Below are 115343 nucleotides of genomic sequence, written 5' to 3'. Positions count from 1 at the left end.
GTAAAGTCCGTCACCACTGTAACAAATACCACATATATTAATCCTGGCAATAAAGTTATCTCTCGGGATAATCTGTGTTTTATAAATGTGTGATTGATGATGATAGCATGTATAAAAATCAATAGAATTGCAATAATGCTTTGCAAAACTGGAAAATCAATGAAGCTATAAAGCCCCTTAAGAATTTCATTGGAAGTTTCCTGAACCTGATATTTCTGTGGATAAAATAAAGTAGCCAGCCTTACCAGAATAATATATGGTAAAAGCAGCAAACTGTTTATAAAAAGATTTTTTCTGAAAATCTCAAGCAAGGGACACTATTTTATTGTTATACTTCAAGAAATTTAGAGAATGTTTTGAATTTCTGCCCTTTCGGTCAGATGAAAAATCTAACATACACCTTTTGCAAAAAATCAAGCATCATGATTGACAAAATATTAATGCATCAGGACCAAAATTTTTACAGCAAAATATCTTTTGAATGTAAATTAGTGATGATCAATGATTTGAAATGTGCAAATTTAGACTTTATTTTTTATTAATGAAAGATAAATTTCCCTTTTTTTGATGGTTAAATAAAATGCACGAATTGTATAAAGCTATCCTTTACCATCTATCACTTGATGTCCAATTCTTCTATTTACACTCAAAATAAATTGGTTTGCGAAAAATTCATCTACTATTGTATTCATTTTGAGTATAAAATTATGACCTAATTGCTAAGACATCAAACACTTAATATTAAGAATTTAAAACATCAGAATTTTTGGGGTACAAAATCATCTGCGTTAATAATCATTGCGGAATTACCTGTTGCTTTGATTACAAATAGTTTTTCACTTTGAGCAAACATTTCACTTCCACTGTCAGCTTTCAGGAATGCAATTGCTCCATAGACCGTAAAGTTTTTGTACTCATCCAACCAAACTCTGACTTGTTTAAGTTTTTGTACAAAAGCTTTTACATCTTGTGTTTTTAATGTAGTTTTTACTTCTACGATGACTATTTCGGTACCATTGTGGGCTATTATGTCAAACTCATAATTATTCCCTTCATAGTTACCTTTTCTGCGCATAGAAGTATCATGAACATTGATACCTTTTGCTTGGAGTAATTTTATTAGATCACCTTCCACAAGACTTTCCATTAGTTTTCCCCATTGTCCTTCGAACAGATCAAAAGCGGCTTTTATTCTTTTGTCCGTTTCTTTAAACTTAATATCTGTTTCCTTGAATTTACTATCCGTTTCTTTAAATTTACTATCCGTTTCTTTAAACTTATTATCGGTTTCCTTTTGAGAAAGCACCAATTCTTTTAGCAATTGTTTTATTTCCTGTATTTCGACTTCCATACTTTCACATTTAAGAAATATAAACAATCATCAGAAAATAAAAGTTTCATGGGTGGATTTGAATATTCCTGACTTACCACTTTTTACAAAAAACCAACAAAACCCAATCTACTTATTCAATGTTTAAAAAGCCATTGACCTGATTTGTAAAAGTCGATCCGGCAGTTATATGCAATCTTATCCCTGTAATGTTTCTAATATTTATATTTTCATTGTTAATGAAGGTGCCTGCATTATATAATCCTGTACTGGAAAGATTAAATGCATTTTTATCAATAGTCAATACACCTGAATTTGTAAAAGTGCCCCCAACATTATTTGAAAATGATCGCGATCCTGAGTTGGTGATGGATATGTTACCAGAGGTCTGATTATTGATAACCCCATGATTATTGATACCAAAACTAGTGTTTTCGTGAATGTTGCTGATATTGACAAGACCATAATTATTGATCGTACCGGAATTGGTGAGATTAAGTCCATGATTGATATTTAAGTTACTTCCGCTCGAAATTGTCAGCGTTTTCCCGGAAGATACAGTAACGGATCTGGCATAGGCCGTGACACCGCTTGGTATAGTTATGATGATACTACCTGATCCGCCTATCACCACATTCTGACATCTTCCCGGAATACTTCCCAGACTCCAGTTTGTGACAATATCCCAATTGCCAGATGCTCCGATCCAGGTGTTTGTGACCGGTGCTATAATATCATCCGTGAGACCATTGCAATTGTCATCTTTTAGATTGCAAATTTCTATACCTAATGGATGTATCAATGGATCATTATCATCACAATCCAATCCATGCCGACAATATCCGTCAGCATCCAGGTCTACACCCGAACCCAGACTGCAAAAGTCGTCAAATCTAACACCGTTTGCAAGTAGTGGATTGCCTGCAAAATTATATGCTTTGCTACAGAAGGTGGCATATGATGACGGAATACAGCCGCTGAGATTGTTATCATTCAGATATATCAAACTAAGATTAAGAGGGGTGATAGATACGGGCAGGCTTCCTGAAAGCAGATTGTTGTCCAGATACAGATTTTTTAGTGTTGCTATATTCCCTATTGAGGATGGTATACTGCCGGTAAGGAGGTTTCGACCAAGATCCAGTGTTGTAAGTTTGACAAGTTGCATAATAACTGATGGTATACTGCCGGAAATCTTATTATTATATAGCCTTAACTCTGTCAGATAATGGAGATTTACTAAATCGGATGTCAAACCAGAACTTATAATATTATTGGAAGGAAGATTGATGGCACTTACTCTGCCTATGGCGTTACACCGCACACCAAACCAATTGCAAACATTGCAATCAGTGCCATTTGCTCCATTCTGCCAACCTGTTTTGTTTGACCATTGTGCTCCGCCGGTGTTATTATAAAAACTCATCATAGCAGCAAAATCAGGATGACAAGGTAGCAAAGAGTCATTGGCACAGATATTGAACATTCCATCCTGATCACTCAGATGATCAGCTACTCTTATCAGTATGATTTCTCCCGGAGTCCTGTTATTGAGCTTAATGAGTGCATGATTTGCTTCACCGTTATTGTCATCACAGTTGACAAACTGCAAGGAATTGCAATTACCGGCATAAACTTCCATAATCAAGTCTGTCAGCCCTCCTGAAGTTTGGGAAGTAGCTATTGTCACACTTCCTGAAGGTGGAATTTCGATCTTAAACCAGACATCTTTCACCGGATTACCACCATTTCCACAAGAAAATGCTCCCGGATTTTGAGATGATGTAGCATTATGATTTGAAAACCGGAAATTTTGACAGGAGTAGTTGACTGGTAATGAGATGGCGTTATTACAAAGGTCATTTACAGGAGGCAGATTGTTGCATGAAGTGCCTGTAACGCATGATGCATATACGTACTGATCATATAAAACTTTTCCGGCTATAGCACCGAAACCATTGGATAGGTTAATGCCGACCTGATTGAGCAAATGACAGTTACTCATGATAGTACCTCCTACAGCAGGTATGATTGGGTTGGCTGCATTGTAACATGTACTGCCTTCTATAGCCTGACCATTTTGTTCTGCCCATACATTTCCGCAGTCGTCTATTTGGACTGTGTTATTTCCCCATACACAGGCATTTGTGTGCCTTAACCCCATAACGTGGCCTATTTCATGTGCTATCAGATAGGTATTATAAGTGAAATTTCCGTTTCCATTATTATTCAGACTTAGATTAGAACCCACACACTGAGGGCCCGGATATTCAGGATAAGAATTACAATATCCACCTATACCATTGGCGATACCACCTCCGATTTCTCTGCTTGAAACCAGAATTGCGAGCTTTCCGTTGTAGTTATTTTGCCGGTGGGCTACAAAGAGGTCTCTCCATTGTCCGGGATTTGTTGCAGATGTATAAGGGTCTGAATTTGTCCAGATAAATACCTGCCTGAGTACCAATGGCACCTGATGCATTGCATAAACTGCTGCTACATTATTAAATAAGTTGCCGATCCATACATTTGTTGCGTCAATATTATTGCCCAAAGCCTGATGGGTGTGATAATCACATTCCATAAATATTTCAATACAGTTTCCGCTCCTGCTTCCGGTGGTAACACGGCTCCTTTGGGATGGTATCTTAACGTGTGAATCGATAATGTCATTGTGGTGTGATGTATTGATCTTACTGAAAAATCCTTCACCAATACCATCGGACGAAATATGAATTTCATAATTTCCCTGTTCTGAAGAGATCAGATAATGCCACTCATCATCAAAGATACTTACAGTTACCAATGATTGTTCTGAGCCCTGAATAATACCTGTGTAAAATAACATATCGGAAACATCCGGATAGATTTTTTGACCTTCGCTAGTCAAAATGTGAAAATCAGGTGCGTGGATTACTGTTTTTTGTAAAGAGAGTGTAACAGTTTTTCCGCCAAAACTTATATTTTGGGTAAAGAAACCGGGAATTTCATTTTTTATCTGAAGAAAGCGGCCTTGATCTACTTTGAAACTTTCTTTCTCTGCCTTATTATATACAAGTGGGAGTAACTTGTTTTCTGAAACATTTAATAAAAAATTGATGTGCGGCTTGTTGTGGTAAATTAACTCAAGGTTCGATATCTGGCTAACAAAATGGGACTTTTCTTTTCCAATTAATTCTGTATTTACCCTCTGAGTGTACGCTGAAAACCCCAGCAATAAGTTAAGAAACAATACAATATTCCAACAATCAAGACATTTTTTCATCAATATCACATTTCTATGCTAACAATTTTAACTTGCTGTAAATATTCTTGACAAGGAACTGGTGCAAAAAAGTAAAATGTTCTAATACTTCACTTGGAGAAAAGTGATAAAAAAGATTTAACAAACTACCAGTATGTAACGTAAGATAATGGAAACACCCTAATCAGGGCTTACCATATTTTTTCTAAATCAGGATTTAAAACCCATTGACTCCACTTTCTATTGAAAGTATGAATTCTGTTGGTAGTTTTACCTTTTTTGTCAGCGAGGGTGTAATTATTATTGGCCCATTCAAAGATACTGCCGTAAAGATTGTACACATTTTTATATCCGGCCTCTTTCATCTTGGTAGCAATGATTTCACTTCTATAACCTATAGAACAATACACAACTATTTTTTTATCTTTTGGGATGTCCTTAATGTTTTCTATTTTAAATTTATCATATCCTACATATCTTGATTCAGGGATATGGGATATATCATATTCATGAATTTCCCGGGCATCAAGGAAAATTACGTCTGATTTTTTGAGAAAAGCATCTTTAACACTGATTACCGGCACACTGTATGACAAATAGCTATGAACCTTCTTGTCAAATGTTGTATTCTGACATGAAGCAGTTTTAGGGAATTGACCATAAATCTGACGACCAGATAACAGATTTAAGATACACAAAAAAAATATTCTTACTCTAAAAACATATGATTTCACTTCTAACAGATTACCTGTTCATTCTGTTTTAAAATATGTAAATTTTGAACTACAATATGAAACTTTTTATCTAATTTTAAGTATTTAACTCACACTTAGTGTATATTTGCCACTAATATCTTTTTTACTCAATATTTAGATTGATAAATATTGTGAATTTGAATTAAAGCCTAAGAAAACTTTCATATGTTTTTACATTTTCATCTGCATTACAGAACGGTGTACGGGGAGCAGATTGGTGTTCAATATTCTTCTGATTCTACAGAAACCGACAAAATTCAATATTTTCAGACTAATGATGGAGAAAATTGGTCAGGAACGTTGGAATTAAAGGATTCAGCGGTTTTGAATTATAAATATATTCTGCTAAAAAACGAAGTTGTCATTCTGAAGGAATGGGGAAAAAATCGAAAATTGCAAGGCTTGGGCCCGGGTAACGTTTATATTGAGGATAAATGGAGACCACGTGCAAATGAAGCCAATGCGTTTTTGTCTACCGCTTTTTCAAAGTCAATTTTCAGAAGAGAAATAACTGAATCAGCAAGTAAGAAGCCTCAAAAGAAACCTAAAAACCAACTGACTTTCTGTCTTCACTCAGCAATGATCCAATCCGATCTCAAATTTGGTATCATAGGCAATATACCTGAGCTCGGTTCATGGCTGAAGCCTTTATGGATGGACGAAACAGATTTTCCTTTGTGGAAGGTGAGTTTGCCCTTTGACGGTACTGATATACGCATCGAGTATAAATACGTAGTACTGGATCCGAAAGAAAACTCAGTAAAACTTTGGGAAGACGGAAGCAATAGAAAGTGTCATTTTGTACTACACCAAAATTCAAATAATCATATCATCGTCACAGATGAAAAGTTTCAATATAAAGATTCTGTGTGGCGTGGGGCTGGCGTTTCTATTCCGGTGTTTTCACTGCGGAGCCAACAGGGATTTGGTATTGGTGAGTTTTCAGACTTAAAGTTACTCACAGACTGGGCGCACAATACCGGACTTAAAATCATTCAGATATTACCCGTCAATGATACTATTGCCAACAAAACATGGCAGGATTCTTATCCATATGCTGCGATCTCTGTTTTTGCCCTGCATCCTTTATACATTCATCTTCAGTCAATCGCGCATTTCAAAAATAAAAATGATCATAAAGCTTTTTTACAACTACAGGCTGATCTCAATAACGGTACTACCGTAGATTTTGAAAAAGTGCTTGAAGCTAAATTCAGATTTCTGAAAATACTTTTCAATCAGGAATACACATCTTTCATCCATAACAATGGTATTCAGGAGTACATAGAAAGAAATGAATCATGGATCAAGCCATATGCCGCTTTCTGTCATCTGAGGGATAAGTATAGTACCATCAATTTTAATGATTGGGATGAATATGCTGTGTATAGTCCTGAATTGATCAGGTCTTTATGCAACGATGGCTATCCGGCATATAAAGAAATACAGTTTTATTTTTTCGTACAGTATCACGCAGACAAACAACTTACTGAAGCGAGGGATTATGCCAGAAGTAAGTCAGTAATTATCAAAGGAGACTTGCCGATAGGTATCTACAGATATAGTTGTGATGCTTGGGTAGAGCCTCAGCTATTCAATATGAACGAACAGGCAGGGGCACCACCGGATGATTACTCCACACTGGGTCAAAACTGGGGATTTCCTACGTACAATTGGTCTGTCATGGCTAAAGATGACTTCATGTGGTGGAAAAAAAGGATGCAGATGTTGAACAGATACTTTGATGCATTGCGGATAGATCACATTCTTGGATTTTTTAGAATTTGGCAGATACCTTTCCAGCAAGTTGAAGGTACATTAGGTATGTTCAACCCCAGGCTTCCTTTGACTATAGATGAAATCAGATCATATGGTATCCATGGAGATCTCAGCAGATTGTATGAACCATATATTACCGATGATCTTCTGAACAGATATTTTGGCAAGGATGCAGAAAAGGTATTTGAAGCCTTTTTCACAAGAAATGAGTATGGTAAGATTCGCTTTAAGCCATCTTTTGCAACTCAAAAGGATATAAATGCCTTTGTAACTAAAAATACTGATTACCAGAGATACGAAAAACAACTGTTGAGCTTACTTACAGAAATTTTGCTGATACCTGAGCCGGGAAGTAATTTCAGTATGTTCAATCCCCGGATCACATTAAGCACGACGACATCATACACACATTTGGATGATAGTTTAAAAGGAGCTATTTCACGTATACACGATGACTATTTCTTCTATCGGCATGATGAATACTGGAAACAGCAGGCATTATGGAAACTTCCTGCCATACTGGATGCCAGCGATATGCTGATCTGTGGTGAGGATCTCGGCATGATACCCAACTCCGTACCGGGAGTCATGAAAGATATGAATATCATGTCGCTCGAAATACAACGTATGCCCAAGGGAAATACTAAATTTGGAAATGTGCGCTCATATCCCTATTTTTCAGTCTGTAGTCCTTCCTGTCATGATATGTCTACCATCAGAGGTTGGTGGGAAAATGACCATGAAAATGCCAAAGATTTCTATTACAATTATCTCCATTGGCACGGGCTTACCCCTATGGTATGTGGTGAAAATATTGTTCAGACTATCGTTGATGAACATTTATCTTCCCCGAGTATGCTGGCTATTTTCCCGATTCAGGATCTTGTAGGTATGGATTCCCGATTGAGAAGGCCTGTGGCTACCGAAGAACAAATCAATGAACCCAGCAATCCAAAACATTACTGGAAGTACAGATTTCACTTACCGATAGAAGACCTGATTCATGCCGATGAACTTAATGAAAAAATTAAGGTTATGGTAATGCAGTCAGGTCGATAATGGAAACAGTCAATTTTGCTACAACTTTGTCCCGATTTCAGTCTTCTCCGCTTTGGGGCTGGTATTTTGATGTACCCAACGTCATAGCTACCGAATTTACACAAGGAACAGACAGGAGGGTGATTTGTACCATCAATGGTCAGCTAACTATACATTGTGCGCTGATGCCCAACAAAGGTACCTGGTTTGTCCTCCTCAATAAAGAAAACGTCAAAAGATCAATCTTCCTGAGCACCACGAGATCAAAGTCAGCATGTCCAAAGATACTTCCGATTATGGTATGCCTATGCCCGATGAGTTGAATGAAGTATTGGCTCAGGATTATCAGGCTTACGAATATTTTCATGCATTGACCCCAGGTAAACAACGCAACCTGATATATGTGATCAATAAAATAAAAAGCAGCGAAATTAAGATCCGAAAATCACTGGTCATTGCCGATCACCTGATTGCCAATGCTGGTAAACTGGATCATAAAATGCTGTATGAAGCACTCAGAGATTATAATAAATTTTAACTTCTTATGTCAAAAAAACCCATCAGCAAAAACATCATTTACATTATCATAGCTACTATTATCATATCAATAATTGCTATATTGTATCCACGGGAAAAGAAAGAATGGAGATATTCTGATATCGTTGTGTCTCCGGATGTCAATTCCAAAGTAGCGATAGGAGCGCCACTTATGATCAAGCTCAATGAAGAAAAGCTTTCAGATGTGGATTCTGTCATAGTAAGATACCCGGGCAACAAGGCAGATGCAAAAAGTAATTTCGGCTATACTATCAATACTAGTGGTCTACCTTTAGGGTATCATACTGCAGAAATAACAGTACATGATGGCAAAAAATCTAAAACAGTTTCACTGCCATTTGTTATTACATCCGATATAAATCCTACATCAGCAAACTTTAACAAATTATCCCAAATAGCACATGACAAAAAATCCTATACTCAGGGATTAGAATTTGCCAATGGTGTCTTATATGAAAGTACAGGGCAATACAATGAATCCACGATAAAAAAAGTAAATCATAAAACTGGACAAAATATAAAATCGATACCTCTAGCCCCTGAGTATTTTGGCGAAGGCCTTACTATTCTGAATAATAAAGTCTATCAGATCACTTGGAAGGAATCTACCTGTTTTGTATACGATGAACAATTAAATCTCCTGAAAAAAGCAGGATTCAGGACTATCACGGGCGAAGGTTGGGGATTGACAAATGATGGCACATCGCTTATAGTAAGTGATGGTTCTAACAAACTCACCTACGTCCATCCGGAAACTTTTGCTGTTGAAAAGATTATATCTGTATTTGCAGGACCCAATGAAGTGCAGTATCTCAATGAACTTGAATATGTAGATGGATTCATATACGCCAATATCTACACTACCAATCAGATTGCCAAATTAGAAGCAAAATCTGGCAAAGTCATAGCAGTCTACGATCTTTCAGCACTCAAAAATGAAAATCAGGACGGCGAAGTGTTAAATGGAATAGCTTACAATCCTGCTTCAAAAACATTTTTTATCACAGGTAAATATTGGGGTAAGATGTATGAGGTCAAATTATGATTCATGGTATGATAAAGATAACTATAATAATTTAGATTTTGTAAAGTAGCAGCTTAATTTTGTTATCAGAGCATTGAAAACTATATCCCTTCTTTATTTATATTTCGGTATCTAATTTTAGACCCAGTTTTTTGGTAAGTGATCCTAGACTTTGGTTTTTTTCCAGCATCAATATATACCTTTCTTTCTGTGTCAACAACTGGACAGGTTTGGTATCTTCAAAATCCGGAAACAAGGTTTTGTCAACATCTATCTCAAATGTCAGGTCTGTCATTCCAAGATCTTCCCTGAGCTTGTCAATAAGGTTTGACTCCTGCAAAATCATTTCTTTAGAAACGATGGTGGGCACCTTAATAGAAATAGTTTTCCCATCCAGATTCAAAATGGCTAAGTTGAGCGCTGATTGAACACTTTTTGATGGGTTGTGCTCTGAGTAATTTGACCATATCTCCTTGATAAGCTCCAAAGAGATGGTTTTCCTTGCTGCAGACCGCACTTCTTCCGTCTGTTTTATGGATGCTTTTATGGATGCAATATCTGTCATTTTTAATCCACCTGTCAGGGTAGATGAGGACCTTTTTTGTATATTTAATGGAGTGTCATGCGAAGCTGGATTAGATTCAGTACTGATTGCTGAAGTGGGGCTTAAATCAGGTACCGGAGCAGTTTGTACTGATGACTCAGTAGGTTTTTCAGGTTGCGAGACACCGGACTCGTTCAGGACTTTAGTTTTTTTTTCCTGAGATTCGGCGGAACTTCCGAAAATTTCAATGTTTGTTGCCCTGTTGAGATAGGTAAGTTTACTCAAAGCAAGCTCGACCTGCAGTCTTTTATTTTTAGCACGCACCAGATCGACATCGCACTTGTTGAGAATATTAAGCCCGGACAGCAAAAAGGAGGTGGTCGCTAAGGCTGCCTGATTTTTATATCTAAGTTTCAAGTCATCGCTGGCCTCAAGGATATTTAATGTAGCTGGAACTTTAGCTATCAGCAAATCTCTGAAATGCTCTGCAAGACCCACTACAAAATACTCTGCATCAAATCCCAGTTTGACAATTTCGTTGAGTGTAAGGAGTACACTGGTGATATCTTCTCTCAAACAGGCATCAGTGATACGGAAGTAATATTCATAATCAAGCAAATTCAGGTTGGCTACTACATCTTTATAGGTAATAGTGCCATCCGTCGAACTCGAAATTTTGTCAAAAATAGTGAGTGCATCTCTCATCGCACCATCTGCTTTTACTGCTATAGTATGCAAAGCCTCCAGCTCAGCAGTAATACCTTCTTTCTGAGCTATTTTTTCCAATTGAGTTACCGTATCGGAAAGTTGAATTCTTTTGAAGTCAAATATCTGACACCTTGAAAGTATAGTGGGGATGATTTTGTGCTTTTCCGTCGTGGCAAGTATAAAAATCACATAGGATGGCGGTTCTTCAAGGGTTTTCAGAAATGCATTGAATGCCTGTGAAGACAACATATGAACCTCGTCAATGATAAATACCTTATATTTTCCATTCTGAGGCTGAAAACGAACCTGTTCGATTAGTGTCCGTATATTTTCTACGCTATTGTTGGAAGCTGCGTCCAACTCAAGTATATTAAATGAAGAGTTGTCATTAAAAGCCTTACATGACGAACACTGATTACATGCTTCGACTTTATTTATGGGGTTTTCGCAGTTGATAATTTTTGCAAGAATCCTTGCACATGTTGTTTTGCCTACTCCTCGCGGACCGGTAAATAGAAAAGCATGCGCCAGGTGCTCCGTTTGCAGGGCATTTTTGAGTGTTTTGGCAACGTGGTCCTGTCCAACCACTTCATCAAAAGTAGTAGGCCTGTATTTACGTGCAGAAACCACAAAATTGCTCATACTCTAAGATTGATTTTATGTTAGAACAGGATCTGAATAAAAGAAATTTGTCTTACACTCGCCAGTCTCAACAAGCCACAAAAATATAAAAAAATATGAGATTAAATGCTGTATCCTGATACAGAATGTTAAAATCTATAGAATTTTAAAACTTTTGATCCATTTTTAATCTTTCTTTTTGTACTTTGCATCACAATGAGAAATACGGTTTTCATATTTTGGTTGTCATTGTCAGCTTTTGTCACTCACGGTCAAAGCATCAATACTGAGTTTGGTAAAAACAGAGTGCAATATCATGATGATTTTAAAAACTGGTGGCAATATGAAACTGAAAATTTTATTACTTACTGGTATGGAAAAGCGCGTAACATAGCTCATCCGACCATTCAGATGGCTGAAATGGATCATGAAGAGATTCAAAGAGTGCTCGAACATCGCATGAATGATAAAATCGAAATTATTGTATATGTTGATGTTTCTGACCTTAAACAAAGTAATATAGGTACTGAAGAGACATTTGTCAATAAAACCGGCGAAACCAAAATTGTTGGCAACAAAATGTTTGTCTATTTTGATGGAAATCATCACAATCTGCGAAAGAAAATCCGGGAAGGTATTGCGACAGTTTACCTTAATAATATGCTTTTTGGAACCAATATTCAGGAAGTCATCCAAAATGCACTCCTTCTGAATATACCTGAATGGTACAAACAAGGTATCGTAGCATATGCCGCATCCAACTGGAATTATTATATAGAAGATGAACTCCGCGATATCTGGAAAAGGAATAAAAAATACCACCAGTTTGCTAAGATGGAAGAGGCATTTCCCAGAGTTGCCGGTCATTCATTTTGGTTCTATATTGACCAGAACTATGGAAAGTCTGCCATTTCAAACCTACTCTACCTTACTAAGATAAGCAGAGGTACCGAAAATAGTTTCGAATACATATTGAATGTAAGTCTTCCGGAATTAAAGAAAGAATGGTCAAAGTATTATACTCAATACTTCAATTCTGAAAAAGAAAAATTTATTCCAAAATCAAAATCTGCAGAAGTAAAACTTGGAAATAAAAAGTATAGCCCCATTTCCAGTATAGTGCTCAATCCAAAAGGTGATGAATTGCTCTACGCGCACAATGATCAGGGAAAATTCAAAATTGTAGTAAGAGATATAAAGTCAGGTGAAGAGAAGATCATTTTCAAATATGGATACAAAAATGTATTTCAGGAGACAGATTATAATTATCCTCTACTTGCCTGGCATCCTTCAAAACCCGAAATTACTTTTGCTTATGAACACCGAGATGTGATCAAATTGGTCAAATACAGGCTTGATTCAGGTGAAAAAATGGAACAAATCATCCCTACGGATTTTCAAAGAATATACAGCATCAGTTACTTAAATGATCTGGATTATATTATGTCGGCCAGCCTTGACGGATTCTCAGATCTGGTACTCTATAAGTCAAAAAATCGCAATTTTGAAAAAATTACAAACGATTATTATGACGATCTGGATGCACTGTACACTACAATCGATGGTAAAAAAGGTATCCTTTTTTCATCTAACCGTAAAAATCAGGATATCGAATCTGTACGACTCGATACTATACTACCATTAGATAAGTTTGACATTTTTTTTCTGCCTGATGGTTCAAAAGAATTACAGCGACTCACTGCCACATCATGGATCAATGAAAGATTCCCTTTCCCTGCCGGCGATGGCAAACTGGTCTTTACCGGTGATGCTTCAGGAATGATAAACTCATATATTCTGGATCTGAAAAATAATCAAACATATGCTTTCAGCGATCTGGACAGAAATCTTATCAGGCACCATGCCGTTGCAGGCTCAGGAGTATACATCACTACATATTATAAAGATGGTATGTATAAGTTTTATAAAGAAAAAACAGATTTTTTAGCATCAGTCGTACCACACACTACACAGTCGGCTGTTTCCGGAACAGAAAGTCAAAAAGCTTTTATTCCACTGATCGATGAACCTATTTCTAAAGATACTAGTATCCCTGACGAATACAAATTTCAGACAAAATATGCCGACCCTGTGGAATTGGAGCCGATAAAAATCAAACAAGCGGATGCTGAAACCAGTGGCAATAATTTTCGTCTTTCTATCAATAATCCTTCCGAAATTAAGCAGGTCGAGCCGTTTAATAACAACAGAGCCATTGCCGCAAATAATAAATTCGGACTGAGTAATATTACCACAAAACTGGACAATGATATTTTGTTTGAAGGTCTGGAAAGTTATACAGGAGACAGACAGCAATTGCTTACCACACCTATGGGACTTTTACTTAAGGCCAACATCAGGGATTTGTTTGAAGACTACAATATTGAAGGTGGGGTAAGGATTCCTACAAGCTTAAATGGATCAGAGTATTTTCTTGTTTTTGATAATAAAAAATCCCTTATTGACAAAAAAATTGCATTGTATAGAAAATCAAATACTTACAATTCAGAACCTGATGCTAATCAATCATTCCTGTCAAGGTCTAAAAAAACGGCTCTTTTAGGTATGTTCCAGATGAGATATCCATTTGACATCTACAGGAGTGTCAGAGCTACTTCAACTCTAAGGCTTGACAGATTTCTGGCACTAAGCACAGAAACCAATTCATTTGAAGCGCCTGCAGCCAGCGAAAAAAGAATAAGCCTGAGGGTCGAATACATATATGACAACACTCATGACGCTGCTCTGAACATTAAAAATGGTACAAGATACAAATTTTACAGCGAGATCATTAATCAGTTTGACTTGCAGGTAATCGATGGGTTTAAATTTGATGCATCCAGAGGGTTTACTGCTTTATTCGGTTTTGATGCCAGACATTATATTCCACTGCTTGGGAAGTCTGTCCTTGCGTTGAGAGCCGCAGGTGCTACATCTTTGGGTTCTCAAAAGATGTTGTACTTTTTAGGTGGAGTGGAAAACTGGATTCTACCAAAATTTGATAATAGCATCCCCATACGGGAAGAAGGGAGTTTTGCTTATAAGGTCAATTCTTTTCACTTGCGTGGCTTCAACAATAATATCAGAAACGGTGCTTCCTTTTTACTTTCCAACTCTGAGTTGCGCATACCATTTATGCAGTACATTCTTGGAAATAATAAAGGAGCTTCATTTTTCAAAAACTTACAGATTACCGGCTTTTTTGATGCGGGTTTGGCGTGGCATGGACCTTCACCATTTGGAGCAGAAAATCCTCTCAACAGGTTGCAACTTTCAAGTCCGCCTCTCATCACATTGGATCTTGAGTATTTCAGAGATCCATTGGTAATGGGCTATGGGGTGGGTTTGCGTACTCAATTACTAGGCTATTTTATAAAAGCCGACTATGCCTGGGGTATTGAAACCAGAACAGTTCAAAAACCCAAGTTGTTTTTGAGTTTTGGCGTGGATTTTTGATTCCTTTAGAAAGGCAAATCATCAAAGTCAGCAGTTAAGTCACCGTATGTAAGAGTATGAGATGTTTGGTAATTTTCATTCATCTAACTAACTCCACTACTTTGTAATATTTGTAGTTTGAAAGCCTAAAGGGTTTTTAATAAAATAATCAAAGGACGATCTTGTAATTCAAATTCAATGCCGTTTAGATAAGAGAATTTTGGTTGTTTTTACCCATCCAAGGGAAGGACTTCATAAAGTGGCTTAACTAGAGGACATTGAATTCAAATTCCTAAAGCACTTTTGACATCCTGAGTATAACTGTCAGAGGTTATCACTGCCGTGCGATCCTTGTCATCCAGGACCAGCATGAGTCTTCCTTTGAAATATCGGTGGATCTCGGCTATCCACGTCTTGTTGATGATATAGGATCGGTGAACACGTATAAAATTATCTGGCAAAACCTCTGAAAGCATGACCAGCGATTTTTCGCAGAGATAGGTTTTATTATCGGCAAGAGAGATCGTGACGTATTTGTCGTCTGCCTTGATGTGGGTGATGTCTTCAAAATCGATCAGTAGGATTTTTTGTCCTGATTTGACTGCAATGGTGGTTTGTTTAGGTTTATTTTGTGCCTTAAAAAACAATTCTGCCAGCTGTAAATAGTCCGGCTTATGGGTTTGCCTTGCAAAATGACCTATCTTTTCGATAGCTTTTGTGAAACGATCTTCATCAAATGGTTTGACCAAATAATCTACGGAAAATACGTCGAAAGCCTGAATAGCATATTCTGCATACGCCGTGGTAAAGATGACCATAGGATGATAATCCAATGCACTGAGGACCTTAAATCCATTCATGTCCGGCAAATGAATATCCAGAAATATAATATCAGGATGATGAGATTTAATCAACGCAATAGCATCTCTTCCTGTATCTGCCATACCACAAAGCATAATTGTATCCTGATGCAGACTCAACATGTGCTGCAGTCGGAGTCTGGCCGGATATTCGTCTTCTATGATGATGGCTTTGTACATGCAGGCAAAGAAACGATCTATGAGACAAGTATCCAAATTTTTTCTGACGAAACAGGATATAGGTGCGTGAATTGGATGATGGAAAGTGATTGAAGTCTTTTTGCAGGATTATGATTATACCGACGATAATTTTTTTGAGTAAAGACGATGATATTAATATCTCTATCTGAAAAAAAATTATGTCTTCATTATACTCAAAATCAATATTGTTGATTAAGACATTTTTCGCAAATAAGTTTATTTAGAGTATATTATCCAATTTTGGTCAATGCAGTCAACAGTAAGCATACTCTAAGAACCTACTTGTAAAATGCTAATCCCAAGGGATAAAATGAATATGTTTTTTATGATTAACAATTATTAATTATGTTTATCTTATTTAACATTATTACATTTTGTATTATACTAAAAACAATTGTTAATAATGTTTCAATAAAAACCATATCTTTGCAATAGTTTATTAAGAATGCAAAAAAAGATAACAATATGAACATTGAAGCATTAGAAAATCTTTTGGAAATAAGTAAGCGAAGAATAGCCAATACTGAGACTGAATTTTTGCGTGAAATATATGCGGATATAGAATGGAAGTCAAGATTGATCCTGCTGAAAGGATGCCGTGGAGTAGGTAAGACCTACATGATGTTGCAACATTTAAAATCATCGAGTGATATAAGTGCCTATTTATCATTGGATAATATATTTTTTCTATCAAATTCATTATCAGAAACGGTAGACGCATTGTACAACAAAGGATACCGGCTCTTTGGATTGGACGAAGTACATAAATATCCAAATTGGTCTATCGAAATTAAAAATATTTATGACAATTACTCAGATGCAACGCTTGTCATCACTTCATCGTCAGCACTGGACATCATGGCCGGACAAGGTGATCTTAGCAGGCGAATGGATGAATACAGAATGAGAGGCTTGTCTTTTAGTGAATTTATAACATTTGAGTACAAGGAAGAATTACCGAATTTTTCTATGGAAGAATTACTAAAAAACCATACTGAAATCTATGACGAATATTATGAAAGACTGGACTTAAACAGAAAATTTAATACCTATCTCAAAAAAGGATATTATCCATATTATAAAGAATCAGGAAATAAATATCATGATCGGTTACAATCCGTCATCCTGCAAGTGATCGATTCTGACATGGCGGCTATATTCAAAATCGACTATGAGTCAGCGCGTCAAATCAAAAAAATGCTGGCACTCATAGCCGGGATTGTACCTTTCAGCCCTAATGTATCCAAGCTCTCAAGAGATCTCAGCATGTCGCGCAATAGTGTACTGACGTACCTTGATTATCTGTCAGAAGCAGACATCATTTACGGATTAAAATCTACGGTAAAGTCCGATAGTGCACTGACTAAACCTGATAAAATATACCTTGAAAATACAAATCTTCTTTATGCTTTTGATGTAGCAACTGTAAATAGTGGCACCATAAGAGAGACTTTTGTGATGAATACTTTGAGTAAGTCAGGCCATGTTTCTACACCATTGAAGGGAGATTTTATGATCGATGAAAAATATGTCATCGAGGTTGGCGGTGCCCATAAGACTTTTCATCAGCTCAGTGGTATGCCAAATGGTATACTCGTAAAGGAAGGCATAAGTAAAGGAGCCAAGGGGGTTTTGCCGTTGTGGATGCTGGGATTATTGAAGACAAAAAGGTAAGGTTTTTGATACTTAGGGTCTGCTGAAAAAGTAGCATCCCTCAATTTTTATAAAGCTATTGGTGTGGTTAATTGTTCAAAAACAAGCGATAGTGAACATGAACGTAGTGTAGTGCAAAGCACCAAAGGCGGGTAAGCCTTTGACGAAGTGAACCGCTAGCGGATGGGCAGAAAAAGTGCGTCTATTGCCAATGATAAATATTTGATGTAAAGGACAGATAATCAAGGAAATAGAAAAAGCATTTTGACATGAGAGAGAACGTTGCTTCGCAATCGCCTTTTTTGAACTAGCGTTTTTTGGTTACTTTTTGTGTGCCATGAAGGTAGGTTGGTGAAAGCCTACCATGTTATATTGAAGATGATACAACAACATGAGTGACCATGTTGCGAAGTATCGGCAAGGGATTTTAGGGTAACTTGTCAAACCGCTCTTTTCTGCAAATCGAGTAATTGAAATGTAGTAAGCGTTAAGAGAAAAGGCGTATTAAAACGTCAGGTATGATATATAGAGATGAATGCGAATGAATCGTTGATGAAACATCGAAAAAACAGAGATATGGATAAAATCGGGTTGTAAAAAGGACTCAGAGATAAGCATTGCGGACGCCTAATTACTGGCAATGTATCCATCGGTGTAAAGACGACATGAATGTATATTGGGCTTCAATATAAAACTTGGGAGAACCACATTTGGTAGCGCGGAAGATGCGTTATGTGGTAGTCGGACTAAGTCATAGTAGTGCTTTAAAGGCCAATGAAAGTTGGTAATAGCGAAGGGCTTAGGATGTGGATATTATTTAACATTAAACAACTCCGTAGAGGAGGAAGATTGAAATGGAAGTAAGAGTAAACCAAAGCATACCAATCGAACGTCAGTGGGTTACGCAGGCATATTTAAAGCTGCGTAAGGGCGGGAAAGCCGTTGGAGTAGATGAAGAAACTTGGAAGGCATTCGAAAAGAAGTTAAGTAGTAATCTCCATAGTATATGGAGCCGACTGGCTTCAGGAAGCTACCATCCAAGTGCAGTTAGAGAAGTAGAAATCCCAAAGAAAGACGGAACGAAGCGCAAGTTGGGTATTCCTACAATACGAGACAGAATCAGTCAACAAGTAGTGAAGGAATATATGGAAAGTCGCATAGATGGAATTTTTCACCAAGATAGTTATGGTTATCGCCCATTAAAGAGCGCACATCAAGCATTACAAACAGTAATTAAGAATTGCTATCAATATGATTGGGTGATAGACATGGATATCAGTAAATTCTTCGATGAGATAGACCATGAAATCATGCTAAAGGCAGTAGCACATGTTATGCCTGAGAAATGGGTATTGATGTATGTTAAAAGATGGTTAGAAATGCCAATCCAAGACAAAGATGGAAGTATAAGGAATAAGGAAGGCAAAGGCACTCCACAAGGCGGAGTTATAAGCCCTTTATTAGCAAACTTATATCTGCACTTTACATTAGATAAATGGTTTGACAAAACCATCCTGATGTAAGATTTGTAAGATATGCGGATGATGTAGTAGTCCACTGTAAAAGTGAACGACAAGCACAACATATACTTACACAAATCAAGCAACGTCTCGGAGAAGTGAAACTAAGCATCAAAGAAAGCAAAACAAAGATAGCCTATTGCAAAGATTATCGACGGAAAGCAAACCATGAACATGTAACATTTGATTTTCTGGGCTTTAGCTTTAAACCTTCCAAGATGATAATGAAAGACAAACAAATCTTGTTAGGATTCTTAGGAGACATCAGCAAAAGCAGTAAGAAAAAAAATAATGGAAGAGTTTCGAATTAATAAAGCGATGAAACATACTGATTTAGAAATACAGGACATTGCAGCAAGAATAAATAGCAAATTGATTGGATGGACAAATTATTATGGTCTCTTCACAAAACGTGGACTAAACACCTGCTTTTATAATTTTAATAAACGGATATTGAAGTGGATTAGAAAGAAGTATAAAACAGGGTCAAAAGAAGCGTTGAACATGTATGAAATGATAAGAAAAGAAAAGCCAGAGCTTTTCTATCATTGGTCAAAAGGGTATTGTTGAAAAGGTTTTAACCGCATCAAGAGCCGTGTGAAGGGAGATCTTCAAGCACGGTTCCGTGAGAGGCTTGCGGGTGAAACTCCCGCTTGCCTACTCGACTTCTGGGTAAGCATTCCAAAGGAATATGTGAGAGCAAAAGATGCAAAAAAGTGACTGCCGTCCGCATAGGACAATGTTAAATCAAAGTGCAAAGGTTTTACTCATTATACATCAAAAAACCTTGCACTTGTATAAAAATATAATTGAATAAAATATTGAAATTCAGCAACATATAATATATTCAGCAAACACTACTTAGCATAAATAGTTAATTGCTATTGTGAGCATCATTTTATTTAGATATTCAAAAAGTATAATTGTTAATCATGATTAACAATTATACTTTTTGTATTTTTTAATAAACAAATAAATGTATATTATTTTTTCTGCTTAGCCTCTATCGCCGGTAGATCTTTTTTGTATTGCGCAGGATCCCATTGTATTTGCCAGTTGCTGACATAATCTGCTAAGGGTGGTAAGCCTACTGAAGCGCGACGCTGATCCACATTTTCAGGGTCTTCTAAAGGTAACACATAGTGCTGCCCGGATTCATTATCTCTTCCCACCTGACTGCCATAAATCTGCCGTTTTCCTTGTCTCAATGCTACACGGTCTTCCAACAAAGCCAGATTGCTGCCCTGTGCTTTATTGTTTTTCACTGCTTCCCGCATCATAGGCAAGTACTTTTCCTGAACGGGCAGATCTGCATGCTGTATCACTAAAAACAAAGCAGAGCTACCCTGTCTTCCGACTACATCCGGACCGAGCCAGCCATGTTTGTCCAGTATATTACAGACTTTGATCAGGTTGATCGAGTCCTTTTCATGGATTGTCTTCCAATGGTTTTGCATTTCAGGTGACTGCCAGCCATACTTTTTTTCTATCTGATCTATTTGTTGTCTGTATTTCTGATCCTCCGTGTACACGGTATCCAGTATAGCCACCAAGGTCTTGTCCAGACCGACTTCTTCTTTTTCCTTGTTGTCTTTGATGATGGCAAGTAATGTAGCCCATCTTTTGTCACTGTGGAGTGCTTGGAGATCTGCATCGTTGGTGATGTGTGCCAAATTGGTATAATTGGATTTGGTCGCAATCCTGTCCAATTGAAAAAATGCACTATCGGGCACACCTGCCAATGCCCAGGAACAAGCGGCATTGTATCTGTCATTTGACGTACCTTTCCAGCCAATGGCTTTGAATGCTTCTGAATATTTTTGTGCAGATCGTAGATAGTCTTTAGCATTATAGAGGGAGTCTGCGGCTTTAACCAGGCTTATATATTGAGGGTTTTGGCTTTGCAAATTTATTGAGATCAAAAATAAGATTAAGGAATTAAAAAGGTATTGCATGATAAATTTTTTTGTGAATATATTAATGATGTTTTTTATTATGGGTATTGTGATATTTGTTTAACACAAATTTATTATTTAATCAAGCTAAAATTTATCATTTTTTGTAAACAAAACCAGTTCAAAAAGGTGGCTTATAAAATAAGCAGCGCCGAAGTAAAACCACCAGGGAACGAATATAAATGGTGAAATTAAATATCCCTTAAGAGTAATTGTTTGGTAATGATTTAAAAAAGAGATCTGCCCAATCCGGTTTTTACTATTTGCATAGTTGCTATCAATTTTCCACCGAAGTACTCTCCAAAACACCCAACCCCAAGGATTACTGTTAGGGATATTAATACATATTCGACTGATTCTAAGCCCAGATATTTCTTTTTAACCTTGTCAAGGATAAAATATATTGCAAAAAATATAATTAAATTCTTTATGAAAAATAGATTGAACCTAAACGAAAAAGGTAGCTCTTCACTATGTTTCCCCGCAAAAAATCCTGCTGTTACAATAAGGACTATATAAATGATGATATCGCGATCTATCACCATTTCTGTTTTGATATACTCATTACACCATTTTGTCAATATAATGCCTATAGTAAACATGAAAATGTACCAAATATTTGCTGGAAATTTGGTTGTTTTTTGAGGTTCTTTTTTCACCACCGGGCCATAGGTTGATAAATAATATTTTTCCTTTAAATTTTCCATTTCAGCTTTTGAGACATAGGATGTATCCAAATTGAAATGGTTACTGTTATGTACAAATTTTTTTATGACATCAGAACCCAGACCCATTCTTTCATCTAATGAATTTTCAAAGAGTGAAAAAAGACCAAAGATTGTTTACCTTTTTTGTATACTGGACAACCAAACCTTTATTTGCTGATGAACCAACTACCCTAAATGCCGTAACCACAGTTTTTATCTTATTCTTTTCTTTCAGGATTACCAAGTCACCTTTTTTGGCATGTTTAAATAATTTCAGCGCGTATCCGTGTTCTTTATATAATTCTTTTTGAGGTAAGGAGTCATAATAAATGTATCCGCCTAAGAGTAAAATGATGGTGATAAAAATGTATGTTTTGTTCATTATTGTATTGTCTTTAAAGTGATTTCTAATTGTTTTTTGGGGTCATTTGAAAAATTCATAGTAAACATATTTCCATACAATTCTTGCAAGATTTTCCTGATTTGAGTTAGTTCACTATCAGAAAGTATGTTCTGGTCATATTGTTGACCGGTATCAAAAACCTTTATAGATAAAGTGTCGCCCACTTTTGTGATAGTCAATTTTATTTCTGTCAGATCTTTTGATGCATTGTAACCATGTTTAATAGCAAACTCTAAAATAGGTGGCAATATGAATCGAGGTAGTTTTTCATTGTCAACATAAGTAGAAATATTTGCATCAAAAACCAACTTACCACTGTATCTGATTTTTTCAACATCCATATATGCATTTACAGCCGCCATTTCATCTTCAACAGTAGCCCAATGTTTGTTCTCTTTATTGGTGATATATCTGTAGTAAGTTGCCAGCGAGAGTGCAAATTTCTCAGTTTTTTCAGGATGTACGCTGGTAATGCCTGCTAAAGCGTGGAGTGAATTGAATAAAAAATGATGATTGATCTCTAATCGGGCATCATGCAATGTATTTAGTGACTTTTCAGCTTCATCAAGAGTGGATTTTAGCAGCCTTGACTTTCGCCGCAATGAATATAAATATATAGTAAGGTTACTAATAAATTTGGCAATAATAAATATGAACCACAGCCTTTGAGACATCGAGGTTATCCAGAAAGATGACGAATGCATAGGAGTATATTGACTATTGTTTGTAAAAACATCATTTACAAAAGATTTTATTAAAAACTCTATACTAAAACTTAATGTCAAAAGTAGTGCCATGATAATCCATTGTCTCTCTGCAAAATCGTCTGTTTTGATCATATTTTTGAAATATTGAAAAATCAAAAACACCAAAACAAAAACGAAAAACAATGATGGAATGGTAGTAAATGAATGGCTTCCACTGACCATGTGCATTCCCATTTCAAAAGCGATAACAAATGGTGAAATAATAAATAAAAATGCGACAATGAAAATTATAAATACAAATGCTTTGGTTTGAAATGTTGTCTTTAGTATCTTTAGCGAAGTCAGGTATCTATAAAATGATATGATTAGATATGCCAGAAATGTGAGAACTGTAAAGGTGAGTGGTGCATCCGGATCCATCAATGATATCAGCTTGTGATATTGAGTTTTGGAGAAAGTGTGGATTTGATAGACATTCCTTAGCGAATCCTGATCTGCCAGGCTATATATTGTGATCTTATCATCAAATTGGCTATCGTCATTGACCAAATCTCGTAGCCAATAAGTGGTTTTGCCTTTTGATTTATTTATCGCATTATAATAAGACCTTGGGATCTTTCTGATATTTTTTCCAAATCTCACAGCCAACTCATCTGATGAAGTCCATCCTTCTATTTTAAAAAATTTCACCGGTTTATTATTGATGGTCAGTATGCAAAAGATGCTTTCACCTTTTACTTTCAAGTTATTTTTGTAAGAATATCTATACCCAAAGCTATCCCATTTATCACTTGAAGATGAAAAAATATAATATGTGTATAAAAATATACCAGCAAATATAAAGATGTAATATAAGGTTGCTTTTTTCATGTTTTTTTCGATTTTAATACAATCTCCACATATTTTTCTGCACCGTTTACAAAATTCAATTCATGTTGATCAGGCATGAGCCATTTCAATTTTTTCCTGACGGATGCGATACCAAAACCGGACTCCATCTGCTCACTGAAAGGTACACCATAGTCCATTACTATGATTTTCGTTTCGAATTCTGTTTTAGTTATTTTAATAATAATATCTATCATCTCTGTATTTTGATTAAATCCATACTTGATAGCGTTTTCTACCAACGGTTGTAGGGTAAATGCCGGAATCTCAACTTCCAATGCTTCATTTTGTACTGAAAACCTGACATCAAGCCTGTCTCCAAACCTGATTTTTTCTATATTGATGTATGACTTTAATATCTCCAGTTCTTCTCGCAAAGGGATTGTTGCGGTGCTGCTTTTGTCAGCATACTCTTTGTAAAACCTGGCTAATTCATTGACCATTTGTTCTGTTTTAAGTGGTTCTGTACGCGCAAGAGACGCTACACTGTTGAGTGAATTGTACAAAAAATGTGGATTGATGCGGGATTGGATGGAAGCTATGGTAGTACCTACTTCAAGTTTTTCTGATTGTCGGGTTATAAATTCCTTTTCTTCTTTTCTTAATTTAAAAATATAAAATGTCAGATTGGCTAAGAAGTTTGCTAAGGCGAAGTAAATCCACAATGGGTACCATCCTAAAATATCTGAAAATATCGAAAACCTAATATCCTTGCTACCCTCAGTAAAATTAAAAAAAACATAATTTGTTAAATGCCCACCAATATATTCTACAATTAAACCAAAGACTGCAATAATAAAAATTTTTACGAGTTCTCTTTTCCAGAAGTCAAGTTTTACCCATTTTTTATTGGTCCATTTTATTACGAACCATAAACCATAAAATGTAAATATATTTTTGACAAATAAAATTTTAAACAAAAAACTGCTCGAGCTTCCACCGAATAATGACGCTAAACTAACCGCAGCAAAAGCCAAGATACTTAATATAATGACATTACTTAATCTTGAATAATTTATATTTAATTTTTCATAAGATAAATTAACCAAAAAAATAATGATATACATTCCTAATAAAGTAATTAGTCTGGATGAAATAATAATCATATTTTTTGGAGTATAATCTCTAGTAATGAGCCTTTTGTAGAAAAAGCTTTTGTTTTTTTCGTTCAGTTCTAGTATCTTTGATTGAGAAATGATAGACAGACCTTGACTCCAAATATTTTTATTATCATATAGCTCGGACACCCAAAGTTCTGATGTATGAATTTCTACTCCTTCTTTTGTAAATCTTTTTTTAACCAAGTTTGATGGATCGATTACCTTTGGATCTGTACCATATCTAATACATAATTGATGATTTTGGGTATGGCCTATTACTATTAAGTAAGTAATTTGATAATTACTGTCAACTAAAATACCTATATCATTTGGCTCAGCATTTTCGTAACTCCAATCACTTAGATAATAATGATAATCTTTTCTAAAATTTAATTTGTATAATTCCCAAGAGACTAACGATATAATGCCACAAAGTAATACAAAACTATAGATATAGACCTTTTTCATACTTTCTCATTTTTATTGGTTAATACTATCTCCACACACTTCCTGGGCTCATTGATGAAACTTATGCTGTGCCTATCAGGATAAAAACGTTTCAACTGATCTTTTACATTCCTGATGCCTGTACCGATTTCCATACTATCTCCAAAAGGTTTGCCACTATCACAGACCATTAATTTAAGCGTTTTGTCATCAATTGTGATGGCATTTATAGTGATTTTTGTAAGATTTGTATTTGAATTATACCCATATTTTAGGGCATTTTCCACCAATGGTTGCATCAGAAATTTAGGTATTTGGATATTCCCTGCATCTTCCGATATATCAAAAGAGTAACTTAGTTTTTCGCCCATTCTGGTCTTTTCTACTTCAAGATATGCTGTTAGTGCTTCTATTTCTTCCTTGATGGTAATCCAAGTTTCATCATTTCTATTGGTGGTATATCTGTAGTATTTGGCCAGAGAGAGGGCGAGTGTTTCGGTTTTTTCAGGTGATACGGGTGCCAATGCTGCGATGGCATGAAGGGAATTGTATAAAAAATGAGTGTTGACATAGGCTTCTGATTGTTGCAGTGCCTCAGCGGATATCCCGGCTTCTGTAGTGACGGATTGTAATTGTCTGGATTTGCGACGAAGGGAAGAAATGTATTTGACCAGATTATTGAAAAAATTGGCAGAAGCTATTAAAACCCAAAACTTAAAAGAAACTACCAGAAATACTGGAAACATGGAAGTAACGTCATATCTTCCTTGGTTTTGAGCATTAAGTAGTAAGTAATCAAAACAAATCCTGAAAATAAACTCGAATCCTATTCCTAATACAATGATGCTAAAAAACTTTGTAATTTCTTTTTCTTCAAATGGCATTCTATCAACTCTTCCGGAGATATTTTGAAATGCTAAAAACACCAAAACGTGACTTAAAAAGACATAAACATATCCTATCCAAGACTCATCATAAAAAGAAGAATACAGCATGAAATTTCCATTTAAAAACGCATAAATCATAATCACAAAAATGATAAGAGAAAGCCGAAGAATTGTATACTTTTTTGCTGATATAAAGGTCTTTGTCAGTATGTCAAAAAGGTAAAATATGATGAATAAACTCAATAATAAAACTATCAGTAATAAAGGACCTCCAAAGTAATATTGCAGATTTAATTTGTAAATAAAGTCCATTTCAGGTTGACCATTATCGTAGCCATGTATCGTATTACTTGAAAATATGAAGTCTATTTCATTTTTAGATAAAAAATCAAGTTTATCATTGAAGTTATCTTGATTTTCCAGTACCTCTGCTACCCGGTTTTTATGCTCATCTATCAGTAAGCCTTTTTTTAGCAAAATAGTCGATTGGCTTAAATCAGATGGTAAAATACCTGTATCTTTTCCGTATGCAATACAATAAGACGAGTTGGTTGTTATGCCAATAATTTTAAAGAATGACTTTTTTAATAGAGAATCCTGGACTACATACAGATCTCCGGGATTTACTGAACCTAAACCCAATTTGTTCCGGTACTTTACATTTTCTTCCCACTGAGAAGTTGCATAGTTTCCGAGAAAAAACAAAAACACTATGACTGCTAAAATTCCAGCATACATAAAATACTTCTTCATGGCAATACTATTTACCAACAAAGTAAAGATAAAAGTCCAAGTACTCAAAGTTCATTCCGACAGATCGGGATATAATGTCGTGAAATGGATTATGGTAGATTTAACCATAATATGAATTTGGCTAAATTCCTACATTGCAGTTCACATATCCATCAAAAAATATTTACTACACTTAGTTTGGGTGGACTGACAGGAAAAACTTCTTGCTTGTTGGCTTAGATCAATTACTCCACTATCTGCAGCTTGGCAAATTGGAGCATGATACGTTTCTCCGGTGTATCGCTCAATCCATCAAAAATGATGGTCGCTACAAGCCGGTCATCCACAGAAAGTACCTTGCCTTGTCCGAATTTAAGGTGGATGACTTCCATACCTGGCTTGATGTCGTTAGGATTGGCAGCCACAAAGTCATCAGGATTGATGGAAAGCATGGGTTTTTTGGATCCCAATGGTTTGAAATTGCCAAGTATCTTTGGCTCAGGGAATTCCGGTTTTTTTGTAATGGATATGATAGAATCAAGGTTGCTGTCAGAAATCTCCTCGAGAAAGCGGCTTGGGTCGTTGTATCGCATCTGGCCATATTGGTACCGGCTGTTGGCATACGTGAGACAAAGATGTTCTTCAGCACGTGTTATGGCTACATAAAACAGCCGACGTTCTTCATCGACATCGTTACTATCCACCAGTGCCATGTAGCTGGGAAACAGGTTTTCTTCCAAGCCGACCACAAATATTGATTTGAATTCAAGGCCTTTGGCTGAGTGCACAGACATCAGGGTGACATTGTCGGGATTTTCTTCTTTCTGATCCTGATCTGTCATCAGAGAGATGGTCTGAAGATACGCCGAAAGGCTTCTGTCAGTAGAACCTTCTTCACCTGCTGCCAACTCGTCATCTTGCACAAACTCCTGAATACCATCCAGAAGTGAAACTATATTCTCTACCCGTCCGAGTCCTTCCGGCGATTTATCGTCTTTCAGAAGCTTTTCTATACCACTGTTTCGGTAGATGTAGTCTGCTATTTCATAAGCATTGGATTTTGCTACTTTGGTTTTGAATGCATGGATCAACTGTACAAATTCACCTAAACTTTTACGGGAACGATTGTTAAATTCAATTTTGGTAAGAACTTCCCACATACTCATATCGTTGTCTTCAGCGAGTTGTGATATCTGATCTACAGTGCTGTCTCCTATGCCACGTCTGGGGTAGTTGATCGCCCTTTTGAGAGCTTCATCATCTTTATCATTGATGGTGATGCGCATGTAGGCTATCAGATCCTTGATCTCTTTGCGGGAATAGAAGGACAATCCACCATATACTCTGTAAGCGATGTTGTATCTTCTGAGTTGCTCTTCAAAAATTCTTGACTGCCCGTTGGTACGGTACAGGATGGCAAAATCTTTATTGGCCAGATTAAACCGGTTTTTTTGTTCGATGATAGTATCCGCTACGCGTTTTCCTTCTTCTGTCTCCGTCATTGTTTTGATGACTTTGATTTTGTGGCCTTCGATGCGATCTGTCCAAATTTTTTTTTGAATCTGGCGTTTGTTGTTGTTGATCACTTCATTGGCAGCTTCTACTATAAATTGGGTCGATCTGTAATTTTGCTCCAACTTAAAAGTGCGTAGATCGGGAAAGTCATTTTCAAACTGCAGGATATTTTCTATAGTGGCACCTCTGAATGAGTAAATGCTTTGTGCGTCATCTCCTACGATACAGATATTATTTCGGCTTCCCGGATATACCGAAAGCAATTTGAGTATTTCGTACTGGAGGTAGTTGGTATCCTGAAACTCATCCACCATCAGGTATTGAAACTGACGTTGATATTTCTCGCGGATATTGTCAGGATTCTGATACAGCAATCTGAACATTTGCAGCAGTAAATCATCAAAATCCATCGCTCCGGCACGCAGGCATCTTGCAGCGTACTTTTCGTATATCACATGGATCAGTGGTCTTCTGTTCATCCTGTCATAAGACATGAGTTCGTCATTAGCTACATATGCCTTGGGCGTGATGAGATTACTTTTGGCAGCTGAGATACGTCCGCGGACTATTCCGGGAGCATAGACTTTTTTGTCGAGATTCATTTGATTGATGATCTCTGTGATCACACTTTTAGTATCATCTGTATCATAGATGGTGAAGTCATTGGGATATCCGATACGATGTGCTTCTACCCTCAAGATACGCGCAAAAAGCGAGTGAAAAGTTCCTGCCCAGACTCTCTGTGCCTTAGGGCCAACGACACGCTCTATACGGTCTTTCATCTCCCTGGCTGCCTTATTGGTAAAAGTGAGTGCCAATATCTGTCCCGGAGCGACACCTGAATGAATCATATGCGCTATCCTATAGGTGAGTACACGAGTTTTGCCGGACCCTGGACCAGCAATGACCATCACGGGTCCTTCCATACATGACGCTGCCTGGCGTTGTATATCATTGAGTTCGTCTAGATATGAATATCCTACTTCTTGCATAAGGGTGCAAAGGTCACTAATTTTTAAAGATTTTTTTAAATGTACGTTTATAATTTTTCAGAAATGAAAAGGAAGAAAAGTGCGTATCTCATTTTTTCATTCAATCGCACTAAAATTCTTTATGTCTCCTTCAGACCAGAACTGTTATGCCAAACAGAAAATTGAATGCGAACTTTTATAATCATAAGTATTTAATTTACAATATATTATGATTTATATTTTTTACAAAATATTTTCTGTCCATGATAAATTATGAAACTCCGTCGATTTCATCCCGTCTCTTGACTATTTCACAAACCTACTTTTGAATTCTCTTATGTTGCCACTATGGTCTCTGACCGTGATAAGAAGATCATGTTCTCCGGGATTTAAATGGTGAACAGGCACTTCGAGTACCGAAGATTTGGAGTCATAGGGGCTAATGATGATGTTACCATCAATTTTTACTGTATATTGAATATCTCCGGCATCTCTGCCTTTCACAGGAAGGTCATCTTTTACTTCAAATTTGAATTTGTTTGTATTTCCATTTCTGGGTCGAAAAAGAATAGTTTTAATGGTGGGTGGGATGGTATCGTACTGCATAGTGAAAGTACCGAATTCATTGATTCTGCACCGAAGAAAGTTGTCTTGCCAGGTACCTCCGCAATTGTGCTTTTTGCCTTTTTCTGATATCCAGACGATGATAGCCTTGTTGCGGAGTGCCGGATATAGTACATCTGGTTTTAGCAGCAGCTCGATATTTGATTTGAGTGCTTCTCTCTCATGATGTACCTGGTAGATTGTGTTCCCTTTTGGATTGGGTTTTTTTTCCAATAAAAAGGGAATACTCCTGTAAAGAGCATTTTTACCAAAGATAACAATAGCACCGGCATCTCTGATTTCGGCGGGCTGACCTATATTCACCCAGCGGGTATATGGATTGTGTTGAACTTTCTCGATAATATTTTCAGTTCTTTTTAGATTAAAGATTAAGGTCTTTCGGTTACGATGGAAATCTTCAGCTACCATTCTTATTTTTGTAATAGTATCAGGTGAAATTTTGATGATGCCACTTCCTGATTTACCAAGAAAATCAATTTCAACTCCCGGTAGTTTATAGCATAATGAATAAGACTGGCCAGACTGTTTTCTTTCTGCATAATCATAAAAGCCAGTGACTTGACGGGACTGATCAAATGAAATTTTATCCATGTGATAACTGTATATCAGTTTTTCATCAGCATATACATGGAGGCCATATATACCCATTTTGTTGTGTTCACCATCAGCTCTGTCATAGGTATGAAGTGCAAGTCCTATTTTTTCAGCAGGAATTTCTATTGGTTCCACGATCTGAATGATCCCATTTTCAGCTGCAGGTAATGGGATTTTTTTATCATAAAGCTTATGGAAATTTTCGTCAAGACCATGTATGCCCAGATTGACCAATGAGGGAGATATTTTGTCCGGAGCTGAAAAACCAAATAAAAATGGATTGACAGGTCTTTCTGTTTTGGTATCTCTTACTTCAAAATGCAGGTGATCGCCAAATGAATATCCTGAATTGCCCATGATACCAATGACTTCTCCCTTTGATACCGGCAAGATATCCGGAGTCAATGCGATATCGACCTCAAATGATGCAGTTTTATTTTGATGTTGCTTTACAATTTCGTCTATTCTTGATGAAAATGATTCCAGATGACCATATACAGAAGTAAAACCAGTCTCAGGATGCTCGATATATAAGCCATATCCATATCCTCCTGTCGACACCTTAATTCTGGACACATATCCTTGGCCGATGCTGTATATGCGGTCCTTTTTACCTTTTATGGATGGTTTGATGTCAATACCTGCATGAAAATGTGACTCTCTTAGCTCACTAAATCCCCCTGACAACTTGAATGAAAAATCAACCGGACTCACAAATGTACCCGCAGGAACAGCCAGAGATTGTCCGATGACAAAGCATCTTGATCCAATAATAAACAAGATTGTAAAAAGAAAAGCCCTATTTACCAATTGGATTATTTTTAGGCAAAAACAATTCTTAGAATAGATTTTCAAAGGCTACCTTTTCCTGTACTACTTTTCTGATGTCATCAATGTGTATCCTGTGCTGTTCCAAAGTGTCCCTATCTCTGATAGTCACTGTATTGTTTTCCAGCGTTTCGAAATCGATCGTAACACAGTAAGGTGTACCTATAGCATCCTGTCTTCTATACCTTCGCCCTATGGCATCTTTTTCATCATACTGACAATTGAATGACAGCTTGAGTTTATCATAGATGGCTGTGGCAGCATTTGTCAGATCTTCTTTATTTTTCAGAAGGGGCAGTACAGCAAGTTTTACAGGTGCCAATGCCGGATGCAACTTCATTACAGTCCTTACAGAGTCCTGTCCATCTGCATCAGGTACTGTTTCTTCATGTAGCGCATTTGCAACCATCGCTAAGAACATACGGTCACAACCGATAGAAGTCTCTAAGACATAAGGTATATAAGATTCATTGAGCTCAGGATCAAAATACTGTAATTTTTTGCCTGACAACTCCTGATGCTGACTCAAATCAAAGTCTGTGCGGGAGTGAATACCTTCCAGCTCTCTGAATCCAAATGGAAACTCAAACTCAATATCTACGGCTGCATTGGCATAGTGGGCGAGATTGGCATGATCATGAAATCTTAGTTTTGCGGGATCCGTACCTAGTGCTTTATGCCATTTCAGCCGTGTTTCTTTCCAGTATGCATACCACTCCATCTCCGAACCTGGACGAATGAAAAACTGCATTTCCATCTGCTCAAACTCTCTCATTCTGAAGATAAACTGTCTTGCGACGATTTCATTTCTAAAGGCTTTACCTATCTGAGCAATCCCGAAAGGAATCTTCTGGCGAGTAGATTTCTGAACGTTCAGAAAGTTGACAAATATACCTTGAGCTGTCTCAGGTCTGAGGTAAAGCTTGCCTTCTTCTCCGGCAATATTTCCAAGTTGAGTATTGAACATCAGATTGAACTGTCTGACCTCTGTCCAGTTGCGTGAACCGCTCTCGGGACAAACCAGTTCATACTCATCGATCATATTTTTTAGTTCGTCCATATCACCGGCCTTCATAGCAGCAGCCAATCTGTTGAGTACTGCATCTATTTGCTTTTGTCTTTCGATGATACGATCGTTGGTCGTGCGGAATTGATGTTCGTCAAAACTATCACCAAATCTTGCTTTAGCTTTTTCGATGTCTTTGATATTTTTGGCTTCTATTTTTTCTGCATGTCCCTCTATCAGCTGGTCAGCCCGATATCTCTTTTTGGAATCCTTATTGTCTACGAGCGGATCATTGAATGCATCCACATGACCTGAAGCCTTCCAGGTTTTCGGATGCATGAAGATTGCAGCATCCAATCCGACAATATTTTGGTGCATTTGTACCATGGCCTTCCACCAGTATTCTTTGATGTTATTTTTAAGTTCGACGCCATATGGACCGTAGTCATATACAGCACTCAAGCCATCGTAAATTTCAGATGAAGGGAAGATAAAACCATATTCTTTGCAGTGCGAAATTAAATTTTTAAAGTCCATATGTGTGTTTACTTGTACTTGATTCTTAAAAAACCGGGGCAAAAATACGCCACCTTATTGTTTATTTATGCTTTTATACTGAAAAATAGTCGGGTTGATCAATTGGCATAGTCGTAAGGAGTGAGAATTCTTCTTTGAAGCCTAATCAAAAAATATTTTACCATTCCACCATTCTTTTTCTATCATCGCATTATTTTTTTTATAAAAGTTTAACGCCGGTTCATTCCAATCCAACACTTGCCATTTGGTCTGTTGAGCTCCTCTTTTTTTAGCCTCATCCAGATATGCTTCAAATAGTTTTTGACCTATTCCATATTTTCTATAGGAAGGTTGGACATAAAAATCTTCGAGATAAAGACACTTACCTCTCCATGTTGAAAATGTCATATAGAATACAGTGATGCCAATGATGTTTCCCGACATTTCGGCTACAAAACTACCAATAAGCCCTTCTTTGAATGCTTCAAGATAGTCGCCGATACCTATTTTCAGGGCTTCTGGTGCTTTTTCGTACACTGCAAGTTCATGAACAAGACCATAAATAGCGGGTATGTCATTTGATTCTGCTTTTCTGATAGTGATATCCTGATTCATAATACTAAAACTCAGTGTTACATAGAGAGATTGTTTATTTGATTATCACTTTCTCAGAAATATCAAAAATTAAACATACCCCAACTAATGAAAGTAAATGTCAAAAAAAAGGTGGCAAAAATCAAGCCAATACTTCAAAGGGGTACAATAGATTTCAATGGACTTCAATTAGTTCAATGACTTCAATTAGTTCAATGGACTTCAATGGACTTCAATTAGTTCAATGACTTCAATGAGTTCAATGGATGCAATGATTAATGCTTAGCCATTGACTTTGAGTAGTTTTTTCAGATTAGACAAGGATTTTATAGGTGCCGATGTAACACTTTCATTGGTAACCCAAAGCGGAATATTACCTCCTGGATTCATATAGCCGCTATGAACAATCCTGATCATACCATTAGTTACAGATTCGATTTCCCAGGAACTCTTTATTTGAGAAATCAATGGGTAGTCCTGATATGTTTCCGGTATTTTGAAGTGGTAATAATCAGAATTAACCTTAATTAAGCCTTTTATTTTGTCAAATGAAATACTGCCTTTCAGCGTCGAAACGCGGTTTTCAAAAGGCAATGGCAATCCATATTCTAGCAGATAGATGCCTTCAGAGTCAGAATTTTTTTTCAGCAGTACAACTTTTTTAACTTTATCATACCATTTGTGCATACTTTCCACATTGCGCATGAGGTTGTATAGGGCTTCTAAATCAGCTTTTATGTAAGTTTCAGCCTTAAACTGGAGTAATTTAGTGCCATCAAGACTTTTTGTCCATAGTTTGATATTGTTTTGTTCTTTCTGCAATTGCCAGTCTTGCTGTCCAAAGGCATTGTAAGAACTCAATATAAAGAATAATATGACTAAAAATGGCATGATGTTACGCATCAGACTTCTACTAATTGGCCGATTTCTGCAGGTATGGCAGCAGCCTTATACCCATTGTCAGACAAATGTGTGAGGAATGCCGGAAGTATAAATTTAAGTTTTTCTTCCGCTTTCAGACTATCATGAAATACAATTACAGAACCCGATTCATAGTTTTTCTGCACATTGTCAAGACACTTTTCCGGTGAAAGGAACTTGTCAAAATCGCCACTTAACACATCCCACATGACGATGGTTTTCTGAGTTTTTAGTCCAGCTGCCTGACCTGGTTTTAGCTTACCATATGGTGGTCTGAATAGCTGAGTATGCACATATTCATCGCACATCTTTATATTTTCCAGGTAAGTATCTTTATCAGTAAACCATCCGTTGAGATGATTGAAGGTATGATTGCCGGTAGCATGCCCATCGCGGAGGATTCTTGCATATATTTTAGAATAGTTTTTTACATTTTCACCTACACAGAAGAATGTAGCTTCAAAATCATAGTCTTTCAGCACGTCAAGTACCCAGGGAGTTACCACAGGTACAGGACCATCATCAAATGTAAGATACACTTTCTTTTCATCTGAAGGCATACTCCAGATAAAATCAGAAAATAATGTTTTAACTACAGGGGGTGTTTTTACTAAGTACATAATTTTATTTTGTAGAATTCAGCATTTAAATCTATTTTTGCGGGCTGAATTACAGTAATATTTCTATTATTAACGAATATATTTTCATTTTGTGATTTTTTCAATAGGCTATTTTTCAGAAAATTGTAAATAAAGCTATGTTTAAATTTTCTCACTTTAGGTGAAACATAAAAATTTATACATACTCTAAAATCAATATACCCCTTGGCCTATAATGATAACAAAAATAATTATGACAAAAGTCAGAGTACGGTTTGCCCCTAGTCCTACAGGGCCATTACATATAGGAGGAGTCAGAACTGCTCTTTATAACTATCTTTTTGCTCGTAAAAATAATGGTACCTTTATTCTCAGGATCGAAGATACGGACCAATTGAGGTATGTACCCGGAGCTGAAGCATATATCATTGAATCACTAAGATGGTTCGGTCTTTTGCCTGATGAAGGTCCGGAGTTTGGCGGAGATTTTGGCCCTTACAGACAATCAGAACGTAAGTCTATCTACCGGCAATATGCGGAAAGGCTTGTGGAACAAGGACATGCCTACTATGCATTTGATACTCCGGATGAATTGGACGCCATGCGAGAGAATAATTCTACTTTTAAGTATGATAATGTCAGCAGGCAAAATTTAAAAAACAGTCTTACCATGCCACAGGATGTAGTGGAATCACTATTGTCAAAAAACCATCATGTCGCCATCAGACTCAAAATGCCTGAAAATGTCACCATTTCTTTTGATGACGAGATCAGAGGTCATGTAACTTTTGACAGCAACGAACTGGACGACAAAGTCATACTCAAAGGTGATGGAATGCCTACTTATCACCTTGCCAATATCGTAGATGATCATCTGATGGAGATCACCCATGTCATCAGAGGAGAAGAGTGGTTGTCCAGTACCGCTCATCATGTATATATGTACCAGTGTATGGGATGGACTGCACCGTCATTTTCACATCTTCCGCTTATACTGAAGCCAACAGGACAAGGCAAACTCAGTAAGAGAGATGGAGCCAAGTTTGGATTTCCTGTATTTCCCCTTTCATGGGACAGTGACCATGAGGAAGATAATTTTACAGGATTCAGAGAGGATGGATTTTTGCCGGATGCTATCCTGAACTTCCTTGTATTATTGGGCTGGAGCCCGGGCAATGATCAGGAATTATTTACCATAAATGAAATGTGTGAGGCATTTGATCTGGACAAAATTGTCAAATCAGGCGCCAGATTTGATATCGACAAAGCCAGATGGTTCAATCAACATTACATCATCCATAGTGATAATCTCAAACTGGCTTATCTTATCCAAAACAAAGCCATAGAAGAAGGGTACCATGTCTCGGTCGAATATCTGAGTGATGTATGTCGTCTGATGAAGGAAAGAGTACATAAAACAGATGAAATAATCTCCAATGCGCGATTTTTCTTTGTTCCGCCGCAGAAATACGATGATGCTACCATATTAAAAAAATATAAAGCAGATAATAAGGAACACCTTTTAACTATAAGCCAAAATCTCATCAGTAATCAGGATGATACGACAGAAATCATCATAAAGGGATATATTTCAGGCTTGGGTCTGAAGCTTGGCGATTATATGCCATTGCTGAGGATTGCTGTAAGCGGAAGTATGCAAGGTCCTGACCTCATGGAATCGATCACTGTCATAGGTAAAGAGGAGTGTGGAAAGAGAATTATGAAAGCAGTCGCCTATTTCGAAACTTTGTGCGCTTCATAGTCAGACGATGCAACTTTCCGACCATAAAATAGAATAATAGCCGCATTAAAAAAGAAAAAAGGACCTACCTTGTCTGTTTCTATCAGATCATTGATCAGACACATAGATAAGATGATGATCAATCCCAGCAAGGTGGCCATGATGAGGTACTTATCTCTAATATCCGCAACTGCATGGTAAAGACGCTCACCTTCTATCAGCAACCAAAAGCATAAAGCTATTAGTATCAGAAATCCTATAAAACCCTGTTCTACCCATGTCATCAGGAAATAATTGTGGATGCCGGATTGATCAGGATTGTTACTTACATAAGTCTGAAAGCTTGATATCGAGTATAGTTTATAGTTAGAATAAAAACTCCCCGGTCCGAAACCTAACCAAAATCTGTCTTTAAGCATTTCAATACCTGAAATCCATCTGTATACTCTTTCCATAGACGAGATGTCTTCGAGTTTATAGGTGGCTTCCAGGAGATTATCAAATTCACTGTGAGTGATTGTTTTTTCAAAATCAGGCGCCAGATCCATATACTTATTGTCTATAGAAAGGTACATTGACGAGATTATGGCGACCATGAAACAGATAAACAGAGTTGGTTTTACCCATTTTTTTTTGATAATATACCAGGCTCCCCAGGCTATAAACATGGATAAAATAGCCGCACGGGTAAAACTAAAATATATCCCAGCTATGAATACAATAAAAACAATAGTCATCAATACATTGGTCTTTCCTTCCAATTTATTGATCCTGTAAAATGCCCAAACAAACGGAAGACATACTACACATATAGCTGCATAACTGACATGATTTCGGTAGAAGGGTTGGACTACTTCATATGTCGAAGCAAAACTAAAACCATGAAAAGCATGTCTTATGAGCACATAACAAATGGATACAAAAAGAAATTTATAAAGAATTCTATATGATTTTTCCAATTCTGAGGATTGGTTCACAAATATTAAAGGTAGAATAAAAAAAGGAAGTATATACCATATTTTAGCAGCGAAAAATTTGGCTGATATTAATGGGTACGTTGAGTTCAATGCAGTGATAAATATCCAGAATACATGAATGCCAATCAATATAAATATGGGATGAGTGATGTAAAATTTGGGAAAGGAGAGATTATTTCTAATAAGCACAGCCACGGTAATAAAAGATAACATCAACATAACAGGTTCAGATGGCAAGTCTGTACCCATACCGGGGCCATCAAAATAAACCTCAATGGAAAATGGAAGAAGCAGAAAAATGAGATAGAACAATCGTCTGTAATCTTCAATAATAATCACCATGCCTAAAACAAATGCTGGCAAAAGGAAAGCAAAATAATGCTGAAAATAAATTGATAGCACCACAGCCACTGCTACCAGAATCAAAAAACTACGGTAAAAAATGATGTCATTCGACCACGTCCTGATGAGTGATCCCATTGTCTAAATTTCGAAAGTTGAATGACAAATATTTATTTCAGACAGGGGAATCATTCAGGAGTACCTAATTTAACATTTTCAATTATAAATACTGCCATAAAAGCCAAAGCGATACCGCATAGGCTGGAAAGTAAGACAATTATAGATCTTTTTGGACGCGATTTTTGTACAGGTACATCAGCTATTTCTACTACATGCAAGGCTGTAAAAGGAGCTGTATATGTTGCATTGAGCTGTTTAAGCCGTTCTTTATCGAGACTGATCTGATCATGAATTCTGCTTTGTTCTTGTTCCAATTGTTTTAATTCAGAAAGCACAGGAGCATATTTTTCAAGCTCAGTATTAGCTTTGTTTACTTTATTGATAGCACCCATTTCGATAGCCATATTTTTAATGACCGAGTCTTTATAAGCAGGATATTTTTTATAAAATGTAATTTTACTACGAGCTTCTTCCAGTTCAGAAGTAGCATCGGAGAGCATTTTAGTATACAGACCGGACTGGCCCCATGTTTCAAAAATATCAGCACTTTCTTTTATTCTTTGTAGCTTTTTTGCCAGAGAATCATTCTGGATTTGTTTTATTAAGATATTTTCATTGTAGTTACTTATAAGTTTGAGTTGAGATTCTTTGACGATTTTTTGAGCGATTTGTTCTACTTTTTCTCTCGCTGCATTAACTATCGCTGCTGCTTTTTCAGGATCTTTATCCTCTACCATCATATGTAGTGCGCCATACTTTGTTTTGATAGTTTTATAGTTTTCCACTAACTCCTCCCTGACCTTAAATTTAGACTTTTTACTGTTTTTATCTATGTCATAGTGTGTATATAAATCAAAAGAATCAATCAGATGAAATAAAAGATCATGTGATAATGAAATAGTAAATAATCTGTCAAGATCTTTGTCATCGCCATATATCCTCACATCCTTTTCATCTCCACCTATCGGTATGGGTCTGGCCAGATCAGGACTTGCGGCATAAAATGTGGTTTCGGCCTGATAATAGTTGGGGAGAAGAAGACTACCACCGATACTAAGCATCACTATCAGAACTATCGCCCTTACCAACTCTTTTTTCCACTTTAAAAGTTGATGTATAAAAAGATTAAGGTTGTATTCGTTATCCATATATCTGCTGTAAAAAAGGCTTACTGATTACCTTTGAAAATCATCAGGATTTCCTTTTTATCCAAAATTTTGAAAATAAACGACAAAAGTACACAAATTAATATACTTAATCCAAGATTTAGAAGCCATGAGCCACCAGATATTTTGGCAACTACCCAGAATACCACAATTACAGCAATACCATAAAAAAGGATAAGCTTTACATCCTTTTTCAGAAAAGATAGGCTGATCAGATTATTTACTAGATATATCTGGCCCACCATTACAAAAAACTGGGTTAAAAGCGTACTCCAGGCGGCACCTGAAGCACCATATTCGGGGATTAATATCAGACACAATAAGATATTTACTATCAGTCCTGCAGCAAATACAATATTCAAATTTTTCACTTTGGCGGTGGCTGCAATATATGTCCCAAAAATATAAGAAACTGCTACCAGACAATAGGCCAACATTATTACTTGGAGCGTAGTATACAGGTCCGGATGATATGCAGAGTATAGGAACTGTAAGATCCTTTCACCATAAAAAAATATAATACCCAAAAGCATAAATGATATGATGCAAGTAAGTTTTGTGCCCTTACCAATGAGTTCAGTGAGTATAGGTTTTTGATCTATATTTGATGCATACATCGGCAATAATAGGGAAGCAAACAAATATCCACTCATATTTGCAGCTTCATAAAACCTGTAAGCTGCTGCATATATTCCTGCCTGATATTTATTGTCATCCAGTAACCAGCCGAGCATGACACCATCCAACTTGTTGTAAGCGGTCATAAAAATCATGATGAGTACATAAGGTGCGCCTGACCGAAGTAAAAGCAACCACCTTTCATAACTTAAAAGTCTGAATCTCAATGGCGATTTGGAAAAGAGTATCATCATAGCAAAGATACTTACTATAGCAAAAACAATACACTGTATCTTGACAAACCATAGAATATCAAACCCCGATTGTAGCGGTGTAAAATATAAAAGATAGCCCAAAATGATGATCATCAAAAGTTTATCTAAAGCTGATATCAGACTATCCGTCCTGTAAAAACCCAATCCGGCAATCATTCCACGCAAAATCATAAAAAAGGAACTTAGCACAAAGCTTAGCGAAATATAAAAGATCATCTCGCCATCTATGTAACCCAAAAAGTAAGAAATTAGATTGACCATGAAAAGAAATGTCAGACTCAGGAGTACTTTGGCCTGAAAGATTTCGGGTAAGAGACTTTGAATTTCAGATCTGTTTTTTGGTATATACTGTGCATTCCAGCTTTGTAATCCAGGATCATTGACAAACTGAAACAAGAATATAAAATTAAAATAAAAAAAATAGAGTCCATAAGATTGGATACCAACCAAGTCCTGTACTTTGGCTTCTATACCAAAAATATAGATAGGTTTTATCATCAGATTGATGACAAAAAGTAAGACAATATTGATAAGAAACTCTCTTTTCACAGAGGACAAAGGTACACAATATTTTTTAGGGAATAAGTCGTGTACATTTAGTAACCTCAGGATAAAATTTCAAAAATAAGTTGATTACTATTTTGATTTATCAAAAAAGAGCGTACTTTTGCGACGCTTTTAGAAAAAGTTAAAATATATTCTAAGGTACCTTAGCTCAGTTGGTAGAGCAACGGACTGAAAATCCGTGTGTCCCCAGTTCAAATCTGGGAGGTACCACAAAAAAAAGGGAAGTATTGATCGATTCAAACTTCCCGTTTTTATTTTCTTTAAGTTGAACTGTTTCTCAAATCAGTTTTTTATCAGCTCACCAGTCAGCCTTTTTATTTCAAGGATAGCCATCTGAGCATCAAATTCTGCCATTATTTTTCTGAATTCAGCATCAACAAGATTTAACTGAGCTTGCCTTAACTCTAAGGATTGTATGGTACCTATACGCATTTTTTCAGAAGTAATGTTGAGATTTTCCTTTGCTATGCTGATATTCCGCTTTTCTATTTCTGACATCTCCATTGCAGCTAGGTAGTTGGTATAAAAAGTAAACAAATCTGTATGTATACTCAGACGGGATTGTTCTTTGTTGAGTTTGCCGGACTCCAGATTCAGTTTGGCCACTTGTATTTCCCTCTTGTTATTAAAGCCGTTAAAAATGTTCCACCTTCCGGTCAGACCGTAAGAAAATCCAAGATTTTGATTAAACTTAAGGACACCTATCTCTGCGCTGAACCTGGTAAAATTGTACCCCAGATTGACATCAACGGAAGGAAGCTTGTTGGCTTGCCATTGTTTGATATTGATTTCTGATATTTTGATATTTTTATCTGTCATCTGCAGCCATTTATTATTTGTTTCAGCTTTTGATAACATATCCTGGTAATCCGGCAATGAAGCAGGTTCTATATAGTCATTGATTTCAAATTCGGTATCAGGACTTCTGCCGAGGAGTTCATTAAGCAATATTTTGGTGTTTTTCAGGACTAAGTTTTGTCTTATCAACGCTGCGCTATCTGCATTGATGTCAACATCTGCCTGCAGTACAGGTAAAGATGACGATGAACCTAATTCTCTTTTCAGTGCTGCAAGTGATCTTCGTTCGAGAGATAATTCAATGGCTTTTCCGATGGTACTGATCCTTTTTTTATGTTGGATGATATTGTAATAAGCACTCATCACCTGATAGATGGTATTTTCCATTTGGATCATGGTGTTCAGCTGTCCTGCACTTTCTATTTCTCTGAGTCTTTCCCTACTTGCAAACATGCGCATACCATCAAATACGGTCCATGCAAGCTGAAGATTGGCATTTAAATTGGTCGTGTTGACATTGTTTCCGGTGCGTTCATCACCGCTGAAAAATTGTTGTCTTGTATTGTTGATATTATTGTTGTTTCCAAAATTTAAATTGACTTGCGGGAGCATGCCTGCATTGCCGCGAGTATTGTTGGTCTTGTCAATAAGTGCAGCATTTCTGGCTATCTGAACGTTGTAGTTATTCTGGATAGCAATACTTATAGCATCTTCAAGTGATAACATTTGCTGAGTGATACCATTGTTACTAAATAACAAAAGGACTATGATTATATTAATGTGCTGCTTCATCTGAATGATAATTTTTGGTCCTTGACAGATAAGTGTATAATGCCGGAATTACAAAAAGTGTTAATATAAGTGAAAACATCAGGCCTCCTATGATGGCTATACCCATAGATACCCTTGAAATAGATGCTGCGCCAAGAGCAAGAGCTATGGGCAATGCTCCCAGCATGGTAGCGAGACTGGTCATAAGTATGGGTCGCAATCTTGATACAGCGGCTTCTCTGACTGCTTCATGCAGACTCAGGCCATCTTCTCTTCGTTGATTGGCAAATTCTACTATGAGGATACCATTTTTAGTCACAATACCTACAAGGACGATGATACCTATCTGACTGAAGATATTCAATGTGGATTCGGTATACCACAAAGCCAACACTGCTCCGGCCAACGCCAGAGGAACGGTAAACATGATGATAAGCGGATCAATGTAACTTTCAAACTGAGCAGCCAAAATCAAATATACAAGAACAAGAGCCAAAAGAAATGCAAATAATAGGGTAGATGAACTCTCTGCAAACTCTTTGGACGGGCCTGAAAGGTCCGTCGAATAGTTGTCATCCAATACTTCTCCGGCTATTTTTCTCATTTCTTCGATACCCTGACCTAATGAGACTCCCGGGGCAGTGCCGGCTGAAATGGTAGCAGAAACATATCTATTGAAACGATATAGCTGTGGTGGGTTACTCTGCTCTGTCATCGTGATAAAATTGTCCAGCTGAACCATTTGGCCATTTTTAGTGCGCACATAGATTGATTTTAAATCCGATGGATCATTTCTGTTTTCTTTGTTGGCTATACCGATCACCTGATATTGTTTGCCATCTCTGATGAAAAACCCAAGTCTTTGTTCTGCAAAATACAATTGGAGTGTTTGAGCTATATCCATTACTGATACGCCAAGCGATTGAGCCCTGTTACGGTCTATGTCTATTTTGAGTTCAGGTTTGTTAAATTTTAAATTGATATCCACGGCCTGAAATGCTTCATTTTGCCTTGCTTGCTCCAAAAATGGTGGAATTGCCTTTTTGAGCATATCAAAATTCGGAGCCATGATGACAAACTGAACAGGCAGGCCACCTCGGCGGTCACCGATGGTTTGTTCCTGATTGACAAAAACCCTTGCTTCCGTATAGTTTCTCACCTTTTTGGATAGTTCATCAGCAATCTCCATTTGTGTTCTATTCCTGAATTCAGCATCCTTCAGTGATATTCTTACAAAACCTGAATTGGACGCTTGCGATGCACCAAACCCGGGAGCAGTGACAGATAGTATGGACTCTTTTTCCGGAAGTGTATCTACATCTTTTATGATTTTTGAAATAAACTCGTTCATAAACTCAAAAGATGTACCTTCCGGAGCTGTAGCATTGATACTTAGTCGGCCTTTGTCTTCCATAGGAGCTAATTCTGTAGGCAAACCAGCTCCAAGTTTATATATCATCCAGGATGAAAGAACCATAATAATAACCGATAGCCATCTGAATCTGAAAAATACTTTCAATAACTTATCATAGGCATTTGTCATACCAGTAAAAAAACCTTCTGTAAGTTTGTACAGCCCTCGCTCGTGATCACCTTTTCTTAGCAATCTTGAGCTCATCATAGGTGTAAGTGTCAATGATACAAATGCAGAAATCAATACCGAACCTGCTACTACAACACCAAACTCCCTGAATAACCTTCCTGTCAAACCCTCAAGGAACATGATGGGCAGAAATACTGCCACCAAAGTCACAGTAGTAGAAACTATAGCAAAAAATATCTCTTCAGAGCCTTTAAATGATGCTTCTCTGGGGGACATACCCTGCTCAATCTTCTGATATATGTTTTCAAGCACAACTATGGCATCATCGACCACAAGCCCTGTTGCCAAAACGATGCCCAGCAGTGTCAAAATATTGATAGAAAAGTCAGCCAGATACATAATGAAAAATGTACTGACCAATGATATAGGAATAGCAATAACGGGAATTAATGTAGATCTCCAGTTTCTTAAAAATAAAAATATGACTAATACTACCAGACCAAAAGCAATCAATATCGTCTCCTGTACTTCAAGAATCGCTTTTTTTATACCTTTTGTAGTATCTAAGGCTAAGCCTATCTCAAGATCAGCAGGTATTTCTTTTTTGATGTCTTCAAGTCTTTTGTAAAACTCATCAGCGATAGATATATAGTTGGCTCCGGGTAGCGGGGTGACAGCTACACCGATCATCGGAATACCACCATTTCCTCGCAGAATTGACCTTTCGTTTTCAGGTCTTAATTCTGCCACTCCCACATCCTTAAAACGTATGATTGTGCCATTGGTCTCTCGGATGATGAGGTCATTAAACTGTTCTTCGGATTCTATTCGTCCTACAGTTCTGATGGTCAGCTCAGTATTGTCACCTTCGAGTCTACCTGAAGGCAATTCCACATTGGCAGCAGTCAGGGCATTTCTGATATCTACCGGAGAGACGCTCAGAGCCGTCATTTTGTGAGGATCCATGATGAGCTTCATGGAGTAACGCTTTTCTCCCCAAATAGTGACACCGCTCACACCGGGTATAGTCTGAAACCGTTCCTTAAAAAGGTTATTTCCAATTTCGGAAATTTCCAGCATGGATCTTTGTTTACTCTGGACAGTCAGAGATATGATGGGATTGGAGTTGGCATCGGCTTTACTGACTATAGGTGGGTTGGCATCAGGAGGCAGGTTTCTTTGTGCCCGGGATACACGGTCTCTGACATCATTGGCTGCTGTCTCCAGATCCACATCAAGATCAAATTCTACCGAAATATTGCTTCTGCCGTCGCTACTGGTTGATGTGATGGTTTTTACTCCGTCTATACCATTGATTGACTCTTCGAGTGGCTCTGTGATTTGTGATATGATTACCTCGGAGTTGGCACCCGTATAGGATGTGCTTACGGAGATGACTGGAGGGTCGACACTCGGATAGTCTCTCACTCCAAGATATGTGAACCCTATGATGCCAAATAATACAAGGATTACTGACATCACAGTGGCTAAAACAGGCCTCTTTATACTAACTTCTGATAAACTCATGATATTATTGTGCCTGATTAATGATGTTTACTTCTACAGGTGTGTTAGGCTTAAGCTGTAGAATTCCGGAAGTGATGACCGTATCACCGTCTTCAATTCCTTCTAATATCTGAATTTCTTTTTCTGTTCTTAATCCGGCTTTAATATTTACGCTCGTGGCTACACCATTCTTCTTGACAAATACCTTTGCTCCATTGATATCAGGAATATAAGCGATTGACGGGATCATTCGTACCATACTCTTCTCGCCAACAGAGATGGTTATTTCTGCAAAAGCTCCCGGAAACAATTTTCCTCCCGGATTTGCAAATGTTGCACGCACTTTTGTGGTCCTGGTTACTTCATCGATTTTAGGTTCTTTTGCATACACCGATGCCTTGTGTATTATGGTACTTCCTCCTGTGGTAAAATCTACAATTTTCCCTGTATTCAGTAGATGGTTGTATTTTTCCGGGATAGAAAATTCCAACTTGAGAGGTTGTGTATTTTGGATTGTAGCAACAATATTGGAAGGAGAGATAATGGCACCGGGACTGATGTTTTTTAATCCAATGATACCTGAAAAAGGAGCTGTGATTCTGGTTTTAGCAAGATTTGTTTTAAGAATTTGTTCATTTGCCTTAAGTAGATTTACGTTTCCTTCGGCAGATTCATACTCTTCTTTACTGGCTGCAGAAGCTGCTAATAATTGTTTAGCTCTGTTTTCTTTGTCCTGAGCCAGCTTAATTTCGATTTTCAGTTTATTCAATTGAGCCTGAATATCATCATCATCCAATTTTACCAATAATTGACCTTTGCTCACAGGATTTCCTTCTTTGAAATATATACCGGTGACTTTACCGGAAATTTCACTTTTCACTTCTACTTCTTCATTGGCCAATATCGTACCGGTAGTAGAAAAAGAACCGGTTGTCATTTGATCCCGTGCGATAATACCGCTGACGACCATTGCCTTTTGTTCCTTCGAATCCCCTGGTTTTTTTTCCTTTGATTTTTTATCTTCATTTTTACAGGAGAGCATAAAAAGCATCAGGATTATACTTGCATAGATGGGTCGCATTGAGTATCAATTTAGTAAACTTTTATCAATAGCACTTTAAAGACGTTTGTTCAAATTTTTGCTAAAATATTTGAAAATGATGTTAATTTATATTCATAATAAATAATTGGATTAAATTGCGTTCAATTTTCAGAAAGATTTTATAAAAAAAAAGTAATTAAAATATACTCCGATGCAAAGCGAAGAAATCAAACCAGAGTTACCGGAACAAGAAACTATCATCGAAAATAAGGAATTAAGTATCTACGAAGCCTTATTTCCTGTCTTGATTTTAGTTGGAATGTTGGCGTACAATATTTTTATTTTTGGTGACAGTGCTTTAGGTGGATCAAATCAATTTATTTTAATTATTGGTGCCGCAGTTGCAGCTATAGTCGGATTCAGAAATCGGGTGACATATAAACAGATGCTGGAAGAAGTAGCACACAATGTAAAATCCACAACGGGTGCCATCCTGATCTTGCTGATGGTGGGTGCATTGTCAGGTACATGGCTGCTAAGTGGTATCATTCCGACTATGATATACTATGGCCTTCAGTTGTTGACACCAACTATATTTTTAGTAGCTTCATTGATGATATGCTCTGTGGTTTCGATAGCTACTGGCAGTTCCTGGTCTACTTCAGCTACTGTAGGTATAGCGCTCATTGGTATAGGAAGCTCCATGGGTATAGACCCCGGAATGACAGCGGGCGCTGTCATCAGTGGTGCATACTTCGGGGATAAGTTATCACCTCTTTCCGATACTACCAATCTGGCAGCCGCTATGGCTGGGGCAACACTTTTTGACCATATCAAACATATGACAGTTACTACTATCCCATCGTATGTGATTACATTAATGATTTTTTTAGTCATTGGATTCAACATTAATGTGTCAGGTACTGCAGATATTTCGGACAAATTGGGGGCGATAGATGCTTCATTTAAAGTTTCACCGTGGTTATTTTTGATTCCAGCTTTTGTCATATTTATGATTATGAAAAAGACGGAACCATTGATTGCGTTATTGGCCGGTGCACTCTTGGGTGGAGTTGCTGCTATCATATTTCAACCTGATTTGGTTGTAAAAGTGGCAGAAGGTACCCAATTGACATTTAATACTGCTTATAAAGGTGTACTCACCGCTCTGACTACCAAAACTTCTGTAGCTACTACACATCCGGAGCTCAATGATCTTTTTGCCGCAAAAGGTATGGAAGGAATGTTGGGAACCATCTGGCTGATTCTTTGTGCTATGGTATTTGGTGGCGTGATGGACGCCATTGGTGCTCTTGCAAGGATCAGTCAAGCTCTTCTCAATATGTTTCATACAGTTTTCGGTCTTTTTGCCAGCACGGTTTTGTCATGTTTAGCGATCAATGTAACCGCTTCAGATCAATATCTTGCCATAGTAATTCCGGGGAAAATGTATAAAAAGGCATTTGAAGATAAAGGATTACATCCTGCCAACCTGAGTAGAACACTTGAGGACTCAGGAACAGTAACTTCAGCTTTGATCCCCTGGAATACCTGCGGGGCGTACAATGCCGGTGTCTTAGGAGTACCTACGATGGATTATTTTGTGTATGCCATATTTAACTGGATAAGCCCATTTATGACCCTGACAGTTGCCGCACTAAATTATAAAATAAAAAAGATAGGAGAAAAAATAACCTTTTAATTGTACCCAAATATTTAAATTCAGTATGTTAATGAAGGTCAAAAGTAGCAATGACCGCTAATATCTGGCTTAAAAATTGAATTTCCGTTTAAGATTATCAATTTTTAATTTCAACCTAACGCCCGACAAGTCAGGTTGTGAAATATCACCTTTGTACTTTTCTCCAAGCCTGAGAAAATATTTAGAAAAAACCGAATTGGAAATTTTCCATTTTGATAAAAACTGTTTTCTCCCGTCATTTTTTACAATTCTTGAAGTAGACTTGGACATAAAATGGTATACCCTGCTTTTTTCAATACCTTTGAAATGCCTAACACCAGCCTGCCAGAGTTTCATCATAAAATCAGGGTCGCTATACATACCGGGAGAAAACTCTGTACTCAATCCGCCTATCAGTGTCCAAATCCTTTTGTCCAGCACAAGCGGATACCATAATGATCCTGACCAATCCTGATGCTGATAAGTCCGATATTCTTCCAAAAGGCCCTTTTCATCAAATTCTGCCGGGTTGGCTCCATAGTTTTTGCATAGGATAACAGCTTGGTTTTCCCGTCCTGTCCTTTCCATCATCGATCCACTGATGCACCAATAAGGATTTGTCTGTTTTTTTACTTCATCATAGAGCCATTTGTCCCATTCCGGGGTCACGTACATGTCATCATCTATCAGGACAATATAATCACACTCAGCAAAACCGGCAGCAGCGTTAAAACCAAAACAAACTCCTACATTTTCATGACTCAGAGAGTGCGATATGTTGAGTTGATCCAGATATTCCTTGCTCAATGTATTTCCTTCATTTAGGTGGACACATATCTGATGAGTATAAGTACTGTTTTTACAAATACTATCGATCACTAATTTCAGGTGTGCGTCATTTTTCCATGATGGTATCAGGATGCTGAATATGGCATTTTCAGGCTTTTTGTATGGATAAAATTCAATGGGCGATGATAACTGAAAGTCAATCATGAAATATTTATTTTTGCAAAGTTAGTTTTTTTCATATTTTTGTGCGCAATAATTAATTTACACATGGGTCTTAATAAAGGCATGGATGAGGCAAAACTCATGGAGCCTAATGAGGGGATTGTCCTTTTTCATCCTCATATTCCATCAGGAGCTATCGAAAGAGTAACCAAAGTACTTTCCGGCAGATGGATTGGACAGGGACCATTGGTAGATGAATTTGAAACAAAATTCAACAATAGATACGGAAAAAATACAAAAGCGCTGGCAGTCGGTTCCGGAACGGATGCCCTGCATCTTGCCTATTTGCTTGCGGATATCAAAGAAGGTGATGAGGTGATCGTTCCGATATTTACATGTACTGCGACCAATATTCCATTTTTATATATGGGAGCAAAAATTGTGTTTGCGGATGTCGATCCGCACACCATGAATATTGATGTCAATCATGTCAAAAGACTTGTCTCTGAGAAGACTAAAGCAATAGTAGTAGTGCATTATGGTGGTCTGCCTTGCGAAATGGATGAATTGAAAGCATTGTCTGCGCAACATAATATTACGATCATTGAGGATGCAGCGCATGCACTTGGAGCCACTTACAAAGGAGAAAATGTGGGTAGCATTTCACCCTATACGATGTATTCATTTCAAGCTATCAAACATATCACCACAGGCGATGGTGGCTTACTGCTCTTACCTGAAGAACAGTATGAAAAAGCAAAAAGACTCAGGTGGTTCGGTATCGACAGATCAGCCAAACAAATGGGTATCTGGGAAAACGACATCACAGAAGTGGGCTATAAATACCAAATGACAGATATCGGAGCGGCAATGGGTCTGGCAGCCCTGGAAGAATTTGATCAGACACTGGCTTATAGAAGAAAGCTCTTCAGCATCTACGAAAGACAATTGTCAGGTTGCAATAATTTGCATTTTGTGGGTGGTGGATATCACGACAGAGAACATGCTGCGTGGATGTGTACGATTCTTGTTGAAAACAGAAAACAGCTGTGGCAAAAACTCAGAGATCAAAAAATTGAATCTGCACAGGTACACTATCGCAATGACCGATACAGCATTTTTGGTGGTAAAGTCGAAGGACGCTATCCCAATATGGATGAGGTAGAAGATAAATACCTCGTCTTGCCATTACACACCAGGATGAGTGAAGATGATGTAATGCGCATTTGTGAAGTTATCAATTCCGGCTGGTAATCCGGTTATCTTTTTAGATTTTAAGTTCAGAATAGAGTAGTTTGGATCACAGCATATTTTGCAGGATTTTCTAAGCTCAGAAGATTCTTTTTTACATCCAGGCCCAGGGCAAAACCAGTAAGACTGCCATCACTACCTATGACCCTGTGGCAAGGTATGATAATCGGGATCGGATTGCGACCGTTGGCTGAAGCAGCTGCCCGGATACATAGCGGATCCCCTAGTCTTGAAGCCAGTTGCGCGTAAGAAATCGTCTGACCAAAGGGAATTTTCATTAACTCCTGCCATACCCTGATAGAAAATGCCGAATGACCTGATAAGTCATATTTGATATCAAATTGTCGTGATTTGCCAGTAAAATACATTTCCAGCTGGGAGGCTGCAGTATTAGTGTGATGATTAGGTTTGGTATTAGGTATGAATTTATCTACAGGTTTGATGAATCTGATTCCGACTTCAGATGCTATGATGGCAAATGTCCCGATAGGTGACGCGACCATTTCTGTAAAATCAGCTTCAGATACATCTTTTGGTACCAAAAACTGGTTTTTGGATTTCATTGGCCATCGTTTTTACCTATGTTGAAAATACTCTCTATCCCTTTGCCTATCGTTTCGATACCTTTGGATATAGGTCCGCTGGTTATATCTTCATAGTTTTCAGATACATGGCTGAAATCATGCTGCCTGGGATACACCAATATTTTGCTGTTGTTTTCAAAGTGTTTTTCAATTTTGGAGGGTATGGAATCCAAGGTGCTGATGTATGAAACTGAACCTTTACGTGCCATCACCATGACGATGAGATCTTCCTGAGTGATGTCGCGTCCTATGATAAGAATATCTTCCCAGTCATTAAATTCTTTATAAGCAATATTTACGTTCACACTATGCCTTTTAACCCATGTTTTGACAGCATCAAGTGTTTTTATTTCGCCATACAGTATCACTGGCAAGCTCATCTCTTTGGACAAAGTCATAAACTTGGAAAGCCAAATGGAAAAACCTTTTTCTACTTCACTTAACGCCGGTGCAATGATGATGATTTTTTTTAATGAAATGATAGGCTGAGCAATGTAGCTGATAAAATACGATTTATCCGAATTGGTTAAGATGGTTTCAAGTTTTTCACCCATAAATTTTTCAAAGAAAGCAGTCTTCTGAGGCCACCCTATGATGATGATATCAGACAATACTTCTCTTGCGGTGCGTGATATCCCACTCATCGCATTATGATCGATGGTAGTGATGACATTGACTTGTGTCTCAGATGCCGATCCCTGATCTACAAAATGCTGAAGATTGATTTTTGCTCTGATCAGATTTCTTTCAGCTTCATGGTCATTATTTACCACACTAAGTATTGAAATAGGATTGGGTGATTTTTTATCTTTTATCAATAAAGCCAGATCAAGATATTTTTCAGCATTTTCTATATTGGCTACAGGTAACAGGATGTGTTCATTTGAAAAACGAGATGATGACTGCACATTGCTGTCTATGCCGTCTCCCTGGACGATGATCTGTCTTGCAGCTTTTTCTGTAGCAAATGAAGCCACCACACAGGTGATCAGTATGAGTATTATCGTCCCATTGAGTATGTTTTCATCCAGAATTCCATTATTATATCCTACCAGAATGATGGCCAAAGTTGCAGCTGCATGCGAACTGCTAAGTCCAAATATCAGTTGTCTTTGGGCGGCAGTATATTTGAAAACCATTTGTGTAAACCAGGCTGCTACCCATTTGCCTATGAGCGCTACGATGGTCAATGTTCCTGCCACAATGAGTGCTGTTGTACCATTTAAAATCACACTCATATCCACCACCATACCTACAGATATCAGAAAGAACGGAATGAACAGGGCATTGCCGATGAACTCAATTCTATTCATCAGTGCAGAAGAATGAGGGATCAATTTGTTTAAAGCCAGACCCGCCACAAATGCCCCTATGATTTTTTCAACTCCGGCAACTTCTGCGAGAAAGGCAGCAAAAAATACAACCGAGAGCACAAAAATATAGTGAGCATGTTTTTCACTTTCTAGCTTGCTGAAAAACCACTTCGCCACTCTGGGAATGATCAAAAACATGATTGCTGCAAAAATCGTAAGAGATATACCTAGTTTATACCAAAATTCTGCATTAAGATTTCCTTGCGCATTGCGCAGTACTACGGCAAGGATAATTAAGACTGCAGTATCAGTAAGTATGGTACCGCCTACAGAGACAGCCACAGCCTGATTTTTTGAGATTCCAAATCTGCTTACTATGGGATATGCTACAAGGGTATGTGTCGCAAACATACTTGCTGTCAGAAAACTGGCATTAAAATCATATCCCAATAAATAGTAACATACAGGATATCCTATTACTATGGGAATGATAAATGTAAAAAAACCAAATAACAGACTCTTGTTTTTATTGGCTTTGAAATCATTCATCTCAAGTTCAAGACCTGCTATGAACATAATATAAAGAAGTCCGATGGTGGAAAACAACTCAACTGCCGATGTTTTTTCTAAAATGTTAAATCCATGCGGGCCTATGATCACTCCGGAAATGATCAAACCAATGATACCCGGAACATTCAATCGCTTCAGTACTATGGGTGAGAGCAATATTATAAACAATATCAGGGAAAATATAAGAACAGGGTTGCGTAAAGGCAAAGTGAACTCATGTATCAGATGTTCAAAAAAGTCATTCATAGGATTCCTCCAAATTTAGTTTACAAATTTTTATCTACAAAAAGTCAGGGCAGCATTGATTTCTTGGGAATAACTGAATGAAAAAAGTTTAGAAACGATAGATACCTGAGCAAAGGTAAGTTAAATCTATTCCTTTAAGTTCTTTTATAACAATAAAAAATTTGAGATGAAAGTTTAATAAGATGCACGTCAAATGATATTCTAAACGCTGAAATACATATTATTGTTTGTTTTAAAGTAATTTTGTTATTTTTGCCTTTTCTTAACTATAACTCAGTAAGTAAAATCATATGCAATCACAAAAAAGAGTCACCAATATCACAGGTTTATTGGTTTTTATCATCACTTTTTTTGTCTTTTATCATTCAGTGGAGCGCACCGGCAGCCTATGGGATTGTGGGGAGTTCATTTTGGGGGCATATAAGCTACAAGTGGTGCACCCTCCTGGAGCGGGTCTGTTTTTGATTGTTGGAAGATTATTTGCTTGGCTGGCTACTGTATTTTCAGATGATCCGTCTGATATTGCTTTTGCTGTCAATCTCATGTCCGGCATATGTACATCTGTGGCCGCTATGATGATAGCCTGGACTACCATCATGTTTGGCAAACTTGCATTGGTGGGCAGAGAAACGGAGACAAACGCTTCTCAAAATTTGATTTTGGGATTTGCTGGATTATCTGCTGGTCTTGCTACAGCATTCAGTACGTCTATATGGTTTTCGGCGGTAGAAGGTGAGGTATATGCGATGTCCACCATGTTTACGGCTATGGGTTTATGGGCTGCTACAAAATATTATTATATCGATGATCGCGATATGGCCAACAGATGGCTGGTGTTAAGCCTTTTTATAAATGGTATGTCTGTAGGTGTTCACCTTTTGAGTATTTTGGCACTTCCGGCAGTAGCGCTTTTAGTGTATTATAAAAACTACAAAGACCATAACCTGAAAGGAGCACTCATATCTATGGCTTTAGGTGTTGTAGGTATTGTGTTTATTATGAAGTTTGTGATTGTAGGAATTCCTACACTCTGGAAAAACATGGAGTTGTTCTGTGTAAATACTTTGGGTATGCCCGTACATTCAGGCTTGATACCTACTATGATTATAGTTTTTGGACTTGCTTATCTGGCTTTAAAATATTCCCATACCAAAGGCAATCAATTGATTCAGACAGCTGTTATATCTGCGATTTTTGTTACAGTGGCCTTTTCTACTGTTGGTATAGTAGTCATCAGAGCCAATACAGATACACCTATCAATATGAATGTACCAGGTGATGCAATGAGACTGTTGCCTTACCTGAATCGGGAACAATATGGTGAAAGACCATTGATCTCAGGACCACATTATGATGCTCTACCAAAAGATGTATCCCGCGAGCCACGCTATGGGCGCGTAGGAGAGAAATATGAAATTGTAGATGAAAAGTACGACTATATTTACGATAAAAAAGATAAGATCCTGTTTCCAAGAATTGGACATACCGAATTGGGTAGACCTGATCTGCACAGAATGTGGAGAGAAAGCCTTAATGGTACCAGTAAAGGAAAACCGTCTATGGGTTACAACCTGCAATTTTTATTTCACTATCAGCTGAGCTGGATGTATTTCAGATATTTTATGTGGAACTTTACAGGAAGACAGACGGCAGAGCAGGGATACTTCCCCTGGGATCTGTCGAAAGGACACTGGCAATCAGGGGTCACTCCGATAGATGAGGCCAAGCTTTACAAAATGGACAAACTGCCGGATGCTATGAAGTCTGACGAGTCAAACAATTCATATTACTTCTTACCATTGATTTTTGGTCTTTTAGGTCTGGTGTATCATTATATCCAAAAGAAAGAAGAGTTTATAGTATTATTGATACTCTTTGTAATCACCGGTATAGGCATCATCATCTATTCCAATCAGCCTCCAAACGAACCAAGGGAAAGAGATTATATTTTTGTTGGCTCATTTATGACTTTCTGTATATGGATAGGTATGGGCGCCCTTGCTATCTACCAATACTTATCTCAAAAACTGTCAGGCATCACTCCTGCATTGTTAGCTGGGGTTTTAGTGCTTTCTGCACCAGTCATTATGGGATTCCAAAATTTCGATGATCATAGCCGCAAACATCACAAGGCGTCAAGAGATTATGCCGCCAACTTTCTCAATAGTGTAGAACCCAATGCTATCATCTTTACATACGGGGATAATGATACGTATCCTTTGTGGTATGCTCAGGAAGTCGAAAATATCAGGAGAGATGTAAGGGTGGTCAACCTGAGTCTGATAGCTGTAGATTGGTATATCAATAAGCTGAGAAATAAGGTCAACGATTCACCACCGATCAAGTTGACTCTTACAGAAGAAGAGTACAGAGGTAAAAACAGAAATCAGATATTTTTTGCAAATCCCACGGGCGAGGATTTGTCTGTTCCACTCAATGTTTATGAAGGTTTGAGAAGAATCAAAGATCCACAATACACTATGCAGGGTCAGACGTTTATCAATAGCAGAAATTTTTACATCCCTGTAGATCGTGCAAAATTTGCAAGTTTACCTTTCCAGCATAAAATAGATACTACTGAGTGGGCAGATAACATCATGATGAGTTTTCCTGCAGAATCTACCTCATTTACAAAAGATGATTTGGCTATAATGGACGTCATCGCTTCCAATATCTATGAAAGGCCTATATATTTTGCGATTACCTGTCAGTCCAGCAAACTTCTGGGACTGAATGATTTCGTAGAGATGGAAGGTTTGGGTTTGAGAGTTTCCCCTACGGTGGTCAGAAGTAAGTCACAAATACCAGGTATCTACGGATTTGGAGATATCGATGAAAACAAGACTTACAATATTGTCATGAATAAATGGAAATGGGGCAATTTTGATAAACAAAAACTCTTTGTGGATAAAAGTTATATGGCGGCAGTTCAAGCCATGAAATTGGTATTGATGAGATCTGCGCTCGAATTTGACAGAAAAGGCGACCATAAAAAAGCCATTCAATTAGTCAATAAGTATTTTGAAGGATTTCCAAATATGAATTTCAGATATGATGCCGGCATTATGCCGTTCATTACCGTATTGATCAATGGAAAAGATTTTGAGAATGCCAAAAAGCATCTGAGAATCCTTGCAGATGAAACAAAACAGTACATTGAGTTTTATGAATCTCAGGATGACAAGAGTGTTTTTGATAATTTCAGCCAGGATTATCAGTACAGACTTGGTGCTGCTCAGGATATTCTTGGCAATGCAAAAAAAGTGGAAGATCCTGCTTTTGAGAAGGAAATGGAAGGGAAACTTTCAAAATGGGCAAAAGCCCCTGAAATCCCTTTGAACTAAAATATAGATAGAACCTGAATATTATTTCAGATATTTAGGTATTACCTTAAAAAGCCTCATGATTTAGTAAAGTCATGAGGCTTTTTAAAAATTTTAAACAATAACGCCATAAAAATACACGTATGAAGATTTCAATTGGTTCTGATCATGCAGGCTATGAGTATAAAGAATATATCACCAGGCTATTAGAAAAGGAAGGCTACGCATTTATAGACAGAGGACCATCCACAGCCGAATCGGTCGATTATCCTGATTTTGCGCATCCTGTAGCTCAAGATATTGAAAATAAAATGGCTGATTTCGGGATTTTGGTTTGTGGAAGCGGCAACGGAGTTTGTATCACTGCAAACAAACATGCTGGAATCAGGGCTGCTTTGTGCTGGACAGCTGAAATTGCCACATTGGCAAGACTTCACAATGATGCTAACATTCTGTGTATTCCTGCCAGATTTATAAGCAAACGCCTTACGTCAAAAATAGTTAAACAGTTTTTGAATACTGGTTTTGAAGGAGGCAGACATCAGGCTAGAGTCAATAAAATCGCATGTAGTTAGAAAGTATTCAGCTTTTGACTAAACAAAACCAATATATCCTGAGTTTTTTTTCTGGCATTTCTGGCATTTCATTAAAATTCAATATGAATAAGCAAATTATATTATTTTCTATTTTACTCTTACTGCATGATACTAAATCATTGGCACAATATATCAGCACAGTTTCATATCCGGACAAGACCATCAAAAAGTCGACAGAAACCAATGATCCTTCATATAGGATTGCTTCGATGATTTCTTCTGAATCTCTCAAAAAACATCTCTACATATTGGCATCGGACAGTATGGAAGGAAGAGAGACAGGACAAAAAGGCATTCAACAAGCTTCAGTATACCTGCAGGCGGCTATCCGAAATGCTGGTTTGTTGAAACCACCCGGAGCCGAAGGTCATTATCAGAATGTGGCATTTACATTTTCCAAATGGAAAGAGACTTCTATTACTGTAAACAAAACCAGATACCGGCATTTGTGGGATTACATTATGATTCATGAGAGCAATGTAAGTATTCCTGTTTTAAATACCGGTGAAGTAGTTTTTCTAGGCTTTGGTATCGATGATCCAAAATATAGTGATTATAAAAAAACAGATGTAAAGAACAAAGTCATCCTCATCAACAAAGGTGAACCTGTGGATAATAATGGCAATTTTATCATTTCCGGCAATAATAATGCATCCGTCTGGACTGCAGATATCAATAAAAAACTCGAGGTAGCTAAGGCCAAAGGTGCAACTCTGGTTTTGATTATCGAGGAAGACGTAAAAAAGTTATTGGAAGAAAACAGAAGAAAACTTCTCGGAGGAAGCATGCAGTTGGGAGATGAATCCAAAAAAACCATAAGTACTGCCAATCATATTTTTATATCTTCGACCATAGCAAAAGATATCATAGGTAAAAACGAAGAAAAAATACTGAAAGCAAGAAAAAAAATGGCCAAAGGAAAGCCTTCTGCCACCATATTGACTACAAGCCTTAATATTCAGATGGAAAAAGAAATGAATGTGTTGGAAGGCCAAAATGTAATAGGTTTTATTAAGGGTAAATCCAAACCTGAAGAATATATTGTAGTCTCTGCTCATTATGATCATCTGGGCAAAAGGGGAGACGAAATTTTTAATGGGGCCAATGACAATGGTTCCGGTACAGTGGCGATTCTGGGCATTGCTGAGGCTATGGCCAAGGCGGAAAAAGAAGGCATTTCTCCTGACCGAAGCATCATATTTCTTTGGGTATGCGGTGAAGAAAAAGGACTTCTTGGATCAAAATATTATACCGAGAACCCTGTTTTTCCATTGGACAAAACAATCATGAATGTCAATGTAGATATGGTAGGAAGGTCTGATGAAAAGTATACTAACGGTGAGGAATTTATTTATGTAATTGGTTCTGACAGATTGAGTACCGAATTGCACAAGATCAATGAAAATATAAATCAAAAATATACTCAGATGATTATGGATTATACCTACAACGATGAAGCTGATCCCAATAGGTATTACTTTAGATCTGATCACTATAATTTTGCCAGCAAAGGTATACCTGCTATTTTTTATTTTAATGGCACACATGGCGACTATCACAGAACAACCGATGATGTAGAAAAAATTGATTTTGACCTAATGAAAAAAACAGCTCAGTTGATATTTCATACCACCTGGGCTGTGGCCAACAGACCAGGAAAAATTGTTGTGGATGGCGAAGTCAAATAAAGTAACTTACTACTCCAGCTCCATAATGATGTGGTGATGCAAAGTATAAGACACTTCCTGGTGAACAACGACCGAAAATTTGAAATATAAGAACAATGTCGTTTAGTTAAGGCCTCTTTATGAAGTCTTCCCTTGAAAGGGAAAGATTTAGATAGGGTAAAAACAAAGAAAAATTCCTTATCTAAACGACATTGAATATAAAAATGACAATATTGTCGGAATAAAAAATTATTCAATCGTATCACCTAAATAATGAAGAAAGAAGATGGCAGGTAGAATAAGTATTCAAAAGGAAAATACCCTGTATCAAGGGTGGTCCACACTCAAACAGTATATCATTTCATATACCAGAAGAGATGGACGAAAGGAAGAGCAGACCAGAGAAATCTATGATAGCGGAGATGGGGCTGCTGTTTTGATGTATAATCCTGAAGAAAGAAAAATCATTCTGATCAGACAGTTCAGACTTGCAGTGATGCTCAATAGTGATACTGATGGCTTCATACTCGAATGTCCCGCAGGTATGCTTGATGAGCTTCATCCCGAAGAAACCATCATCAAGGAGATAAAAGAAGAAACTGGTTATGAAGTCACGAAAGTGACAAAAATTTATGAAGCCTTCGCAACTCCCGGTGCGCATAAAGAAAAAATCCATTTTTATACCGCCGTTTACAATCATGATATGCTTATACATCAGGGCGGTGGAGATATTTTAGAACAGGAGGATATTGAAGTTCTTGAATACAACTATAACGAAATTTCAAACCTCTTGTCCGGCGGAAAAATCATCGACGCCAAAACAATCATTTTACTCCAATGGGCACAGCTTCATTTAGAGTAAAAGTATGTTTAAATGGGAGCCAAATGATGAAGTTTTAAGCATACTCTAACGTGATAAAAGTTTAAACTTAATCAAAGAGTTGGTTATACACGCAAAAAGATCAGTCTTATTTTGTATGTATAACAAATTGCACTTTTTCAGTGTTCTTTTTAATAATTGGTAAAAACGTGGTTGAATTTGGGCGGGTTGTCTCAAGCGTAGCTTGACAAGCTCTTCAGGGAATGAGGGTAAGGCGGTTGAATTTAGGTGGGTCGTCTCAAGCGTAGCTTGATAGGCTCTTCAGAGCCTGCCAAGCTACGCTTTGAATGATGGTAGCGAGGAAGAAAATATGAATTTGTGAAGTTTGTAATACACACTCTTATTTTTTTAATTGGTATATTTGTTGCCAAATTAACCTTCTTAAACTATGCATCGTCGGAATTTTAATAAATTATTGGCCATAGGACCTTTATCCTTGGGTGTAATGAACCCCATATCAGCAGGTAGTGAAAATCCTAAAAAACCAAAACGCACTATAATTAAACCTGCAGCTTTAAAACCCGGCGACAGAGTAGGTCTGGTCACTCCCGCTGGCCCCATTAATCCTGAAAAGTTCCAAAATGCTATCACCAATCTCGAAAACATGGGACTGCTACCTGTATATACCCAGTCAGCATTCAGCAGAAACGGATATTTAGCAGGTGGCGACGAAGAGAGACTCGCAGACTTGCACAATATGATTGCAGATCCTGATATCAAAGCAATATGGTGCCTGCGCGGAGGGTATGGATGTACCAGGATCATCAACAAACTGGATTATAATCTCATCAAAAAGAATCCTAAAATCATCATAGGATATAGTGACATTACAGCATTACTTTTATCAATTTATGCAAAAACCGGACTTGTGGGCTTTCATGGGCCCGTCGCTATATCAGATGTTTTTACACCATTTACAGCCAGTCAGGTACAGGCAGTGCTTTTTGGAAATACAAGCTTACCTCACCAAATTCCGTTTCAAACACAGTCAGCAGAAAAATTTGTAGCGGGACACGAACCCTATGTAATTCATGAAGGTAAGTGTTCAGGTGAGCTCACAGGAGGAAACCTTTCATTGCTGGTTTGTCTCCCCAATACATCTTTTGCCTCTTCATATGCCGGTAAACTCGTTTTCATAGAAGACATCGGTGAAAAGCCATACAGAATAGACAGGATGCTCACTTTTCTGCTGGAATCTACTGACCTTTCAAAAGCTTCAGGGATCATTCTCGGAGTTTTCAATGATTGTGATACTCAGGACGCTGAATCATCCATGACTTTAAAACAAGTATTGACAGACAGACTTGCGCCACTTAAGATACCAACTTTTTACGGTTTTACTTTTGGTCATGTAGTAGATATCTGCACTTTTCCGGTAGGAGTAAAAGCAAGTATGGACACATCAAAGCTCTCAGTCCATCTTTTGGAACACGGAGTCCGCATCTGATAAACATTTTCTCAAATTACAAGTTAATGATTTAATAACTAACATGAGATTTTTAGAGTGCCATTTAATATCTTTTCAAAAAGTGAAACATAGGCTCAGTCTGTAAGCTCTATTTAAATAACTTTTTAACACTTTCCATATGCAATTTGAATTAACTGAAGAACAAATATCTGTAAAAGAAGCTGCAAGAGACTTTACTCAGCAAGAATTATCGCCCGGTGTCATAGACAGAGACAGAAATATGCAGCATCCCACAGCGCAGGTCAAAAAGATGGGAGAAATGGGATTTCTGGGTATGATGGTCGATCCGGAATATGGTGGTGGCGGTATGGATACCTTATCATACGTTCTGGCAATGGAAGAAATCAGCAAGATCGACAGTTCCAGTTCTGTCATCATGTCTGTCAACAATTCATTAGTTTGTTGGGGCATTGAAGAATATGGTACCGAAGAACAAAAACAGAAATACCTGCCGTTGCTTGCTTCAGGTGAATGGATAGGCTCCTTCTGTCTGTCAGAACCGGAAGCAGGGAGTGATGCAACCAGCCAGCGTACTACCGCTGTAGATATGGGAGATTATTATCTGCTGAACGGTACTAAAAACTGGATAACCAATGGTGGTAAATCATCTCTGCATGTCGTCATTGCTCAAACTTATCCAGATAAAGGTCACAGAGGTATCAATGCATTCATAGTAGAGACATCATGGCCCGGAGTCACTATCGGAGCCAAAGAAGATAAGTTGGGCATCCGTGCTTCAGATACACACACCATTATGTACAATGATGTCAAAGTGCCCAAATATAATAGAATTGCCGAAGATGGATTTGGGTTTAAGTTTGCAATGAAGGTGTTGACCGGAGGGCGGATAGGCATAGCAGCTCAGGCTTTGGGTATTGCCGCTGGAGCATATGAGCTTTCAGTAAGATACGCCAAAGAAAGAGAAGCATTCGGCAAGCCCATCTCCCAACATCAGGCCATTGCGTTTAAGCTGGCAGATATGGCCACTGAAATAGAAGCTGCAAGACTTCTTGTGTATAGAGCTGCATGGATGAAAGATCAGGGCATGGACTATACATCATCAGCCGCTATGGCCAAACTGTTTGCATCAGAAGTGGCCATGAAACATACAGTTGAAGCTGTTCAGATCCACGGCGGATACGGATATGTCAAAGAATATCACGTGGAGAGACTGATGCGGGATGCCAAGATTACTCAGATATACGAAGGAACATCCGAAATGCAGCGCATCGTCATCAGTCGTAATATCCTGAGTGGTCAATTGTACGAACCCATTTGGAAAACAGAAACAGTTTGAAAAACATAAAATCTCCTACAGGCCCTTCCCTTCAAATCGGAACATTCTGGCAAATACCGGTAAAAATCCACTGGTCATTTGGGATTTTGTTGTTATTTGTAATATTTACAGCCTTAACCAACGGCTATAAAATGTGGCAAAGTATAGGATTTATCTTGTACTTTTTATTACTTTTTGTTTGTGTGGTGTTACATGAATATGGTCATGCCCTTACAGCCAGAAAGTTCGGAGTGGTCACAAGAGATATATTGTTGTCCCCGATTGGCGGTGTGGCACGCCTCGAAAGTATCCCGGAAAAACCTCTGCATGAATTTTATATTGCCTTGGCCGGACCTTTTGTCAATGTTGTCATTGCCTTGATTATAGGAGTAGTTCTGGCTATTTCAACTGGTCAAATATTCCCTGATCTTAACAACTTAAGATTTGACATACCTGCCGAATTCGCAAGATATATTCTATTTATGAATCTTGCTTTATTTATGTTCAACCTTATACCTGCTTTTCCTATGGATGGTGGCAGGGTGCTGAGATCATTGCTGGCAGTAAAACTGGGAAAAAACAAAGCCACCTTTATTGCTATGCGTATTGGTAGAATCATTGCTATCGGCTTTATAGTTTTTGGAATATTATATTCTCAATTGATACTCTCTCTGATAGGGCTTTTTATTTATATGATGGCTGGTCAGGAGTATGATCAGACAAAGGTCATATCGATACTGGCAGGGACAAAAGTTAGGGATATCATGCGTACTTCATTTACTCAATTACATCTTGGTGATCCTATGTCATCTTTGATTGAAAAATATTACAGAGAAGGAGAACAAAATTTTTTAGTTTTTGATTCTTTAGGCAATCTGTCTGGCACCATTCCAGAAATGGCTTTTAAACAAATATCCGGCAATAATACCAATGAACATTTGACAGCCCAACATCTGATGTCTCCGGCTATAGTGGTAGTATCTCCTGAAGACAATCTGAAAGATGTGACAAATCAGATGAAAGAAAAAGGAAGTACCATCGCAGCAGTGGTTGAAAATGGCCACATAGTAGGTGTAATAGATAAAAATAATATTGAAAACCATATCAGGCTAAAGTCAGATTAAGTCTTCTTTGTCACCTTCAAAAATCTAAGTCAAGTACACTTTCTTAAAAATGAAATCAACCGGAAACCTGATATTTTTTCATTGTTAAAGGTAAAAGCGTAAATAAATTAGGGTCACAACTGTTGGGTTAACCCAACAGTTATCAATCAATCGGAAGGCCAAATAATTAATTTGACTAAGTAGAATTAACCCTAAACATGTCGTTCAAAATTCAATAAAGCTGTTAAATTTTTGGTACAGCAATGTAATTTCTCATATCGATAGATTACTACTGAAGTTTGACTGGATTTGAGCCGAATACTCTACAGGCAAATATTAGGCTTTTCTGCAGCAGGCTGGAGCTAAGAATGTGATTGATAATTATGGCAATCAACTATCCCACAACACCTATTATCAACATAAAAAAGCCTTCCTGTTTACTAAAAAACAAGAAGGCTTTTTTCGGGATTATTTTAGTCAGTAGATATTATTTTGTATCAAAATATATCCAAGCTATAAGAATTTATACTAAACAGAAAATTGATTGCGAAAATTTATAATCATAATTATTTAATTTACAATACATTATGATTTGAATTTTTCGCAGAATATTTTCTGTTCACTATATTACTTTGCTGTTTTAAGTTTGGTGATGATGGCATCTGCTGAAGCTTTGTATTTCGGATCAGTGACCATACCCAGATACTTGATAGCATTTTTGCTGTCTTTGGTAGCATCATATGCCACACCCAAACCGTAGTACACTTTGTCTTCAACTTTTTCACCTGCTTTATTGCTGAGATCTACAGTCTGCAATAAGTATTTTATGCCATTGGCATTTTCTCCTTTATCTGTGTATGCTTTTCCTACCAGATAGGTGATACTGCTGTTATTGTCCACCGCAAGGTAATCTGTTCCGATTTTGATGACTTTGGCATATGCTTTAGATTGAAGTTGTTTGACCAACAGGTTTTTGACCCTTGTCTGTGCGTCAGAGATCTTTTTATCATCTTTTTCTTCTTTTGCAGCATTTAATGATGTCACATAAGATTTGACTGCACCCTCAGCATCGCCCATCTCTTCTTTGGCTTTGCCGATACCTTGATGCATGATACCGGATGCCGGATCGACTGCAAGTCCTCTTTCAAAGACAACAATAGCACCTTTGGTATCTTTGTTTTTGATCAAATCGTTACCATAATTGTATGCTGCAAAAATTAAATTTTTCTTTGCCAATCCACTCACCTCAGCATTGTTATCCTTAATTGCCAGAACATAAGCTGAATCCAATAATTGATAACCGGATTTAAAATTCTTTTCTTTCAAGGCAGCAACACCCTCATTATACAATGCAGACGCATTGGCTGCAGGTGCATCCTGAGCACTTACAGTAGCGAGTATAATACTACATAAGAAACCTACAGTTAAAAACTGAAATAAACTCTTTTTCATGATAATTGTAACTAATTTTTTTAAAAGTGAAAATATAATATTTATATCAAATTAAAAACGGCGCAAGAAAGGCAAAAGTTTCTTATTAAAAAAATTTTAACAAAACTGTATTTCAAAATATTGATCTTAGTAGCTTACATACTACAGATTTTGTTCAGAGCCTTTTTTTAAGATGAAGTTAACACAAGGAGATTATTTTTGACTACTCCTGTTTTTCTCCCAAAGCCATGCAGTGTGCATGATGTCATTTACATTATATTTGGGCTGCCATCCCAAGAGATTTTTGGCTTTGCGATAATCTGAATATATTGCCATGATGTCACCCGGACGTCTGCCACCTATTTCATAGTTGAGCGTTTCACCTGATACTTTTTCAAATGCTTTAATGATTTCCAACACTGTCAGTCCATTGCCGATCCCTACATTAAATATTTCTGTTTGCACTGCTTGATGTCCGTCAAAGATATACTGTAGCGCAAGTGTGTGGGCATGTGCCAGATCACATACGTGGATATAGTCGCGTATACAACTCCCATCTCTGGTGGGATAATCATCACCATATACTGTCATAGTGCTGCGTTTTCCTATGGCGGTTTCAGTGATTACCGGTACAAGATTCTGAGGTGGGTTGACAGGCGATTCGCCAAGCAATCCACTGGGATGAGCACCTGCGGGATTAAAATATCTTAATAGTATGCTTTTAAGCGCTTTGTTTTTGATAGTGTCAGTGATGATCTGCTCACCTATCTGTTTTGTGCGCCCATATGGTGAGGCCGCTTCCTGCAGAGGCGTATTTTCGTCCACAGGGCTGGAAGAAACATCGCCATACACAGTACATGATGACGAAAAGATAAAGGCTTTGACATTATACCTGACACTGAGATCAAGTGTATTAATCAATGAATCAATATTATTTCGAAAGTACGGAATGGGCTTTTCCACCGACTCACCGACAGCCTTAAGTGCTGCAAAATGTATCACACCCTGTATATCTGGATGAGATTTAAAAATCGTCTCTGCTCCACTCAAATCACATAAATCTATATGAAAATAGGGTACCTTCACACCTGTGATTTTTTCTATAGCAAGAAGTGATGATGTATCAGAATTGCATCCATTGTCAGCGCATACGACATCAAAACCATTTTCTAAAAGATCTATGATCGTGTGGCTACCGATATAGCCAGTACCACCTGTGACCAAAACTTTCTTCTTCAAAATGAACGATTTTTGTGATTGTTATCTAAGTTCTTTTCGGAGTCTTGCTACAGGGATATTGAGTTGTTCCCGATATTTTGCAATCGTTCTGCGTGCAATATTGTACCCTCTTTCTGACAGAATTTCCATCAATCGTTCATCAGAAAGTGGTTTTGTTTTATCTTCTCGCGTGACCTCATCCGAAAGGATTGTCTTAACTTCCAGTGTAGATACTTCGCTTCCATCTTGTGCCTGCATAGATTCTGAAAAGAATTCTTTCAATCTTTTTGTTCCAAACTCCGTTTGTACAAATTTAGAATTGGCCACACGACTGACTGTCGAAATGTCCAATCCCGTCACTTCAGCAAGGTCCTTGAGTATCATTGGTTTTATCCTGCGCTCATCGCCAGACGCAAAGTAATCGTACTGATATTTCATGATTGCGTACATCGTTCTGAACAATGTATCCTGTCTTTGTTTTATGGCATCAATAAACCACTTAGCTGAGTCGATTTTTTGTTTTATAAAAAGGACTGCATCTTTCTCAGGCTTGGTGGCCCGACGCCCCTGGATAGTCTCCCGATAGCCCTTGAGCATTTCCATATATTGGTCATTGATGCGCAGATCAGGAGCATTTTTACTGTTGAGCGAAAGTTCCAGCTCACCGTCTCGATTGGTAATGATAAAATCAGGTATGATATATTGACTCTGAAAGTTGCTCTCGACAGTACTTGCTGGTTTAGGATTTAGTTTTATAATTTCATCAATGATTTCTTTCAACTCCGTATCTGAAAGATTGAGTTGTTTTTTCATCCTGATGTAGTGCTTTTTAGTAAACTCATCAAAGAAGTCTTTGAGTATTTTGAGTGCAGCTTTTCTTTGTAAAAAATGCACTTCAGGCTCTTTTTCTATTCTGTCCTCGAGTTGTAAAATAAGACATTCCTGAAGTGTCCTGGCACAAATACCGGCTGGTTCGAATTTCTGAATCTTTCTGATTATGCTGTTGACTTCGGGTAGTGTCGTTTCGATATTGTAGGCAAAGAGGACATCATCTACTATGGAATTTGGTTCCCGTCTCAGGTAGCCATCTTCATCTATAGAGCCTATGATTTGATTGGCAATGATGGTTTGATTTTCATCCAGATTAAGCATGCCAAGCTGTTTGTCGAGATTTTCATGCAGTGAACTCTCTACAGGAACAGGCATGCTTTTTTCCTCTTCATTAAGATACTCATCTCCCCTTAGCTTATAATTGGAAGGATCATCATCGAGGTACTCATTGAGATAATCATCAAATTCATATTCCGGACCATCATTTTCCTGACTTATTTCTGATTCTTTTGATGACTCAAAACCTTCCTTCTCAAGATCAAATACATCATCATAATCGTCTCCCTCTTCAAGGGCAGGATTGGATTCAAGCTCTTCTTCTATCCTTTGATCAAGGTTGGCAGTAGGTATCTGCAATAACTTCATTAGCTGTATCTGTTGGGGAGACAGCTTTTGCAACATCTTCTGACTCAGACTCTGTTTCAACATATCTTATTCACTTTTTTTCCTGACTCCAACTATTTTCTATTATAACAACAGAAATTGTACATGAGTTTCTATATTTTTAATATTTACATCGTATGTTTACAGGGGCAAAAATAAAGAAATATTTTTATATACTGTATTTTTTTAATATTTATATACAATCATTTTTAATAATTAATATATTATAATAATAAATAATTTAATATGAACACCAATCAAAAGCTGGCAGCACTCCGTAATTCGATGAAAAAAGATGGTATTCAAGGTATCATCATTCCTTCCAGTGATCCACACCAAAGTGAATATGTCTCCGCGCACTGGCAGGAGCGTACATGGATATCAGGATTTACAGGTTCGGCAGGTATAGTTGCTGTGACAGCCGATCACGCAGGGCTTTGGACGGATTCACGATATTTTCTTCAAGCAGAGATGCAATTGAAAGAGAGTGAAATGGTACTTCACAAGATGTATAATCAATTTGCCACTCCATATGTGGATTTTCTCGCATCTGAATTGCCCAAGGGCTCCAAAGTAGCAGTCAATGGCATGATGTTTTCAAAATCTACGATTGAATCTTTTCATAATACACTATCCTTAGCAGGCATAGAATTATTGCATCGCATCGACCTGATCTCAGAAGTGTGGTTGGATCGGCCACCCTTGTCTGACGCTCCTGCACTATTTCACGAAGATAAGTTTTCAGGAAAGTCTATTTCAAATAAACTTTCTGAAATCAGGGCAGAAATGAGTCAAAGAAATGCAGATTATCATCTTATCACAGCCCTTGATGATTTTGCCTGGGCGCTCAATGTAAGAGGCAATGATGTAGATTACAATCCTGTGGCAATAGCGTATGCTGTCATTGGAAAATCAGAAAGTCATGTATTCATACATCAGGACAAACCATCTGCTGCAGTTAAAAGTCAATGGGCAAAAAATAAAATCGTGCTCCATGATTATGACCAGATCGTTGGTTTCTTAAACAAATTGCCTGAGAAAACGTCCATTTTGGTTGACCCGGCTATCTGTAGTCAAACCCTGTACGAAGCTATCAATGCACAAATAGTTCATGGGACTTCTATTCCGAAAGGGTTGAAAGCAATTAAGAACGAAACAGAAATAAAACATCTGAGATCTGTGATGAAGAAAGATGGTGCGGCGCTTGCTAATACATTTTATTGGTTAGAACAGTCACTTGCTGAAAGAACAAAGATTGATGAAGTCACTGTTGCAAAAAAACTTGCCGAAAACAGATCGAAGCAGAAATTTTATCATGGAGAGAGCTTTGGTGCCATCATAGGATATAGAGATAATGGTGCTGTGATCCATTATCATCCTGAACCAGAGACTTGTAAAACTATTGATCCTGATGGCATTTTGCTTGTAGATAGCGGAGGTCAGTATTGCGATGGCACCACAGATATTACCAGAACATTTGCACTCAGCGCTCCTACAGACGAGCAGAAAAAAGCATATACGCTGATACTGAAAGGAATGATAGCACTTTCCAGAGCAAAATTTCCTGAAGGCACCACGGGTGCACAGTTGGATACACTCGCGCGTCAATTTCTCTGGGCTGAAGGCATGAATTATCTGCATGGAACCGGACATGGTGTCGGGTTTTTTCTCAATGTTCACGAGGCTCCACAAGGATTTGGACCGGTACATTCTGAAAGAGGCAGGACTGTACATCTGCCGGGTATGCTGAGCAGTAATGAACCAGGATACTACAAAGATGGAGAATTCGGTATGCGCATAGAAAATCTAATTCTCGCTGTCAAGTCAGCAATAACAGGATTTCTTGAGTTTGAAACATACACATTGTATCCTTTTGATCATGCGCTGATAGATAAAACCAGACTCACAAAAGAGGAAGTTTTCTGGATCAACAACTATCATAAAACATCTTATGCCGGTATAGCACCGCTACTCAAAGGGGAAGTGAAAGAGTGGTTTAAAAATAAATGCAGGAAAGTGTAGTGTTATTATTATCTTGCCCAAAGGTTGTATTTCAGGATACAATAGATGGCTCTGAAACCATCTTTCCAGTTGATCTTTTTACCTTCAGCATATGTACGGCCGTAGTATGAAATACCCACTTCATATATTCTGATATTGGGGTTTCTGGCTATTTTGGCTGTTACTTCCGGCTCAAAACCAAAACGTTTTTCTTTCAAGTCGAGACTTTTTACAATGTCTGATTTCCACAATTTGTAACATGTCTCCATATCAGTCAGATTGAGATTGGTCATGGCATTGGACATAAAGGTCAGGACTTTATTACCAATAGAATGCCAAAAAAATAAAATTCTGTGTGCATTGCCTCCAATAAATCTGGACCCGTATACGACATCAGCAAAACCATCCAGGACTGGCTTCAGCAGTAGATTGAATTCATTAGGATCATATTCCAGATCAGCATCCTGTACGATGATCAGATCACCTTTTGCTTCCTTGATACCTGTGTGAAGGGCTGCACCTTTGCCCTTGTTTATACTATGACGATAATACGAAATTTCTATGTCAGGGTGAGCATCTTTATATTCCAAAACAATTTTTTCTGTGTTATCTCTTGAACAATCATTCACAATAATTATTTCTTTGGTGACGCCTCCGATGAGAATTACTTCATTGATTCTTTCGAGAATGGACCGGATAGTATTCTCTTCATTGTATGCAGGGATAATTACAGAAAGCTTTACAGGCATAATTTATAATTTCTTAATTAACACATATTCAGACCGATAGGATAAACTATACTCCTATATTGACTAACATCATCTTGGTCAAACGTGTATAATACACCAAAAAATATTAATTTCGCCGGTCGAAATAGTAACGATGTAAAAGCAAAACCGCAACAAAAGTATAAAAAATGAGTTTTTATTCTCTAAAAATCTGTAAAATTGTATCTGAAACAACAGATGCGAAGACTTTGAACTTTGAAATACCTGCTGATTTAAAATCTATATTTCAATTCAAAGCGGGACAGTTTCTTACAATCAAGGTTATGGTCAATGGTGCGGAAATCAGAAGAGCATACTCTTTATGTACTTCTCCGGACGCCGATCTCCCGGGTGTGACTGTAAAAAAAGTACTTAAAGGCAAGTTGTCCGTGTATTTGAATGATGTGATTCGCGAAGGTGACTTTGTCGACGTGATGCCTCCTGAGGGACATTTTACACTTCAGCCTGACCACCTTTTATTAAGGGAACATTATTTTATAGCAGCAGGTAGCGGGATCACTCCTGTGATGTCGATGATCGGTACTGTATTGGAACATGAGCCTAAAAGCAAATGCTATTTGCTTTATGGTAACAGAAATGAAGAAAATATCATTTTCAAAAAAGAGCTGGATCAAATCTCATTTAAATACGAGGATCAACTGTATATAACCCATGTCTTAAGTCAGCCAATTGTCAAAAAAACTGGCGGTATAGGTGGTTTATTTGCCAAAAAAGAAGTGGATTGGAAAGGTTTAAAGGGGAGAATTAATTCAACCCATATTCAAAATTTTATCGGTGAAAGTAAGTCTCAACAGCCTGAAAGACATTACTACATTTGTGGTCCGGGCGATATGATAGATATGGCTGAAAAGACTCTTTTAGCATTTGGTATCGACAAAAAGTATATACACAAAGAGTATTTTACTACATCTTCACATCAGGATCATACTGATCATGGCACCACTGAAGCCATCGTGTCAGTCACCCTCAAAGGTGATACATATGATATAGTAGTACCCAAAGGAAAAACAATACTGGATGTCCTCGTTGATATGAAAAAAGATCCTCCTTACTCATGTACGAGTGGTGCCTGCTCTACCTGTATGGCAAAGGTGACGCAGGGTGATGTGGCTATGGATTCCTGTTATGCTCTGGATGATGATGAAGTGGCAGCTGGTTATATTCTCACCTGTCAATCTCATCCCAAGTCCCGGAAGGTTGAGATGACTTTTGACATTTAGATAATGGATATAGTCATCGAACAGGTAATCCAGGTCACCAGGCCCGGAATATTTTGTGCCTTGCAGGATATCGGAAGATTTGGCTACAGGCACCTCGGAGTACCTTGCTCAGGAGCATCAGACAGGCAAAGTATGATGCATGTCAATAGTTTGTTGCAAAATACAACAAAAACTCCTGTGCTTGAAATATTTGGAGCAGGAAGTATATTTGAAATTATTTCATCCTGTACAGTTTGTTTTGGAGGAGCAAAAGCACTTATCAGACTAAATGGTCAGGAATCTGACTTTTCAAAGCCTCATAAGTGTAGTTCAGGAGACATAATTCACATTGAAAAATTATTATCAGGAGCAATACTATATCTTGGTATTTCAGGGGGATTTTATGCTCCATCCGTGATGGAGAGTGTTTCGTTCATTAAAGATACCCATCTTTCCAATTTTAAAAAAGGCGACGTACTTTATGCTCACATTTCCTCCGAAAAACATCGAAAGCCAACAGCAACTTTAAAAGCTACAATAATCGATAAGATGAGTAAAATCAAAGTATTCAAAGGTCCGGAATTTGACATACTCAGTGATGAATCCCGAAAAAAGATATCTGAACAATCATTCAGTATCACATCACAGAGCAACAGAATGGGGTATAGACTGTCAGGAATGCCTTTGGTTGCACCATCTGACAAAGATATCCTTACATCAGCAGTTGGTCCGGGAGTGGTTCAATTGCTTCCAAATGGTCAGTTGATCGTACTTATGAGAGATTGCCAGACAACAGGAGGATATCCCCGGATTTTGATCGCAGATGAATCTGACATCAATCAGCTTGCTCAGAGAAGACCCGGAGAAACCGTGCATTTTGCCCTTAAAGATTGAATTCTGATCCCTGTTCAGGAATGTCGATACTCAAAAAACCTTTATCTATAAGAAAATGTTTAAATGCATTTTGTGTATCAAGTTCACCATGAACCAGAAAAATACGTTTTACTGTGGGTTTCTGATTGACTATAAAATCATACATCTCGTTTTTATCTCCGTGAGCTGAAAATGAATCCATAATAACAATATCTGCCCTGACTATCTTTTCTTCGTCAAAGAGTTCAATAGTTTCTGCTCCTGCCCTTAATGCCCCACCGGGAGTCTCAGGAGAGCAGTATCCCACTATAAGAATTGTATTCTTTGGATTTTCAATATTGTTTGCCAGATGATGTTTTACCCTTCCTGCATTCATCATGCCGGAAGCAGATATTATGATACATGGTTCGTCACTGTTGTTCAATGATTTGGATGCTTCTACTTCTTTGATATATTCCAGATTGTTGAACCCAAAAGGATTGGTATCTGACATGATGTACTCATTGATCTCTTTGTCAAAACACTCCGGATGCAATCCGAATATATGAGTCACATTTACCGCCAATGGACTGTCAACATATACTTTCAAGCGAGGCAGAAGTCCTGCATTTTCCATCTTATCCAGCATATATACGATCTCCTGAGTTCTACCCAGGCTAAATGCAGGAATGATGAGTTTACCCTTCTTCTCAAGGCAGGTTTTTTTAATTACTTCAAGAAACTGAGCTGATTGTTCCGGCGTAGCCTCATGCACTCTGTCACCATAAGTGGACTCACAGATGAGGTAATCTACTTCAGGCATCGGCTGTGGATCTCTCAGGATGGGTCTGTCAGGCCTTCCTATATCTGCAGTAAATCCTACCATAACTTCTTTACCACCATCTTTGATTTTTAAGGTCACGCTCGCGCTCCCCAATATATGACCTGCATCACGGAATAGTACTTGTACATCAGGATGAATCTGTTCCCATACATCATATGGATGCCCTTCAAATCTGATCATCGCAGGTCCAATATCTTCACTGGTGTACAAAGGATTCCTAAGTTTTTGTCTGTCCTTTTTTCTCTTTTTCAGCACTTTTCTATTATGCCATTCGACGTCCATTTCCTGAATTTTTGCACTGTCCAACAGCATGACTGCACAAAGACTGCGGGTGGCATGTGTTGTGTGAATCGGCCCTGTATAACCATCTTTTACAAGCTTAGGTATACGACCACAATGATCAATGTGCGCATGAGACAAGATCATACAATCTATCTCTGATGGCTTAAAAAGCCACTCATTATTCCATTCCCATATTTTTTGACCTTTGCCCTGAAAAAGCCCGCAATCGAGCAGGATTTTATAACCATTCTCGAGTTCTATAAGATGTGAACTACCCGTGACAAATTGAGCCGCTCCACAAAACTTGATTTTCATAATACCACTTTGTTTGGTGCAATGATAATAAAATTACATCAATTATGCTCTTTAATCATTAATCATTCTTTTGATAATAGTAAACACAAGGCATCTTCATCTTGGTGCTTCCTAATCATTTCCTGAGCTTTTATATGTCGTCCTTCTGGAGAAATATTTTGAATTTCAGGATGTCTTTTACTATATTCCTGTATTTTTTCAGCATCAGGTAATTTAAATAGCGAAGCTAAAGAAGCAATATCATTGCCTGTGAGCACATTGCTATTAGTAATTTCATGCGGTAATCCATCAAATCCAAGTGGAATCTGTGCCACTGCCTGACTTATTTCCATGAGTGCATCGCCGCTCGCCCGCACATAGTAGTTTTTACCAAGGCGACCCATCAGATCGAGTTTTTGTTGGTCCAAAGATCCATCTGTCATTACTGACTCATCAACGGAGATGAGCAGTATTTCACAGATGATGAGATGGCCTGCCCCACCTTGATCTCCCAATGTGATGATATCTTTTACCCTGCATTCCAGATTGACGGGTGATTCAGCCACTCGGGGCGCTTTTACCATAACAGAAGGTTCAGGTGTTAGTCCGGTTTTTTCAAACTCACTGACTCCTCTTGGAAATTCTACAGACGCCAACGACATCTGTCTGACAATATTATACGGCACCACATTGATGACACATTCGCCGTTCACTTTGACATTATGCAGGGTATCTTTGGTCGTATTGTCAGTTCCTTTTCTGTTGGATGAAAAGACCGCTATCGGCGGATTGGAAGAAAATACATTAAAAAAACTGTAAGGTGCCAGATTTTTATTTCCGTTTTCGTCCAGAGTGCTTACAAAGGCTATCGGTCTGGGAGATACAGCAGCAATAAGATACTGATGAATTTCTTTATTCGAAACCTGGCCTGGCACAATCTGTCGCTTCATAAATGTGTGTTTAGATCAGGACAAATTTACGAACATAAAAGAAAAGCAGCATTCTTTATGATAAAAGTTTAAACATCTCAAATTTGGAAACTGCTTTTTCACGTAAAATTGACATAATATTTTTTGTGGCTCCTGTGATATCTTTTCCCAAGGAGGTGATGATATCAAACAACTTATCATAGTTAAGAAATAGGTTTTCTTTTCCATTGTACGGGCTGTCTACCAGGTCGTAAACTGTTGTTCCTAAAGGCAAGGAACTTTTGACAGCTAAAATACTATATTGAAATAAGAAAATATATTTATAATATATTGGTTGTCTGCATTTTTTATTTAAAAAAATAGAATTAAATACTAAAAAAACATAAAATACTATAATTTTATTAAATTTGATCGATAATATAATTGCTGTGGATCGCAGAAAAATTATGATACCCATGCTAAGAATTTCAAAACTGGTTTTATTTATATTTATCTTTTCAGGAGGCGGCCACCTTCTAGCTCAGGATATCGTCTCCGGCGGAAGGTTAAAACCTAATCAGGCAGTGTACGATGTGTTTCATTATAATATCATGCTGGATGTAGATATCCCTAAAAAAAGTATATCAGGCACCACCATCATAAAGATTAAAATAAAAGATAATTCCCCTGAAATAGCATTTGATCTAATCAGCCTGTATCAGGTAAAATCAGTATGGATAGACAATACAAAAGTTGGATTTTCGCATATGAAGGATATGATCATCCTCCGCGATCAGAATCTTCTTACATTGGGATCGCATGACATCAAAATAGAATATAGAGGCGAACCTCCTGTGGCAGTAAGACCTCCATGGAATGGGGGCATCCAATGGGAAAAAGACGACAACAATGATCCTTGGGTAGCATTCAGCTGTCAGAATGAAGGAGCAAAAATTTTGTTTCCCTGCAAGGATCATCCGAGTGATAAGCCCGACGAAGGTGCTGAAATGAAGATTTCGGTACCTAAAGGCTTGAAGGTGGCTGGTCCGGGACGATTGATAAAAGAAGAAACAATGGGAAATATATCAGTTTTTACTTGGAAAACTTCATACCCAATACACAACTATAGTCTTGTATTTAACATAGCAAAATATCAGGTAGCTAAAAGGAATTATGTCACCATTGATGGTAATCATGTGCCGATGGAGTACTGGGTACTTCCAGAAAATATACACAGGGCTGAAAAACATCTGGATATCCTGACCAATAGTGTACGTGTACAGGAAAAATATTTCGGTGAGTTTCCATTCATAAAAGATAAAATTGGGCTGGTCGAAACGCCACATCTCGGAATGGAACACCAGACCATGAACGCATATGGCAACAAATATCGGTATACACAAGTGGGTGGTGAAGATTTTGATTGGCTGCTATATCATGAATTGGGTCATGAGTGGTGGGGCAACAAAGTATCCAATTCGGATTGGGCACACTTCTGGATTCAGGAAGGTATATGTGTTTTTGGCGATTGGCTCTATTACAAGGAGAAAGAAGGCATCGAGTCATTCCATTCACAGGCGAAAAAAGCCAGTTATAGTTTTGTCAACAAGTATCCCATCGTCAGAGATTCAAGCATTGACAGTGGATCAGCATACCATCCGGACATCTATGGGAAAGGTGCTTTTTTTATGAGATCACTGAGCTTCATCATCGGAGAAGAAAAGTTTTTTGACATATTAAAGTCCTTTATTGGAGATAAAAAATACACTTATGGAAATACTGTTACCACCTCAATAGTAGAAAATTATTTTTCAACAGGTGCTAAGATAGATCTGAAGCCTTACTTTGATTTCTTCCTGAAAACCACTAACAGACTAATTATTTTTGTAAAAGTAGTCAGGCCAAAAGAGTATGATATTTCCTTCAAAAATTATTCCGGCACCTTGCCTTTGGAAATCAAAGATGGAACCACAATTAAGAAAGTCATAGTTTCTGATCAGCCTATAAGGATCTCTTCTGAAATTACACCAATGATCGACCCCAATGTGTATTATTTTAGGAGAGTTATATATGAGTAAGAGTTTGTTTATACCTACGATAATTTATTACCTAAAAATCTAAAATGATAATCTATTACGACCTTCAAATACTTCAAAATCAGTCGCTTTGCTCACTTTTTACTTCGCACCATAGTGGTGACTATGGTTTGTCGCTAAAAGTGCTGATTTTCTTGTATTTAAAGCTCTCACTACGAATCTCATTTTAGATATTTAGGTATTATTATAAAGACTAAGGTACTGTTAATCATGCCTTTATAATATTTTGACAATACATGGTCTTAATAATAAATGTCCTGATAAAAATTAAGTTTTTTTAGATTTGCCGGCGAGGATTCCCCAACCTCCGCTGCCGATTAAAAAGCCAAATGTGTACCAAAAACCATTATTATTGGTGGCAAATACAGAAATATCATCTTTAAATACCATTCCTATAAGTCCGAAAGGGGCTATGATACCGTGTAATATTCCCCACAAAAATCCACAAGGCTCACCGGTAACACAAGCGTCCACTGATGTTTTTTCAGCACATCCTGATAAAAATGTCAGGACAAAAAGTACTGCTACAAAATATACAATTGAGGTTTTCATAAACTGATAATTTTAGTAATAAAAACATGGAGTTGATCCAATTAGTTTCATTTTGTGATGATGCTTTTCATGTGTTGGGCAACAATTTTGCAAAACTTCAAATCATATATTCATTTTTAAATATATGTTTTCATTTCTATATATGGTGATTTATCCATATCTAAGTTGTAATTTTGCCCAATTTTAAGGGACATAGTAAAGATATTTATGAAAGTATTAAAATTTGGTGGATCGTCAGTTGCCACACCGGAGAGAATTTTAAGTATCATTTCCATAGTAAAACCAAGGATAGATGCAGGCGAAGAGCTTACTATAGTATTCTCAGCCTTTGGTGGTATTACTGATATGCTGATTGAAATGAGTGAGCTCGCCAGCCAGGGAAAAGATAAGTACATTGCATTATATCATCAGTTTAAAGACAGACATTCTATTGCTTCAAAAGAGCTGCTTTCTCCGGAAGCATACAGCGCTTTAAGTATTTCAATGGACGAAAATCATGAAACGCTCAGAGACCTGCTCAAGGGAATATTTCTGGTCAGAGAAGCCTCTCCACGCACGATGGATTATGTCCTTAGTTTCGGTGAAAGAAATGCCAATACCATCATCGCCGAAGCTATGAAAGAAAATGGCATACAGGCAGCATTTCTTGATGCTCGTCAAATAATAAAAACCAATAAAGAATTTGGTAATGCAAAGGTCAATTTTAAACTCACTGATCCCGCTATACAGGAATACTATAAAGAAAGAAAAGGGACTGTACAGATTGTTACAGGTTTTATTGGATCTGACATCGGAGGTCTTACTACTACTCTCGGAAGAGGAGGATCAGACTATACAGCCGCCATCCTTGCAGGTGCGTTGCATGCTGAAGAACTCGAAATCTGGACAGATGTCGATGGTGTACTCACTTGTGACCCACGAAAAGTAAAACAAGCTTTTACTATTCCTCAGCTGAGCTATGCAGAAGCAATGGAAATGTCCCATTTCGGTGCAAAAGTCATTTATCCTCCTACCATACAGCCCGCATTGCGAAAAGGAATACCCATCTATATCAAAAATACATTCAACCCACAATTCCGTGGAACATTAATACACAAAGAACATGATCCTACTTTCAAATCAACAATAAAGGGCATCAGCTCACTCGGCAATTTGTCATTGATCCGTCTGCAGGGTAGTGGTATGATGGGCGTACCAGGTGTTTCAGCCCGGCTATTTAGTGCACTTGGTAAGGAAAAAGTCAATGTCATCCTCATCACCCAAGCCTCATCTGAACACAGCATCAGTATTGCTGTCACCGATAAAGAAGCCAAAAAAGCCATCATTGCCATCTCAGAAGAATTTGAAAAAGAGATCGAGGATAATCTGATAGAACCGGTGAAAGCCGAAACGGATTTGTGTGTCGTGGCTATCGTGGGAGAACAAATGAAAAATGTACCTGGAGTGGCTGGGCGACTTTTTGAAGGATTAGGAAAAAACGGTATCAATGTGATCGCCATTGCTCAGGGAAGTTCTGAACTGAATATCTCATTTGTCATCAGCAAACATGATGAAGCGAAAGCGCTCAATGCCATTCATGATTCATTTTTCCTTTCCAATACAAAACGAATTCATGTGTTTATGATTGGCGTGGGGTTGATTGGTAGTACATTGCTCCGTCAGATGAACGAGCAGAATGAAACACTGAAGTCACAAAACAGCCTAGAGATAAAAGTTTGCGGTCTGGCAAATACTAAAAAAATGATCTTTGATGAAAACGGCATCAAACTGAGTGATTGGGAAAATCAGCTCAAATCATCGGATTCAAACTCAAATATCCAGTCATTCATAGATAAAATGATTGCTATGAATATGTCCAACTCAATTTTCATTGATAATACTGCCGATAGTGCCATTCCGGATTTGTATCATAAGGTCCTTAATTCAAGTATCTCTGTAGCAACACCCAATAAAATAGCTGCATCTTCTGCATACTCCAACTATAATTATATCAAACAACTGGCTAAGAAGAATAATGTCGAGTTTCTTTTTGAAACCAATGTCGGAGCAGGGCTACCAGTGATTTCGACACTGAGAAATCTTATACACAGCGGTGACAGAATACTGACTATAGAGGCGGTTCTATCCGGATCAATTTCATACATTTTTAATCATTTTGATGGGACAAGACCATTCAGCACATTGGTAAAAGAAGCCAGAGAGCTCGGGTATACAGAACCCGACCCAAGAGATGACCTTTCCGGTGCGGATGTCAAAAGAAAAATCACCATTCTTGCCCGGGAAGCGGGATATGAGGTAGAAACTGATGATGTGATGATAAGCCCCATATTACCTGATAGCTGTATGGCACCCAAAGATGTGAATGGCTTTTTCAGTGCACTTGAAAAAGAAGATGAACATTTCAACAGATTGCTGGAAAAAGCGAGGTCACAAAAAGGAGTATTGAGATTTGTAGCCAAAGCCCAGGATGGCAAAGTGTCCTGTGGTGTGGAAATAGCAGGACCTGATAGCCCGTTTTATAATCTGGGCGGTAGTGACAATATGATCGTATTTACTACTCAGAGATACAAACAAAGGCCATTGGTAGTAAGAGGACCCGGAGCCGGAGCTGAAGTTACAGCAGCCGGAATATTTGCTGAAATCATTAGTGCAGGAAATTAATTCATTTCACTCAAAAAGTAGACAATATGGCTAAGCCAGGAATAAAGGTATTTGCCCCGGCCTCAGTGGCAAATGTTGCAGTGGGTTTTGACATTTTGGGTTTTGCTCTTGAAAAACCAGGGGACGAAATCATCATACGCGAAGGAACTAAACCAGGTTTGGTAATCACAGAAATCCAGGGTGCGGGCGGAAAACTTCCTTATGATGTCATGAAAAATACCGCCGGGTACGCAGCACACAGACTACTCGAACATTTGGGCGAACAAGACAGGCCACTTGAAATGGAAATCCATAAAAAAATGCCATTTGGCAGTGGACTTGGTTCTTCAGCGGCCAGTGCTGCAGGTGGTGTTTTTGCAGTAAATGAGTTTTTGCATACCGGATTGAGTAAATATGATATCCTCAGATTTGCCGTAGAAGGAGAACAGATTGCTGACGGTGCTTTTCATGCCGATAATGTCGGTCCATCTCTGCTCGGTGGTATGTTGCTCATCAGAGATAATGAAACACTTGACGTAAAAAAACTGCATATACCGCACGGGCTGAATGCTGTTGTGATCTATCCTCATGTAGAAGTACTTACCAGAGAGTCAAGAGGTATTCTGAAAAGCGAAGTGAACTTCAAAGATGTAGTGCGTCAAAATGGCAATTTAGGCGCTTTTGTAGCTGGCATGTACACTTCAGATTTTGGACTTATTTCCAGATCTTTGCAAGACCTTTTGGTTGAACCCCAACGTGCGCATCTGATCCCTCACTTTTACGAAATGAAAGATCTTGCATTGAAGGCAGGAGCGCTTGGTTTCAGTATCAGCGGTGCCGGGCCGTCTATGTTTGCGTTGTGTGATAATACAGGTATTGCTGAAGAAATATCTGTACAGGCTGAAAAACTGTATCAAACAAAAAAAGTACCGGTAACGACGTATCTGTCAAAAATTAATCACGAAGGTGCGGTGAGGTTTTAAGTGACAGAAGAAATGTTGTTAAAGCCTTTTTTGGTTATTCCTAGTACTCCGAGTTAACCTTTATGCCATTTGTTGATTATTGTTATTAGCTTAGATTTTAATTTCCTTCATCCATCAAAATATTTTGTAATGCATCTATTGTTTGATTAAAACTTGCAGCCCGATTTTTACAAATATTAATGAACTGGGAAATTTCAGTAGCAAATTCTATTGCTCCATAATCCGGTTTAATTTTCTTAATCTCATCTTTCCCATTAGGAATCTCTGGATTTCTAAACTTAGCCTTATTCTTTAAATTTTTTCCCTTCAACCCAGGTATAACTTTTTCGAGTGCGTCAATATCTCCGAAATACCAGTTCTCCAGTTCTTTGCAAACAATTCTGATCTTATAATCCTGAAATTGGGTGGGTGAAATAAGGTTTTCAATTTTGGTTTTAAGTTCTTTGCAATTACTTGAATCTTGGTCGTGTATCACAACCATTTTAACACGTTCATGAAAATGTTTATAAGCCTTGGCCTTTTTGGGAATTTCTTTTTGCAAATGACTCTTTCCCTCAAAAGCCCGGATAAAAACATTTTCGTTTAACTTCCATTTCACTGTTGGAATGATTTTATCAAAAATACCTTCTAAAAAAGTCTTCATTGAAGCTTCTTCAACCAAAATTTCTAGTCTCATACTTTATCTATTTGGGTCTGCACCTTTGAAATAGTTTTCCTTCCATAAATAACCTAATTGATCTCCCTCTTTTGCAAGACTTGAAATCATTGGATCATCCAATGCTCTATTCATTATTGTGTGCCCATCTGTTTTTGAGAGCCAAAACACCTCAGTTAAATCAGCCCCATTCAATAAATCTGGCGAGTGCGTCGTAATAAAAACTTGTCCGCCCTTGTAGGCATAGATCCTGAACTCCTCCAATAAAGGTTGCATAAGGGATGGATATAATTGATTCTCCGGTTCCTCAATGCAAAGCAAAGGATGAGGATTGGGGTCATGAAGAAGAATAAGATAAGCGAACATTTTTATGGTTCCATCCGAAACAAATCGGGCAATAAAAGGATCCTTAAAACCGCTATCTTGAAACTTTAGGATAACCCTACCGTCTTGAGTAGTTTCAGCCTCAACTTTCGAAACCCCGGGCACTCTTTTCTCCATTTTCCTTAAAACTTTATCAAATATTTTAGGATGATTTTGCATGATATATTGCGCCACTAACGGCAGGTCATCTCCTGTAGGTGACAAATGCTCTGCATATCCTGCATCCCGACTTGGTCTTGCATCGGCAATGTGAAAGTCTGATATGTGCCAGTTTTCTATAAAATTTCTAAATGCACTTGCTGCCTTAAATCTTTCAAACTGACCTAGTCCTTTAATTGCTAAAATATCTGGCGAACCAAGTTTTTGATTTTCCCGCGTTAATTCTTCATCTTTTTTGTTAAAATCTTCTTCATTTGATATAGCATATCCTTCTCCGTTTGAAAAATCCAGAAAGTGGTAAGGCGAACCATGCCGACCTCTCTTGTACCTTAATATTTCTCGTTCCACATAAGGTAAGCCTTTCGACTCCCCGATGTGTAAGAGATATGTTACCAATCGTTCTAAACCTGCTATCTGTAATCTGAATTGAATTTCTATTTCAATATTGCCTTTACAACCTCTTGAAATAACTTCTTTAAACCCACCTCTGTTAAGTATTGCCGATTTAACATTGTTTTTTAATGCCTCACTTAAAAATCCAAATACATCAAAAAGGGTGGATTTTCCTGATCCATTAGCGCCTACGAAAACTACCAGCCTAGGTAAATCTTTCAGATGAAGGTTTTTGAATACCTTAAAGTTTTTAAGTCTTATACTTTCTATTCTCATAACCGTATAAATTTAATTATTCAATTCCACTTATGTCAATTTATTTTTTATAGCACATTTTTTTTATTGGTAAAAATTGCATCGGTGACAAGATGCACAATTCAAAATGCTCAATGGGTTTTAGAGTAGTAATCTTTGTTGTTTTATTTATTCTTGCCATGTATATTCATCGTTAAAGCGGGTGGTAAAGTTAAGTTTTATAGTCGTTATTTTTTCAAAAATAATCGACAAAGTATAAAACGTCAGTTGGTAGGATGATGAGTGACCACTTTAGGAGTGTTTAGGCAATCTTAAATGTGGTGCTTATGTTTCGGCAACTGCTGATTACAATAATAAATAACCGTAAAGATCAATACTTCTCCCTGACCAGATTCAGTACCCTTTCAACCTCCTTGCGTACAGGAGTTGCCGAACCACTGAAATTGTTGTTCATAAAACTGAAGATCAGCTTTCTCCCTGATCTGGCAATCATATAGCCGCTCAGGTTGTACACGCCAGCCAGGCTTCCCGTTTTGGCAAAAATGTAAGGACCATCGTTACTCCTGAACATATTTCTTAGCGATCCGTTTTGCCCTCCGATAGCCATCAACGAAAACAGCCTTTTTTCATCTATTTGCTGGTGCATTTTTTTCAATAGTTGCACTATCGATTGCGGAGTCATCATATTATATTTGGAAAGGCCGGATCCATCTACCCATATAGGGGTATCGATCAAATCTTTCATCAAATTATTTTTGGCATTTGATATGGCATATGATGACGAAAGTGTATCGTTTTGTGTCAAACCAGTCAAAAGCAATAATTGTTCTGCCAGCATATTGTCACTCACCTGCATCATCCTTCTCAGTACCGTATCTGTGGGAATAGAGTAGACGGTTTTAGCATCTACCGGCAACGGTATATTAGTTGGATTAACGTTTGTACCAATCAGCTCTCCCAGTATCTGACGATTGACATTTTCCGCATCTTTATAGGGTATCTCCTGGTAGTAAGATTTTATTGTGTCGAGTAAAGCCGGCAATAAAAAGTAATTGAACTCAGGATTTCTTTTTACAATTTTTGTTTGAGATGTCATGATGGCTCTGTTCATCATATATTCCGGATTTCCTGATATCTCTGCACTATCCTTTTTGACAGTGAGTACATTGCCATAAGCCGGAAACGTGGATATCTCAGGCTGATAATAATCATTAAAATCATCCCACATCCATCCTTCTCCAAAGTGGTTTATGGTAGAATGACCATATGATTGAAGCAGCTTTTTTGATTGAGATTTTGATTTGAGAAAATCAAGAGTGGATGACTTCTGAAAATAAGGGTGGATAAATGTCGGGTCTCCGGTACCCCAAAATGTAAATGAAGTATCGGTTTCTATATATTTCAGAGCAGGAATAGAGTCTCCCAGATAGTTTAGGGATGCCCATAAAGTGAAAATTTTGGTATTGGATGCGGGTACAAAATATTTTGATGCATTTCTGCTAAATATGACCTCACTTGTATTGAGATCAGTAATATGTACTCCTGAAAACCCCGTGCCCAATACCTTAGATGTATCAATGGCTTGATCCAATGAAAAAACAGAAGATGGCAATTTTTTTGTCGTGGAACAAGACATTATGGCCAGGACAAAAACCAAAAAAAGTACTTTAATACAAAACCTCATTATTCTGATTTATGACTGTTATAATTGATTATACCGCTACATTATACTCCCTAAGTGCATCATTGAGAGATACTTTTGTGTCTGTAGATGGTTTTCTCTGACCTATTATCAAAGCACAGCTTACCTGATAATCTCCTGCAGGAAACTTTTTTGTATAGCTTCCCGGAATGACCACCGACCTTTCAGGCACCTCTCCTTTATATATAACCGGTTCAGTACCTGTGACATCAATGATATGTGTAGATTGGGTCAATACCACATTGGCACCGAGCACTGCTTCTTTCCTTACTCTCACTCCTTCGACAACGATACACCTGCTGCCTACAAAACAATTATCCTCAATGATCGTAGGACTTGCCTGTGGTGGTTCCAGAACACCTCCGATACCCACACCTCCTGATAAATGGACGTTTTTTCCTATTTGGGCGCATGAACCTACTGTTGCCCATGTATCTACCATTGTCCCCGCACCAACATATGCACCTATATTGACGTAGGAAGGCATCAAAATTGCTCCCGACTCGATAAAACATCCGTATCTGGCTATGGCGTGTGGTACTACACGAACACCCTGCTCAGCAAAATTCTTTTTGAGAGGAATCTTGTCATGAAATTCAAAAGGCCCAACTTCTATGGTTTCCATCTTTTGAATGGGAAAAAACAAAACTATCGCCTTTTTAACCCAGTCATTGACTTTCCAGCCATCACCATCAGGCTCAGCCACCCGCAAATGACCTTTATCCACCATTTCAACCACTTCTCTTATAGCATCCTGCGATCCGGGAGATGTGATATGGCTTCTGTCATCCCATAGTTTTTCTATAAGGTTTTTTAAATCTTCCATTTAGTATTTGCGTTATGTTTCTTATTAAAAAAATATTCTGATAGCAATGATTTGTGATATTATACCCACAAGATAGCCGCCGTAGATTTCATTTTCTTTATGCGCCTTCAGATACAATCTGGATGCACCTACTCCACCGGCTATAAGTAAAATAATCATTAAAATCAATCTGTCACTCATTCTGAATTGTGTCTGGAGCGATGGTATCGCAACATCAAGATGTCCGTAGGAAAAGTTGTATAAAATATATGTCATTCCTGTCACCAAACCACCTGCGGCAATGGTGTGCAAGCTGATTTTTGTAAAACTATTGATGGTAAGGGCTAAAAATACTGATATGGTACATCCCAATACAAAAAAAGATAATGCTGCAGGGATATTATCATTGTTCCGTATATTGACATACAACCACATATAAAATAATCCTGTGACTATCAGCGGACCAATTCTTTCATTTTTATCCCTCATCTCCATACTGCTGATCAATCCTAAGGCTTTCATCATAAATATAGAAATCATGGGAAATACCACTGAAATACTGACAATCGAGATGACCACCAATCCCTCAGCTTTATCTCCCGAAAACCCAAACAAGTACGGATTTGCCCACATCAGGAACAACATCACATATCCTATGATGAACAATGGATGAAGTAGTACTGATATTAAATTGGCGAGTATCCTGATCAATTCTTTTTCTTTTATAATGCAAAGAAACAAAACATTGGAAATATAGAGGAGTTTGTAGTTTAAATTGTCATTTAGTACTCAAAAAATAAAACGAAACACCGGTTTAACTTCAACCTAAATATCTAAAACACTTTGACAAAAATATCAGCAAAATCAAGCCGGTACTCCGTTTTAACATAGATTTCCCTACATGGTTATGAATATTTCAACAGAGCCTGAATTATATTTGGCAGGCATCCTTTAGGAGTTGTACCTGAGTAGTTACGTAAACAAATTTATGTTATTTGCCTTACCTTTTATTTATAATATCACTTACTTCCTCTGGTGACATTTTTACTATTTTTGCAATACGAACTATATCAAAACCATCATTAGACATAGCATATATCATTTCCAATTTTGCTTCTAATTTTCCTTCAAGCTTCCCTTCAAGCTTCCCTTCAAGCTTTCCTTCGAGTTTTCCTTCAAGTTTTCCTTCAAGTTTTCCTTCAAGTTTTCCTTCTTTTTTTATAGCATCGTATGTACTCATAATATCATGGTTTATAGGTGTTGGAAGTGATTTTACTAATGACAATACTTCTTTTTTATTTGTTTTAGAAGTCCACAGTTTGTAAACAAATATATGTTTTATAAAGTTCCTGTCTGATTCATCAATGCGCTTTAGAGACTTGATATCATTAAGTTTATTTATTAGAGAAACAAGGTCCATGTTTGGATTATGACCTGCGAGAGCAATCATTAGCATCACATCTGTCACTTCATCCAGCTGTTGTTTTGTTAGTGTGTTTATAGCAAAAAAGATATAGTCAAATGTAGGTAAATATTTCAGAATTTCTTCAGGGTACGCATTAAAGAGGTTTGTTATTTTTGGCACTTCCCATTCTTTTTTCCCCTGATAATATATCATCGGGATAATAGGAATTATTTTTTGTTTATTTCTCAATTCTTTCACCCATTGTGAGAAAATATAGTGCCCTATTTGAATTAATACATGTTTATCAGGGTTTGCCTTATGTTCAAACAAAAGTGAAATGACCAATTTTTCTCCCGTAAGCTTTAGTTTGAACCTAAAAAGCAGATCTGCAAAATATTCTCTCATGTCATCGGTAAGATATGATCCATTTTCTATAGTCATGGATTCTATATCGATCAGTTCTTTCAATTTTTCAGGCAGGAATTGACGAAAATACTCTTTGGCCAAGGCAGGTTTGGAGAATGTCTCCTTGATGATTTTATCATGAAAATTTTGTATGTCATCAAATATCAGAAGAAAAATTAAATTATTGAGATGATAGATTTAGTACAAATATAATGCAATTATATGTAGTTATTTTATTTACTTTAGATTTTTAGGTTTAACAAATCAGTTTCTTTTATCAATTCCCCATAACAGTTTTTCGCTGATGGTTTTCATGAAACTATGTCCCTTTAGTTGAACGAAGTTTATCCGGAAGTGACCTTTTGTAATTTCAATTCTGTGATCCTTTGTGATGGTCTCATATCTGGAGTCCAGAGTACTCATGAAACTATCTGTTCTGCCCTCTACTTTCAAAGAAATTTTATGAAAATCGGGAATAACTATTGGGCGGACATTAAGATTGTGCGGTGCGACAGGAGTAATGATAAGGGTCTTTGAATCAGGAAAAATGATCGGACCGCCACAACTTAATGAATACCCCGTCGATCCTGTAGGTGTACTGATAATGATTCCATCTGCCCAATAAGAATTGAGCAATACATTATCAATAAACATGTGAATAGTAATCATTGATGAAGTATCTCTCTTATTGAGCGTAAAGTCATTCAAAGCAAATGGGAAATCTTCAAAAACAGGAATATTGCTGGACAGACCCAATAGGGATCTTGAAACAATCGTATATTCCTTCTTAAACAGGTATTGAATGGCTCTCCTGATAATTTTCTTTTCAACACTTGCCAAAAATCCAAGTCTTCCAAGGTTGATACCCAATATAGGGATACCTGAATCTCTCACCATCGTCACAGCATGCAATATCGTGCCATCTCCACCCATCGTCAAAACAAAATCAGGAAGTTCATTTTTTATTTCTTCGTAGGTCGATAACTCAGATACATGATCTACACTTAGCCCACGATGACTTAGTTCTGTTTTAAGTGGTCCGAAGATAAATTGATCAATACCGGACTCCGTTAAAGCTTCTAATAATTGTCTGAAATAAGAAACTTCATCTTCATCTTTTATTCTGTGTCCATATATTAAGATCTTCACGGTATGTCAGATATTTTTGTTTAAAAACATTTGTCTGGTGATCTTGAGATTGAGGTCTTTGAGTTCTTTAAGACTTATATTGAAAAATGGTGTGGCATTTTTTCCTGATGCGCTTATGACTTTTACATAACCGACTACTGACGTCCAGCCAAACAGTGTTGCCAACATGGGATCAACAGAGCACAATATACTGCCGTCAATTTTCCCTCTCTCTATCTCTTTTACAGTAAGCTTGAACGGAAGATTGTGCATATCCTGCAATTTAACATAATATAAGCTGTCTTTGACGGCATCGGTAAGTTTGGCTTCATCAGAACCTGAAGAAGTAGATCTGATCATCGCAAAATATACCAACAGCGCTTCTGAGTACAGATAGTTCTGCTCACAAAACGTCATAAATGTTTCTAATAAAGCCAGAACGCTGTCAATTCCTTTTTCGTCCTTATATCTGTCGATCGTCTGATAGTATTGTTCTATCAGCAATTGCAAAGCTTTGAATGTCACTGCGAGATACAGGTTTTCTTTGGACTGAAAATAGGTGTAGAGTGTGACTTTGGTGATTCCTGCTTTTTTGGCAATATCTTCCATTTTGGCATTTTTGAAGCCAACTTCTCCAAATACTTTTTCTGCAGCCAGAATGATAATAGATTCCTTAAGTGTCTTTTTTGAATAATGCATGTTGGTGTCGTTGCTTAAAACCTTTCCAAAACCAATAAGGTCAGTTATATTTCCATTTCGATGACTGACTTTTCCACTTTTCCTCCCAATTGTGGTCCTAATTTTTCTAATCTCACTTTGGCTGATACTATGTTTTCAAATTCATCCCTGAACCTGCTTACAATACTGAATACTACCGTCTCTAGTAATTTTCGGGTATGAGCCATTTCCTCTTTACAGATAGTGTAGATTTGCTCATAGTTGACAGTATCTTTGATATTATCATCTATAGAGTCAAATGATTTCAACTCCACTTCCGCATCCAGAATGAATGTATTTCCGGCTTTCCTTTCCTCTTCATAGTAACCATGAAAAGCATAAAACTCGGCCCCTTTTATTGATACTTTTGTTTTCATTGATTAAATCCGATGGTTAAAACAACAAACAAAGGTATTGATAAGCCAAGTCAAATTAAACAAAAGGGAGTTGTTTTTTGTTAAGTGTTGTTACTTTTTCTAAAATATACAACATTTGCAATGAAAACTCTCAAACTAATTTCTTTTGCTTTTTTACTGATGGTGATGAATAATTTGTCAGTTGTTGCACAAAATACTGCTAACAAAAGCAATAAAGAAGCTATTGCAGCAACCATCAAAACAGTAGAACTCGCAGTAGATGGCATGACTTGTCAGAAAGGATGTGCTGATGGTATCGATAAAAAATTTAAAACGGTATCAGGTGTAGTAAAAAGCAAAACTAAGTTGGATACAGGTATCAGCACGATCACCTTTGATGAGTCAAAAATTAAGCTATCACAACTCATTTCCATCATTGAAGACAGGGGATATACTGCCAAGCCTGCAGTTAAAAATAAAAAAGTATAAAGGTCAACTTTTATGTTTTCAAAAACCTGCGAATATGGGATTCGCTCCTGTATTTATATCTGCTGTCAAACCATCAAGGGGAAAAGACCAAATTTGCAGGATGTAGCCAGGATGATAGAATCACCTGAAGCGTTTACAGCCAAAATCATTCGTCAATTAGTTAAAAAAGGGATAGTACAGTCATCCAAAGGTCCAGGAGGCGGATTCAATGTAGATCTGGAAAAAATAAAATCTATATCACTGTATCAGATTATCGAAGTTTTTGACGGCAATATCCTCAACAGGTGCAGTCTTGGCCTCAAAGAGTGCTCAGAAATTCAGCCGTGTCCTTTTCACCATCAATACAAACCAGTAAAAGAACAGCTAATCAATTTGTATGCCTCGACTACTTTGTTCCAAATGACAGAGGGATACACTAATGGCAACACGTTTTTGAAAGGATAATATTTATTTTTTACACTCTCCGGTATAAGATACTTCTATACCAGCACAGGCAGCTTCACAAGCATTGCCGTAAGTTTTGTTATTGCAACCACAGACGGGATCGTATTGTGTGGTACATACACAACCATCTTTCAACTTTTCGACACAAATGTCGTCTTCGCTGCACCCCAAACCTATGGTTATCATCATGATTAAAAAAAAGTTCTTCATAAAAATTAGATTTTACCATAAAGACGCAAGCCATGGCTCTTTGGTTGGTAAACAATAAATTAAGTTTTTGTTAAAACAGAGCATATTAATTGGGTTTCGCTATGTTCAACCTACTGCCATGCTTTTGTTTTGAATTGTTTTAGTCATAAAGTAAAGAAGATAGCCTACAGGCCCAAACATAAATGCAAATGGCAGTATCAGGGTATAAATCCATCTCGATATACCCAGCTTTTTTGACTCTCTGACGATATATGCCCCGACAAAAAGATCAAAAGCAAGATAATGCAACCAACCCGCTGCAACAGCATCACCATTCTGAAACAGGGCTTTTACATTGGCCAAAGTATTGAAACTATTTGGATCAAAACTCCCGATATCCCTGACTATTAAATAACTATACAATATCGCAAAAAACACTACAACACCATTTAAAATAAGTACATGTGTATATTTCCAATCAGGCAGGAAAACGAGAAGAATCCAGCCAATCAATACAAAGGAGTTTCCAAAAGAAAAAATAGACGATGCATTCATATGGTTTTTATTTAAACTGCAATATACCCACTTTGAATAAATGGGATTTAAATTTCCTATTAATCTGCTACATTTCTAACATCAGGGATTAAAAAAGTAATCCGTTTTATTTTTTAACTATTACTGAAACCGGTGTATGAAGGAGGATGGAATTGGGTATGGTAATTATATCTCCATCTGTTGTTATCAGATGTATATAAAAATAGGTTAAGTCTGTGATTTCACCTTCAATGGGCCATTCCTTAGCTAGTATTTTGATCCGGTCACCAATATTCAAAGGGTGATTAAAAAATAAAAGGATACTCGAGGTGATATTTGACAGCAGTGACCATTGAGCGACAAAAGCTATTCCTAATGCAGTCAGAATGGTGCCGGCATATACAGCAATTTCATTTTGATTCAAGCCCCAAATAGCTGCAAGCAACACAATGGCACCTATTGTAGTAAAAAGATGGATTGCTTTGACGATGATTTTACGTCTGGGCCTTTGTAGTTGAGTGTTTTTTAAAGTGTTGTTAATGATTATGTTAGTGATAAAATACAAAAGTATATACACGCATATAACTATGATTGTCTCAATTATTTGAATCTGTTGTGTGTTCATAACTTCAGAAGATTTTAAATTTTAATCGGGCAATATTTCCGCCATCCTGCCTGCAAAATACCAAATACTGTAATAAGCTACTCTGTTTTTGGCTATGAGCTCAGTAAGTTTTATATTAGCCTGGATGTATGCCTGTTCTCTGGTATTGATCAGAAACAAACTGCTCTCTCCGAGATCAAAAAGACGCCGTTCAGCTTCAAGCATTTGTCTGTATTGATTGACAACTATCTGAAAATTTTCCATCTGATTTCTGGTGTTACTCCATTCAGCGATATAATTACTTAATTTAGCTTCAAGCTCGATGGTTTTTTGCTTCAAGTCAAGTTCTGTATCTTTGATTTTGAGATCTGCCATTTTTACATCTCCTCTTTCCTTGCGCAGAAATAGTGGCATTTTGAACTCAAGGCCCCATTTGTAATTATTGATATTGTAATCTGTGATTGTACGACTTCCTATGGCTTCTGAAAGGGGATTATACTGAATATTTAATCTGGGTTTGAGTTTGTCTTTTTTCATTTTCAGGTCCATGTCCAGCTGAATAAGTTTATTTCTGAGTTGACCCAGATAAGGGTGTGTATTGATATTTAAACCGCTAATAAGGTTGCCCAGATCATTTTCCAGACTATTGAAGACACTATCGGTATTGAGAGGCATATTATTGACAAAGGTACTTTCAGGTACACCGTTTTCATTCCATAAAAAAGTGGCCAGCGTATTTTGTGACTGCTGGAAGTCAAGTTGCGAAGCAATAAGGGAAACACGTATATTTTGGACCTGAATACCTGCCTCGACTGTATCAATAGCAGGTCTGTCTCCATTGATGGCAAAATTTTTAACCGCATCGTATCTTTGTGATGCCACTGAATTGGCTTCTTCAAGGATATTTAAGATATTGAATGCTCTGAACCATTGCCAATATTGGTATGATGCATTATATAGCAACTCGTTTTTGATATCCATTTCTTCCAGTCTGCCGATCTCAAGCCCGGTGCGCGCGTTGAGAATAGCAGCCCTTCTTTCATCTATCAAAAGACCCTGCCCTAACGGTAATGAAATGCCGGCATATATCAAACCATTGTCGGGAGTACTGTTTTCAGGACCTAAAAACACACCCCTGTTGAGATCATATCCTGTTTTGAAGTCGATACCGTAAAATGTCGGAATCTTCAGTTCTCCATTGATCAGGCTATAATAATTTTTATCTGCAAAATATTTTTGCTGAACATTGCTGTTTAAAGAAGGATCGAGCAATCCTTTGGACTTTAACAGTTCTGCTGCAGCCATATCGTTTCTTAATTTAGCCCTGTTGGCCAAAGGGTGAAATCTGACCACATCCGTTAGAAAAGTATCGGGATGCAATACCACCGCCTGGCTATTTGTATTGAAAGTTAAAAATAAAAAGGCAACAATAGTTAACCACTACATGTGCACTTCCTGATTTCTATTTTTTCTCATCTTTTTGAATCATTGTTGGATTTACTTTGTAATAATCCGGCGGAAATCCATTGATTTGTCTCCATATTTCATACCACACACTAACATTTTTAAGAAGAGTAATCGTCTTTACTCCGGCGCCTACCCTAAGTTGTTCAGGCCAGTTTGGACTACCGGGAGAAGGGATGACCAGAACCCTGTAAAGTTGATTATCTGAAGTAAAATTATCCATAGCCAATACCTTTCCTTCAAAAGTACCAAAAGACACTCCCGGCCATCCGGAGAAGATGATCGCCGGCCACCCGTCAAACTGAATCATGACTTTCTGACCTTTTTCAAACAGCGGAAGATCAAGAGGCTTGATGTACATTTGAATAGCAAGATCATATTTTGATGGCATGATACTTACTATTTCAGCGCCTTCCTTGATGGTTTCACCCAATCCAGTCTGTCGGGCCTGAGTAACATATCCATCCTGAGGTGCCAGAATGTAATAAAGTGATGTACGCACTTCATAACTGTTATATTGATTTTGGATTTTATTGATGGCTGCTTCAGTATCAAATTTTCCGGAAATGGCTGAGAACTTATCAGAATTTGCTTTAGCTATCTTGTCCCGATAATCTGCCTGAATACTGTTGAGTTCTATACGGTTGTTGAGCAATTCGTTTTTTGAAGTCAGGTATTTGTTTTCCTGTGATATCAGCTTTGCCTGTGCCTCCTGCATCTTCACTTGCCTGTTTTCCAGGTCAGTAAGAGATCTGAGACCATCGTCAAAAAGCGTTTTGAATCGCTCATACTGCTCATTGGCTACGCTAAAATTGACCTTTGAAGCCATATACTCAATACTGTCTGAAGTTACTTTGAGTTCATTCTGTCTGACTTTATTTTTGGCTTGCTGTATTTTGAGATCCAATGATGATTTGAGCGCACTGATTTGATTGTCAAGGGCCTTCACTTTTTCTTCATAAGACAATTTAGAGTATTCCTTCGCATCCAGCTGGAGTTGAGTATTGTTCAAAAGTTCAGGATCAAAATACTCATCCTTAACCTCAGAAATCTTCAGAATCGTATCTCCTTTATTGACATATTGTCCCTCGGCGACATACCATTTTTCGATTCTACCGGCTATGACTGATTGAATGGTTTGGGGCCTTTGCTCAGGATTCAGTGCAATAAGCTGACCTTTTGACCTGACGTTTTGGGTCCAGGGCATAAACATTAATAGCAGAACCAAAAAAAACATGGCGATTAAAATTTTCACCAATCTGTCATGACTATAGCGGTACAGATCCGTGATTTTATTTAAAGACTTGTGCTGGTCCTTTTTTATAAGATGGTTGATGCTTTTATCGGATAGGTTTAACATATGTTTTATTTTTTGGAGTTTAAAACCACCTTTGAAACTTCTCCTTGTTCCAGGGTAATTACTTTGTCAGTAAGCTTCATGATATCAGGGTCTTTGGATACAATGACAATAGTTTTGGATTTGTTAGTATCCAGGACGGTTTTAAATAAATCAAGTTTTTCTTTCCTTTCCAGATTTTTAAAAATATCTTCAATAATAAGAAGCCTTGGGTTTTTAAGCAGGTTTCTGGCCAATATGACCTTTTGAGATATACTTCCGGGCAACCTTCTTCCCTGTGGACCAATTTTGGTGGAATACCCTTCAGGCAATTGTTGGACAAACGAAGCCAGTCCTACCTGATCGAGGATTTCACCGATTTTTTCAAGTTTAAATTGTTTTCCAACAGTCAGGTTTTCCAACAAAGTTCCGTCGAAAATTCTGTCCTGTGTGATACACTCAGCAATGATGCCGCGAAGCTCTGTAACATTAAAATTTTTCAAAGGGATATTGTCGTAGAGAATTGTTCCTCTTTGCGGTTCAAAAATGCTGTCATGAGTTTAAGCAAAGTCGCCTTGCCACTACCATTGGAACCGGTAATACAAACGCGTTCATTGGCATCAATATTCAGATTAAGACCTTTCAAACTGTATTCATTGTCATCAGGATACTTAAAGTAAAGCTGATTGATATTTACAGATAGTCCTTCAGGTTTGTTTACATCCTGAATGGATGCGGAATCTGAATTTTCCAGATCCATATCCATGACCTGGCCAATCTTTTCTATAGAGGTAAGGAGATCATAAATGTTTTCCATGATGAGCAGAAGTTTTTCGACCGAGCTTATAAGTAATAGCACAATAATTTCAGCGGCAACAAACTGTCCTATATTCATCTGTTGGTTGAAGACCAGGATACCTCCAAGAAGCAAAAATCCTGCTGCGATCAAAAGTTTGAAAATCAAAAAGACGTAATATTGTCGCAGTAAAACCCCAAAATGAACTTCTCTGGCATCAATATAGGACGAAACCAGCTCATCCGTTTTCTTAACAGGTAGTGAACCGTCGCATGAAAGTCTGAACGTTGTATTGGTACGGGCTACTTCTTCGAGCCAGAAGGCAACCTTGTATTTATACTTGGATTCCGTAATGCTGGAACGAAGGCCTCTGTGAAATATGTATCTGCCCAAAACAAAAACAATCAGGACAACTAAAATACTAAAGAGTATAAAAAATGGATGGTAAAAAGACAAAAGGATCAACCCGAATAAAATAGATAAAGCCGCTGCTGTAAATTCCATCAAAATTTTAGCAACCCCTTTTTGTATAGTGATGGTATCAAAAAAACGGTTCATTAGTTCCGGGGCATAATGTTTTTCAAGTACTTCCATTTTTATCCTGGGGATACGATAGGCAAAGTCAAACGCAGACCTGATAAATATATCCTTTTGCAAATCCTCAGTAATGCGCAATTGCACAATTTGCAATACCCCGCTAAACAAATATCCTAAAAGCACTATAGCTACTAATAGTATCCAGGAGGCAGAAATTTCTCCCCCTTGTATCAGGTTGATTATCGCCTGAATACCCAGCGGAAGGCTCAGGGCAATCAGTCCATTGATGATAGCGAATATATAGAGATTTCTGATGGCTTTACCATTTGGCTCCAACATTCTGAAAAATCGCTGTAATGGTGTAAACGTATTCTGTGTCATTTAGATATTGTTGAAAAGGTCATTTGGGTATAAAAATCATAAATAAAGTCTTCATTTTCGCGTTTGTCAGTAAGTGACGGAAGATGAATCGAAAAATATTTTTGATGGTGGACACCTTCAATCATAGTAGAAATCAGCATGTGAGGGTATCTGTATTCCGGATTGATTTCAAGTAAAATGTCACTGATATGTCCCACGATCTTTTTATAATTAAAATACAATCCTGATTTATTCATATCATCTACATTTTTGATCATATAAGACTTTGATGATTCAAGACAGATGATATTAAAAAGCCGTTGCATGTCAAGTTGCTCGTTTTCATAGTTTTCAGAATGGGCTATTACTCTGATTGCATTCTGAAGTCTTTCAACCGGCGATTGGATATTAGTGTTTTTTAATGCCAGGTGATATTCTATCCAACACCAATACCAGGAAGTGAGATACATAAGCAGCTTTTGCTTATTTTCAAAATATCGATAAATGGTAGCTTCTGTAGTTTCGATTCGAAAAGCCAATTTTTTGAAAGTAAAGTCTTCAAAACCAATTTCATCGATCATATTCACACTTTCTCTGATGATGTTATGACCGAGCTCACTGCTAAAAGGGTCCTTAAGATATGTATCCTTTTTGATATTGGGAGAAAAACGAAACAAAGTATAATTCATAAGAGTAAAATTAACCGATTTAATAGTAATGCTATCACAATACAATTTAAAACTATTGCAGTTCAATTGTAAAGTTGAGTCCGCTCCGAAAAGCTCTATTTTTAAAAATCGCATAAAATAGTACTCTTGGGCTGACGGGATAAAAAATTGACATCTTGAAATAAGGTTTTTATAATCTGACGCCTCGTATAGACCATCACAATTGTTTTGATGAAATTTAGGGCAATATTTGGCAAGTTTTGGCCATTTTCTGTCACAAAATTTACGATTCGGACAAAGTTCACCCATAAACATCTCATGTTGGCCCACATTTGATGTTTGCTTAATCCCCTATACCTACTCTTTGCATTGGGGTAGTGATAACTTACCTGAAATATGGTGGCTTCAACATTGTTTCTTCTCTGTATTTCTTCTTTTGGTGTAGATTCTATTTTCTTCCTGATCTGGTAGGTATCTATTTCTTTTTGCGTGATATATCTGTATGATTCGCCTGTCTTTATTCGCCATTTTTCAGTACCATCTTTACTGATTACTTTTATACTTTCTACTTCTTCACCAGTTTGTGTATCTTTTACTTGCAATGTTTGGTCTTCCGTCATTTCCAACTCGTATCTTCCTTTGGCCCTTGTATTGCTTGTAGGTTTAAGTCTATATCGTTGTCTTTACAATAGTTTTGATTTTCGGGACTATGGTAGGCACCATCTGCATACACTGATTCTATCTTATCTGATATGATTTCCTGTGTTTTTTCGGTATCTTCTTTTAGAAGTCAGTGTCAGGAGTACTTACTACTTTAACATTGACATTCGTAATTAAATTTAGATTTTCATCATCGCATGTCTCCGTTACATTCACACTGTAGCCTTTTACTTCTTGTTTTTTTGTCCATCGTTACCTCCCTTTGCTACGGTAGGTACTGTCGGTATCGTGTGGCGATTGCACAGACTGCGCCGATATGGATTCTTTTTCTTTGGCTACTATCATTTTATCTTCGGTGATCTCGTACTGTTCGGTGAATACTCTTTGTAATGTTTTGTAACTGTCTGTTTGTGAGCCTTCGGTTAGCCTCTAATACTTTCGATATCAGGGTACCTAACTCTTTTAATTTACTCTTAACTTCCTGGCTCGTATGGGTGTACACTACTTTGTCTCCTTGCATTTTTAGTGCGTCTTCCAGCTTCTCTTTAAGTGTAGCTTCTAAGTGAGCATTGTCTTTTATTTCCTTGTAATAAAGCTCTAACGTTTTATGTATCAATTCGTAACGGCTCAACCATGCTATATTACTTCCCAATAACTTACTGTCCATTCTTATTTTCTTGCCGCTTACTCCAAATTCAATACATTGATCCTTTTGTCGTCTGGGCAAATACTTCTGCAAATAGATTTTTTCCGTTTTCCTTGTCATAAGCTGCTACATTGTGCCGAAATAGATAGTAAGTGGATTCTGTAGGTATGGTGTCGCTTAAATTTAATAACCCTAATGCACTTCGATATAACAAGTTGAATCTACAGTTTTCAAATATCTTCTCATCACTCAAACCATCTGCTTCCTTCAATATCATCATCCCTATCATTACTCGTATGGATGCATTTGGTCTGCCTTGACTATCACTATATAAAGGACTGAACAACTCCTCGTCTATGCGCATAATCACTTCTTTGCGAAATAGATTATGCCAGGCATCAGGATTTTCATACACTGTTTGTACCTTGCCACTAAATAATGAAACAGGGCTTGAAAACATATCCAACTGTAGGTGCTTTGATGATTTTTTTAGCATCCGGATTAAAGTTATTTTGATATCACAAATTTAAAACATATGTTCTTTTTTATACTATATTTGTGAATCAATTATTAAATACTTTTCGGAGTGGACTCAAAGTTTAATTTTGTGTTAAATAAATTGGTCACAGTTTTGCTTTTTACCACGTTGGATGTCTTCAAATCCCAGACCGTCAGGACAAAAATTGGTAATGAAGGAGTTTTTTCTTTAGGCCAGTCTGCGGATTAGGCATGGGAAAGGTTGGAAAACATTTGAATATTATAAGGTTATCTATTTTCGTATTTGACTTTTCAATTTCTGTTAGTCAGTAACTACCCGCGAGATGTTCCATGTATCATCATCTCATCCCCAACAGTGACTAAACCATCTTTGGTACACATCATGTTAGTACCAAAAAGTACACTATTTAGAGATTTTCTGTATTGGTTTAAAATTTTGAGAGGCTCATTATTGATTTGTGCTGTATTTTGGTCGATAGTGATCATCGTACATCTGCCACAAGGTTTCATATTCAGAAATTCTGCAGTTCCGGTCTTACACTCTTTCCATATATCTTCTTCATGCGCTTCCGTGGTTACAACTACAATATTTGGTCTGAAACGACTCATTTGTATAGGTGCATCAAGTTTATTATTTAGCAAGTCAAGGCTTGCTGTCCCTGCCACAAGATAAGGATAACCATCAGCAAGGCTTACCGGAAGATGGATATCGTGATTTTTATTGTGGTGGATTCTCGATTGTTCATTACATATCTTCACCAATCTGACTTTCATTTTTAGTGCATCTCCTAGCCATTCATCAACCAAAGGACTAACTCTCATCGTCGATGCGTCATCCTCCCATACATTGGTGTTTATATTTTCAGAGGTATGTTCATCTACTCTGATATGATATGAATGATTGTTGTAGGTCAGTGTCAGTTGCCCATCACTGATACTGGTCTTAAAGAGTGCCAGTTCAGGTACTTGCCTTTGTGTGATGAACTTATTTTCATGGTCGAGGAGCATCCATCGTCTATCATATTCAAAGCCTGCTCTTAATGCCTTTGCTTCAGACATACTGATACCACCCATGCTTTTGACCGGATAGATCCATAATTCTTTGACAATTAATTTCATAATGTAATTGGTTTTCCGATATAGACTTTTATCTCGGGAGAGAGTTTTACATCAAGTTTTACTATCAATTCATCATTTATAGGTAATCCTGCTTTTTTGTGCATCAAAATGGTTGATTTAATAGCATTCAAAAGCAACCTTACAGACTTTTCATTTTTAAATTCCTCCATCAATATTTGAAGTTTTTCTTCATCAAAATCTGAAGTTTTTCCCATCATTTCCACCATCAAGCACGGATTTAAAGACATATTTACCCCAAATGAAGAAATGTGAAATCCGGAACGAGTCAGATTTGGCAATATGACAATCCATTCTTCAATGAGTGAAAGTACTTTATCTTTTGTAAGTTCTTTGGCGTCATGAATTTTTTCTTTAGCAACATCATTGAGTTCAGTCGCCTTTTCTACTATTACATCTGTGGTTTCCTGCAAGGTTTTTAATATACTTTTGAGCATTGTTTTTGATTTTGAACATGGCGTGTTTATATCTACAACCATTCTGTAAATTATAAGTTTACTATCTACTAAAAGTATGTTTAAACTTTCCGGAACAAACTAAGTAAAACAAATATAATCTTACTCATAATAACATACTCTAACTTATACTTTATGAAATAGCTCGTCTGGAAGGTGCAATTTGAAACAAAATTGACAATGAATGGTCAGAGAAGTCGTTTTGATCCTAAATAAATGAAATCATTTTAAGGCTTGCCTTTATACTTTTAATTGTACTTTTTGCGTTGAAACTACTCAAGATTAAAACATCAGCGTGACAATACATTCGATTACCAAAGTACTATCACTTCCATTCATTTTAATCTTTGCCGTTATGCTGTATTACGGCTGGAGTTCAGGCAATCATTTATCAGTATATATTGTTATACCGGTCGCACTTTTGGTGGCACTTTACACATTTCATGGTGTCATTGATCATTGGTGGCTGACCAAATATCCCGTACCCTTTGATCCGAAATTAAAAGAGTGGTTGTCCAGGCATTTTCAGCCCTACAAAACAATGGATGACGATCTTCGTCACAGATTTGAATATAGGTTGGGTTTATATCTCAATGGAAGACTATTTCAATCAGCAGGCAAGGAGATGCGTGAGGTACCGGAAGATATCAAGTGTATGGTGGCAGCACATGGTGTTAATATGACTCTTGGTATGGAAGATTATCTTATTGGTGATGTCGACAGGGTATTTTTGTACAAACATCCATTTCCAAGCCCAAGATATCCTTTTTTGCACAATGTGGAGACAGACACAGAAGACGGAGTCATCATACTATCCATGGAACAACTCGTCAATGCCGTTATCAAACCTGACCTTTATTATAACATAGCTTATCATGCTTATGCAGATGCAGCAATTTACGTAAATAAAAAAGCTGAATTCCCTGTATTTTCGGAACATACCTGGGAAGATTTGGAAAGTATTACCGGCTGGGATAAGGCATCAATATGTCGACAAGCAGGGTTTGAAAACCTTCCGTTGCAAACAGTACATGTGACGATTTTTTTTACATTTCCCAAAAAGTATAAAATGGAATTGCCGGAATATTATGACAGACTATCATTAGCATTTTACAGAAAACCATAATCATCATCATGAAAATCAAAGAACTTACTGACTTCCTGCATCTTACTGCACCTCTGAAGTTTCAGGAATCTTACGACAACGCAGGTCTTATAGTAGGTAATGAAAACGAACAAATCAAAGGTGTTCTGATCTGCCTTGATGCTATTGAAGAAGTCATAGATGAAGCCATTGAATTGGGCTGCAATCTGGTTATAGCCCATCACCCGATCATTTTCCGGGGACTTAAGAAACTCAATGGATATAGTTATATCGAAAGAGTGGTCATAAAAGCTATTAAAAATGATATTTCCATTTTTGCTATTCATACCAATCTTGACAATGTGTTCATTTCAGGTGTAAATACTAAAATTGCCGAAAAACTTGATTTAGTAAACACAACACTCTTAGCACCGAAAGTGGATACTTTATTCAATGGTTTTCCTGTTGGAGCAGGGATGATCGGGTTGTTACATAAACCGATGGAAATAAGGTCTTTTTTGAGTTTTCTGAAAGATAAAATGGAACTGCACGTCATCAAACATACGGATTTATGTAAGTCTCAAATTCACAAAGTAGCAGTATGCGGTGGATCAGGAAGCTTTCTCTTAGCTGATGCCAAAAACCAACAGGCTGACATATTTATTACTGCAGATTTTAAATATCACGAGTATTTTGATGCCGAAAAAGAGATAATCATAGCAGATATCGGACATTTTGAGAGCGAAAAATATACAATAGAACTACTTTATAACCTAATAATTAATAATTTTAGTACCTTTGCACCCCATTGTACAAAAGTAATCACTAACCCAATAAAATATTTTCAATAATTTCTTATGGCAGCTACTAAAGAACAAAGTATAGGAGACAAATTAAGAGCCCTTCATTCCCTTCAACTCATAGATTCCAAAATGGATGAAATAGGTATTTTGAAAGGCGAGTTACCCATTGAAGTCGGAGACCTGGAAGATGAAATTACGGGTTTGAAAACCAGATTGACCAAGATGCAAAACTCAATATCGGAAATCGATGCTGAAATCCTCAGACACAATACCAATATCAAAGAATCTGAAGCACTGATCCAAAAGTACGAAAAACAACTCGACAATGTCAAAAACAACAGAGAGTTTGACGCACTTAATAAAGAGATAGAACTTCAAAGACTGGAAATCCAATTATCTCAGAAAAAAATCAGAGAAGCGGTAACTGCTAAAGAAAGCAAAGATGAAGCTTTATCAAGCCTTGATACCAAGCTCAACCAAAGAAACAAGGATCTGGAAAATAAAAAACTGGAACTTCAGAAAATCATCGAAAAAACAGAGAAAGAAGAAGTGAAACTTCAAAAAGAATCTGACAAGGCACGTAAAGACATCGAACCAAGACTTCTGGCATCTTATGATAAAATCCGTAAAACCTATAGAAATGGATTGGCTGTAGCAACAGTTGCAAGAGGTGCGTGCGGAGGTTGTTTCAATAGAATACCACCACAATTGCAAATCGAGATCGGTGTCATGAAAAAGATCATAGCTTGCGAGCATTGTGGAAGAGTACTCATAGATGAAAGTATTCTAGCTCCTCAGGAAGTTTAAAATTCTTTTCAGCTTAAAAATAGTCAAAAATGTGTACCAAAATACGTTTTTGACTATTTTATTTTAATACCTACCTAATGAACATTAGTAAAAATCGATTTTCACCTGAACCCTTTAAGGCTGATTTTTACCTTGTCATCAGAAATCTTATACTCTTTATCATTTTCAATCTGACGATGCAGCATATCGCCGCAAGCGGCAGATTTGAGATGACACAATCACTCAAAGACGCATTCAGGGATATTAATACTCTGAAGATACAATCCGGTCAACAGAAATTAGCCACAATTAAAAAGAATGATCCCAATAACGCTATGGCTGATTATGTCGAAAACTATATTGATTTTTATACTCTCTTTATACAGGAAGACCAGCAAAAATATAATCAATTACTAAAAAATCGCAGTATTCGTCTTAACAGAATTAAGGCAGCGGATAGCAATTCTCCTTATTATTTATTTTGTCAGGCAGAGATAATCTTACAGTGGGCTACTTTAAAAATAAAATTCGGAGAAAAAATCAATGCAGCGGCAGACGTGTACGAAGCATACAATCTATTAAAAAAAAACCGGGAACAATTTCCTTCATTTGCCGAAAACAATAAGAGCCTGAGTATCGTACACGCCCTATCTGAAAGTGTGCCAGGATGGGTAAAAAAAATAATGGGAATCCATGGTTCTATCGAAACCGGGACAAAAGAAATCAGAATTCTGGCTGCCAAAGCTCATGCAGAAAACAGTATATTTAAAGAAGAAATAGTGGCTCTTTATAGCTATATACTATTCTACGCCAACAATAAAAAAGAGGAAGCATACCATCTTTTTGATACCTATGACATGGATCACAAAACCAATCCCCTGATCGCATTTCTCAAAGCCACCATGGCTCAGAAGATCGGAAGAAATGATGAAGCCATAAAAATACTTCAGGAACGACCCAAAGGCCTGGAGTACCTTCCGTTTTACTACCTTGATTTTATGTATGGCAAATATAAGTTGTATAGACTTGATAGAGATGCTGACAAATATATACTTAGGTTTTTGGAAAACTTTAAAGGAAAACATTATATCAAAGAAGCATGGCAAAAGATGGGATGGAGTAGTCTTGCTATACACCAAGATAAAATTGCCTACAAAAAGTACATGAAAAATGTAACTGCATTTGGGGAAACATTAATAGATGAAGACATTCAGGCATTGAGAGAGGCCAAATCCAGTCAGATTCCTACCGATATACTACTGAAATCCAGACTATTATTTGACGGAGGCTACTTCACTAAAGCTCAGAATCTACTAATTATCAATAGCAATAAATTTGTAAATGCTATACATGACGGTGAGTATTACTACAGATTAGCCAGAGTCATGGATGCGCTGAAAAACTATCATGACGCTCTTGAATATTATGATCTGACCATCATCAAAAGTGATCCGGGCAAGTACTATGCCTGTAGTTCATCCCTTCAGGCAGGTTTGATATGCGAGCAACAAAAAAAATATACCAAAGCCCGCCAGTATTTTGAAAAATGCACCAATCTGGACCCTGCCGGCTATACTTCGAGCCTCCATGCCAAGGCAAAATCAGGACTGACAAGGATAAAAGGAAAGCAGTAGAATTGTTCTTTTCGATGCTACCTCAATGCTTTGAATCAAAAAAGAGCTGCCGATACTATTCGACAACTCTTAATTTCTATATGGTGGGAGATGAGGGGCTCGAACCCCCGACCCCCTCGGTGTAAACGAGGTGCTCTGAACCAACTGAGCTAATCTCCCTGCATTTTATAACTTCAAAAGGTGGCCTTTCTTGAAAAGCGACGCAAAGATACAACTCTGTTTGTTTTCTGCAAATATTTATTGAGTTTTCATTAAAACTTTTTATGATTACAAACTGGTCAAAATTTAAAACCTAAAGTTAATGCCATTCTGGTCCGTCTTGTGTCAATCACGCTCAATGGGTCAAGCTTGCTATCCAAAACAACATAAGGATTGTACCCTTCACTGTATTGAGCAACTCTGATACCCAGGTCAATAAAAAAATTATCTTCTCTGAACCCTATACCTGCTGATATTTTATTATTATAGAAATCATCGGCATTGAAAGCTGTGCGTTCAAAACTGTATCCTGCGCGCACCCTTAAATTTTTATAACCCACTTCTGACCCTAATCGCAGATTGGTGGCGGTTCCAAGCCTTCTTTGTATATCCCGATTTACTTCATTCGTCCATTTTTTTTCACCATCATTAGAGCTGAATGCTGTACCATTGTAGTTGCTGTTTGTATAATCCAAATGCTCAACATCAGCATTGACAAATCCAACAAGATCGCCTATACGATATGTTGTACCTATGCTTCCTACGGCTCTCCATGGTGTAGTAATTTTGTATTCAAAAGATCCATCCTCTGAGTCATAGTCATATGTTTCTGATTTCTTATCAAAAAATGTATAGGACATACTGGTGCTGTAATCATCATTGAATCTATACCATGTGGGAGAATGGAATGCGCCGGCAAATCTCACCCTCTTATTCAGTTTGTATGTAAAACCTGCTTTAAAATTGAAACCTACTCCGGATGTATTGAGCCTTTCTATGTATTCCAAACTTGTGAAAACAGGAATTTCGTCATTAGGGTCGGTTTCTGAGTATGTTTTTAACTCTTCAAAAGATGCAAAAGGTATGCCTGCGGATATTCCAAAGTTGATATTGCTTTTGTACTCTCCTGCCCAACCTAATGTCAGTTCATTGATACCTCCTTTCTGTATAATATCCTGATTGCGAAATACTTCCTGTGCCGGATTTGCAAAGTCAGTGTCATAGAATTTATCTTTATCAAAGTCAAAAATTGCGCCGGTATTATAGGCGGGATACGCAATATACTCATCCAGATCATCAGTGGATTTGTTGTTGGCCTGCTCAGCAAAATAAGTGGTAATAGAGCCCTTAATTTTGCCAGACAACTGTATGTTTTTTTGAAGATCAGCAATTCTGCTATACCCTATTGCAAAATTAGAACTTGTCCAATTACTACCAGGATTTCTGGACAATACAAAGCCCAGGTTGTCAAGTCCTAAAGTACTTCCTTTTTTATTTGATTGGAAGAAGTATTTTGGGCAAATTGAGCATCTGCCTTATAAGCTCTCATGGATGGAGTAAACATAAACTCAGAAACGCGATAATCGGCGATACCTGCAGGATTTATATTGATCACTGAAAAATCACCCCCCATAGCTCCGAAAGAACTACCGACACCGAGTGTCCTTGCTGAACCGACATAGTCTATTGATGACCATCTTACTACGTCAGTAATGTTTTGTGATGATAGTGATGTGGTTAAAAATAATAAGATGGGTAAAATTAAATTTTTCATTTTATAGTGTTTAAAATCTTGTTAAATAAAAGGGCTGAATAATCTACATTATCTCAGCCCTGTACTATTTTTATGAATATATGTCGCTATCTGTTAGCCTCCACCTCTTTGAGAACTTCTGCCACCTCCACCGTCTCCACTTGATGAACCTGAAGAACCTGATGAACCTGATGAACCTGAAGATCCTGATGAAGAACTTCTTGAGGATGAGCCAGAATCCCAGCTACTACTTCTTGATGAGCCGGAATCATAAGACCTCGATGAAGATCCTGATGAAGAACTTCTTGAGGATGAACCGGAATCCCAACTACTACTTCTTGATGAGCCGGAATCATAAGATCTCGATGATGAACCTGAATCATAAATTCTGCTGCTGCTTCTGTATTCGTTTGATCTGGATATATTTACATCATTTCCTCTTGATGAGCCAGAATCAGCACTTCTGCGGCTTGATGAAGTTGAGCCTTCATTCCTTACAGATTCACTCCTCCTACTATCAGAACTTATGGATCCTCCGCGCCTTGAATCTGTGTCACTACTGCTTTTAATATCTCCCTTATATGTCCTGGATGTAGCATTATTTGCATTTGATCTGCTTGATGATCTGGTTTCAACATTTTGTTCTACTCCTTTTATATTTGTATCCTGTCTGGTATTTCCTGACACATTTTCTCTTCTTGGAGATGCATCCCTTCCGCCTACAGCAGAAGAGAGCGACCCTCCCTTCCTGCTACCATATGACTTTGAGTTGGATTCTGATCCGCTTCCTGTGTTACCGCTATTCCAACTGTTCCAGCCACCGCCATTATTCCAGACAGTAGGGCAATTGTTCCAGCTATTCCAGCTATTCCAGCCCCAAGGGCGGTTCCAGCTATTCCAGTTATTCCAGCCCCATGGATTTCCTATTGAGTTATACATCCACGGATCGTTCCACGATGCCCAGCTGTTTCCCCATCTATTCCAACGGTTCCATCTGTTGAATGAAATAAAAGGAGAACCTATAAATATATTAACGCTGGCATTGTTACCCCAGGAATTCCAACGATTATTCGGCCAAAAAGGATCATTGGTCCAAAATGGGTCGTAGTAGTCATTGTACCACCATGAGTCAAAGTTGCTGTGATAAATATTCTGAACAATTGGTCTGTGAAATCTTCTGATTCTGGTACCATAATCATAATCATCAAAGTTATCATCATCATAAGATCCTCCCTCGCGAACATCACTATCGTCGTAGATGATCTCTTGTTCTTCTACAGGTTGTTTTTTTACAACAAAAGATTTGTCTTTTTTGTGGTCATAATACAAATCATCAAATTGAGCTGATGCTAACCCGCTTGACAGTAAAAAAACTGCTAAGGATAATCGGGTAATAATTCGGGCTTTCATGTTGTTTATTTTTAATTTTAAAGTTTTTGATCGCAATAAATCTGACTTTCTGAATTAATCGAGTGCAATTTACTACTTTTGCGCCAAATTAATCGTTAAAAATCTTTTAAAGTTATCCATTCTTTATGTTAATGTTTGTTTTTTATACTTCAAAGCTATAATTTGACAAAATTTTGAATCGAAAAGCCACACTTTTTTGCTTTAAATTCAACATTTTTGTAAAACTGTTCTTTTAACTATAACATTTTTTCAATGGACTTATTTACAATATTATGACGTTTAATGACTTAGATAAGTTTCTCAAAGTAATTGTTTAATGATATTTTAACTAAAAAGTAATTTTAAAGAACTCATGGCAAAGGAGATTACACCACGGGATGAAAATTATTCTCAATGGTACAATGATATAGTGAAGAAAGCAGGATTGGCAGACAGTTCAGCAGTAAGGGGATGTATGGTCATCAAGCCTTACGGGTATGCGATATGGGAAAACATGAGAGATCAGTTGGACAAAATGTTTAAAGAAACAGGGCATGTCAATGCTTACTTCCCATTATTTGTTCCCAAAAGCCTTTTTGAAGCAGAAGAAAAAAATGCAGAAGGTTTTGCCAAAGAATGTGCGGTGGTCACTCACTACAGATTAAAAAACGACCCGAATAATCCAGGAAAACTCATGGTGGATCCTGAAGCACAACTGGAAGAAGAACTGATCGTCAGACCTACCAGCGAAGCCATCATATGGAATACATACAGAGACTGGATACAATCATATCGTGATTTACCAATATTGATCAACCAATGGGCCAATGTTGTCAGGTGGGAGATGAGGACCAGACCGTTCCTCCGTACAGCAGAGTTTTTGTGGCAGGAAGGACATACCGCCCACGCCACCAAAACTGAAGCTATCAGTGAAGCACGTTTAATACATGACGTCTATGCGCAGTTTGCCGAAGAATATATGGCCATGCCCGTCATAAAAGGAGCAAAGTCAGAAAATGAGCGTTTCGCCGGTGCTGATGATACATACACCATAGAAGCTCTGATGCAGGACGGTAAGGCTCTGCAGGCGGGAACATCACACTTCCTTGGTCAGAATTTTGCCAAAGCATTTAACGTTACTTTCAGCAATGATAAAAACGAAAACGAATACGTGTGGGCGACCTCTTGGGGTGTTTCTACCAGGTTGATTGGTGGGCTTATTATGACTCATTCAGATGATGAGGGTTTAGTATTACCTCCCAAACTTGCTCCTATTCAGGTTGTCATCGTGCCTATACCTAAGCCAGAAGACGAACTTCTAAGCAAAGCAAATGAAATCAGTAATGCCCTGAAAGCACACGGCATTAAAGTTAAAATAGACACTGATGACACCAAAAGACCGGGTTTTAAGTTTGCAGAATATGAGATGAAAGGCGTACCCGTCAGACTTGGTCTTGGCAAAAGGGATATCGAAAACAATACCATTGAAGTAGCCCGTCGAGACACAAAAGAAAAAGCAACCATTTCTCTCGACGATGTAGTGAATCATGTATTAAAATTGCTTGAGGAGATTCAGGAAAACCTGTTTCAGAGAGCAAAAAGTCATAGAGAAGCTCACTTTACCAAAGTGGACGACTATAGCGAATTCAAAGTACAATTAGAAACAAAAGGTGGATTTTTCTTTTGTCACTGGGATGGGACACATGAAACTGAAGAAAAAATAAAAGAAGAAACAAAGGCAACTATCAGATGTATTCCTTTTGATATGCCGTCGGAGAGTGGAGTTTGTATGTATTCCGGAAAACCCTCTGAAAAAAGAGTTGTTTTTGCAAAAGCATATTGATCTAATATCCATATAGTGACTAAAATTCATATGATAAGTGGCCTGATGCAAATTTATTGATTGATTTGATTATCATTGCATCATCATAGATTTTTTTAAAACAACTCGTCAAACCATAAACTTTTAACAAAACTTAGAGTAATAGTAATCATGACATTTGAAATTGAAGGCATACTGCATAAAAAGTTTGATATTGAAAGCAAATCAAGTTCGTTTCAGACACGCGAATTTGTGATCACCACAGAGGACACTTATCCTCAATTCGTGAAGTTTCAACTCACACAAGACAAATGCAACCTTGTTGATACATATCAGGAAGGAGAAAAGATGAAAGTATCATTTGATCTGAGAGGCAGAGAGTGGCAAGGAAAGTACTTTACAAATCTGAATGCATGGCGATTGGAGAAGGCAACATCACAGGCTCAGGCTATTCAGCACCCATCGGCACCAGTTCCTCCTGCACCACCGGTTTTTGATGAAAACAGCGAGTTTACATCGGGAGGTTTACCTGCTGACTTTGATGATTTGCCTTTCTAAAGGAATCAACAATCTACACCAATTTTCAGCAATTGCTATTGGGCATTCGCAAATATGATTTAGGCATTTTTAGATAAATATGCCTCAATCTGGTGTTTTATCTTTTTTGTATCACTTTTTCAAGTCATTATGTTTATCGAAAGACAACAGAAGGATAACCAAAAAAATATGCGTTTTACTCTATAATTTATAAAATGTTTTGAAGTGTATTTGCCAAAATTGTTCAAGTCAGAAGATTACCTTTTATTGAAAGAAATCATCCGTGAAAATTCATTTTCAAGTCTGATTACATTTAAAGAGCGTATCAGATCGACCAAAGCCATGTTTTTACTTAGTGAAAAATCAAATAATAAGTACCATTTAGAGACTCACATCAGCAGAGCAAATCCAGTTGCTAAATATCTTGAAAAAGAAGATGAAGTGCTTTGTGATTTTTTTGGGGCACACACTTATATCTCTTCGTCATGGTATGACCATATCAATGTTTCCACATGGAATTATGAAGCAGTACAAGTATATGGTAGTGTTACATTTATGTCTGATGAAGAGCTATACCACCATTTGTCAACGTTGACACAAAAATATGAAGCTTCACAAAAATGCCCATTATCAGTTGAAAAAATGGGGCAAGCCTACATTGAAAAAGAAATGAAAGGAGCATTGGGTATCAAAATAATGCCTACTGAAGTAGCTATCAAACAAAAACTCTCACAAAACAGAGATGATAACGACTATAAAAACATCATTCATAATTTAGAGCAATCCGAAGCACAAATGGACCAAATTATTGCGTATAAAATGAAGGCCTTTAAGAAACCCTAAGCATAAATAATCTGTAACTCTAATTTTATATGCCTCGTTAAGTGGCATTTTATTTTATCCAATTTTTTTCAAAAGTTCGCTATAATGAGTTAACATTGTGACTTTTTAAGATCAAAACAATCACATGAAATCGACATAAAAAATAATCATGGTATATTTTACCTTTCCGACTAAAGTGTTCAGGAGGGTACAAACCACAAAGATTATTTTTTATTCGCTACGGCGAATTCCATCTGACAATTAAAAATCGAATAAAAATAAAATATGAAACTTATCTCATGGAATGTCAATGGAATCCGTGCTGTGGTAGGGCGAACATTTCTAAAGCAGTTTGCTGATATGAATGCAGATATCTTCTGCCTGCAAGAAACAAAGGCTCAGGATGATCAGGTAACAGAAGCACTTTCATCATTGAGTGGATACTACGTTCACAGCAATTCTGCAGAGAAAAAAGGATACTCGGGTGTCGCTATCATCTCCAAAAAAGAGCCAATATCCGTCACAAAAGATATAGGAATCACTGATCATGACAATGAAGGTCGTGTCATCTGCGCTGAATTTGAAGATTTCTATTTGGTTAATGTTTACGTACCCAATAGTGGTGAAGGACTCAAAAGACTTGATTACCGTGGAGAATGGGACGAGGCTTTTTCCAATTATCTTGCTGATTTGCGAAAAAAGAAAAATGTCATCGTCACAGGTGATTTCAATGTTGCTCATCAAGCTATCGATTTGGCCAGACCAAAGGAAAACTACAACAAAACATCAGGCTATACACAAGTGGAAATTGATGGCATGACAAAAATTCTGGCAAAAGGATTTATTGATTCTTTCAGAACTCTTTATCCAGAAAAAGTTCAATACTCGTTTTGGAGTGTTCGATTTGGTGCCAGAGCCAAAAATCTTGGTTGGCGCATTGACTATTTTCTGGTAGATGAACGCATGAATGAAAATATCAAGGATGCATTTATCCTCGATCAGGAATTAGGGTCAGATCATTGTCCTATTGGGTTGATCTTATCATAGTACTTTCCCTGCTTTAGCTCGGTTATACTAAACTAATAATTGAATGCGAAAATTTAAAATCATCATTATTTATTTAGATTACGATAAATTATAATTTAAATTTTGAATGATATTTTATGTTCACAATATATTTCCCAACTACTAATTTCCATTAATCTTTTTGCCCTTTCTTTGGTCAAGTACAGGTTTGGGCCTGGGTGCCTCATCCATAATTTGAGTAGCGATCTTGTCTATTCGGGTCCAATATCCTTCTTTTAGTTCATAGCCGACATAGCTGCCATCAGGTACTAGCGTTTCCCCTTGTCCGGGTATACGACTCATCTTTTTGATCAGGTTATCCACAACGATCATTTCCATGCCGGGATTATAATTGACCGTCATTTGAGCATCAGCAGCATATTTAAACAATAATCTGTTGACTTGTTCGTCTTTCTGACCGGCTACCTGAGTTCTGAAGACCGGCTTACCAAAATAAGGATTGCCTTCCCTTGTAAAAAAGAGTACATCTATCAGTTTGATGTTTTCGTATTTGTCCCATCTGTTGATACCAAATAGCAAATAATATTTTTCACCCTTGGAAGTTGTATTTTCCATCAGATGATAATAGAGTGCACCGAGCCAGGTTTCTTTGTCGTACTCATCTTCCCTGAGGCCACCATCGATATTTTTAAAATTGTCTTTGAGCACATGCAATTTTTCATCAGATGTCTGTATGATCCCAAAATATCTAACATCTCCTTCTGCTACGGCTACTTCCCAGGTAAAAATCCTGAATGATCTGTCTATCGGAGATTTCTTGGAAATCCACTTCAGAGAATCAAACTGGTGTTGATAAGAACCCTTTTTACCAAGGGTCTCCAAAAACATGGAATTGAACTTACTCATAGCCTGACTTCGGTGTTTACCTTCGGAGGCATTGGCCATTACATCGGCATGGTAAGCCAACTCTTCCTCTGAATTGACAAAATTTGACTGACCAAAAGAAGAAATACTGTGAATCAATAAAAAATATACAGAAACAACAAAGAAGTGGTAATATTTCATTTCTAAACAAATCGTTTTGGTATAAACGATATTTGCAAAAATAGTATTACAAAATCTGATAAAAAATATGTTAAACTTCAAAAACTATTTCACTTCCTGCATCAATTTGCGAACAAACGGTGAGATGGCGATAAGCACGACACCTGCAATCAAAGCATAAATGGCCAACTGTTGGTAACCATCAGTATATGATATCAATTTATTATAATTATCTGCATTTTCTGATGCTTCAGATATATTGGCACCAAGAATTCCGGCAAAGTATTGTCCGTATGCGCTTGCCAAAAACCACATACCCATCATGATGGCCTGCAGTCTTTGGGGAGCCAGTTTGGTCATGATGGACATACCGATAGGTGAAAGACACAACTCACCGAAAGTGATAATCAACCATCCAAACGTAAACAGATCAAGTGAAGTGACCCCATTGGCATCAGCAAATAATCTGGTACTATAAAAAATATAGAATCCACCTGCGAGAAAAATAAATGCCATACCAAATTTTATCAATGTGTTTGGCTCCATCTTCCTTTTGGCCAGCCAAATCCAAACGATTCCTAAAAGCGCTGCAAACATGATGACAAATAGAGAGTTGGCCGAGTTATTGACACCATTGGGATCAAGAGGTATACCCAGGACAGTATTGTCCAGGTTGTTGGCTGCAAATAAGCTTAGCGATCCACCACTCTGCTCAAAAAAAGCCCAAAAGATGATACTAAAGAAGATAAATACCAATCCGGCCATCATTTTTTTACGATCCGATACGTCCATCGACATCATTTCATATCCCAAATAAAGCAAGGTAAGCGGGCCTATAGTGTACATAAAGTAATCAGTATATTCGGTCTTGGATACCATGATCATGATCACAGGCAGCAGGACCAATGAGCCAATATACGTTGCCCATTCCGTTATTTTGCGCTTTTTTTCCGTCAAGTGAGACAATGGTGACAAACCTATTTCGCCCATAGATCTCTGAGTATTGATAAATGTAAGCAGACTGATCACCATCACAATAGCCGCAAATCCAAAAGCTACATTCCATCTTAGAGCTTCGGGTACAATGCTGCTCAACATTTCTCCTTTTCCCACTGCTATACACAGATAACCTCCCAACAACGCTCCTATGTTAATACCGGCATAAAACAATGAAAATCCTGCATCTCTCCTTGCGTCGCCTTCTTTGTACAATTGACCAACCATAGTTGAAATATTGGGCTTAAAAAATCCTGTACCGATGATGGTAAAGCTGATACCAAAAAAGAAATATGCCTTGGGGTCAATTGCCAGAATCAAACTACCTGCTATCATCAATATTCCACCCCAAAACAGAGATTTTCTGTATCCCAGAATTTTATCTGCAAACAAGCCGCCAATGAAAGTAAATGCGTACACAAATGCCTGAGTAGCTCCATACTGTAGATTGGCGACTGAGTCATTGAGCATCAGTTCTGTCACCATAAAATAAATCAGCATACCTCGCATGCCATAGAAACAAAATCGTTCCCACATTTCAGAGAAGAAAAGTGGCCAGATTTGTTTAGGGTATTTTCCTTCGAAGTTTTGAATTTGTTCTAAACTTAGGTTTTCATTATGTCTCATGCTCTCTGATTTTTTAACGTTAAAAAGTCAAAAATAAAATAAAAATCTAAGATTTATAGGTTTTTAGTCTGAGCGTATGTTTTTTTACTTACCAGAAAATGATTTGCAAAATTCAAAATCACAATTATTTGAAAAATAATAACTTATGATTTAAATTTTCGCACAATATTTTCTGTTCACCATAATTCCGTCATGGACTTATGGTTTAAGCCTTTTAATCTCTTTATCAAAATCGCTTTCATAGTTTTGATCCTGAATGATTCGGAATTTTTCATACTCACCTTCCGCCTTAAGTTTGGCTTCCAGCATTGAAACTTTGCCTTTATCTTTTAAAATCGGATAATTTGATAGCTCTAAAAACCGATCTAAAAATGTTGCCCATTGTTGCATGTTAAAAGCAATGTTTCTCTGTGCATTGTTTTCTGCTAAATCTAAATACGCCGACACAATGCGGTTTAGTTCCGTTATGTGCTGGAGCTCCAAATAGTTTTTAGCCACCATAGCATCACTTTTCATTATTTTTCCATCCGGAGCTGCTTTCCAGGTTTTTAAGCCCATATGTAGTTTGGCAGCGTCAGCATCAGAATAGATGATTTCAGCAGCAGTTTTGCCCGTAATAGCCCAATGCAGTTTATTTTG

Annotated in this window: 95 protein-coding genes, 2 tRNA genes and 1 pseudogene (2 of these 98 only partly in view); 34 read left to right on the top strand and 64 right to left on the bottom strand. The window is 37.5% G+C overall.

Annotation, left to right across the window (positions count from 1 at the left end; genetic code table 11):
- The 4 genes from IPK35_02355 to IPK35_02340 all read right to left on the bottom strand — a co-directional run.
- Nucleotides 1-311, bottom strand: the beginning of a protein-coding gene (locus tag IPK35_02355) for a hypothetical protein (GenBank protein ID MBK8052139.1). 673 nt of this gene lie to the left of the window's left edge; the window shows 311 of its 984 coding nt (coding positions 1-311); the start codon lies at nt 309-311; the stop codon falls past the left edge of the window.
- Nucleotides 312-757: 446 nt separating this feature from the next.
- Nucleotides 758-1351, bottom strand: a complete 594-nt coding sequence (locus IPK35_02350; GenBank protein MBK8052138.1) for a YraN family protein — start codon at nt 1349-1351, stop codon at nt 758-760.
- 112 nt (nt 1352-1463) lie between these two features.
- Nucleotides 1464-4595, bottom strand: coding sequence for a hypothetical protein (locus tag IPK35_02345; protein MBK8052137.1), 3132 nt, complete (start codon nt 4593-4595; stop codon nt 1464-1466).
- A 170-nt stretch (nt 4596-4765) separates the two neighbouring features.
- Complete coding sequence (locus IPK35_02340) at nt 4766-5272, bottom strand: rhodanese-like domain-containing protein (protein ID MBK8052136.1); 507 nt, start codon at nt 5270-5272, stop codon at nt 4766-4768.
- A 222-nt stretch (nt 5273-5494) separates the two neighbouring features.
- On the opposite strand from IPK35_02340, the gene IPK35_02335 reads away from it, so the two are divergent.
- Genes IPK35_02335 through IPK35_02320 form a run of 4 tightly spaced genes read left to right on the top strand, consistent with a single transcriptional unit; the run spans nt 5495 to nt 9749 of the window.
- Nucleotides 5495-8167 (top strand): 4-alpha-glucanotransferase, encoded by a 2673-nt coding sequence (locus tag IPK35_02335; GenBank protein ID MBK8052135.1) that lies wholly within the window; start codon nt 5495-5497, stop codon nt 8165-8167.
- Nucleotides 8167-8469: a DUF1905 domain-containing protein gene (locus IPK35_02330; protein MBK8052134.1), complete on the top strand. Its 303-nt coding sequence runs from the start codon at nt 8167-8169 to the stop codon at nt 8467-8469. Before IPK35_02335 ends, IPK35_02330 begins: the two co-directional genes overlap by 1 nt.
- Entirely contained in the window at nt 8421-8684 is a 264-nt protein-coding gene (locus IPK35_02325) for a YdeI/OmpD-associated family protein (GenBank protein ID MBK8052133.1), read from the top strand. The genes IPK35_02330 and IPK35_02325 overlap by 49 nt, the downstream gene beginning before the upstream one ends.
- Nucleotides 8685-8690: 6 nt before the next feature.
- The gene (locus tag IPK35_02320; protein ID MBK8052132.1) at nt 8691-9749 is read left to right on the top strand and encodes a glutaminyl-peptide cyclotransferase; all 1059 of its coding nucleotides are present in this window, start codon (nt 8691-8693) and stop codon (nt 9747-9749) included.
- A 97-nt stretch (nt 9750-9846) separates the two neighbouring features.
- Here IPK35_02320 and dnaX read toward each other — a convergent pair whose 3' ends face one another.
- Nucleotides 9847-11622, bottom strand: coding sequence for a DNA polymerase III subunit gamma/tau (gene dnaX, locus IPK35_02315; GenBank protein MBK8052131.1), 1776 nt, complete (start codon nt 11620-11622; stop codon nt 9847-9849).
- Between the two features lie 195 nt (nt 11623-11817).
- On the opposite strand from dnaX, the gene IPK35_02310 reads away from it, so the two are divergent.
- A complete protein-coding gene (locus IPK35_02310) occupies nt 11818-15057 on the top strand; it encodes a hypothetical protein (protein MBK8052130.1) in 3240 nt (1079 codons plus the stop codon).
- Between the two features lie 263 nt (nt 15058-15320).
- Here the strand turns inward: IPK35_02310 and IPK35_02305 are convergent, their stop codons facing one another.
- Nucleotides 15321-16112, bottom strand: a complete 792-nt coding sequence (locus IPK35_02305; protein MBK8052129.1) for a response regulator transcription factor — start codon at nt 16110-16112, stop codon at nt 15321-15323.
- A 450-nt stretch (nt 16113-16562) separates the two neighbouring features.
- Here IPK35_02305 and IPK35_02300 point away from each other — a divergent pair, with 450 nt between their 5' ends.
- Both IPK35_02300 and ltrA read left to right on the top strand, forming a co-directional pair.
- Nucleotides 16563-17771, top strand: coding sequence for an ATP-binding protein (locus IPK35_02300; GenBank protein MBK8052128.1), 1209 nt, complete (start codon nt 16563-16565; stop codon nt 17769-17771).
- 833 nt (nt 17772-18604) lie between these two features.
- Nucleotides 18605-19840: pseudogene (gene ltrA, locus IPK35_02295) on the top strand (group II intron reverse transcriptase/maturase).
- Between the two features lie 413 nt (nt 19841-20253).
- On the opposite strand, the gene IPK35_02290 reads toward ltrA, so the two are convergent.
- The 12 genes from IPK35_02290 to IPK35_02235 form a co-directional block, all read right to left on the bottom strand.
- Complete coding sequence (locus tag IPK35_02290; GenBank protein ID MBK8052127.1) at nt 20254-21225, bottom strand: hypothetical protein; 972 nt, start codon at nt 21223-21225, stop codon at nt 20254-20256.
- A gap of 227 nt (nt 21226-21452) precedes the next feature.
- The gene (locus tag IPK35_02285; protein MBK8052126.1) at nt 21453-21932 is read right to left on the bottom strand and encodes a hypothetical protein; all 480 of its coding nucleotides are present in this window, start codon (nt 21930-21932) and stop codon (nt 21453-21455) included.
- Between the two features lie 106 nt (nt 21933-22038).
- Entirely contained in the window at nt 22039-22314 is a 276-nt protein-coding gene (locus IPK35_02280) for a hypothetical protein (protein MBK8052125.1), read from the bottom strand.
- Nucleotides 22314-23912 carry a histidine kinase gene (locus IPK35_02275; GenBank protein ID MBK8052124.1) on the bottom strand — a complete coding sequence of 533 codons (1599 nt, stop codon included), beginning with the start codon at nt 23910-23912 and terminating at the stop codon, nt 22314-22316. Before IPK35_02275 ends, IPK35_02280 begins: the two co-directional genes overlap by 1 nt.
- The gene (locus IPK35_02270) at nt 23909-25498 is read right to left on the bottom strand and encodes a histidine kinase (GenBank protein ID MBK8052123.1); all 1590 of its coding nucleotides are present in this window, start codon (nt 25496-25498) and stop codon (nt 23909-23911) included. The genes IPK35_02275 and IPK35_02270 overlap by 4 nt, the downstream gene beginning before the upstream one ends.
- Nucleotides 25495-27117 carry a histidine kinase gene (locus tag IPK35_02265; protein ID MBK8052122.1) on the bottom strand — a complete coding sequence of 541 codons (1623 nt, stop codon included), beginning with the start codon at nt 27115-27117 and terminating at the stop codon, nt 25495-25497. The genes IPK35_02270 and IPK35_02265 overlap by 4 nt, the downstream gene beginning before the upstream one ends.
- Before the next feature lie 224 nt (nt 27118-27341).
- Nucleotides 27342-29603, bottom strand: a complete 2262-nt coding sequence (locus IPK35_02260; protein MBK8052121.1) for a UvrD-helicase domain-containing protein — start codon at nt 29601-29603, stop codon at nt 27342-27344.
- A gap of 285 nt (nt 29604-29888) precedes the next feature.
- Nucleotides 29889-31610 carry a M23 family metallopeptidase gene (locus IPK35_02255; protein MBK8052120.1) on the bottom strand — a complete coding sequence of 574 codons (1722 nt, stop codon included), beginning with the start codon at nt 31608-31610 and terminating at the stop codon, nt 29889-29891.
- Between the two features lie 28 nt (nt 31611-31638).
- Nucleotides 31639-33171 carry a glycine--tRNA ligase gene (locus IPK35_02250; GenBank protein MBK8052119.1) on the bottom strand — a complete coding sequence of 511 codons (1533 nt, stop codon included), beginning with the start codon at nt 33169-33171 and terminating at the stop codon, nt 31639-31641.
- 141 nt (nt 33172-33312) lie between these two features.
- Nucleotides 33313-33765, bottom strand: coding sequence for a GNAT family N-acetyltransferase (locus tag IPK35_02245; GenBank protein MBK8052118.1), 453 nt, complete (start codon nt 33763-33765; stop codon nt 33313-33315).
- Between the two features lie 261 nt (nt 33766-34026).
- Nucleotides 34027-34647, bottom strand: coding sequence for a hypothetical protein (locus tag IPK35_02240; GenBank protein MBK8052117.1), 621 nt, complete (start codon nt 34645-34647; stop codon nt 34027-34029).
- Nucleotides 34647-35285, bottom strand: coding sequence for a polysaccharide deacetylase family protein (locus IPK35_02235; protein MBK8052116.1), 639 nt, complete (start codon nt 35283-35285; stop codon nt 34647-34649). The genes IPK35_02240 and IPK35_02235 overlap by 1 nt, the downstream gene beginning before the upstream one ends.
- Nucleotides 35286-35517: 232 nt before the next feature.
- Between IPK35_02235 and IPK35_02230 the strand changes: the two genes are divergently transcribed.
- The gene (locus tag IPK35_02230) at nt 35518-37026 is read left to right on the top strand and encodes a glutamate--tRNA ligase (protein ID MBK8052115.1); all 1509 of its coding nucleotides are present in this window, start codon (nt 35518-35520) and stop codon (nt 37024-37026) included.
- On the opposite strand, the gene IPK35_02225 is transcribed toward IPK35_02230, so the two are convergent.
- The 3 genes from IPK35_02225 to IPK35_02215 are packed head-to-tail and all read right to left on the bottom strand — an operon-like array spanning nt 36999 to nt 41061.
- Nucleotides 36999-38462, bottom strand: coding sequence for an O-antigen ligase family protein (locus IPK35_02225; GenBank protein ID MBK8052114.1), 1464 nt, complete (start codon nt 38460-38462; stop codon nt 36999-37001). The genes IPK35_02230 and IPK35_02225 overlap by 28 nt on opposite strands.
- Nucleotides 38463-38512: 50 nt before the next feature.
- Nucleotides 38513-39592: a hypothetical protein gene (locus IPK35_02220; protein MBK8052113.1), complete on the bottom strand. Its 1080-nt coding sequence runs from the start codon at nt 39590-39592 to the stop codon at nt 38513-38515.
- A gap of 20 nt (nt 39593-39612) precedes the next feature.
- A complete protein-coding gene (locus tag IPK35_02215; protein ID MBK8052112.1) occupies nt 39613-41061 on the bottom strand; it encodes a polysaccharide biosynthesis C-terminal domain-containing protein in 1449 nt (482 codons plus the stop codon).
- Nucleotides 41062-41207: 146 nt separating this feature from the next.
- Between IPK35_02215 and IPK35_02210 the strand changes: the two genes are divergently transcribed.
- Nucleotides 41208-41280, top strand: a tRNA-Phe gene (locus IPK35_02210).
- A 72-nt stretch (nt 41281-41352) separates the two neighbouring features.
- Here the strand turns inward: IPK35_02210 and IPK35_02205 are convergent.
- Genes IPK35_02205 through IPK35_02195 form a run of 3 tightly spaced genes read right to left on the bottom strand, consistent with a single transcriptional unit; the run spans nt 41353 to nt 46769 of the window.
- Nucleotides 41353-42660 (bottom strand): TolC family protein, encoded by a 1308-nt coding sequence (locus tag IPK35_02205; protein MBK8052111.1) that lies wholly within the window; start codon nt 42658-42660, stop codon nt 41353-41355.
- Nucleotides 42644-45709, bottom strand: a complete 3066-nt coding sequence (locus IPK35_02200; protein ID MBK8052110.1) for an efflux RND transporter permease subunit — start codon at nt 45707-45709, stop codon at nt 42644-42646. The genes IPK35_02205 and IPK35_02200 overlap by 17 nt, the downstream gene beginning before the upstream one ends.
- 4 nt (nt 45710-45713) lie before the next feature.
- Nucleotides 45714-46769 carry an efflux RND transporter periplasmic adaptor subunit gene (locus tag IPK35_02195; GenBank protein MBK8052109.1) on the bottom strand — a complete coding sequence of 352 codons (1056 nt, stop codon included), beginning with the start codon at nt 46767-46769 and terminating at the stop codon, nt 45714-45716.
- Nucleotides 46770-46941: 172 nt separating this feature from the next.
- On the opposite strand from IPK35_02195, the gene nhaC reads away from it, so the two are divergent.
- Nucleotides 46942-48432, top strand: a complete 1491-nt coding sequence (nhaC, locus tag IPK35_02190; GenBank protein MBK8052108.1) for a Na+/H+ antiporter NhaC — start codon at nt 46942-46944, stop codon at nt 48430-48432.
- A 69-nt stretch (nt 48433-48501) separates the two neighbouring features.
- Here nhaC and IPK35_02185 read toward each other — a convergent pair whose 3' ends face one another.
- On the bottom strand, nt 48502-49404 hold the full coding sequence (locus tag IPK35_02185; GenBank protein ID MBK8052107.1) for a glycosyltransferase family 2 protein: 903 nt from the start codon (nt 49402-49404) through the stop codon (nt 48502-48504).
- A 63-nt stretch (nt 49405-49467) separates the two neighbouring features.
- Between IPK35_02185 and IPK35_02180 the strand changes: the two genes are divergently transcribed.
- On the top strand, nt 49468-50616 hold the full coding sequence (locus IPK35_02180) for a DegT/DnrJ/EryC1/StrS family aminotransferase (protein MBK8052106.1): 1149 nt from the start codon (nt 49468-49470) through the stop codon (nt 50614-50616).
- 26 nt (nt 50617-50642) lie between these two features.
- Here the strand turns inward: IPK35_02180 and IPK35_02175 are convergent, their stop codons facing one another.
- Both IPK35_02175 and IPK35_02170 read right to left on the bottom strand, forming a co-directional pair.
- On the bottom strand, nt 50643-51116 hold the full coding sequence (locus IPK35_02175) for a methylated-DNA--[protein]-cysteine S-methyltransferase (protein ID MBK8052105.1): 474 nt from the start codon (nt 51114-51116) through the stop codon (nt 50643-50645).
- A 56-nt stretch (nt 51117-51172) separates the two neighbouring features.
- Nucleotides 51173-53326, bottom strand: a complete 2154-nt coding sequence (locus tag IPK35_02170; GenBank protein ID MBK8052104.1) for a cation:proton antiporter — start codon at nt 53324-53326, stop codon at nt 51173-51175.
- A gap of 290 nt (nt 53327-53616) precedes the next feature.
- Here IPK35_02170 and IPK35_02165 point away from each other — a divergent pair, with 290 nt between their 5' ends.
- The 7 genes from IPK35_02165 to IPK35_02135 all read left to right on the top strand — a co-directional run bounded on the left by IPK35_02165 (nt 53617) and on the right by IPK35_02135 (nt 63660).
- Nucleotides 53617-56670 (top strand): DUF2723 domain-containing protein, encoded by a 3054-nt coding sequence (locus IPK35_02165; protein MBK8052103.1) that lies wholly within the window; start codon nt 53617-53619, stop codon nt 56668-56670.
- Nucleotides 56671-56792: 122 nt separating this feature from the next.
- Nucleotides 56793-57224, top strand: a complete 432-nt coding sequence (gene rpiB / locus IPK35_02160) for a ribose 5-phosphate isomerase B (protein MBK8052102.1) — start codon at nt 56793-56795, stop codon at nt 57222-57224.
- A gap of 83 nt (nt 57225-57307) precedes the next feature.
- On the top strand, nt 57308-58933 hold the full coding sequence (locus tag IPK35_02155) for a M28 family peptidase (GenBank protein MBK8052101.1): 1626 nt from the start codon (nt 57308-57310) through the stop codon (nt 58931-58933).
- Nucleotides 58934-59198: 265 nt separating this feature from the next.
- Nucleotides 59199-59774 (top strand): NUDIX domain-containing protein, encoded by a 576-nt coding sequence (locus tag IPK35_02150; GenBank protein MBK8052100.1) that lies wholly within the window; start codon nt 59199-59201, stop codon nt 59772-59774.
- Between the two features lie 406 nt (nt 59775-60180).
- Nucleotides 60181-61239 (top strand): LD-carboxypeptidase, encoded by a 1059-nt coding sequence (locus IPK35_02145; GenBank protein MBK8052099.1) that lies wholly within the window; start codon nt 60181-60183, stop codon nt 61237-61239.
- Between the two features lie 139 nt (nt 61240-61378).
- On the top strand, nt 61379-62557 hold the full coding sequence (locus IPK35_02140; protein MBK8052098.1) for an acyl-CoA dehydrogenase: 1179 nt from the start codon (nt 61379-61381) through the stop codon (nt 62555-62557).
- Entirely contained in the window at nt 62554-63660 is a 1107-nt protein-coding gene (locus IPK35_02135) for a site-2 protease family protein (protein ID MBK8052097.1), read from the top strand. The genes IPK35_02140 and IPK35_02135 overlap by 4 nt, the downstream gene beginning before the upstream one ends.
- Nucleotides 63661-64266: 606 nt before the next feature.
- Here the strand turns inward: IPK35_02135 and IPK35_02130 are convergent.
- From IPK35_02130 to rpoN, 3 genes are all read right to left on the bottom strand, one after another.
- Nucleotides 64267-65091 carry a hypothetical protein gene (locus IPK35_02130; protein ID MBK8052096.1) on the bottom strand — a complete coding sequence of 275 codons (825 nt, stop codon included), beginning with the start codon at nt 65089-65091 and terminating at the stop codon, nt 64267-64269.
- A gap of 192 nt (nt 65092-65283) precedes the next feature.
- Nucleotides 65284-66312: a UDP-glucose 4-epimerase GalE gene (gene galE / locus IPK35_02125; GenBank protein ID MBK8052095.1), complete on the bottom strand. Its 1029-nt coding sequence runs from the start codon at nt 66310-66312 to the stop codon at nt 65284-65286.
- Nucleotides 66313-66330: 18 nt separating this feature from the next.
- Nucleotides 66331-67827, bottom strand: a complete 1497-nt coding sequence (gene rpoN, locus IPK35_02120) for an RNA polymerase factor sigma-54 (GenBank protein ID MBK8052094.1) — start codon at nt 67825-67827, stop codon at nt 66331-66333.
- 201 nt (nt 67828-68028) lie between these two features.
- Between rpoN and IPK35_02115 the strand changes: the two genes are divergently transcribed.
- Nucleotides 68029-69804 (top strand): aminopeptidase P family protein, encoded by a 1776-nt coding sequence (locus tag IPK35_02115; GenBank protein MBK8052093.1) that lies wholly within the window; start codon nt 68029-68031, stop codon nt 69802-69804.
- Between the two features lie 8 nt (nt 69805-69812).
- Here the strand turns inward: IPK35_02115 and IPK35_02110 are convergent, their stop codons facing one another.
- Complete coding sequence (locus IPK35_02110; GenBank protein ID MBK8052092.1) at nt 69813-70532, bottom strand: glycosyltransferase family 2 protein; 720 nt, start codon at nt 70530-70532, stop codon at nt 69813-69815.
- A 167-nt stretch (nt 70533-70699) separates the two neighbouring features.
- On the opposite strand from IPK35_02110, the gene IPK35_02105 reads away from it, so the two are divergent.
- Nucleotides 70700-71791: a 2Fe-2S iron-sulfur cluster binding domain-containing protein gene (locus IPK35_02105; GenBank protein ID MBK8052091.1), complete on the top strand. Its 1092-nt coding sequence runs from the start codon at nt 70700-70702 to the stop codon at nt 71789-71791.
- 3 nt (nt 71792-71794) lie between these two features.
- The gene (locus IPK35_02100; GenBank protein ID MBK8052090.1) at nt 71795-72664 is read left to right on the top strand and encodes a biotin-dependent carboxyltransferase family protein; all 870 of its coding nucleotides are present in this window, start codon (nt 71795-71797) and stop codon (nt 72662-72664) included.
- Here IPK35_02100 and IPK35_02095 read toward each other — a convergent pair.
- The 3 genes from IPK35_02095 to IPK35_02085 form a co-directional block, all read right to left on the bottom strand.
- Nucleotides 72654-74063 (bottom strand): MBL fold metallo-hydrolase, encoded by a 1410-nt coding sequence (locus tag IPK35_02095; GenBank protein ID MBK8052089.1) that lies wholly within the window; start codon nt 74061-74063, stop codon nt 72654-72656. The two genes, IPK35_02100 and IPK35_02095, sit on opposite strands and share 11 nt — an antisense overlap.
- 62 nt (nt 74064-74125) lie before the next feature.
- Nucleotides 74126-74992, bottom strand: a complete 867-nt coding sequence (locus tag IPK35_02090; protein ID MBK8052088.1) for a flavin reductase family protein — start codon at nt 74990-74992, stop codon at nt 74126-74128.
- Between the two features lie 55 nt (nt 74993-75047).
- Nucleotides 75048-75245 carry a hypothetical protein gene (locus IPK35_02085; protein ID MBK8052087.1) on the bottom strand — a complete coding sequence of 66 codons (198 nt, stop codon included), beginning with the start codon at nt 75243-75245 and terminating at the stop codon, nt 75048-75050.
- 133 nt (nt 75246-75378) lie between these two features.
- On the opposite strand from IPK35_02085, the gene IPK35_02080 reads away from it, so the two are divergent.
- On the top strand, nt 75379-77028 hold the full coding sequence (locus tag IPK35_02080) for a M1 family metallopeptidase (protein MBK8052086.1): 1650 nt from the start codon (nt 75379-75381) through the stop codon (nt 77026-77028).
- Nucleotides 77029-77313: 285 nt separating this feature from the next.
- Here the strand turns inward: IPK35_02080 and IPK35_02075 are convergent, their stop codons facing one another.
- Nucleotides 77314-77598: a hypothetical protein gene (locus tag IPK35_02075; protein MBK8052085.1), complete on the bottom strand. Its 285-nt coding sequence runs from the start codon at nt 77596-77598 to the stop codon at nt 77314-77316.
- Between the two features lie 207 nt (nt 77599-77805).
- On the opposite strand from IPK35_02075, the gene thrA reads away from it, so the two are divergent.
- Nucleotides 77806-80259: a bifunctional aspartate kinase/homoserine dehydrogenase I gene (gene thrA / locus IPK35_02070; GenBank protein MBK8052084.1), complete on the top strand. Its 2454-nt coding sequence runs from the start codon at nt 77806-77808 to the stop codon at nt 80257-80259.
- A 26-nt stretch (nt 80260-80285) separates the two neighbouring features.
- The gene (locus tag IPK35_02065) at nt 80286-81221 is read left to right on the top strand and encodes a homoserine kinase (protein ID MBK8052083.1); all 936 of its coding nucleotides are present in this window, start codon (nt 80286-80288) and stop codon (nt 81219-81221) included.
- Nucleotides 81222-81318: 97 nt separating this feature from the next.
- On the opposite strand, the gene IPK35_02060 is transcribed toward IPK35_02065, so the two are convergent.
- The 9 genes from IPK35_02060 to folB form a co-directional block, all read right to left on the bottom strand.
- Nucleotides 81319-81897: a DUF4276 family protein gene (locus IPK35_02060; GenBank protein ID MBK8052082.1), complete on the bottom strand. Its 579-nt coding sequence runs from the start codon at nt 81895-81897 to the stop codon at nt 81319-81321.
- 3 nt (nt 81898-81900) lie between these two features.
- The gene (locus IPK35_02055) at nt 81901-83088 is read right to left on the bottom strand and encodes an AAA family ATPase (GenBank protein MBK8052081.1); all 1188 of its coding nucleotides are present in this window, start codon (nt 83086-83088) and stop codon (nt 81901-81903) included.
- A 349-nt stretch (nt 83089-83437) separates the two neighbouring features.
- Nucleotides 83438-84751: a D-alanyl-D-alanine carboxypeptidase gene (locus IPK35_02050; GenBank protein MBK8052080.1), complete on the bottom strand. Its 1314-nt coding sequence runs from the start codon at nt 84749-84751 to the stop codon at nt 83438-83440.
- Between the two features lie 28 nt (nt 84752-84779).
- A complete protein-coding gene (locus tag IPK35_02045; protein MBK8052079.1) occupies nt 84780-85595 on the bottom strand; it encodes a 2,3,4,5-tetrahydropyridine-2,6-dicarboxylate N-succinyltransferase in 816 nt (271 codons plus the stop codon).
- A gap of 24 nt (nt 85596-85619) precedes the next feature.
- Nucleotides 85620-86285 (bottom strand): phosphatase PAP2 family protein, encoded by a 666-nt coding sequence (locus tag IPK35_02040; GenBank protein MBK8052078.1) that lies wholly within the window; start codon nt 86283-86285, stop codon nt 85620-85622.
- 289 nt (nt 86286-86574) lie between these two features.
- Nucleotides 86575-87486, bottom strand: a complete 912-nt coding sequence (locus IPK35_02035; protein MBK8052077.1) for an Rpn family recombination-promoting nuclease/putative transposase — start codon at nt 87484-87486, stop codon at nt 86575-86577.
- A gap of 162 nt (nt 87487-87648) precedes the next feature.
- Nucleotides 87649-88527 carry an NAD kinase gene (locus IPK35_02030; protein MBK8052076.1) on the bottom strand — a complete coding sequence of 293 codons (879 nt, stop codon included), beginning with the start codon at nt 88525-88527 and terminating at the stop codon, nt 87649-87651.
- A gap of 12 nt (nt 88528-88539) precedes the next feature.
- Nucleotides 88540-89211: a TetR/AcrR family transcriptional regulator gene (locus tag IPK35_02025; GenBank protein MBK8052075.1), complete on the bottom strand. Its 672-nt coding sequence runs from the start codon at nt 89209-89211 to the stop codon at nt 88540-88542.
- Between the two features lie 44 nt (nt 89212-89255).
- Entirely contained in the window at nt 89256-89606 is a 351-nt protein-coding gene (gene folB / locus IPK35_02020; protein MBK8052074.1) for a dihydroneopterin aldolase, read from the bottom strand.
- A 120-nt stretch (nt 89607-89726) separates the two neighbouring features.
- Between folB and IPK35_02015 the strand changes: the two genes are divergently transcribed.
- Both IPK35_02015 and IPK35_02010 read left to right on the top strand, forming a co-directional pair.
- Nucleotides 89727-90074 carry a heavy-metal-associated domain-containing protein gene (locus IPK35_02015; GenBank protein MBK8052073.1) on the top strand — a complete coding sequence of 116 codons (348 nt, stop codon included), beginning with the start codon at nt 89727-89729 and terminating at the stop codon, nt 90072-90074.
- Between the two features lie 12 nt (nt 90075-90086).
- Nucleotides 90087-90518: an Rrf2 family transcriptional regulator gene (locus tag IPK35_02010; GenBank protein MBK8052072.1), complete on the top strand. Its 432-nt coding sequence runs from the start codon at nt 90087-90089 to the stop codon at nt 90516-90518.
- A gap of 3 nt (nt 90519-90521) precedes the next feature.
- On the opposite strand, the gene IPK35_02005 is transcribed toward IPK35_02010, so the two are convergent.
- The 13 genes from IPK35_02005 to IPK35_01945 all read right to left on the bottom strand — a co-directional run bounded on the left by IPK35_02005 (nt 90522) and on the right by IPK35_01945 (nt 100384).
- Complete coding sequence (locus tag IPK35_02005; GenBank protein MBK8052071.1) at nt 90522-90728, bottom strand: protease inhibitor Kazal-type; 207 nt, start codon at nt 90726-90728, stop codon at nt 90522-90524.
- Nucleotides 90729-90833: 105 nt separating this feature from the next.
- The gene (locus IPK35_02000; GenBank protein MBK8052070.1) at nt 90834-91262 is read right to left on the bottom strand and encodes a DUF4281 domain-containing protein; all 429 of its coding nucleotides are present in this window, start codon (nt 91260-91262) and stop codon (nt 90834-90836) included.
- A gap of 106 nt (nt 91263-91368) precedes the next feature.
- Entirely contained in the window at nt 91369-91866 is a 498-nt protein-coding gene (locus tag IPK35_01995) for a mechanosensitive ion channel (GenBank protein MBK8052069.1), read from the bottom strand.
- Nucleotides 91867-91887: 21 nt separating this feature from the next.
- Entirely contained in the window at nt 91888-93231 is a 1344-nt protein-coding gene (locus IPK35_01990) for a TolC family protein (GenBank protein MBK8052068.1), read from the bottom strand.
- A 76-nt stretch (nt 93232-93307) separates the two neighbouring features.
- Nucleotides 93308-94669 carry an HlyD family efflux transporter periplasmic adaptor subunit gene (locus tag IPK35_01985; GenBank protein MBK8052067.1) on the bottom strand — a complete coding sequence of 454 codons (1362 nt, stop codon included), beginning with the start codon at nt 94667-94669 and terminating at the stop codon, nt 93308-93310.
- Between the two features lie 5 nt (nt 94670-94674).
- A complete protein-coding gene (locus IPK35_01980; protein ID MBK8052066.1) occupies nt 94675-95193 on the bottom strand; it encodes an ABC transporter ATP-binding protein in 519 nt (172 codons plus the stop codon).
- Nucleotides 95145-96359, bottom strand: a complete 1215-nt coding sequence (locus tag IPK35_01975; GenBank protein ID MBK8052065.1) for an ATP-binding cassette domain-containing protein — start codon at nt 96357-96359, stop codon at nt 95145-95147. Before IPK35_01975 ends, IPK35_01980 begins: the two co-directional genes overlap by 49 nt.
- Nucleotides 96356-97027, bottom strand: a complete 672-nt coding sequence (locus IPK35_01970; protein MBK8052064.1) for a helix-turn-helix transcriptional regulator — start codon at nt 97025-97027, stop codon at nt 96356-96358. Before IPK35_01970 ends, IPK35_01975 begins: the two co-directional genes overlap by 4 nt.
- A 101-nt stretch (nt 97028-97128) precedes the next feature.
- The gene (locus tag IPK35_01965; protein MBK8052063.1) at nt 97129-97626 is read right to left on the bottom strand and encodes a transposase; all 498 of its coding nucleotides are present in this window, start codon (nt 97624-97626) and stop codon (nt 97129-97131) included.
- A gap of 386 nt (nt 97627-98012) precedes the next feature.
- Entirely contained in the window at nt 98013-98333 is a 321-nt protein-coding gene (locus IPK35_01960) for a hypothetical protein (GenBank protein ID MBK8052062.1), read from the bottom strand.
- 28 nt (nt 98334-98361) lie between these two features.
- On the bottom strand, nt 98362-98808 hold the full coding sequence (locus tag IPK35_01955) for a transposase (GenBank protein MBK8052061.1): 447 nt from the start codon (nt 98806-98808) through the stop codon (nt 98362-98364).
- 314 nt (nt 98809-99122) lie between these two features.
- A complete protein-coding gene (locus IPK35_01950) occupies nt 99123-99929 on the bottom strand; it encodes an MOSC domain-containing protein (GenBank protein ID MBK8052060.1) in 807 nt (268 codons plus the stop codon).
- On the bottom strand, nt 99926-100384 hold the full coding sequence (locus IPK35_01945) for a hypothetical protein (GenBank protein ID MBK8052059.1): 459 nt from the start codon (nt 100382-100384) through the stop codon (nt 99926-99928). The genes IPK35_01950 and IPK35_01945 overlap by 4 nt, the downstream gene beginning before the upstream one ends.
- A 373-nt stretch (nt 100385-100757) precedes the next feature.
- Here IPK35_01945 and IPK35_01940 point away from each other — a divergent pair, with 373 nt between their 5' ends.
- From IPK35_01940 to IPK35_01925, 4 genes are all read left to right on the top strand, one after another.
- Nucleotides 100758-101528 carry a hypothetical protein gene (locus IPK35_01940; GenBank protein MBK8052058.1) on the top strand — a complete coding sequence of 257 codons (771 nt, stop codon included), beginning with the start codon at nt 100758-100760 and terminating at the stop codon, nt 101526-101528.
- Nucleotides 101529-101536: 8 nt separating this feature from the next.
- Nucleotides 101537-102337, top strand: coding sequence for a Nif3-like dinuclear metal center hexameric protein (locus tag IPK35_01935; GenBank protein MBK8052057.1), 801 nt, complete (start codon nt 101537-101539; stop codon nt 102335-102337).
- Between the two features lie 6 nt (nt 102338-102343).
- Nucleotides 102344-103096: a hypothetical protein gene (locus IPK35_01930; protein ID MBK8052056.1), complete on the top strand. Its 753-nt coding sequence runs from the start codon at nt 102344-102346 to the stop codon at nt 103094-103096.
- Between the two features lie 77 nt (nt 103097-103173).
- Nucleotides 103174-104709 carry a tetratricopeptide repeat protein gene (locus IPK35_01925; protein ID MBK8052055.1) on the top strand — a complete coding sequence of 512 codons (1536 nt, stop codon included), beginning with the start codon at nt 103174-103176 and terminating at the stop codon, nt 104707-104709.
- Between the two features lie 81 nt (nt 104710-104790).
- Here IPK35_01925 and IPK35_01920 read toward each other — a convergent pair.
- The 4 genes from IPK35_01920 to IPK35_01905 form a co-directional block, all read right to left on the bottom strand.
- A tRNA-Val gene (locus IPK35_01920) sits at nt 104791-104868 on the bottom strand.
- Between the two features lie 119 nt (nt 104869-104987).
- Nucleotides 104988-106052 carry a hypothetical protein gene (locus IPK35_01915; protein MBK8052054.1) on the bottom strand — a complete coding sequence of 355 codons (1065 nt, stop codon included), beginning with the start codon at nt 106050-106052 and terminating at the stop codon, nt 104988-104990.
- Nucleotides 106053-106162: 110 nt separating this feature from the next.
- Nucleotides 106163-106462: a hypothetical protein gene (locus tag IPK35_01910; GenBank protein MBK8052053.1), complete on the bottom strand. Its 300-nt coding sequence runs from the start codon at nt 106460-106462 to the stop codon at nt 106163-106165.
- Nucleotides 106463-106555: 93 nt separating this feature from the next.
- On the bottom strand, nt 106556-107851 hold the full coding sequence (locus IPK35_01905; protein MBK8052052.1) for a hypothetical protein: 1296 nt from the start codon (nt 107849-107851) through the stop codon (nt 106556-106558).
- Nucleotides 107852-108203: 352 nt separating this feature from the next.
- On the opposite strand from IPK35_01905, the gene IPK35_01900 reads away from it, so the two are divergent.
- The 4 genes from IPK35_01900 (at nt 108204) to xth (ending at nt 112058) form a co-directional block, all read left to right on the top strand.
- Nucleotides 108204-109673 carry a proline--tRNA ligase gene (locus IPK35_01900; GenBank protein MBK8052051.1) on the top strand — a complete coding sequence of 490 codons (1470 nt, stop codon included), beginning with the start codon at nt 108204-108206 and terminating at the stop codon, nt 109671-109673.
- Nucleotides 109674-109823: 150 nt separating this feature from the next.
- Nucleotides 109824-110210, top strand: a complete 387-nt coding sequence (locus tag IPK35_01895) for a DUF3127 domain-containing protein (protein ID MBK8052050.1) — start codon at nt 109824-109826, stop codon at nt 110208-110210.
- A 204-nt stretch (nt 110211-110414) separates the two neighbouring features.
- A complete protein-coding gene (locus IPK35_01890) occupies nt 110415-111032 on the top strand; it encodes an FMN-binding negative transcriptional regulator (protein MBK8052049.1) in 618 nt (205 codons plus the stop codon).
- A gap of 264 nt (nt 111033-111296) precedes the next feature.
- Nucleotides 111297-112058, top strand: coding sequence for an exodeoxyribonuclease III (gene xth / locus IPK35_01885; protein MBK8052048.1), 762 nt, complete (start codon nt 111297-111299; stop codon nt 112056-112058).
- Nucleotides 112059-112199: 141 nt separating this feature from the next.
- Here the strand turns inward: xth and IPK35_01880 are convergent, their stop codons facing one another.
- The 3 genes from IPK35_01880 to IPK35_01870 all read right to left on the bottom strand — a co-directional run.
- Nucleotides 112200-113102 carry a hypothetical protein gene (locus IPK35_01880; GenBank protein MBK8052047.1) on the bottom strand — a complete coding sequence of 301 codons (903 nt, stop codon included), beginning with the start codon at nt 113100-113102 and terminating at the stop codon, nt 112200-112202.
- Between the two features lie 84 nt (nt 113103-113186).
- A complete protein-coding gene (locus IPK35_01875; protein ID MBK8052046.1) occupies nt 113187-114704 on the bottom strand; it encodes a peptide MFS transporter in 1518 nt (505 codons plus the stop codon).
- Nucleotides 114705-114902: 198 nt separating this feature from the next.
- On the bottom strand, nt 114903-115343 hold the 3' portion of the coding sequence (locus IPK35_01870) for a virulence RhuM family protein (protein ID MBK8052045.1). 543 nt of this gene lie beyond the right edge of the window; 441 of the gene's 984 nt are visible here — the last part of the coding sequence; its start codon lies off the right edge, out of view; it ends in the stop codon at nt 114903-114905.

It is taken from the genome of Saprospiraceae bacterium, from assembly GCA_016713025.1.
GTDB lineage: Bacteria > Bacteroidota > Bacteroidia > Chitinophagales > Saprospiraceae > OLB9.
The sequence above is the reverse complement of the archived record's forward strand: the minus strand, read 5'-3'. Positions and strand labels throughout refer to the sequence as shown.

What these genes read in the sequence shown, in the direction of transcription:
- IPK35_02350 (MBK8052138.1), bottom strand. Translation starts at nt 1,351, where the DNA reads ATGGAAGTCGAAATACAGGAAATAAAACAATTGCTAAAAGAATTGGTG.
- IPK35_02345 (MBK8052137.1), bottom strand. Translation starts at nt 4,595, where the DNA reads ATGAAAAAATGTCTTGATTGTTGGAATATTGTATTGTTTCTTAACTTA.
- IPK35_02335 (MBK8052135.1), top strand. Translation starts at nt 5,495, where the DNA reads ATGTTTTTACATTTTCATCTGCATTACAGAACGGTGTACGGGGAGCAG.
- IPK35_02330 (MBK8052134.1), top strand. Translation starts at nt 8,167, where the DNA reads ATGGAAACAGTCAATTTTGCTACAACTTTGTCCCGATTTCAGTCTTCT.
- IPK35_02325 (MBK8052133.1), top strand. Translation starts at nt 8,421, where the DNA reads ATGTCCAAAGATACTTCCGATTATGGTATGCCTATGCCCGATGAGTTG.
- IPK35_02320 (MBK8052132.1), top strand. Translation starts at nt 8,691, where the DNA reads ATGTCAAAAAAACCCATCAGCAAAAACATCATTTACATTATCATAGCT.
- dnaX (MBK8052131.1), bottom strand. Translation starts at nt 11,622, where the DNA reads ATGAGCAATTTTGTGGTTTCTGCACGTAAATACAGGCCTACTACTTTT.
- IPK35_02310 (MBK8052130.1), top strand. Translation starts at nt 11,818, where the DNA reads ATGAGAAATACGGTTTTCATATTTTGGTTGTCATTGTCAGCTTTTGTC.
- IPK35_02300 (MBK8052128.1), top strand. Translation starts at nt 16,563, where the DNA reads ATGAACATTGAAGCATTAGAAAATCTTTTGGAAATAAGTAAGCGAAGA.
- IPK35_02290 (MBK8052127.1), bottom strand. Translation starts at nt 21,225, where the DNA reads ATGCAATACCTTTTTAATTCCTTAATCTTATTTTTGATCTCAATAAAT.
- IPK35_02285 (MBK8052126.1), bottom strand. Translation starts at nt 21,932, where the DNA reads ATGGAAAATTTAAAGGAAAAATATTATTTATCAACCTATGGCCCGGTG.
- IPK35_02280 (MBK8052125.1), bottom strand. Translation starts at nt 22,314, where the DNA reads ATGAACAAAACATACATTTTTATCACCATCATTTTACTCTTAGGCGGA.
- IPK35_02275 (MBK8052124.1), bottom strand. Translation starts at nt 23,912, where the DNA reads ATGAAAAAAGCAACCTTATATTACATCTTTATATTTGCTGGTATATTT.
- IPK35_02270 (MBK8052123.1), bottom strand. Translation starts at nt 25,498, where the DNA reads ATGAAAAAGGTCTATATCTATAGTTTTGTATTACTTTGTGGCATTATA.
- IPK35_02265 (MBK8052122.1), bottom strand. Translation starts at nt 27,117, where the DNA reads ATGAAGAAGTATTTTATGTATGCTGGAATTTTAGCAGTCATAGTGTTT.
- IPK35_02260 (MBK8052121.1), bottom strand. Translation starts at nt 29,603, where the DNA reads ATGCAAGAAGTAGGATATTCATATCTAGACGAACTCAATGATATACAA.
- IPK35_02250 (MBK8052119.1), bottom strand. Translation starts at nt 33,171, where the DNA reads ATGGACTTTAAAAATTTAATTTCGCACTGCAAAGAATATGGTTTTATC.
- IPK35_02245 (MBK8052118.1), bottom strand. Translation starts at nt 33,765, where the DNA reads ATGAATCAGGATATCACTATCAGAAAAGCAGAATCAAATGACATACCC.
- IPK35_02240 (MBK8052117.1), bottom strand. Translation starts at nt 34,647, where the DNA reads ATGCGTAACATCATGCCATTTTTAGTCATATTATTCTTTATATTGAGT.
- IPK35_02235 (MBK8052116.1), bottom strand. Translation starts at nt 35,285, where the DNA reads ATGTACTTAGTAAAAACACCCCCTGTAGTTAAAACATTATTTTCTGAT.
- IPK35_02230 (MBK8052115.1), top strand. Translation starts at nt 35,518, where the DNA reads ATGACAAAAGTCAGAGTACGGTTTGCCCCTAGTCCTACAGGGCCATTA.
- IPK35_02225 (MBK8052114.1), bottom strand. Translation starts at nt 38,462, where the DNA reads ATGGGATCACTCATCAGGACGTGGTCGAATGACATCATTTTTTACCGT.
- IPK35_02220 (MBK8052113.1), bottom strand. Translation starts at nt 39,592, where the DNA reads ATGGATAACGAATACAACCTTAATCTTTTTATACATCAACTTTTAAAG.
- IPK35_02205 (MBK8052111.1), bottom strand. Translation starts at nt 42,660, where the DNA reads ATGAAGCAGCACATTAATATAATCATAGTCCTTTTGTTATTTAGTAAC.
- IPK35_02200 (MBK8052110.1), bottom strand. Translation starts at nt 45,709, where the DNA reads ATGAGTTTATCAGAAGTTAGTATAAAGAGGCCTGTTTTAGCCACTGTG.
- IPK35_02195 (MBK8052109.1), bottom strand. Translation starts at nt 46,769, where the DNA reads ATGCGACCCATCTATGCAAGTATAATCCTGATGCTTTTTATGCTCTCC.
- nhaC (MBK8052108.1), top strand. Translation starts at nt 46,942, where the DNA reads ATGCAAAGCGAAGAAATCAAACCAGAGTTACCGGAACAAGAAACTATC.
- IPK35_02185 (MBK8052107.1), bottom strand. Translation starts at nt 49,404, where the DNA reads ATGATTGACTTTCAGTTATCATCGCCCATTGAATTTTATCCATACAAA.
- IPK35_02180 (MBK8052106.1), top strand. Translation starts at nt 49,468, where the DNA reads ATGGGTCTTAATAAAGGCATGGATGAGGCAAAACTCATGGAGCCTAAT.
- IPK35_02175 (MBK8052105.1), bottom strand. Translation starts at nt 51,116, where the DNA reads ATGGTCGCGTCACCTATCGGGACATTTGCCATCATAGCATCTGAAGTC.
- IPK35_02170 (MBK8052104.1), bottom strand. Translation starts at nt 53,326, where the DNA reads ATGAATGACTTTTTTGAACATCTGATACATGAGTTCACTTTGCCTTTA.
- IPK35_02165 (MBK8052103.1), top strand. Translation starts at nt 53,617, where the DNA reads ATGCAATCACAAAAAAGAGTCACCAATATCACAGGTTTATTGGTTTTT.
- rpiB (MBK8052102.1), top strand. Translation starts at nt 56,793, where the DNA reads ATGAAGATTTCAATTGGTTCTGATCATGCAGGCTATGAGTATAAAGAA.
- IPK35_02155 (MBK8052101.1), top strand. Translation starts at nt 57,308, where the DNA reads ATGAATAAGCAAATTATATTATTTTCTATTTTACTCTTACTGCATGAT.
- IPK35_02150 (MBK8052100.1), top strand. Translation starts at nt 59,199, where the DNA reads ATGGCAGGTAGAATAAGTATTCAAAAGGAAAATACCCTGTATCAAGGG.
- IPK35_02145 (MBK8052099.1), top strand. Translation starts at nt 60,181, where the DNA reads ATGCATCGTCGGAATTTTAATAAATTATTGGCCATAGGACCTTTATCC.
- IPK35_02140 (MBK8052098.1), top strand. Translation starts at nt 61,379, where the DNA reads ATGCAATTTGAATTAACTGAAGAACAAATATCTGTAAAAGAAGCTGCA.
- IPK35_02130 (MBK8052096.1), bottom strand. Translation starts at nt 65,091, where the DNA reads ATGAAAAAGAGTTTATTTCAGTTTTTAACTGTAGGTTTCTTATGTAGT.
- rpoN (MBK8052094.1), bottom strand. Translation starts at nt 67,827, where the DNA reads ATGTTGAAACAGAGTCTGAGTCAGAAGATGTTGCAAAAGCTGTCTCCC.
- IPK35_02115 (MBK8052093.1), top strand. Translation starts at nt 68,029, where the DNA reads ATGAACACCAATCAAAAGCTGGCAGCACTCCGTAATTCGATGAAAAAA.
- IPK35_02110 (MBK8052092.1), bottom strand. Translation starts at nt 70,532, where the DNA reads ATGCCTGTAAAGCTTTCTGTAATTATCCCTGCATACAATGAAGAGAAT.
- IPK35_02105 (MBK8052091.1), top strand. Translation starts at nt 70,700, where the DNA reads ATGAGTTTTTATTCTCTAAAAATCTGTAAAATTGTATCTGAAACAACA.
- IPK35_02100 (MBK8052090.1), top strand. Translation starts at nt 71,795, where the DNA reads ATGGATATAGTCATCGAACAGGTAATCCAGGTCACCAGGCCCGGAATA.
- IPK35_02095 (MBK8052089.1), bottom strand. Translation starts at nt 74,063, where the DNA reads ATGAAAATCAAGTTTTGTGGAGCGGCTCAATTTGTCACGGGTAGTTCA.
- IPK35_02090 (MBK8052088.1), bottom strand. Translation starts at nt 74,992, where the DNA reads ATGAAGCGACAGATTGTGCCAGGCCAGGTTTCGAATAAAGAAATTCAT.
- IPK35_02075 (MBK8052085.1), bottom strand. Translation starts at nt 77,598, where the DNA reads ATGAAAACCTCAATTGTATATTTTGTAGCAGTACTTTTTGTCCTGACA.
- thrA (MBK8052084.1), top strand. Translation starts at nt 77,806, where the DNA reads ATGAAAGTATTAAAATTTGGTGGATCGTCAGTTGCCACACCGGAGAGA.
- IPK35_02065 (MBK8052083.1), top strand. Translation starts at nt 80,286, where the DNA reads ATGGCTAAGCCAGGAATAAAGGTATTTGCCCCGGCCTCAGTGGCAAAT.
- IPK35_02060 (MBK8052082.1), bottom strand. Translation starts at nt 81,897, where the DNA reads ATGAGACTAGAAATTTTGGTTGAAGAAGCTTCAATGAAGACTTTTTTA.
- IPK35_02055 (MBK8052081.1), bottom strand. Translation starts at nt 83,088, where the DNA reads ATGAGAATAGAAAGTATAAGACTTAAAAACTTTAAGGTATTCAAAAAC.
- IPK35_02050 (MBK8052080.1), bottom strand. Translation starts at nt 84,751, where the DNA reads ATGAGGTTTTGTATTAAAGTACTTTTTTTGGTTTTTGTCCTGGCCATA.
- IPK35_02045 (MBK8052079.1), bottom strand. Translation starts at nt 85,595, where the DNA reads ATGGAAGATTTAAAAAACCTTATAGAAAAACTATGGGATGACAGAAGC.
- IPK35_02025 (MBK8052075.1), bottom strand. Translation starts at nt 89,211, where the DNA reads ATGCATTATTCAAAAAAGACACTTAAGGAATCTATTATCATTCTGGCT.
- folB (MBK8052074.1), bottom strand. Translation starts at nt 89,606, where the DNA reads ATGAAAACAAAAGTATCAATAAAAGGGGCCGAGTTTTATGCTTTTCAT.
- IPK35_02015 (MBK8052073.1), top strand. Translation starts at nt 89,727, where the DNA reads ATGAAAACTCTCAAACTAATTTCTTTTGCTTTTTTACTGATGGTGATG.
- IPK35_02010 (MBK8052072.1), top strand. Translation starts at nt 90,087, where the DNA reads ATGTTTTCAAAAACCTGCGAATATGGGATTCGCTCCTGTATTTATATC.
- IPK35_02005 (MBK8052071.1), bottom strand. Translation starts at nt 90,728, where the DNA reads ATGAAGAACTTTTTTTTAATCATGATGATAACCATAGGTTTGGGGTGC.
- IPK35_02000 (MBK8052070.1), bottom strand. Translation starts at nt 91,262, where the DNA reads ATGAATGCATCGTCTATTTTTTCTTTTGGAAACTCCTTTGTATTGATT.
- IPK35_01995 (MBK8052069.1), bottom strand. Translation starts at nt 91,866, where the DNA reads ATGAACACACAACAGATTCAAATAATTGAGACAATCATAGTTATATGC.
- IPK35_01985 (MBK8052067.1), bottom strand. Translation starts at nt 94,669, where the DNA reads ATGTTAAACCTATCCGATAAAAGCATCAACCATCTTATAAAAAAGGAC.
- IPK35_01975 (MBK8052065.1), bottom strand. Translation starts at nt 96,359, where the DNA reads ATGACACAGAATACGTTTACACCATTACAGCGATTTTTCAGAATGTTG.
- IPK35_01970 (MBK8052064.1), bottom strand. Translation starts at nt 97,027, where the DNA reads ATGAATTATACTTTGTTTCGTTTTTCTCCCAATATCAAAAAGGATACA.
- IPK35_01965 (MBK8052063.1), bottom strand. Translation starts at nt 97,626, where the DNA reads ATGACGGAAGACCAAACATTGCAAGTAAAAGATACACAAACTGGTGAA.
- IPK35_01960 (MBK8052062.1), bottom strand. Translation starts at nt 98,333, where the DNA reads ATGGACAGTAAGTTATTGGGAAGTAATATAGCATGGTTGAGCCGTTAC.
- IPK35_01955 (MBK8052061.1), bottom strand. Translation starts at nt 98,808, where the DNA reads ATGCTAAAAAAATCATCAAAGCACCTACAGTTGGATATGTTTTCAAGC.
- IPK35_01950 (MBK8052060.1), bottom strand. Translation starts at nt 99,929, where the DNA reads ATGAAATTAATTGTCAAAGAATTATGGATCTATCCGGTCAAAAGCATG.
- IPK35_01945 (MBK8052059.1), bottom strand. Translation starts at nt 100,384, where the DNA reads ATGCTCAAAAGTATATTAAAAACCTTGCAGGAAACCACAGATGTAATA.
- IPK35_01940 (MBK8052058.1), top strand. Translation starts at nt 100,758, where the DNA reads ATGCTGTATTACGGCTGGAGTTCAGGCAATCATTTATCAGTATATATT.
- IPK35_01935 (MBK8052057.1), top strand. Translation starts at nt 101,537, where the DNA reads ATGAAAATCAAAGAACTTACTGACTTCCTGCATCTTACTGCACCTCTG.
- IPK35_01930 (MBK8052056.1), top strand. Translation starts at nt 102,344, where the DNA reads ATGGCAGCTACTAAAGAACAAAGTATAGGAGACAAATTAAGAGCCCTT.
- IPK35_01925 (MBK8052055.1), top strand. Translation starts at nt 103,174, where the DNA reads ATGAACATTAGTAAAAATCGATTTTCACCTGAACCCTTTAAGGCTGAT.
- IPK35_01910 (MBK8052053.1), bottom strand. Translation starts at nt 106,462, where the DNA reads ATGAAAAATTTAATTTTACCCATCTTATTATTTTTAACCACATCACTA.
- IPK35_01905 (MBK8052052.1), bottom strand. Translation starts at nt 107,851, where the DNA reads ATGAAAGCCCGAATTATTACCCGATTATCCTTAGCAGTTTTTTTACTG.
- IPK35_01900 (MBK8052051.1), top strand. Translation starts at nt 108,204, where the DNA reads ATGGCAAAGGAGATTACACCACGGGATGAAAATTATTCTCAATGGTAC.
- IPK35_01895 (MBK8052050.1), top strand. Translation starts at nt 109,824, where the DNA reads ATGACATTTGAAATTGAAGGCATACTGCATAAAAAGTTTGATATTGAA.
- xth (MBK8052048.1), top strand. Translation starts at nt 111,297, where the DNA reads ATGAAACTTATCTCATGGAATGTCAATGGAATCCGTGCTGTGGTAGGG.
- IPK35_01880 (MBK8052047.1), bottom strand. Translation starts at nt 113,102, where the DNA reads ATGAAATATTACCACTTCTTTGTTGTTTCTGTATATTTTTTATTGATT.
- IPK35_01875 (MBK8052046.1), bottom strand. Translation starts at nt 114,704, where the DNA reads ATGAGACATAATGAAAACCTAAGTTTAGAACAAATTCAAAACTTCGAA.